We start from the raw sequence: 98,444 nt of genomic DNA, 5'->3' as shown, positions 1-98,444 counted from the left end.
GCGTGTGGCACTGCTCAACCGCTTCACGCAGTTGGGATGCCCGATCACGGTGCCCGCCGCTGCCGTGGCGTAGCTGCATCTGGGGTAGGGGTTATCTCGGCCTGTTTCGGGTTTGTGCAACAAAGCCAGCTCACATCCGGATGTCGATGAATTTCTGTTTTAGGGATCACGAGCGTCTGGGTCAATTCATCGACGAGGTATTGCAGTGCGATCTGCTGTGCACCGGTCAGCGTTTCGTAGATGGAGTGATCGTTAATGAACCGCTCTCTCTTTTCCTGCGGCAACCCGAGAGGAAGTGGTTTGTTTGCAGGCAGCACAGCGCGGCCCACAATTTCGATTCCAATGCTGTCTGTATTCGAAGGGAATCGTGCAGGTACTGCCTTTGATTTCTCTGTCTTGTGGATACCTTCGTAGTCCTGACTGCTGAGTAACTTTACTTCAGAGGGTGCGCAATTTTTTTCCACGATGCACCGTGCTTTCAAACGACCGACGTGGTTGGTGGCAAACAGCAGCGAGGCAGTCTGGTAGATCACACCTGTTTTAGCGATCAGAAAGTGGGCTCCATTTGCTTTGGGTTGCCGATAACTATTGAACACAGCGCGTTCGTTATCGGTGTTGGTCTGATGAACAATGATGCCGTTCACCTTGTCCATTCGGCCACGCTCGATGCCGATGGCCCTGTGGGCAATGATCTTTGCATCGCCAATGACAATTCCCTCGTTATTCACATTCAGCATTTATCCTCCCGTATCGGGGAGGGAATGTACTGCGCAAGTGAAATGGTTTTCGTGAAAAATCGTTAACGCGGCTGTATTGCGCTAGATGTGGAGGTATGTGGTGCTGATGCCATCACTGCACGCATGCTGTGAGCTGCTCAGGCTTGCTCGCAGCTATTCATCCCATGCGCGCAAAATGCCCCGATGAAAGCTCCCCCCAGACTCCAGTCCCTCATCGAGGAAGGCCTCATCGACACCGTGGTGCGCCAGCTCATGAGCGGCAAGGAAGCCATGGTGTACGTGGTGCGCTGCGGCGACGAAACGCGCTGCGCCAAGATCTACAAGGAGGCCACGCACCGCAGCTTCCGGCAGGCGGTGGACTACACCGAGAACCGCCGGGTCAAGAACTCCCGCTCGGCCCGTGCGATGGCCAAGGGCAGCAAGTTCGGCCGGCAAGCGCAGGAGGCCGCGTGGCAGAGCGCCGAGGTCGATGCGCTCTACCGCCTTGCGGCAGCCGGCGTGCGGGTGCCGCAGCCGTTCAACTTCCACGAGGGCGTGCTGCTCATGGAGCTGGTGACCGACGCGCACGGCGATGCGGCGCCGCGACTGAACGACGTGGCGTTCACGCCCGAGCAGGCCCGGGCGCACCATGCCACGCTGATCGCCGAGGTGGTGCGCATGCTGTGCGCGGGCGTGGTGCACGGGGACTTGTCCGAATTCAACATCCTGCTCGCCCACATCCCTGGCGCCGGTGCGGATGAAGGTGCCGAGGGCCCGGTCATCATCGACCTGCCCCAGGCCGTGGATGCGGCGGGCAACAACCATGCGCCGCGCATGCTGCTGCGCGACGTGGCCAACCTGCGCGATTTCTTCGGCCAGTTCGCGCCCGAGTTGCGGGCCACCGAATACGGCCCCGAGATCTGGACCCTGTACCAGAGCGGCCAGTTGACGAACGAGACCCCGCTCACCGGTCGCTACGAGCGCCGCCATGCGGATGTGGACCTGCAGGCGGTGATGCGCGAGATCGACGATGCGCGGGCCGAGGATGCAGCGCGCCGGCTGCGCATGGCGGGCGGGTAGCGGCAAGGGCGCGCGCGGGGCGGGGCTCACAAACCTTCACAAAACAGGCGCACGCGCACGGGGGTTGCCCTGCAAAATCGTCGACCGGGCGAAATGGCCGGACTTCCCAGGCGCGCCGCCGCCGTGGGGGCCGCCGCCGAGCCCGCGCACGGCCCTGCCGTGCCTTGGCGATGACACCACCGGAGCCGCACCCATGAACCCAGCCACCTGCGCGATCTGCGGCCAGCCCCTGGACGATGCGGCCGAGGGCGCCTACGGCGACTGGGTCGCCTTTGCCGACCACGACAACCACGCGCTGCCCGAGCCTGGAAGCCGGGCGCCCGGTCTGGCCTATTTTTGCGGGGAGCACCTGGCCCTGGCCCGCGAGCGGGCCGCATGGCGTTGCCACGATGCGGTGCAGGCCCTTCGCCTGCATGCCGGCGCGCAGGCTGCAAGCGCGGCGCAGGTCCATTCCGCCCCGGCGCCGCTGGCCGGGGCTGCGGAGGCCGCCACCGCCCCGCAGTCGCCCTGGTGGCAACGCTGGTGGGGCTGACGTGCGGGCCAGGGCCATGGGGTCGGCCGGTGCCCGCTTGCGCCGCCGCCCGGGAACTGATCGGCCCGCCCGGGGTCAGTCACTGCCGTTGCCGGTCTTTTCTTTTCCGCACATGAGGGTGTCCGCCACGATGGTTGCTTTCCGTTCGATTCCGCACCCCGCGCACTCCAAGCACTCCGCAGCACCCCGTGGCGTTTTCCGGGCCGTCTGCGCCGCGCTCGCCCTGGCGGCCTGCGCCGTGGCGTCCCAGGCCTGGGCGCAGAGCTACACGATCTCCGCCGAGCAGATGCAGGGCGCCGTGGCCGAGAAGTTTCCGCGCCGCTATGCGCTGGGCGGCCTGATGAACCTGGATGTGCAGGCGCCCCGACTGCGGCTGCTGCCGCAGCAGAACCGGCTGAACGCCGACATGGACGTGACCGCCTCGGGCCCGCTGCTGCAACGCCGCTACGCCGGCGCGTTCGATGTGGACTTCGCGCTGCGCTACGAGCCGTCGGACCGCACGATCCGCGCGCACCAGCTGCATGTGAACGCGCTGCGCCTGGAGGGGCTGCAGCCCCAGGCTGCGGAAATGCTCGACATCTATGGCCCGCAGCTGGCCCAGCAGACGCTGAGCGAGGTGGTGCTGCACCAGTTGCGGCCGCAGGACCTGGCCGTGCCGGATGGGCTTGGCATGCAGCCGAGCAGCATCACGGTGACGGACAAGGGGCTGGTCGTGCGCTTCGAGCCCAAGGCCTCACCTTAGAAAGGAAAGTGTTCACCGATTTTTCGGGAATGGCTCTTCTACCCGCAGGGCCAGTGCCTTTCCGGGCGGTTTGCCGCGTTGCCGCGTTTGCACGCAAGCCCCTGCCATTGGCGGCGCACCGCGCCTTGCATCCCATGTTGGAGAGGTTCTGAGCGTCGGGCCCGGCGCGCCGCAGGACAGGTGCGGCGTGGTCCTACCCCGGTCCGGCCCGGCGTTTTTTACGATGGGCGCTTTCCGGCGCGGCCACGCAGCGCCGTTGCGCACGGCACCGCCGTGCTCGCCAGGGGCCACCGGCCCCTTCCGCCCCATTCCTTTCATGCCACCGGCGGCGCCTCGCGCGCGGCCCGGTCCTTCTTTTCAAGGAGCTCCATGAACACGCCATCCTTCACCTCGTGGTTCCAGACCGAAACGCTCTGGGGCCTGTCCCTGGTCAGCCTGGCGCTGGCGCTGGCCGCCGCGCTGGGCGCGTACCTGGCCATGTCGCTGCTGCTGGGCGTGGCCGTGCGGCGTGCGCGGCGCCTGGCCGAAGCGCAGGGCGGCAGCCACCGCACGGCGGGCGTGGTGTACGAGTTGCTGGCCGGCACCAGCCGGCTACTGGTGTTCGTGGCGGCCGTGCTGGTGGGCGTGGGCATGCTCGATCTGCCGGGCCGCTGGGCCGCGCGCGTGGGGCAGCTGTGGTTCCTGGCGCTGGCGCTGCAGGTGGGGCTGTGGGGCACGCGCGCGGTGGCCCTGGGGATTGCGCGCTACCGCATGCACCACGGCCTGGCCGCCGCGGGCGATGCGGCGCCGTTCAGCGCGTCGGCCACGCTGCTGCTGGCCATGCTGTCCAACCTGGGGGTGAACATCACGGCGTTCGTGGCCAGCCTGGGGGTGGGCGGCATCGCGGTGGCGCTGGCGGTGCAAAGCATCCTGGGCGATCTGTTCGCCTCGCTGGCGATCGCGGTGGACAAGCCGTTCGATGCGGGCGATTTCATCGTGGTGGGCGGCGTCGCGGGCACGGTGCAGCGCATCGGCCTCAAGACCACGCGCATCCGCAGCCTGGGCGGCGAGCAGGTGGTGATGAGCAACACCGACCTGCTCAAGCAGACCATCAACAACTACCGCTACCTGCAGGAGCGGCGCATCGTGTTCCAGTTCCGCGTGCCCTACGGCACCACGGCCGAGCAGGCCGAGGCAGTGCCGCAGGCCGTGCGCCGCATCATCGAGGCCGAAGGCCAGGCGCGCTTCGACCGCGCGCACCTGCAGGGCTTCGTCGAGAACGGGCTGCAGTACGAGGTGGTCTACATCGTGCTGGACCCGGCCTACAACGTGTACATGGACCTGCAGCAGCGCATCAACCTGTCGCTGATGCGCGAACTCGCCACGCTGGGCGTGGACTTCGCCGTGCCGGCGCGCACGGTGCAGCTGGCCGCGCCGGCGGGCGGGCCGCCGCCCGGGGGCTTTCTGCGCGTGCAGCAGCCGGCGACGGCCTGAGCCCGGCGCGGTTGGTGCGAGCCGGCGCGGCCGGGCGCCGTGGCCCTTGCGGGCCCCGTTGGTTAAAGTAGCGGCCCTCGCCCCCAGGGCGCCCTCGATCCCCAACGCGGCAGAAAACCCATGACCCAGGACCCGGCTCGACAGAGCGAATTGAAGAAGATGGAGCTGTGCGATGGCTGCGCCGGCATCCAGCGCAACTGGCGCCGCGCCCCCGGCCATGCCGAGCTGGTGCAGCGCGGCAACCGCAAGGAAGAGCGCGACCACGGCCTCGTCACCATCACCCGCTACCAGTGCGACCGCTGCGGCACGGCGTGGGAGTACGAGAACGACAAGACCGACCAGCGTGCCGGCTGGTCCGTGGTGGGGCGCTGAAAGCCTGCCACCGTGCGGCTGCTAAATGCTATTAAATAAGTAGCATGATGCCCTAGTGGATATTGCGCTGGCGGCCTCCGGGAGTCGCCATGCCTTGCCCCGTGAGGTGGCCCGTGCGGCCGCCTTTCCGGCACCGTCCTACGCCCGGGCCCGCGTTCGGGGGATACAACGGCCATTGGAAGGCGGCGCCTTCGCGTCTGGGTGGGTCACTGCATTCAGGCGCCCGCGCCGTTCGCAGCAACGACGACCCCAAGGAATCCCGGCCCCATGCTCTTTGCCCGCTCCCCGACCCCCGATCCCGAAACGTCTGCCGAACCCGCCCCGGCCGCGCCCCTGCCCGAGCGCACCGTCGTCGTCATCACGGGCGCGTCCAGCGGCATCGGGCACGCCACGGCGCTGGCCTTCGCCCGGCGCGGCGCGTGCATCGTGCTGGCCTCGCGCGATGCGGGCACCCTGTCGGCGGTGGCGCTGGCCTGCCGGGCCGAAGGCGGCACCGCCATCGGCGTGCCCACCGACGTGACCGATCCCCAGGCCGTGCAGGCCCTGCGGGCCAAGGCGCTGCGCCATTTCGGCCACATCGACGTGTGGGTGAACAGCGTCGGCGTGGGCGCCGTGGGCCGTTTCGAAGACGTGCCCGTGGCCGCGCACCGCCGCGTGCTGGAGGCCAACCTGCTGGGCCACCTGCACGGCGCGCACGTCGTGCTGCCGCACTTTCGCGAACGCGGCCGCGGCACGCTGGTCAACCTTATCTCGATGGGCGGCTGGGTGCCCGCGCCCTATGCGGCCGCCTACACCGCGAGCAAGTTCGGCCTGCGTGGGCTGTCGGAAAGCCTGCGCGCCGAGGTGTCCGACCTGCCCCACGTGCACGTGTGCGACGTGGCCCCCACCTTCGTCGATTCGCCGGGCCTCTCGCACGGCGCCAACTACACGGGCCGCAGCATCCGGCCGCCGCTGCCCATGGTGGACCCGCGCCGCGTGGCCGAGGCCATCGTGGGCCTGTCCACCCGCCCGCGCGACGTGACCTGGCTCGGCGCGCCCGCGCTGCCCGGCCGCCTGGCCCATGCGCTGGCGCCGGCCAGCGTGGGCCGCGCGATGCGCTGGCTCACCGATGCGGCGCTGCGGCGCGCGCGCGAAGTGCCCGCGTCCGAAGGCAACCTGTTCGAGCCGTCGCGCGGCACCGCCATCGACGGCGGCCACCGCGATCACCGCGACAGCCGGCTGGCCGCCGTGGCCGCGCTCGGCGTGGCGGGCCTGGTCTGCGGCTGGTGGCTGGCCACGCGCGAGACCGCCAGCGACGGCACCGGCCGGCAGCCTTGACCTGACGCGCCACGCACCGCAGGGGCCTGTGCGCAAGCCCTCGGGTGGCCCCCGTTTCGTTGGAACTGAAAGGATGAGTCCATGACCGCTTCCTCGCTCTCCCAGGCCGCGCGCGCCGCGCAGACCTTCACGCTCTATGCGGCCGGTGGCCGCGTGTACGCCAGCAACGTGCGCGACAAGCTCATCGACCTGGGCGGGCTGACCGAGGCCCAGGGCCGCTACGGCTACGCGCTGGACGGCGGCGACCAGGTGGCGCGCGACGGGTTTCCCAGCCCTGAGGACGCGCTGGCGGACATCGCCGGCACCGTCACCTTTCTGTACCTGGACGGGCAGTTCACCGCGCTCGAAGACCTGTCCGATGGCCGCAGCCCGGACCTGAGCGACGTGCCGCAGATCCAGATCAGCCTGGATGCGCTGGGCCATGGCGAGCCGGCCATCGCCGCCGATATCTGACCGTTCGCCCTGGGGACCGCTCCCGCCCCGCGTGCGGGAATTCCCGGTGGACGCTGCCCGGCAGGCCGGCTATGGTTTGTGAACGGTGTTCACAATCGTGATGGGCGCCGCACCCGGCCCGGCGCGGGCCGCCAGGAGACGACGCATGAAAGTGGAACCCTACCTGTTTTTCGACGGCCGGTGCGAAGAGGCGCTGGCGTTCTATCGCACGGCCCTGGGCGCGGAGGTCACCGCGCTGATGCGCTTTTCGGACAGCCCCGCCCCGACCGATGCGTCCGGTTGCGCGGGATCGGCGCCGCCGCCGGGCGACAAGGTCATGCACGCTGCGTTCCGCATCGGCGAGACCACGCTCATGGCCTCCGACGGCATGAACGGGGGGCAGCCCGTGTTCCAGGGCATGTCGCTGTCGCTCGGCCCGGCCGACGAGGCCGAGGCCCGGCGCCTGTTCGCCGCGCTGTCCGAGGGCGGCCAGGTGCAGGTGCCGCTGTCGCCCACCTTCTTCTCGCCCGCGTTCGGCATGGTGGCCGACCGGTTCGGGGTGCCGTGGATGGTGGTGTGCACGCCCGCCGCCTGACCGGACCGCCCCGATGCCGGGCGCGTGCCATCGCCCCTCCGATTGACCACGACGGCCCCCGCGCCCGCTGAACCCATGATCGACACGCCCCACATCGCCGACCTGCCCGCCCGCCCCACGGCGTTCATCCACGTCACCTGCACCCGCGAGGAGATCCAGCACGTCATGGGCCAGGGCGTGCGCGACCTGATGGACGCCATCGCCGCCCAGGGCGCCTCGCCCGCCGGCCCCTGGTTCACCCACCACCGGCGCCGGCCCACGGACACGTTCGACTTCGAGATCAGCGTGCCCCTGGCCGCGCCCATCGGCCCGCACGGCCGCATGCAGCCCGGCGAGTGGCCCGCCATGCGCCTGGCCCGCACCGTGCACCGCGGGCGCTATGAAGACCTGGCCGGCGCCTGGGGCGATTTCCTGCAATGGATCGAGGGCGAGGGCCTCACGCCCACGGGCGAACTGTGGGAGTGCTACCTGACCGGGCCCGAGACCGGCTCGGACCCCGCCGCCTGGCGCACGGAGCTGAACCAGCCGCTGCAGGATTGAGCGGCCCACCGGCTGCGTCGAGGTGGTTTGCTATTGAATCAATAGCGGTGCCGGCATGAAATTCGCCGGCATAGACTGGTTTTTCGTTGAAATGCCGGGTTGCAATGGCATCGCCGTGCGGGCCCGTGCCGTCTCTGCTGCGTGGCCGGCGCGCAGGCCACTGTTCCATCCCTGCACCAGTCCGTCCTGCCCGCGCCCGCGTTGCAGCGCGGCCGGCCGCCCCCATGTGCAGTGACAGACCATGCCGCCGCATGGCCCGTGCCACGCCGGCCGCACCCCACCGTGCACGCCCGCCGCCGGGGCCGCGCGCGGCGCCACCCAGGAGCTTTCCATGCCAGCCGTTGCCGACACCCCGATCCTGAACACCCAGCCCCTGGGCCCGCTGTGGCCCACGATGGACCCGTTCCTGTTCTGCGCCCACCACGACGACGCCTACCCGCCCGGCAATGCCGAACTGGGGCCCGATGCGCCGCTGGACGGCCGGCAGATCGGCCAGGACTTTTCGCGCCGGGACGGCTGGAGCATGTACCACGGCGACGTGGTGCCCGGTTTCCCGCCGCATCCCCACCGCGGGTTCGAGACCGTGACCATCGTGCGCAAGGGCCTCATCGACCATGCCGATTCGCTGGGCGCCGCCGCCCGCTTCGGCCAGGGCGACGTGCAGTGGCTCACCGCCGGCGACGGCGTGGTGCATTCCGAGATGTTCCCGCTGCTGGACCGCACCGGTCCCAACCCGCTGGAGCTGTTCCAGATCTGGCTCAACCTGCCGGCGCGTTCCAAGCGGGTCGATCCGCACTTCACCATGTTCTGGTCCGGTGACATTCCGCGCGTGGTGGACCCCGGCACGGACGGCGCCGCCGCCACCCACGTGGCCGTGGTGGCCGGCCGGCTGGGCGAGGCCGCGCCCCTGGCGCCCCCGCCGGGATCGTGGGCCGCGCAGGCCGAGGCCGACGTGGCCATCTGGACGCTGCGCCTGGAGCCCGGCGCGCGCTTCACGCTGCCCGCCGCCACCGGCGAGGGCACCCGGCGCATGCTGTACTTCTTTGCCGGCGGCGGCGTCACGCTGGCGGGCCAGGCGGTGGACCACGCCGCGCTGGAGTTGCGCGCGGGCGAGGCGGTGGCACTGCACAACGGCGGCACGGCCGACGCCGAATTCCTGCTGCTGCAGGGCCGGCCCCTGGCCGAGCCGGTGGTGCAGTACGGCCCCTTCGTGATGAACACGCAGCAGGAGATCGCCGAGGCCCTGGCCGACTACCGCCGCACCGGCTTCGGCGGCTGGCCCTGGGGCGATGCGGCGCCGGTGCACGGGCCGACCCTGGGCCGGTTCGCGCAGCGGCCGGGCGCCGCGCCGGACGTGCCCGCGCCGGTGGATGTGGGATTGCCATCGGCCGGGTGATCGGATTGTCATTTTTTGTGTGCAAATGGTTATTGCCGTGGGATGGAGAGGCCCGATTTAGCATCTGTGCTCCCTCACTACCGGAGTCGATGGATGGGGCAGTGCTACGCCGCGGGCGATTTCAAAAAATACTTCAACGAGAACATGCAGGATTTGGGCTTGCCCGTGCCGTCCACGCTGTTTGATACCTACAACACGGCCCTCAGCACGGCCTCGACGATGGTGGGGACCCTGGCCACGTTGGGCAAAGGCGCCACGATGGCTGAACTGGTCGGCGCCACTGTGGGTCTGGAAAAGCTGGCGGTGGCTGCCTCCATCGGGGCCTCCGCGTACACCGGAGCGGCCATCGGCAGCATCGCGGTGGCTGCGGGGCGCTCACTCGGCTGTGGATCACGCATGTCCGATCTTTTCGTGATGGCTCGCCAGAACAAACTGGAGTTCGATGGGCTGGCAGCCTTCTATGCCAACAACCCCCAGGTCATTCAGAAAAATCATCCGGGCCGGGCACGCTTTGGAATGCAAGCCAAAATCGCTCCGTCCAATTTCAGCTATGCGTGATGAATAGCCTTCTATTCCTGCTGCTTTGCATCGTGTTGGCGGTGCTCGCTTGGGGCGCTTTCCAGTTTCTGGGGCAGTACGCATTTTTGCTCATGGTCGTCGTCGTCGTGGCGTTGCTTGTCAGCAAGGCGGGAAAACCGAAGTTCAGGCAGAAAAAGTAGCCGTTCGTGGAATCGGGGAACTGCTGCGAGGCCGTTTTCCGGGTGATCTGGCTGCGGGCACCCATGGCGCGCGCGTTGCTCGACAATGCAGGCCTGCACCGCCGGGCGCACGCCGCCCGGCTTCGACCGATCCACCGACCTGTCCGGACCCTCCCTCCATGAACATCTCCAAAGACACCGCCGTCACCTTGAGCTACAAGGTCACCACGCCGCAGGGCAAGCCGCTCGATTCCGGCCACATGGCATACCTGCACGGCGGCTACGACGGCATTTTTCCGAAGGTGGAGGCCGTGCTGGACGGCCAGGCCACGGGCTTTGCCACCACGCTGGACCTGACCGCGGCCGAGGCCTTCGGCGACCGCGACGAGAGCCTGGTGCGCACCATCCCCAAGAGCGAGTTCCCGCCCGGCGTGAAGGTGGGCGGCCAGCTGCGCGGCGCGGGCAACGACGGGCGCGAGCACGTGTTCAACGTGGTCAAGATCAAGGGCCCCGAGGTGCACCTGGACGGCAACCACCCGCTGGCCGGCCAGGCGCTGCGCTTTTCCTGCAAGGTGACCGAGGTGCGGCCGGCTTCGCCGGAAGAAGTCGTGCACCGCCACGTGCACGGCGGGCACGGCCACCACCACTGATCGGGGCATCGGCGGGCATTTGCTATTAAAAATATAGCAATATGCCCTAGTGTTGATTGTGCTGGCGGCCTGTTCGGCTGGATGGATGGGCGGGGCGGCTCAGAACTGCACGTCCACCACCACGTTGTCCAGGTAGGTGCCCTCCACCGGCGCGGCCTGGTCGGGGTACACGCGGGCGCGGTACGGAAACACGTGCGACCCCGTGCCGTTGGCGATGCCGCCCGCCGGGCCGGACGTGGCCTGGCTGCTGGACACGCGGGAGCCGACGGTCGTGCCCCATGGCGTGGTGCCCGCACCGAAGAAGATGTCGTAGGCCAGCCGGTTGCTGCCGTTGGCCATCTGGCGCCGCCCGCCGCTCGGGTTGCTGCCCGGCCCCAGGCCCACGGTGTAGACCATGCCGGTGGTGCACACCATCGCCACCTGCGACGCGGCCTCGCCGAAGCCCGTGGGCAGCGCGGCGCTGCCGAAGTTGATCGCCCCGGGCGTGATGAGGCAGTCGTTGTTCACCTGCAGCTCCACCGTCACGGTGCGCGTGGCCGTGCCGGCGTACACCGTGCCCAGGCAGGTGGCGAGCAGGCCCGCGCCGTCGCACAGGTTGTAGGTCCAGGCCAGCCGCAGGGTGTCGCGGTAGGTGCCGGCCGGGACGTTGGCGTTCAGCGTGGCGATCTGCACCGGCACGGTGGCCTTGCGGTTGGGCAGCAGGGTGAGGATGTTGGCCCCGGTGGCGTTGATCACCAGCAGGCCCGACGAATAGATGAGCCCGCTGCCGTTGCCCGCCTGGTAGCCGATGGCCTTGGTGCTGTCGCTGATGTTGCGCAGCAGAAAGCCGTTGTCGCTGGTGAGCGTGGCCCGCAGCACGCTGTCGGTGGACAGCAGCGACAGCAGCCCGGAGCCGCAGGTGATGGAGAAGCTGCCCGGCGTGGTCAGGCTGCCGTCGCGCACGGCGAACGAGGACGCGGTGCCCAGCGAGGCGCCGGTTTCCGCATAGCTGCAGACGGCGGCGAAGGCCGGCGCGCCCGCCCCCAGGGCCGCCAGGGCGAGCAGGGGGCGCACGGCCCGCGCCACCCCGGCGAGGGGAGAGGACCGACGGCCGGACGCGGTCACGATTGCATCTCCGGGCCGGCGTCGGCCGGCGCGTCGCCCGTGCGGCAGACCACGCGCAGGTCGCGCGTGCCGGCGTAGGCCTGTTCGCTGAATGCGCCGCGGCACACCTCTCCGTCCGGCAGGCGGGCCACCAGCGTGTTGCGGGCCTGCAGCGCGGTGAGGTACACCACGCCGTCCCAGCCCACCACCGTGGGCACGTTGCCCTGCTCGTGGACCACGGCGGTGCCGGCCGGCAGCGGCGCGCCCCGGCCGTCCACCAGCGTGATGGTGGCGGTGCGCACGCGCATCACCGGCAACCGCACCAGGGTGCCGATGCCGCGCGCCACCGCCACGCGCTTTTCCAGGCTGGGGGTGTGCACGTCCGCCGGCAGCGACAGCGGGTCGATCTCGTAGCGGCCTTCGTAGTAGGCCGGCACCTCCGGCACGAGCAGGTAGCCGCGGGCGTTGGTGCGGCCGACCCGTTGGTGGTTGAAGAGCACCGGCACGTCCGCCATGCCGTCCGTGGACACCAGCGCGAAGCCGTCGCTGATGCGGTTGGAGGCGAAGGCGTAGCCGTCCATCAGCCCGATCGATCCGGCCGCGCCCGCGAAGCGCGTGCCGTGGCCGGCCATGCCGTAGGCGCCGCCCTGCACCGTCATGCTGTCGCCGCGGTAGAGCGCCGAGGCCTGGCTGTAGCGGTTCGCCTGGCCGCCCACGGTGTGGCCCAGGTTCCAGCCGAAGCCGCCGTCCGATGGCACGGTGCGCTGCACGCTGGCCTGGGCCTGCGTGGTGCCGTCGCCGTAGCGGGCCACGGCGGTCTGCGCGCTCGACTGCGGCCCGAGCACGTAGGTGAGCTGCAGGCGCATCTGCGTCTGGCCCGTCTCCAGGGTGCGGCCGGCGGTGAACGACAGGTAGCTGCGGTCCCCGAGCGGCGTGCTGTAGCCTGCGTAGGCCAGCCGGCTGCGCTGGCCCTCGCGGCTTTGCAGGTCCACCCAGCCCACGCTGAACGAGCCGCGCGCCACGTTCAGGCTGGCATCGAGCTGCCGCGTGCGGCGCGGCAGTTGAAAGCCGTCATCGGCGTAGGTGCTGGCATCGCCGTAGCCGGGCGTGCGTTGCAGCTGCTGCATGGAAATGCCGCCGCCCGTGCTCTGGAACTGGTAGCCCAGGCCGAGTTGCCAGCCGCCGCGATCGCGCTGCGCCTGCCCCCGCGTGACGGAGGCATTGGCGACCCCCAGCAGGCCCAGCCGCAGCAGCCCGCCCGCGCCGGCCACGCCGAGCCCGCGGCCCGCCTGCGCCTGGGTTTCGAGGGTGAACGCCTCGGTGATGCCCTGGCGGTACACGCCGGAGGCCAGCGGCCGGCCGTAGGACAGGCTGCGAAAGCCGTAGGCGCGCCGCAGCGCCCCCAGCGAGAGCGAGTAGTCGGTCCAGCCCGGGCGCAGCAGCTGCGTGTTGACGTAGAACGGCACCGAGGTCAGCACCTGCCGCCCCAGCGCGTCGGTGGTCACCACCGAGGCCGTGCCCGAGCCGTTCACCGTGGGCAGCTCGCCCAGCGTGAACGGGCCCGGCGCGACGGCCCGGTTGGCCGCGCGAAAGCCGTTGATGAACACGTCCACCGCCGAGGGCACGGCCGCCTGGCCCGAGAAGGCGGGCAGCGGATAGGTCACCAGGTCGGGCCGGATGCTGAAGTTGCGCGACCACTGCACGCCGCCCATCCGCACCGGCGTGCTCCACTGCAGCGAGCCGGTGATGACGTCGCCGTACACGGTCTGCGTGGCCTCCTGCGTCTCGGGCCGGGTCCACTGCGTGTCGTAGCGCACGTAGCCGGTCGACATGCCGGTGGCGCCGCGGCGCAGGATGCCGGTGCTGGACACCACGCCGGGCTCGCCGAAGTACCGGGCCTCGGACCAGACCGACGAGGTGGTGCGGCCCTGCGTGGTCATGGCGTAGGCGTCGTAGTTGAACAGCAGGCCGCTGCCTGTGCCCAGCGGCAACTGCGTGCGGCTGTGGTCGGCCAAGTCCTGCATCGGCAGCCACTCGGGCGGCACCTGCAGCAGCAGGCGCTGGCCCAGGCTGTCGTACTGGGCCGAGACGCCGGGCAGGGTGTCCACGGCCACGGGGGCGCCGTCCGGCTCGGGGGGCTGCAGGGACAGCTCGCGCAGCGTTTCCGCATCGATCTCGTAATGGGGGCCGCTGTGCTGCACCTTGACGACCTCGCCGGTGGTCCTTCCGTTGACGACGATCTCCAGGAACAGGGTGACCGGGGCGCCGGCATGCGCGTCCGGCACCGGATAGTCGCTGGCGCTGAGCAGGCGCGGCAGGCATGCCGCCAGCACCCCCCACCGGGCGATGCGGGTGCGCAGCGGAGAGGGGCGCGGTTCATTGCGATGCACGGGGCAGCTGGGCTTCGCGCCCGTTGACCGTCACCATCAGGTCGTGGTCGGGTGAGGGCGGCGGCGCCAGGTCCAGCGGCATCTGGCCATGGGGCAGCACGTAGTTCAGCACGTCCTTGGGCGGCGCCGCAGGGCTGCCGCCGCGTGCCCAGGCGACGGAGGTGATGCGCGCGTGCGACGCGCCGTGGTTGTGCACCACGACCTGGCTGGCACGGCCTGCGCCCGTGAGGGCCCACGACAGCTCGGGCGTGACGACCGCGGTGCCGTCGACCAGCGACCGCGCATCGGACAGGCGCTGCGGCAGCGTGTCCGGCCCGTAGACGAAGAGCGGGATCGCATAGCGGATCTGCAGGCGCACGGCCACTGCTGCGTCGCTGGGCAGCGCCTGCGGCGTGCGCGATGCGCCGGCCGAGGGGGGCGCGGGCGCGGGCGGGTCCGGGGGCGGCGGGGGCGTCGCGGCGGGCAGTTCGTCCACCAGCACGCGGTAGGCCTGCTCGGTGCGCGCCGGCACCGGCTGCGTGGACAGCAGGCGCACCATCTGGCGCTGGCCCGGCGGAATCTGGCTGATGGGCGGGCTGGCCACCACCTCGCGCTGCGCCTCGAAGCGGTCCTGCCCGTCGGTCTGGCGCCACTGGAACACCCGCACCTGCATCGACACGGGCTCGGCGCCGCGGTTTTCCAGCCACAGCGCCACCGCGCGCTGCGGGCCCGTGATGACCGGGTCCACGGGCCAGATCATGATCGGCGTGGCTGCGTGCGCCGGCGCGCTCCCCGGGCCGATGCCGCAGAGGCCAGCCAGGGCCAGCGCGAGGAAGCGGAGCCGCATCACCACGACAGGGTCACCTGCACGGTGTCGGTGTAGGTGCCGGCGCTGAGCCCGGAGCCCGGGAACGTCGCGGTGGCCTGGATGGGCAGCGCCGTGGGCGTGGCGCCCAGCGCCATGTCCGCCGCCACATTGGGCAGCAGGACCGGCGCGCCGGCCGCCACCAGCGTGAGCGCGTAGGGAATGAACTGCGAGCCGTTGGAGAGCCGGCGCTGCGCGCCGCTGGCGTGCAGGCCGCTGCCGACCGTCACGCGCAGCGTGGTGCCCGGCGTGCACAGCACCTGGGCCTGCGTGCCCGCACCGCCCGTGGCCATGACGCTGTGGGTGCCGGTGCGCACGGGCGAATGCACGCCGAAATCGAGCAGGCCGAACGACAACCCGGTGGTCTGCGCGCTGCCCGAGATCTGGCAGCCGCGCGCTACGGTCGCGCTCACCGGAATCGTGGCCGTGGTGGCGATGGGCGTGGCGGCCTCGGCGGGCACGGCGACCCACGCCGGCAACGCCGCGAGCACCGCCACCGAGGCGGCTTTGCGCACGCCCGCCGGGGTGGCGTGCGGCCTGCGGAACCGACGCGCAGGGCTTTCCAGGGCGTGCATGGGCCCATGCCGTCCGATGGCTTGCATCATGGATTTCCTCCGGGCGGGCCGGGCGCGTGGCCGGCCGCCGAGCTGTCAGAACGTCAGCGTGACCCCGAGCGTGTCGGTGTAGGCCCCGAAGGGCAGCGACTGGCTGCCGGTCTTGTTGACCTGCCCGTAGATGGGCAAATTGAACGCCGCGCCTGCCGTGGGAATGGCGACATTCGCCACGGGCGTGTTGAGCGGGTAGGGCGTGGTGTGGCTCGCGTCCTGGTACACCTCGTAGGGGATGTAGGCGGATGCGGAGTTCATCGCCCGCGTGCCCACGCCCACCCCGGCGCCCTGGCCGGCATGCAGCCCGCCGCCCACCGTCACGCTGATCACGGTGATCTCGGGCGAGCACAGGATCTGCGTGGTGCCCGCACCGCCGGCGCCGCCCGTGGGGGCCGCGCTCACGGTGCCGGAGAACGTCGCGGGCTGGGTGCCGAAGTCCAGCATACCGAAGCTCACGCCGGACTGCCCGCCCGAACTGCCCGAGATGACGCAGCCCGTGCTGATGCGCATGGTCGCCTGCAGGTTGCCGGTGAGGGTGTCCGCCGCCGCGGTGCCGGGCCCGGCGACGAGGGCCAGGCAAGACAAGGCCACAGCGGCAGGCATCGCGCGCAACGGCAGTCTGGGGGACGGGTCGGTGTGGGTTCCGCGCGGCGTTGCGCTTGCGGCTGACGGTCTCGTTGGCATCGCTTTCCCCTATTCGTTGCAGGAAGAAAATTTCGATGGGACAGTGGTCTACGTCGTCTTGCAGCTCTCCAAGCTGCACTGTCTCCGGACACAGTTATTGCACATTTACACGGTAGGCCTTCGCATTGTTAACAAATGGAAACAATTTGCCGGAAAGCCCCGCATTGATTATTGCAACGCGAAACAGAGGCCCCTGCGCTGCGCTGTCTGGCGGGGTTGCTATCGTTTTTGATAGCTACGGTTGAGGTAGCGCGCGCCTCTCAGCGGCGCAGCAAAAGGGCCTGCCGAAGCAGTCTGGCGGCACGATCCCGGATCTGGAAGGGGCTGTGGCCCGGCAACGGACGCACTTTGGAGCGCGAACAGGCCGCCAGAAAGTCCTCCAGGATGGGCGCGTCGTCCATGGTCTGGGACGAGCCGGGCTTGAAGAATTCCGGGTGCCACTGGGTGGCGGCGATGTAGCCGCGCCCACGCTGCGGGCGCCGCCGGATCGCCTCCGGCACGCCGTCGGGATGGCTCCAGGCCTCGATCTCGAAGCCCGGCGCGAGGTTCTTGATGCCCTGATGGTGGATGCTGTTGACCACCACGCGCTGCTGGCTCGGATACATCTGCGACAGCCGGGTGCCGGGCACTAATTCCACTTCGTGGAAATGTTGGTCGTAAGTCACCGCGTTGCGGTGCTGCTGGGCGCCGGGGTGCTGGGTTTCGATGTCCTGGTAGAGCGTGCCGCCGAAGGCCACGTTGATCAGCTGCAGCCCCCGGCACACGCCGAAGATGGGCTTGCCGGCCTGCTCGAAGGCTTCGACCACCGCCAGGTCGTACAGGTCGCGGATGCGGTCGCCCAGCCAGGCGTCCTTGAGCGGGACCTCGCCATAGGTGCCGGGCCACACGTCGGACCCGCCGTGCATCACCACGCCATCGAGCCAGTCCGCGTAGTGCGCCAGGGTGACGTCGCCGCGCGCGGTCTCGCCGGTGGGGCAGGGCACCATCACCACCATCGCGCCGGCGGACATGATCCAGTGGGCGATCGACTGCTCCACGTACTGCAGCGTCTTGTTGGTGAACAGGGAGCGTGCGGGGTCCGCATGGGAGAAGCAGGCGGACAGACCGATCTTGAGGCGCTTGGAAGTGGACATGCTCAGCGGTCCGCGAAGGAGAATCGGCGGCGACTGGATGCGCCGCAGGTCAGGGCAAAAGGCATCCGAACGTTGTAACACCCGCCCCCGGCACCGGCTGTAGGAACCGGCCGCTCCCGCCGTGGGCGCCCGCCCGACAGTCCCGCGGCGCCGCGCGTTGCGGTGGCCCGGCGCTGCGATGTGCGACGATGCCCCTGGGTGGTGGCCGGAACGCGGCATCCACGCGCCGGTCCCGCCCTTTCGTCTTGCCCGGCCCCTGCCGGGCGCCATTGGAAAAAAGGAGCAACGCTATGCAAGTACAGGTGCACACCGACGACTACATCCAGGGCGGCGAATCGCTGGCCCAGTGGATCCATGACGAGACCAACAGCCGGCTTGCACGCTTTCGCGATCACCTGACCCGCGTGGAGGTCTTCCTGTCCGATGTGGATGCCGGCAAGTCCGGCGCGGCCGACAAGCGCTGCGTGGTGGAAGCCCGCGCGGCGGGCCGCCCGCCCGTCGCCGCCAGCGCGGACGCCGACAAGCTGGCCGATGCCTTCACCAGCGCGGTCGAAAAGGCGGCCCGCGCCCTCGACACCGACCTGGGCCGCCTCAAGGACCGCCACGGCCGCGAGACCATCCGCACCGCGACCGAGTGAGTCCGGCAGGGCCCTGCAGCTCCAGGCCTGTGCGGGCCCCGGCCCTCCGGACACCGAACCGCCACGGCCCCGCTTTCGCGGGGCTTTTTTATTCCGCAGGCCTGGCGGCGGCGCGGCCGGGGCCTGCCGCGATGCGCCGGCGCGGCACGGTGCCGGGCGCCTCCACCATGCGCGTGCTGCGGGCCTGTGCCGTCTGCGCGAGTTCGCCGATCAGCGTGGCCTCGGGCAGGTTCTTCCAGTAGCGCGTGGGCATCTCCTTGCGCATCATGTCCAGCTTCAGGCGCGCAGGATTGAAGATGTTCCGGTAGTAGGTGAGCCACAGCGCCTCGCCCGCATCCGGTGGCGGCGCGTCGCTGCGCTGCGCCGCCGGGCCCCGGTGCAGCCGCTGGCCGTCCCAGTGCACGCTGGCGTCCGGCGTGAGGATGGCCCAGCGCATCTGGGTGAAGCGGCGCGTGAAGAACGGCGCGTTGGCCTCGGTGATCCAGTGGTCCGGCTCGAACCAGGCGATGTGCAGCGTGCCGCCGTCGGGCTCGGGCACGGGCCGGAACCGCACGAAGGCGCGCATCTTGTGCATGTCGCGCTTCACGGCGCGGTCCAGGTGCTGCAGCCGCAGGCGGTCAGGGTCCAGCGGGTCGTGGCGCAGGCCCGGCTCGTGCGCGAGCCGCCACAGCAGCCGGTACATCAGCGCGAAGCGGCCGGGGTCGCGGTGCAGCACCACGCGCTCGCACCGCTGCAGGAACTCGCGTGGCACCCGCGGTGGGGAGGCGGGCGGCGGTGCATCGGGCGAAAGGGATGCGCCCGGCGCGCGCGCGGCATCGTCCGCTGCCGCCGGGCCGGCCTCCCCGGACCCCTCGGCGAACAGGTCGCCCGCCGCGTCCGCGGCCGTGAACCACTGCACCTGCTGTGGCGGGCGGCCGCCTTGCAGCAGTGTGCGCGCCGCCGCGCGAAAGCCCGCCCAGTCGGTGGCGTGGCCCAGGGTCACGGTGGTGACCGCACCGGTGGCTGTGGTGGTGGCGTCGTCCATCAGCCGAACAGCGAGGCCTGCACGGGCGGCGCGGGGGCGGCAGGTGCACCCGCCAGCGGGACCGGCCGTGCCGGCGTGGCGAAGAACGCCTGCAGGTGCACCGAATCGAGCAGGCGCCCCGGCCGGTGGTCCACCGTCTCGACGAACGGCAGCACCTTCTTGAGCGGCACGCGCAGGCGCGACAGGTCGGCATGCCGCACGCGCCGCACCCGGCGCGAGGCCAGCAGCCGGTCCACCGAGCCCACGCCCAGACCGGGCACGCGCAGCAGCATCTCGCGCGGGGCGGTGTTGAGGTTGACGGGGAAGCGCTCCGGGTGCGCGATGGCCCAGGCGAGCTTGGGGTCCATGTCCAGCGACAGCATGCCGCCCTGGCGCGCGGGCACGATCTCCTCGTGCGCGAAGCCGTAAAAGCGCATCAGCCAGTCGGCCTGGTACAGCCGGTGCTCGCGCACCATGGGCGGGGCGGCCAGCGGCAGCGCGCGCGAGGCGTCCGGAATGGGGCTGAACGCCGAGTAGTACACGCGCCGCAGGCGAAAGCCACCGTACAGCTGCGCGCTCGTTGCCAGGATGGTGCGGTCGTCCGCCGCATCCGCGCCCACGATCATCTGCGTGCTCTGGCCCCCCGGGGCGAAATGCGGCGCGGCGGCCCGCCGCGTGCGGCCAGGCAGCGAGACGACCTGCGCGGCGCCCTGCTGCTCGCGCCGGGCCTGCCGGGCATCGGCGATGTGTCCGGCCATGCGCGCCATCGAGCGGCGGATGGCGGCGCCGTCCTTCTCGGGCGCCAGCGCCGCCAGGCCCTGCGGTGTGGGCAGCTCCACGTTGATGCTCAGGCGGTCGGCGTAGCGGCCGGCGCGCTGCATCAGCTCGGGCGAGGCATCGGGAATGGTCTTGAGGTGGATGTAGCCGCGAAAGTCGTGCTCCTCGCGCAGCACGCGGGCCACCTCCACCACCAGCTCCATGGTGTAGTCGGGACTCTGGATGATGCCGCTGGACAGGAACAGCCCCTCGATGCAGTTGCGCCGGTAGAAGTCGAGCGTGAGGTCGACCACCTCCTGCACCGTGAACCGCGCGCGCTGCACGTTGCTGCTCACGCGGTTCACGCAGTACAGGCAGTCGTACAGGCAGAAGTTGGTGAGCAGGATCTTGAGCAGCGAGATGCAGCGCCCGTCCGGCGCGTAGCTGTGGCAGATGCCCGAGCCCTCGGTGGAGCCGATGCCGCGCCCACCCACGGAGTTGCGTGGCGCCGCGCCGCTGGAGGCGCACGAGGCGTCGTACTTGGCAGCGTCGGCGAGGATGGCGAGTTTGGCGTCGAGAATCACTGTATGAATTTACAGTGATGTGCGGCGGGCCGCAACGGAAATCTGCTGTGCTACTAAAGATGTAGCACTATGCCCTAGTAGCATATGCGCTGGAGGCCGATCGGGCCATGCACCTTGCAGTCTGGAAAGGCCTGCCGATCACAGGCCCTTTTCCACCATGTCCAGGAGCCGCTGGGCCACGCGGTCCATCTGCGGCCCCACCGCGCGGCCCAGGGGGCCGTCGATCACCAGCAGGGCCAGGCCGTGCACCGCCGACCAGGCCAGGAACTCCGCCCCGGGCCGCCGCTCGGCAGGCAGCACGCCGGCCGCCACCATGCGGTCCAGCGCGGCGCCCAGCAGTTGGAAGGGGTCGAGCCCGGTCGCGCCGCCCTTGTCGGCATGGTGCGGCGTTTCGGGGCCGATGTCGCCCGAAGCGGCGAAGGCGGCATGGAACAGACCCGTCTCCTCGCGCGCGAAGCGCAGGTAGCCGGTGCCCACCGCGCGCAGGCTGCGCCGGGCCTGATCGGGCGGCGCCAGGCCGGCGGGGATGGCGGCCAGCTCGGCTTCCATGGCCCGCGCCACGCGGGCCAGCGCGACGGCGCGCACGGCCTCCAGCAGGTCCTGGCGATTGGCGAAGTGGCGGTAGGCCGCGTTGGGCGCCACGCCCGCCCGGCGCGTGGCCTCGCGCAGCACCACGGCCTGCGGGCCGCCCTCGCGTGCCAGCGCCACGCCCGCGTCCAGCAGGGCGCGGCGCAAATCCCCGTGGCGGTAGGTCTGGCGCGGCGGCGTGGCTTTGGGGGGCGGGTTCGGGGCCTGCGAGGCGGGTTCGGTCATGCGGGTTTGTCGATGTGGACGCTGTCCATTGTGTCTGCTAAGGTTTGTGAACGGCGTACACAAGCCCCGCCCTTTTTTTGGAGATGTCCATGGCCACCCAGATGTTCGTGAACCTGCCCATCCAGGACCTGCCCCGGTCCGTCGCGTTCTTCACCGCGCTGGGTTTTCGCTTCGACCCGCGCTTCACCAGCGACAAGGCCACCTGCATGATCGTGAGCGAGCACAGCTTCGTCATGCTGCTCACCCAGCCGTTCTTCCAGACCTTCACCGACAAGCCCGTGAGCGACGCGCATCGCTCCACCGAAGTATTGATCTGCCTGTCGCGCGACAGCAGGGCGGCCGTGGACGAGATCGTGCGCCAGGCGGTCGCCGCCGGCGGCAAGGCGCCGCGCGCGGCGCAGGACCACGGCTTCATGTACCAGCACGGCTTCGAAGACCCGGACGGGCACCTGTGGGAGGTCATGTTCATGGAGCCCGGCGCCATTCCCCCCACCGAGTCCTGACCCCTGCCCCGGAGGCCCTGCCATGCGATTCATGCTCTTGATGATTCCCCACGGCTACGAATCCGCCGCGCCCGGCACCGTGCCCGAGGCCGACGCCGTCGCGGCCATGATGGCCTACAACGAAAGCCTGCAGGCCGCCGGCGTGCTGCGGTCGCTGGAAGGCCTGCACCCGCCGTCGGCGGGCGTGCGCATCACCTTCGAAGGCGGTACGCCCAAGGTGCAGCCCGGGCCGTTTCCCGGCGTGGCCGAGGTGCTGGGCGGGTTCTGGATCATCGAGGTGGCCTCCCGGGAGGAGGCGATCGCCTGGGCCTCGCGCTGCCCGGCGTCGGGCAACGAAACCATCGAGGTGCGGCAGATCCAGGAGATGTCGGACTTCCCGCCCGATGTGCAGGAGGCCGCCAAGGGCTTCACCGAAATGCAGGGGCGCTGAAGGGCGCAGAGGCGTGCCCCGCAACAGCGCCCCTCAGAACGCGCTGCCGGGCTCCTGCAGGAAGGCCGTCTCCTGCGGCGTCGAAGGGCGGCCCAGCACGGCGTTGCGGTGCGGAAAGCGGCCGAAGCGCGCCACGATGTCCCGGTGCCGCACCGCGAAGTCGAGGTTGTTGGCATTGCCGAGCTGCGTGAACAGCGCGACCGATCGCGCCTGCACCGCAGCGGACTCGCTGTGCATGTAAGGCATGTAGAGAAACGCGCGCCACGCGGGCGGCAAGGCGGCGTCGGCCTGGGCCGCCACTGCCTCCTGCGCGAGCACCAGGGCCATGCCGTCGTGCGCGAACGCCTGGGCGCTGTCGCGGTGCAGGTTGCGGGAGAACTGGTCCAGCACGATCACCTCCGCCAGCCGGCCCTGCGGCGTGGCGCGCCAGTCCCATAGCTCGGCTTGCGCCGCCTCGTGGTGCAGGCGGGCGAAGCGTTCGCGGATGGCGGCGTCGAACGCTGCGTCCTTGGCGAACCATTGCTGGGGCGTGGTTTCCTCGAACCAGAAGGTCAGCACATGGCGTGCGGCATCGGGCAAGTCGGGGTGCATGGCGGATCGGATCCAGAGGGGTATGGGACGAAAGAAAGCCGCCGTGCCCGGCAGATGCAGGGAAACGGCGGCGGTCGGTGCGCGCGGTGGCCCGCCCACGGGTCGTTGGACTTTAACGGCCCTTGAGGTTGCCCTGGGCGTCGGCGATCACGATCTCGACGCGGCGGTTCATGGCACGGCCTTCGGGCGAGCCGTTCTCGGCCACGGGGTACGACTTGCCGTAACCGCGTGCCGTGATGCGGCTGGTGTCCACGCCGCGCTGCACCAGCGCGTCACGCACGGCCTGGGCGCGGCGCTCCGACAGTTCCTGGTTGTAGCTGTCCGAGCCCACGCTGTCGGTGTAGCCCTCGATCAGCAGTTTGCGCTCGGGGAACTGCTTGAGGAAGTTGGCCAGCTTGTCCAGGCGCGGACCGGCCTGGGCCGACAGATCGGCCTTGTTGAAGGCGAACAGCACATCGCCCAGCGTGACCAGCAGGCCGCGCTCGGTTTGCTGGCCTTCGATCTCACGCAGTTGCGCTTCGAGCTGGCGCACGCGGTCCTGCGCGGCCCGGGCTTGCGCCTGCTGCTGCGCGGCGAGCTGCTCGGCCGTCATGGCACGGGCCTGGGCGACCTGCGCATTGCGGGCCGAGGCTTCGGCCTCGCGGGTGCGCGCTTCCAGGCGCAGGCGGTCGGTCTCGCTGCCGGCCTGCTTGATCTCGGCGTCCAGCCGGCGGGCCTGCGCCGTGTTGGTGGCGATGGCAGCGCGCTGCGTGGCCAGGTAAGCCAGGTGGTTGGCTTCGGACTCGTCCTTCTCGTCGCGCAGCACATGGTCGGCGCGGGCCAGCGTGTCGGTGGCGGCCTTCAGTTCGAGCTGGGCGTATTGGTTCACGGCCGGATCGGTGGCGGCACGGTTCACGGCGGAGCGGGCCTGCTCCACGGCCGGCAGGGGGCCGGGCGACGCGCAGGCGGCCAGCAGACCGGCGGCGAGCAGGGCAGCGGCCAGGGTAGAGGTGCGGCGGAGGTTGGATGACTGCATGGTGGTGTCCTTCAAATCGGGGAATGGGCGGCCGCGCCGCGGTGGCGCGTGGGTGTCGGCGGCCGGTCAGGAAGGCGGGCCCGAGGGCCCGGCGCCTCAGCGGGCCGGAGGCACGGCACCGGGCATGGGTGCAGGCATGGGGGCGGCCATGGGCACTGGCGCGGGAGGGGGCGGTGGCATGGCACCGGGGACGGGCGGCGCGCGGCGGGTGATTTCGTCCTGCAGCGACTGGATGCTGGTCTTGACCTGCTGCAGCGTGGCGGCGTTGTCCGTGGCTTCGGCCTTCGTCTCGGCCACGCGGGCGTCGGCTTCCGCTTCGGCGGCCAAGCGGCGCGCGCGCGTGTAGTCCTTGCTGTCCAGGGCCTGCTGGGCCTGGGTCCACTTGTCACGGGCGCTCTGCAGTTCCACGGGGGCGTTGGCGGCCACCTTGGGCGCGGTGGTCGCGCGGTCCACGGCAGTGCGGCTCACGGCCATCTGCTCGGTGGGCTTGGGGGTGGAGGAGCAGGCGGCAAGCGCGCCCAGCGCCAGCACGGCAGTGGCAGTTCGGATCAAGGTGAAGGTCGGCATGGTGTTTTTCTCCGGACAGGGATGGAATGGCGCTTTGGGGCGGGTCCCGGTGACGGGAGCCCCTGGCGACAGGGTTCCGATTGTTCGGGCTGGGCCTGCCACCCGGCGTAGGCCCATCGCAGCAGGCCGCGTGGGCAATGTCCGACGAAACGTGAGCAATGCATCCGAAAGCAACGGTTGCGAGCGCGTTCCTGCCGATGCGATCCAGGTCCGTGCCGATGGGTGGTGGCAAAGCGGCGGGTGTCGGCTCGAAACCGCTTGCCCAAAGAAAAACGCGCCCGAAGGCGCGTTCCGATGGTCCGGCAAGCGGGCGCTGCTGTCTCAGCGGGAAGACACCACGCGCACCATGTCCAGGCACTTGTTGGAGTAGCCCCATTCGTTGTCGTACCAGGACACGATCTTCACGAAGGTGTCGTCGAGGGCGATGCCGGCATCGGCATCGAACACGCTGGTGCAGCTTTCGCCGCGGAAGTCGGTCGCCACCACCTTGTCTTCGGTGTAGCCCAGGATGCCCTTGAGCGCGCCTTCCGACTGCGACTTCATTTCCGCGCAGATCTCGGCGTACGTGGCGGGCTTTTCCAGCTCGACGGTCAGGTCCACCACCGACACGTCGGAGGTGGGCACGCGGAACGACATGCCGGTGAGCTTCTTGTTGAGCGCCGGGATCACCACGCCCACGGCCTTGGCGGCGCCGGTGGAGCTGGGGATGATGTTTTCCAGGATGCCGCGGCCACCGCGCCAGTCCTTGTTGGACGGGCCGTCCACGGTCTTTTGCGTCGCGGTGGCGGCGTGCACGGTGGTCATCAGGCCGCGCTTGATGCCCCACTTGTCGTTCAGCACCTTGGCCACGGGGGCCAAGCAGTTGGTGGTGCACGAGGCGTTGGAGATGATGGGCTGGCCGGCGTAGGAATTGCAGTTCACGCCATGCACGAACATCGGCGTGTCGTCCTTGGACGGGGCCGACAGGATGACCTTCTTCGCGCCCGCGTCGATGTGCTTTTGCGCCGTTTCCTTGGTCAGGAACAGGCCCGTGGCCTCGATCACGACGTCCGCGCCGACTTCGTTCCACTTGAGCTGCGCCGGGTCGCGTTCCTGCGTGAGGCGGATCTTCTTGCCGTTGACGACCAGGGTGTTCCCCTCCACCGCGATGGTGCCCTTGAAGCGGCCATGCACCGAGTCGTACTGGAGCATGTACGCCAGGTAATCCGGCTCCAACAGGTCGTTGATGCCGACGACCTCGATGTCGGAGAAGTTCTGCACGGCGGCGCGGAACACCATGCGGCCGATGCGGCCGAAGCCATTGATGCCAATCTTGATCGTCATGAGATTTCCTTTAGTAGAAAGTAAAAAAATGCCGTAGACCAGATATCAAACGCCGCCCAGGGCGTTGTTGATAAAAAGCGTTCCCTTTTTTGCAGGCTTTATTTGAGCGAGAAATTCCGGTATGCGAGGAAGTACGCCCCCGCATTCGTTGATGCAGGCCTTGTCATTGATGACGGATGTGTCCGGGCTGAACATCGGCTTGAATCCTCTGTTCTTGTTGCTGCCTACCGAACCGTTGCGGTCCCATATGGCCAACGCAGTTTCTTTGGAAACGGGTTTTGCCATGGCCAAGGCCTGGGCTTTGGTCACTGTGCCGATGGCAATATGAAAGCCGATCAAATTGGAAACCAGATCTTCCTGGCTGAAGCCGCTGTCCGTGATGAAATTCGGAAAGAACTCTTGATGTGCCTCAAATTCCAGGCTGACTTCCATGAAGATGGCTAAAGCCACTGATTTTTTCTCGGCAGGAGACAGGTTGTGCTTGACCACATATTCCCGCTTGACTCCGGAAGATATCTTCTTGCCAAGCGCATGCATGTCTTGTCGATGCACGACCTTGAACCCCGTCGTCTTTTTGTCAGGGAAGGTGACCGCCTTAAAAGTGTCCGTCTTGGAGGGATGCGTGCATATTTGCGGATGAATGCCCAGGCAATGCCTGACATCCGGGCCGCCCGCATTGATTTCTTTCCAGAGTGCAGAGGCTCCGGTATGCGGCCTCGTGGACTCTGGATGCATATGGCCCAAGTCAAGCCAACCAAGGTTGCAGGTGTACACGAGCCCATAGTTTTGAGACAGTGCTTTTTGCCCGTCCAAAATGTCAATGCGTTTGCTCAAGTGGCACCTTCATTGATTTAATCGTTGTCTAAAAAATCAACGGTGACAGTTTTGCAATCACCCTGCTTCGCGATAAATACCTTCGCCTCCAAGAAATCCTGATGAGTGCAAGTCATGCTCAACCTATATTCAGAATTGGGCGCCGGGGTCGATGTCTCTGGTGTGCAGGATTGCGCTGTGAATTTCTCGCGATAGATTTTTAAAATATCAGTAGCTGGCGCCAAACTGCCGTAATTCAAAGAGCTGAATGGCACTCCCATTCCGTCGCGTCCCTTCCATCGATATTTTGGAGGTATGCATTCTCCAATGATCTCCACATCGCGGAGATGTCCGGGAGCTGCCAATTGGTATGCCATTGAATGGCGGTCGGCCTCTGAAACATCAAAAGTAGACCAGGCAAAAATCAAGAACAGCAGAAAGGCAGCAATCAAGCCAAGGACGCCGAAAAGGAATATCTTGGCTCGCTTGCTGTACGTCATTCAATCAATCAATTAAACATGAGCGAAAAATGCGCTTTTCTTGAAAAACGTTGGGGCAACCCGTACCGGTCGATGACTATCGTTTGAGCGCAGCCTGCACGGTGTCGGCCACGTTTTCTTCGGTGAATCCGAAGTGCTTGAACAGCACCGGCGCCGGGGCCGATTCGCCGAAGGTGTCGATGCCGACCACAGCGGCGCAGCCGTATTTCCACCAGCCATCGGTCACGCCCATCTCCACCGCGATGCGGGGGATGCCGGCGGGCAGCACGGATTGCTTGTACTTGGTGTCTTCGCGGTCGAAGGTCGTCGTGCTGGGCATGGACACCACGCGCACGGCGATCTTGCGCGTGGCCAGCAGTTGCTGCGCCTTGAGCGCCAGTTGCACTTCCGAACCCGTGGCGATGATGACGGCCTGGGCCTTCTTCTTGATGCCCACGTCGGCCGGCTCGGACAGCACGTACGCGCCGCGGCTGATGTCGCCCAGGTCGCGCTTGGGGGCATAGGCGATGTTCTGGCGCGAGAGCAGCAGGGCCGTGGGCTGGGTGCGGTTGGACAGGGCCACGCTCCAGGCGACGGCGGTTTCGGTCGTATCGCCCGGGCGCCACACGTCCAGGTTCGGGATGAGGCGCAGGCTGGCGGCGTGCTCGATCGACTGGTGGGTCGGGCCGTCTTCGCCCAGGCCGATGGAGTCGTGGGTGAACACGTGCACCACGCGAAGCTTCATCAGCGCGGCCATGCGGATGGCGTTGCGGCTGTAGTCGCTGAACGTGAGGAAGGTGCCGCCGTAGGGGATGAAGCCGCCGTGCAGGGCGATGCCGTTCATGATCGCGGCCATGCCGAATTCGCGCACGCCGTAGTTGATGTGGCGCCCGCCGACGCGCACCGTCTCGGCGCCCACGTTCACTTCCACCTGCTGCACGTCGCCGTGTTCGTCGAAGCGCAGAGCCGGCGTGCTCTTGGTGTTGGTGAGGTTGGATCCGGTCAGGTCGGCGCTGCCGCCCAGCAGCTCGGGCAGTTGCGCGGTGAACGCTTCCAGGGCCAGCTGGCTGGCCTTGCGGCTGGCCACGGTCTCGCCCTTGGTGTGCATGCCGACCACGGTGTCCACGGCGGTCTGCGCGAAGTGCTTGGGCTGGTCGCCGGCCATGCGGCGGGTGAACTCGGCGGCCAGTTCGGGGAAGGCGGCGGCATAGGCGTCGAAGCGCTGCTGCCATTCGGCTTCGGCCTGGGCGCCGGTGTCCTTGGCGCTCCAGTCGGCATAGACCTCGGCCGGGATCTCGAAGGGCACGTGGCTCCAGCCGATGGCGTTGCGCGTGAGCGTGATCTCGTCAGCGCCCAGGGGCTCGCCGTGGGCCTTGGAGGTGTTCGCGCGGTTGGGCGAGCCCTTGCCGATGGCGGTCTTGCAGACGATGAGCGTGGGCTTGTCGGTGGAGGTCTTGGCGCTTTGCACCGCGGCCGCCACGGCTTCGACGTCGTGGCCGTCCACGGGGCCGATCACGTTCCAGCCGCAGGCGCGCAGGCGGGCCGGGGTGTCGTCCACGAACCAGGGGGCGACCTGGCCGTCGATGCTGATGCCGTTGTCGTCGTACAGCGCGATCAGCTTGTTGAGCTTCCAGGCGCCGGCGAGCGACAGCGCTTCCTGGCTGATGCCTTCCATCAGGCAGCCATCGCCCAGGAAGACGTAGGTGTGGTGGTCCACCACGGCATGGCCGTCGCGGTTGAATTCCTTGGCGAGCAGCTTCTCGGCCAGCGCGAAGCCCACGGCGTTGGTGATGCCCTGGCCCAGGGGGCCGGTGGTGGTCTCGACACCGGGCGTGATGCCGTATTCGGGGTGGCCGGCCGTCTTGCTGTGCAACTGGCGGAAGTTCTTCAGCTCCTCCAGGGCCAAGTCGTAGCCCGTGAGGTGCAGCAGCGCGTACAGCAGCATGGAGCCGTGGCCGTTGGACAGCACGAAGCGGTCGCGGTCCAGCCAGTGCGGGTTGGCGGGGTTGTGCCGCAGATGGCGGCCCCACAGCGCGACGGCCATGTCGGCCATGCCCATCGGGGCGCCGGGGTGGCCGGAATTGGCCTGTTGAACTGCATCCATTGCGAGTGCGCGGATCGCATTCGCCATTTGTTGAGAATTGGCCATCAGGGGCGGCTCCGGAAGGGGGCGGTGGGGGGAAAACCCGGCATTTTACCGGGGCGGCTCCCGGGGCTCCGTCCCCAGGCCCCGATGCACTACAGTGCAGCCCCATGCAAGGCCTGCACCTCACCGCCGATCTCCAGCAATGCCGCTGCGCGCCGCACTGGCTGACCGATGCTGCCGCGCTGGGCCGTGCCTGCGCCGGCGCCGTGCAGGCGGCCGGGCTGCAGGCCGTGGGCCAGCTGTTCCACACCTTCCCGGCCACCGCGCAGGGGCCGGGCGGCGTGACGGCCACGCTGCTGCTGGCCGAGTCGCACCTTTGCGTACACACCTGGCCCGAACTGGGCGCGGTCACGCTGGATGTGTACGTGTGCAATTTCGGTGGTGACCATTCGGCCAAGGCCGAGTCGCTGATGGCCGCGCTGCTGGCCTTGTTCGAGCCGGCCCGGGCGCAGCGGCATGCGCTGCAGCGCGGCGCGGTGGCCCAGGGCGTTGCGGCATGACCGCGGCCATGCAGACCCCATCGTCGGCCCAGGGGGGGGCGCAGGTGCCCGCCATGGTGCTGGCCGCAGGCCGCGGCGAGCGCATGCGCCCGTTGACCGATGCGTGCCCGAAGCCGCTGCTGCCGGTGCAGGGCGTGCCGCTGCTGGAGTGGCACCTGCGTGCGCTGGTCCAGGCGGGCGTACCACGCGCCGTCATCAACACGGCGTGGCTGGGCGAGCAGATCAGCGAGCGGTTTGGGGATCGTTTCGGCCTCCAGGGCAATGAATCCGCCGGCAGCCTGCTATCGATTTCATACTCGCACGAAGGCCGCGACTTCGGTGGTGCGCTGGAGACCGCCGGCGGCATCGCACGGGCGCTGCCGCAGTTGGGGCCCGTCTTCTGGCTGGCGGCGGGCGACGTGTTCGCGCCCGATTTCGTGTTCGCGGCCGATGCCGCGCAGCGCTTTGCCGCCAGCACCGCGCTGGCCCACCTGTGGCTGGTGCCCAACCCGGAGCACCACCCGCGCGGGGACTTCGGCCGGTCGGACGCCGGCTTGGCGCTGAACCTGCCGGCCGACAGCACCGCGCCGCGCTACACCTACAGCACCCTCGCACTGCTGCGGGCGGAGTTGTTCGGCGCGCCCTGGTGCGATGTGCCCGCCGGCAATCCGACGGGAACCAGCGCTGCGCTGGCACCGCTGCTGCGCCGGGCCATGGACGCGGGCCGCGTCACCGCATCGCTCTACACCGGCCGCTGGACCGACGTGGGCACGCCGCAGCGGCTGGCGCAACTCAACCGCTGAGGCCTTGGGGCGGCCTTTTTCGGCGCGTTGCGATCACTGGGCCGGTGTGGTGCCGCTGTTTGCCGGCTGCACGGCAATGGGCGGTGCCGCCTCGCAGTTGCGAAACAGCCATTGGCTGGGCAGAAAGCGCGCGGCGGGACCGTCCGGTGGCGGCTTGCCCACTTCCGCCGGCACGTCGTAGGGAATGTGCGGCACCTGGAACACGGCCATCTGGCCCTTCTTGCAGGCCAGCGCGGGCACCAGCTTGTTGGCCACCCAGCCCTGGCTGGCCGCGTCGTAGCGGTAGAGCGGGCCGATGCGCTGGTCCTGCGCCAGCTCCACGCGCAGCGGGTTGATCTGCAGCGCGCTGGCCCACACCCCGGCCACCAGCACCGGCTGCGAAAACCGCACCGCTTCCAGCCCATGCAGCGCCACGGGGCGCGAAGGCTCGCCCTTGTCGAACGGGTCCTGGCGGTTGACCAGGCTGCCGGCCGGGATCAGCAACTCGCCGTACTGGAAATCCTGCGCCAGCGCGAAGCGCTCGCGGCTGGCACGGTGCACGGCGCCGTCCTTCCATTCCTGCCGCTCGCTGTGCGACAGGTACAGGCGCAGCCCCAACCATGCGTTGCACAGCAGCGCCACGCCGCACAGCACCAGCAGGGCCTGGCGCGACAGCACCAGCTTTTGCGGCACATCCACCCACAGGGCATAGGCGCCGTAGCCCAGCAGGGCCACCGTCAACCCCAGGCCCAGCAGCGGCAGGAAGGTCGTCAAAATGAACTGCAGCGGGGCGAAACCGGACATGCGCGATCCAGAAGAGGGGGGAGCCCGCCATTCTCGAACGCTTTGCGGGCAACGCCGGGGCGGCGCGCACCTGCAGTGATTCGAAATGTAATTTGCCCAGTGGAATTGCAAATGCCCCCCGGCCGATGCCCTGAGAATGCCTGCATGAGCCCACAGAACTCCCTCTACGCCCAGCGCCGCGCCCGCCTTGCTTCGATGCTCGGCGAAGGCGGCATCGCCATCGTGCCCACCGCCCCGGAGCGCCCGCGCAACCGCGACAGCGACTTCCTGTACCGGCACGACAGCTACTTTTACTACCTCACCGGCTTCACCGAGCCGGGCGCCTGCCTGGTGATCACGGCGCAGGGCCAGAGCACGCTGTTTTGCCAGCCCAAGGACCTGGAGCGCGAGATCTGGGACGGCTACCGCCTGGGCCCCGAGGCCGCTGTGGGCACGCTGGGCGTGAACGCCGCGCACTCGGCCGCCGTGCTGGAGTCGCAACTGCCCCGCCTGTTGGAAAACCGCACCCGGGTCTGGTACCCGTTCGCCATCCACACGGGCCTGGCCGCGCGCGTGGAGGGCTGGCTGAACCAGGTGCGCGCACGGGTGCGCTACGGCGCGCTGTGCCCGGCGCAGCAGGACGACCTGTGCACGCTGCTCGACGAAATGCGGCTGGTGAAGGACGCGCACGAGCAGGACACCATGCGCCGCGCCTCGGCCATCAGCGCCCAGGCCCACATTCGCGCCATGCAGCGCAGCGCGCGCATGCTGCGCGCGGGCGAGGACGTGCGGGAGTACCACCTGGACGCCGAACTGCTGCATGCCTTCCGCGAAGCCGGCTCCCAGTGCCCGGCCTACAACTCCATCGTCGCCGCCGGCGCCAATGCCTGCGTGCTGCACTACCGCGCCGACGCCGCCCCGGTGCGCGACGGCGAACTGGTGCTGATCGATGCGGGCTGTGAACTCGACGGCTACGCCAGCGACATCACGCGCACCTTTCCTGCCAACGGCCGCTTCACCGGGCCGCAGCGCGCGCTGTACGACCTGGTGCTGGCCAGCCAGGACGCGGCCATCGCGGCGACGAAGGCCGGCGCCCGCTTCAACGACCCGCACGACGCCACGGTGGCCGTGCTGGCGCAGGGCATGCTGGACCTGGGCCTGCTCGACAGGAACACGGTGGGCACGGCGCAGGACGTGATCGACAGCCGCGCCTACTTCCAGTTCTACATGCACCGCACCGGCCACTGGCTGGGCATGGACGTGCACGACTGCGGCAGCTACGTGGAGCCGTCCGAGGTCGGGCAGGTCAGCGAACGCAAGGACCCGCTCTCGGGCGAGACCATCGCCAACCGCCCCAGCCGCATCCTGCGGCCCGGCATGGTGCTGACGATCGAGCCGGGCCTGTACGTGCGCCCGGCCCCGGGCGTGCCCGAGGCCTTCCATCACCTGGGCATCCGCATCGAGGACGACGCCATCGTCACCGACGGCGGCTGCGAGCTGATCACGCGCGGCGTGCCGGTGAAGGCGGACGAGATCGAGGCGTTGATGCGGGGCTGACGCCCCTCACCGCGCGCTACGGGGCCAGCACCCGGAAGGTCAGCGTGTAGTTGTGGCCGTACATCGGGGCCGCCGCGCCTTGCGGCGCGGGCGCACGGTGGCGCACCAGGGCCAGGTACACGCCGGGCTGTGGCGGCACATAGTGGATGCGGCCTTGCGCATCGGTCTTCAGGCTCTCGGCGCTGTGCTGGCTGGCGAGGTCCATCGCCGAGCGGTAGAGGTCCACTTTCTGCCCGGCCAGCGGCTGACCGTCGAACTGCACGGCGAAGTCGAAGGCTTCCTTGGCGAACAGATCGCTCGGGTGCGTGGCGGGCACGATCTCCAGCCCCTTGCCCGAGCCTGCCAGCGCGGCCCGCGTGGGGGTCCCCGCGGTCACATAGGCCTCGGAGATGGATAGCGACTGGTAGTGGCTCAGCAGCCTGGCGCCGGGCGGCATCGGCGTGGCGGGGTCGCGTGCCACCTCGACCTTGCCGCCTTGCTCCCAGCTGCGGAAGATCGCGCCCAGGCGCGGACCGGTGCTCAGCCGGTACGTGCCCTTGGCGCCGGGCAGCTTCTGCTCGGCCACGGTGCGCGTCTTGAACTGGCGCACGTCGCCGAACGGCAGTGTGCCGCCATCGGGCGTGGTGATGGCAAAGCGCGTGTCGCCGAACGCCACGTCGGGCAGGAAGAACTTGTCGGTGAAGCCGGCGTCCACGCTGACGGTGGACGTGGCCTCGATGTCGAAGCTCGCGGGCAGCAGGTAGGGCGTGTGGGCCTGGGCCAGTCCGCAAAGGCCCAGGGCCAGCGCCAGGCCGGTGCGCCGCAGCCACGGCAAGAGAGGGGCGGTGTGCATGGCAGGCATGGATGGCGGCCTCAAGGCTTCTTGGCGTCGGCGGCATTCACCACGCCGTCGCCGTTGGTGTCCGCGCCCTGGAAGGTCCGGTCGGCGATGGCGAGTTCTTCGTCCTCGGTCAGGCGGCCATCCTTGTTCTTGTCCAGGATGCCGAAGCGCACATGGGCCTGCTTGATCGACGCGGCATGGGCCGCGTCGGGCGGGCGCTTCTGGGCGGCGTACTGCTGCTGCAGGCGGCCTTCGAACTCGGCCACGTATTCGGCTTCGCTGAGCCAGCCGTCCCGGTTGGTGTCGGCAGCCGTGAAGCGCTGCTTGCGCACCGCGTCGTATTCGGCGCGGGTGACCTGTCCGTCCTGGTTGGCGTCGTAGCCACCGATGAAGGCGGCATTGCCGTGGCCGCCCGCCGGCCGCGCCGGCCCGTCGCCGGCGGGGGCCGATGGGGCCGCGCAGGCCGCAAACAGTGCCGCCACGCTGGCAGCGGCGGCGATGCCGGCCCGGCGGATGGCGCGAGGGCGGTGGGAAACGAGGGACAGCGGGTGTGGCATGGGAAGACTCCTGTGGAATGGGAAAAAGAAGGCCGGCTGAGGCCGGCGCCGGCGGATCAGAACGCGACGGACATGGACACCGCCACCGTGCGGCCGGCGTGGGTGAGCAGTTCGATGTCGCGCTGGTCGCGCGCCACCGAAGGCTGCAGGCTGCGGGCGCTGGCGTAGTCCCAATAGCGCTTGTCGGTCAGGTTGTAGATGCCGGCCTGCAGGCGCACGCTCTTGTTCACCTGCCAGTAGCCGCTCAGGTCGAACACGGAATAGCCGGGCACGCGGAACAGCTGGGTGGTGGCGTCGGTGAGCGCCGCACCCGCGTTGGTGTAGCTGTCGCGGTTGGTGGCCTCTGCCTGCTTGGCGGCCACGAAGGTGCCGGTGAAGTTCACGCCCCATTGCTTCATGGGCGCGTCGTAGCCCACGCCGACGATGGCCTTGCGTGGCAGCACGGAGTCGAGCGCCACATCCTTGTCGCCGGCGTAGTGCGACCGCGACGTGCCCTTGCTCAGGCCCACCGCCCAGGTGGTGTACAGGCCGCGGGCCGCCGGGCTCCACTGGCCGTGTTCGAGGCGGGCGCTCAGCTCGAAGCCGTAGATGGTGGCTTCGTCGCGGTTCTCGGCCTGGTAGATGGTGCCGATGTGCGCAGGCACGTTCGTGAACAGGCTGGGCGCGCTGGCGCGCGTGTAGCGGGTGTAGGCGATGAAATCGCGGTAGCGCGTGTAGAAGACCGAGCTGTTGAGCGTGACGCCGTCGGCCGGCGATCCCTTGACGCCCACCTCGAACGCGTTGCTCGACTCTTCCTTCAGGTCGCGGTTGCCGATCAGCGCGTACTGGTTGCCCGTGGCGTAATTGCTGGCCATGTTCCACGAGCCGAAGATCTCGCCCGGCGACGGCGCGCGGCCGCTGCGCTTGTACTGCGCATAGGTGATGAAGCGCGGCGCGAGGTCATAGGTCAGGCCCAGGCTGGGGCTCCACAGGGTGGTGGAGGGCGCATTGCCGTACAGGCGCCTCACGTCCTGCTCGGTGAGCACGCCGGAGACGAAGTTGCCGAGGTTGCGGGTCTGGATGTCGATGCGGTCCACGCGCAGGGCGGGAATCACGGCAAGCCGCTTGCCGCCCGCATCGAAGGCGATGTCGTCCTGGAGAAAGGCGCCCAGGCGCCGGGTGGTGGTGTCGGGCTGGGGCTTCATGTAGCCCGCCACGTTCCAGGGGCGGTCCACGTCCTGGGTGGAGGCGTTGGCGCCGAAGCTCAGCTGGTGCCGGCCGATGCGTTTGTCCGCCGTGGTGGACGTCCCCCAGGTGCGGGTCTGGTTCTCGGAAAGATTGCGCACCAGGGCGCCGGTGGCCAGCGTGGTGGTGTCGGTCAGGTCCGTGGTGCCCGTGTCCTGGAAGTACAGGCGGGTGTCCGCATGGTCCGCCCAGGCATTGCGCGGCGTCCACTGGTGCGTCAGCTGCAGCGTGTTGCGCTCCGTGTCGCTGGCCTGGCGGGACTGCTCGGTGATGGCCGTGTTGGTGGCGTTCCACCCGTGAAAGAAGGTGTCGTTCTTGCGGCGGTACAGGTCGGCCGAGAGTTCCAGCCGGTTGCTGCCGTCCACGCGCAGGCCGCCCTTGAGCAGCAGGGCGTCCGAGTGCCAGTCGTCGGGGTAGCTGTTCACCACGTCGCTGTGGTTGCGCGCCGCGTGGCCGTCCCGGCGCGAATAGGCGACCAGGCCATCGAGGTCGCCGCTGCGGGCGGCGCCGGTGAAGCTCTCGTTCCATGCGCGGTCGGCCGAGTCGTAGCCGATCTTGGCGCCCAGGTACGAGGTTCGCTCGCCCCGCAGGTAGTCGCTCGCCGATTTCGTCTTGAAGCTCACGGCGCCCCCGATGCCGCCGGCGGAGCGCTTGGCGGAGGTGGTGCCCGACAGGATGTTGACCGAGGAGAACATCTCGGGGTCGATGAAGTCGCGCCCGATGCCGAAGGTGTTCGCGCCCACGCGGCTCACGTAGGGGCGGGTGGTGGCGTCGGGCATTTCCACGCCGTCCACGTCCATGCCCACGCGGTTGCCTTCGATCCCGCGGATGTTGTAGCCCGTCGTGCCGGAGCGGTCGAAGCTGCTGCGATTGCGGGTGGTGCCCGCGGCGGTGCCTGGGGCCGAAACCAGCGGCTGGTTGCGCACCACGTCCTTCATGCTGCCGGCCTGCTCCAGGGCCTCGCCGCTGACGACGGTGGAGGTGCCCGGACTGCGTTCTGCCTCGTCCACCACGTCGACCTGGGGCAGCAGTGCCGTCCGCACGGCGCCCGGGGCGGCGGCACCGGCGCCCTGTCCCCACGCCGGCGCGGCAGGGGCGGCGAGGACCGCCAGGAGCGCAGCACCCGCCAGCGGGTGAAAGGTATGCGGAAGGTTGGCGAAGCGCAGGGCGCCGTGCGCAAGGGAAACAGGCCGGGTGTGCAGGCAGTGAAGCATGGATTGCATCGAAAAGGGTTGTCTGCTGGATACCCTCTCGCGCGGTCTGGACACTGCCGGTCGCGGCACCGTCGTCCCTTCAGGTTGTCTGGCTCACGGCGCACATTGTTACACAAATGAGAATATGTCTCATTTGCATTGATGCGCTGAATGGAAGGATTCCACGCTGTGCGATGGCGCCTTGCGGCCTGCCGGATCCGCCCTCGGCGGGGGCCACGACCCGGCGGGCCTGCCAAGTTCAATGTCGCGCGTTCCTGTCAACTTTCTTTTTCGCAAACCGGCCAATCGCTTCGCTGGCTGAGGCATGCGGTGCCTTCGCACATTCAACGATGGAACGGCCGGCACGTTTTCAGAGACGAGTGCCGGCTGGTGTAAAGGGCACCAAATCCGCATGTCGCGCGGAACTACATAAGCGATAACGGTTGAAAGAACGACGATGAAAAACGCGAAACCGAAGCCACCCGTGCGTGGCCCCGCCCTGTCATCCCGGCGCAAGGTCTGTGCCAGGGAAGCAGCCCTGCAACTGGGGGCCGACGCGGACACTGCCCGGATTTTTGGAGAAACGGGCGAAGCGAAAGTGGGGCCGTTCACGCTGCGCGTGGCACCCCTGAGCCATCGGGACAATGGCCCATGGGCCGCCATTGCCACGATGGCCCGGCCCGAGCAGATTCCCCCGGACACCTGGACCGACGCACTGCTGTTCGCCAACGGCCACTCGATGCTGAGTGCCGACTGGGGCTATGGCCTGGAGGACAACGGCGATGCCGTGCTGGTGCGGCGGCTGGAGACGCAGCAGGAAAACGAGCGCCTGCTGGCCGCGCAGTTGGGCGGACTGCTGTCCATGTGCCACGCCACCCGCGAAGGGGTGCTGGCGCTGGGTGCGGGGTCGCACGGGAAAGGGGGTGTGCGATGAGCGCCGTCCTGACCTCTCCCGCGGGAACACCGCCCCTTGCGCAGGAACTGGAGGCTTCGCCCCGCGTTCTGTCGCTGATCAAGGACCTGGCCCTGTTCCTGGGCGCGTCCATCGAGCAGGCACGGGAGGCATCGCGCACCGGAACCATTGCGCTGGAAAGCCGCAGCGTCGCGCTGGTGCCGGATGCGGATGAACAAGCCTTGATCATGGCCGCCCCGTTGCCGGCGGACTGTCTGGACGACCCGGCCCGGCGCGTGGCCGCGCTGCGCGCCTCGACCCGGTTGATCCTTCAGTTCGGCATCGTCTTCGCCCGGGGTTTCTCCGGGCCGCAACTCCTGTGCCGTTGTCCCCTGGCCAGCGCTTCGCTGGCGGTGGTGGGGCAAACCATCCTGCAACTGGCCGCGCTGGCCAACGCCGTGCAGGCAGGTTCCGCTTCGACGGGCGAACTGGCCATCGGCCAGGCAGGGAGGTCCCATGGTGGATAAAACCAACGCATCGCGATCGAGTTCGGCGATTCCCTCGCCCCTTCCATCGCGGCCCAGAGCCCGACGGCCCGTGCCTCGGGGGCCGAGGTTGCCGCGCGGCTTCAGCACGAAGTATTGAGCGGCCGGCGGTGGGCGCCCGGCACGCGCTCGGAAACGCTGCAGCCGCGCCAATCGCTGGCGCGCCGCGAGGGCGACTCCTATTCGCTGCTGTCCAGCCCGACCCGTTCGGAGTCGTTCAACAGTGCCGCCTCCCGGCTCACGCCCCTGCCCAGCCCGGGCTCCGACGGCCGTGGCGTGCTGCATGTGGACAGCGCCAGAGGCCGATCGATCCACACCGAGCCCGGGACGGCCAACGCCTCGTTCCGGTCCATGGACGGAGTGCCGGAGCACAACGAGGAGTTCTTTGAATTCCCCGCGTGCGACGTCTTCGGGCGTGAGAGCCATGCCGTCGATATGCCCCAGCCCGCGGCCGATGGTGCGCCACCGGTGCCGGAACAGCAGAGCTGGCAGGCGCTGCTGCGGCGCCTGGGCGTGGGGGCGATGGAGACCGGTAACGCCGCCCTGCACCGGGTGGGGGATGCGGCCGTTTCGGCCCGCAACGCGGTATCGGAGTCCGCCACGGCGCAGGCCATCGGCGGGCTGCTGCCCAGCCAGCGCATCATGGGGGCGGTGCTGGGCCATGGGGTCCACCAGGCCGCATCGGTCTTCGTGCCCACCTTCGTGCGCGAGATGATGGCGGAGTCCATGAAGGTCGCCTTTCGCACGGCCCCGCCTTCCATGGTGCTGAGCATGCAGGTGGGGGTCGGGCTGCTCAACATCGGCCTGGCGCTCGTGCGCACGCAGCGCGAGGGGCGCGACCCGGACACGGCGGCCCGCGGCTTTCACGCCATGACGCTGGAGCAGTGGGACCAGTGCTCGAACGGGCAGAAAGAAGAGTTGCGGCAGATGCAGCAGCGCATGTCGCGCATCGTGACGCTGGAGCAGATCGGCGCCTCGCTGGCCTCGGTCGGGCTTTCGCTGCAAGGCACGCTGACGGGCGACGTGGCGATGCCTGCGGACGTCCTGGCCGGGGACATCAAGATGGTGGCGTATTCCTTCGCGCGCGACTTCATCCAGGCCTCGTTCAGCATGGTCGGCACGGAGACCGAAACCTCCGGCGGCGTGAGTGGCCGCCACATGAACTCGTCCAGCCTGTTCTACGGACTGGCCAACGTCGTTGGCAACAATGCGTGGTCCGAGCTGCCGGTGCTGGGGGGCGACACCTCCGGCGCCCGGGCCGCGCTGCTGGACAGGGCCAGCAGCAGCGGGGCCCGGAACGGTGCGTGGCAGGAGATTTCGGGAGCCTCCGCCATCAAGGCGGCCATCAACTGGGCCGTGGAGACGGCGGACTGGATCTCGGTGACCCAGCAGGAGGCTCGGCAGTCTGATACGGTGCAGCAACTGAACCCGCGCCTCACCGGGACGGACTATTCCCGCTTGCTGGACCAGACGCCCGCACGCATCACGGCCATCACGGGGGCCGGCAGTGTCTTCAACGTGCTGGGGCATCTGACCCAGGGCTGGGAGCCGGGGCAGCAGAACCTTTTGGCCAATTCCACAGCGGGAATTCTGGCGGGGTTGACGTACATGCCCATCGGGGGAAGCTGGCAGGCGGCGGGCGCTGTGCGTGCGGCCGCCCGGGAAGCCGATGTTCCGGCCGGGGTCTGTGAGCAACCGCAGGTGGGGCTGCGGCATCGCCGCCCCCATGAGCGGGCCGACACGGAGATGTGACGCTGCGGCGGGCCCCAGGTGGCCGGACGCCCGGCCACCGTCCACTGCCCAATCCGGCGTGATGCCGGCCCGCCGCAAGCGTCGTCCCGGGGTCTGTCCGGAGTGGCTGTAACCTCTTTTCATGCAAAATTGAAACCCGATTACATCCACGCAGAGAGACCGAACCGCCATGCAGATCCGCCGCGCCACCAAGATCGTTGCCACCCTCGGGCCCGCTTCCAGCGACCCGCAACTGCTGGAGCAGATGATCCGGGCCGGGGTCAATGTGGTGCGGCTGAACTTCAGCCACGGTAAGGCGCAGGACCACATCGACCGCGCCATCGCCGTGCGCGAGGCCGCGCAGCGCGCGGGCCGCGAGGTGGCCATCATGGCCGACCTGCAGGGCCCCAAGATCCGCGTGGGCAAGTTCGCCGAGGGCCGCGTGCAGCTGCAGCAGGGCCAGTCCTTCATCCTCGACGCGTCGCGCACCGTGCCGGGCGACGACAACGGCGTGGGCCTCGATTACAAGGAACTGCCGCGGGACGTGAAGGCCGGCGACGTGCTCCTGCTCAACGATGGCCTGATCGTGCTGGTGGTGAACGCCGTGCGCGGCGAAGAGGTGCACACCACCGTCAAGATCGGTGGCGAGCTGTCCAACAACAAGGGCATCAACAAGCAGGGGGGTGGCCTCACCGCGCCGGCCCTCACCGCCAAGGACATGGAAGACATCCGCACTGCGATGAGCTTCCAGGCCGACTACGTGGCCGTGAGCTTTCCCAAGAACGCCACCGACATGGAAATGGCGCGGCAACTGTGCAATGTGGCCGCAGCCGAGTACCGGCACAAGCCGGGCCTGATCGCCAAGATCGAGCGGGCCGAGGCCGTGCCGCGCCTGGAGGAGATCCTGCGCGTGTCCGACGGCATCATGGTGGCGCGGGGCGATCTCGCCGTGGAGGTGGGCAACGCGGCCGTTCCGGCGCTGCAAAAGAAGATGATCCGCATGGCGCGCGACATGGACAAGGTCGTCATCACCGCCACGCAGATGATGGAAAGCATGATCACCAACCCCGTGCCCACGCGCGCCGAGGTGAGCGACGTGGCCAACGCCGTGCTGGACGGCACCGACGCCGTGATGCTGAGCGCCGAGACCGCTGCGGGCAGATACCCGCTGGAGACGGTGGAGGAGATGGCCAAGATCTGCGCCGCCGCCGAGGCGGCGGAAGACCCCGAACGCGATTCCGACTTCACCGGCCAGACGCTGGGCCGCATCGACCAGTCCATCGCGATGGGCGCGCTCTTCACCGCCCACCACCTGGGGGCCAAGGCCATCGTGGCCATGACGGAGAGCGGCTCCACCGCGCTGTGGATGAGCCGCCACCGCATCCACATTCCCATCTACGCGCTCACCCCCAAGGTGGCAACGCAGCGCAAGATGGCCATGTACCGCAACGTTCGCCCGCTGCTCATGGACACCAGCGCCGACCGTGACACCGCGCTGGAGCAGGCCGAAGGCCACCTCAAGAGCCGCAACATCGTGCAGCAGGGCGACCTGTACGCGATCACGTGCGGCGAGCCGATGGGCGCGCCGGGCGGAACCAATATGCTGAAGATCTGCCGCGCCAGCTGAGCGCGTGCCGCAGCAGGGCCCTGGCGAACAGGGCACTTGCGCAGCCGGTCAGGGCCCCTGCTAGCACGTCCGCGGGAAAGTGCACGCCCAGGCAGACACGGCTCCACGCCACGGCCGCCGCCAGTCCGAAGGCCAGCCATTGCCAGGGCGCGTGGCGCCGGTGCAGCCCCAGGGCCAACCCCTGGGCCAGCGCGAACGCGCCGGTGGCATGCATGCTGGGAAAGCCCGCGCGGACGCCGTGCTCGATCCACTGCACGCCGAGGCCCAGCTGCCCCGGGCGGGGCATGGGAACCCATGCGCGGACGCCGCGCGCGGCGCACCAGGCGACCACCACGGCCACCAGGCTCAGCATGAGGGCCTGGCGCAACCGGGGGCTGCCAAAGGCCAGGCCCGCGGCCACCAGAAGCCCCGCAAGGATGGGGAACCCCTGCGACAGCCAGCGCGCGGCGGTCACGACGCCGGCCGGGGTCGCTGCCGTGGCGTTCACGGCCGTGAACAGGGCCAGTTCAATGGACAGCATGGGCGTCGGCCTCGGTGGGCAGCTGGCTGTCCAGTTCCGGGAAGTGCCGGTGCATCCACTGTCCCACGAGGTCGCAAAGCCGGCCCGTCATCCAGCAGAACCAGCCGGTCCACAGCGTGTGGCTGGTGAAGTGGGCGCCCCGTGCCTGCTGCGCCAGTCCCAGGACCACGCCGGCGGCCAGGGCGCCGGCCAGCCACCAGCGCGCGGCGCGCGGCGCCTTGTGGCGCAAAGCGAAATAGCCACCGAGGAACGCAAAGCCGGCCGAGGCATGCCCTGCGGGAAAGCAGTGGCCGCCACCGCCGTCCATGACGCCCAGGGCCCAATGCGAGGCGTAGCGCGCCACGCCGCCGAACTCCGCCAGGTCCCAGGGGCAACTGGTGGTGCTGCCCTGCTTGAGCAGCGCAATCACCCCCAGCGACAGCAGGGCGCTGATCGCCATCTGCACCCGCTCGCCATGGTCCAGCCGGCGCAGCACGCCCACCGGCCACCACACGCCGACAGCGAGCACCAGCACCAGCACCCAGCCCAGCCGCCGCGCGCCTTCGTGCAGGACGTGCACGAAAAGCCAATGGTCGCGCAAGGGAAAGCCATGGGCCGAGCCGAACAGGCGGGCCACATCGAGGTCCAGGCCCGAGGTGTCCCAGGCCATGAGTGCGACCAGAATGGCCAGCGCCCAGGCCAGCGGTTGAAGCGGAGGGGCGGAGCGGGGCGCGGCAGTTGCGGCGCCGGGGGAGGCTGAAATCGGCATGGGGGCGGACGATAGGCAGCCGCTCTTAACGCCGTCTTAACGGGTCCGGACGGCTGGGGTCATGGAACGCCGCGCATCGCGGTGACAATCGCCCCCATGCGAATCCTCGTGGTCGAAGACGATGCAGGCATTGCCGACGGCCTGCGCACCAACCTGCACCAGCGTGGCTATGCGGTGGACGTGTGTTCCAGCGTGGCGGCCGCCTGGAGCGCCCTGCGCATGGAGCGGTTCGATGCCGTGCTGCTGGACCTGGGCCTGCCCGATGGCGATGGCGCCCAGCTGCTGCGCCGGCTGCGCCACAGCCCGCCCGGTGCCCCGGGCGCGCCCGCGCTGCCCGATCCGGCCATGCCGGTGCTGATCCTCACCGCCCGGGACCAGGTCCACCAGCGCATCGCAGGGCTGGACGAAGGGGCCGACGACTACCTGGCCAAGCCGTTCGACGTGGACGAACTGGAAGCCCGCCTGCGCGCCCTGCTGCGCCGGGCTGCGGGCCGGGCATCGCCCACCATCCGCCATGGTGACCTGGAGGTGGACCCCGCCGCGCGCACCGTGCGCCGGGCAGGGCAGCAGGTGGACATGTCCCCACGCGAGTTTTCGGTGCTGCTGGTGCTGCTGGAGTCGCGCGGCCGGGTGCTGTCGCGCCAGCAGATCGAGGAAAGCCTCTACAACTGGCAAAGCGCCGTGGAGAGCAATGCGGTGGAAGTGCACATCCACCACCTGCGCCGCAAGCTCGGCAGCGGGCGCATCCAGACCATGCGCGGCGTGGGCTACTTCATGCCGCTGGAGGACACGCCATGAGCCGCGTCCTTCCGACCGACCCACCGATTCCCGAGCCCGCCGACACCGCCGCGACGCCCGTGGCACCTGTGCGCAGGGGTTCGCTCATGCGGCGCCTGCTGCTGTGGACGCTGGGCGCGCTGGTGGTCGTGTGGGGCACTTTCGTCGGGCTGGGCTACCAGACCGGGGTGCACGAAGCCGACGAGCTCACCGACGGACACCTGGCCAGCGTCGCCGCGCTGCTGCTCAACTTGCGCGCCTCCGACGGGGTCGAGCCGTCCCTGGCCACGCAGCGCGCGCCCACGCCCTGGCTCAAGGCGCACGACTACCAGCAATCGCTGAGCGTGGTGCTGTGGGGAGCGAACGGCCAGTTGCTGTCGCGCACGGGCAGCGCGCCGCTGCCGGCGTTCGACCTGCCGGACGGCTTCGCCGATCTGGAGCTGGGCGACCCGCCGGTGTCCTGGCGGGGGTTTTCGCAGTGGGATGCGGCCCACGACCGCAAGATCATGGTGCTGCTCAACCTGGACGAGCGCGACGATCTGGCCGACGACATCGCCGGCCAGATCATCGAGCCCGGGCTGTGGCTGCTGCCGGTGGTGGCGCTGGCGCTGGGCCTGGCGGTTCGGCGCGGGCTGCGGCCGCTGTACTCGCTGTCGGACGCCGTGGCCCGGCTGGACGTGGTGCGGGCCGAGCGGCTGGACGCCGGCAACGCCCCGCGCGAGCTCGACCCGATGGTCGTGTCCATCAACACCCTGCTGGACCGCCAGCAGGCGGCGCTGGCGCGCGAGCGGCGGCTGGCCAACGAGGTGGCGCACGAGCTGCGCACGCCGCTGTCGTCCATCGTGCTGCAGGCGCGGGCGCTGGACGGGGGGCTGTCGGCGCAGGAGCAGGCGCAGGCGCTGGCCCGCATCGGACAGGATGCGCTGCGCGCCGGGCACGTGCTCAACCAGCTCCTTGCCCTGGCACGCGCCAGCCGCACCCAGCTGCACGAGGCGGCCGCGCCCGTCGATCTGGCCGACCTGGCGCGCCGCGTGAGCGCCGACTACGCCCAGGCGGCCTGGGCGCGCGAGGACAGCATCGCCGTCGCGGCGCCCGGCGCGCTGGTCTGGCACGGCAACGCGGTGCTGCTGGAGATCGCCCTGCGCAACCTGCTGGAAAACGCCCTCAAGCACACGCCGCACGGCACCCGCATCGAGGTGCAACTGGGGCAGGCCGAGCACGGCGGCCCCTGGCTTCAGGTGGCGGACGACGGCGCCCGGCACCATGCCCAGGGCGCTGCGCCCGCACCGGTGGACAGCCTGCACCTGGGACACGAGATCGTCGCGCGTGTGGCGGAGGCGCACGGCGCACGCTTCGGCCCGGGCGCCGTACCGCCGCCATTCACCACCTGCTACCGTCTGGAATTCATGGATTCCCCGGCGGGGCCGACCGGATAAAATCGCCGGTTACGAAGCGGTTACCACCGCGGCCGACGGCCTTCCAGGGCCTGCGTGCCTTCCCCACTGCCCACCATTGAACGGACCCATCCCATGCCTCTCGTCTCGATGCGCGAACTGCTCGACCATGCCGCCGAAAACCGCTACGGCATTCCCGCCTTCAACGTGAACAACCTGGAACAGGTCCAGGCCGTCATGGCCGCCGCCGACGAGACGGGCGCCCCGGTCATCCTGCAGGCCAGTGCCGGTGCTCGCAAGTACGCCGGCGAAGCCTTCATCAAGCACCTGATCCAGGCCGCCGTCGAAGCCTACCCCCACATTCCCCTGGTCATGCACCAGGACCACGGCCAGAACCCCGCCGTGTGCCAGGGCGCGATCGACCTGGGCTTTTCGTCCGTGATGATGGACGGCTCGCTCGAGGCCGACGGCAAGACCATCGCCAGCTACGAATACAACGTGGACGTGACGCGCAAGGTCGTGGACATGGCGCACAAGGTCGGCGTCACGGTCGAGGGCGAACTGGGCTGCCTGGGCTCGCTGGAGACCATGAAGGGCGACAAGGAAGACGGCCACGGTACCGATGCCACCATGACGCGCGAGCAACTGCTGACCGATCCCGAGCAGGCCGCCGACTTCGTCAAGCGCACCCAGCTCGACGCGCTGGCCATCGCCATCGGCACCAGCCACGGCGCCTACAAGTTCACGCGCAAGCCCACGGGCGACATCCTGGCCATCGACCGCATCCAGGAAATCCACCGCCGCATTCCCAACACCCACCTGGTGATGCACGGCAGCTCCAGCGTGCCGCAGGAACTGCTGGAGATCATTCGCCAGTACGGCGGCAACATGAAGGAAACCTACGGCGTGCCCGTCGAGGAAATCCAGAAGGCCATCCAGATCGGCGTGCGCAAGATCAACATCGACACCGACATCCGCCTGGCCATGACGGGCGCCGTGCGCAAGTTCCTGGCCGAGAACCCCGAAAAGTTCGACGCCCGCGAATGGCTCAAGCCCGCGCGCGAGGCCGCCAAGGCCATCTGCAAGCAGCGCTACATCGAGTTCGGCTGCGAAGGCCAGGCACCCAAGATCAAGGGCCACAGCCTGCAGGTCGTGGCCGGCCAGTACGCCGCGGGCGCGCTGGCCCAGGTGGTGAACTGATTCCCTGCGCCGCGCGGGGGCGCTATCGCCTCCGCAAGCCAAGGCCCGGCGCATTCGCGTGCGCCGGGCCTTCGTCATGGGGGCGTGCCGATGTCGCGGAGCGCATCGGGTAAGCTCGGGCCCAGTGAGCGGAGATCGCCGAGCACACGCCAGCCGGGAGACAGACAACATGCAGATAGGTGTACCAGCCGAGTCCATGGTTGGAGAAACCCGGGTCGCCGCGACCCCGGAGACGGTCAAGAAGCTCAAGGCCCAGGGCCATGCGGTGCGCATCCAGGCGGGTGCCGGCGTGGCCGCCAGCGTGCCGGATGCCGCCTATGCCGCGGCCGGCGCCGAGATCGTGGACACCGCCAGCGCCTGGGGCGCCGACCTCGTGCTCAAGGTCCGCTGCCCCACCGAATCCGAAACGCCCCTGTTGCGCCCCGGCGCCACGCTGGTCGGCATGCTCAACCCCTTCGATGCGGCCGGCCTGCAGCGGCTGGCGCAGGCGGGCGTCACTGCCTACGCGCTGGAGGCCGCGCCCCGCACCACGCGCGCCCAGAGCATGGACGTGCTGTCTTCCCAGGCCAACATCGCCGGCTACAAGGCCGTGATGATCGCGGCCGACCGTTACCAGCGCTTCTTTCCCATGCTCATGACCGCCGCCGGCACGGTGAAGGCCGCGCGCGTGGTGGTGCTGGGCGTGGGTGTTGCCGGCCTGCAGGCCATCGCCACGGCCAAGCGGCTGGGCGCGGTGATCGAGGCCTCCGACGTGCGGCCCTCGGTCAAGGACCAGGTCGAATCGCTGGGCGCGAAGTTCATCGACGTGCCCTTCGAGACCGACGAAGAGAAAGAGGCCGCCCAGGGCTCCGGCGGCTATGCGCGCGCCATGCCGGCCAGCTGGCTGGAACGCCAGAAGGTGGAGGTGGCCAAGCGCGTGGCCCAGGCCGACGTGGTCATCACCACCGCCCTCATTCCCGGCCGGCCCGCGCCGGTGCTGGTGACCGAGGCGATGGTGCAGTCCATGAAGCCGGGCTCGGTGATCGTCGACATCGCCGCTCCCCAGGGCGGCAACTGCCCGCTGACCGAAGCCGGCCAGACCGTGGTGCGCCATGGCGTGACGCTGGTCGGCGAAACCAACCTGCCCGCGCTGGTGGCGGCCGATGCCTCGGCGCTCTACGCGCGCAACGTGCTCGATTTCCTCAAGCTCATCATCCACCCCGAAGGGGCCCTGCACGTGGACCGGCAAGACGACATCGTCGCCGCCTGCCTCGTGGCCCATGAAGGCGCGGTCACCCGCGCATGACAAGACAAGCATTCCTGTGAAGACCCGGCTTTCATCCCTGCTCCCCCTGTCCCCCCGCCTTGGCGGCCCGCTGCTCGCCATCGCCTCGCTGCTCACCCTGGCCGCCTGCGCCCCCGTGCAGCCCGCGCTGCCGCACGTGGGCCGTGCGCAGCTGGAACTGCCGCCCGGCGACTGGGAGGTGCTCGGCCGCCGCGACGAGGTGATCGACGTGCTGCCCGACGACACCTCCGCCGACCTGCCCACGCAGATGACCGCCATGGGCCTGCGCGGTCCGGGCAAGGACCGGCCGCTGCTGGCCGTGCTGCTGGTGCAGACCAACAGCACCAACTACCCGCGCGACACCACGCTGTGGACGGCCCCGTGCCCCCAGCAGCAGGGCGTGTTCGTCGAGGACAAGGCCCAGGGCAGTCCCGCGCGCATCGATTGCCTGCGCTACAAGCGCCGCGCCGATACCGAGGACTACCTGGCCAAGAACCGCCCCGCCGTGGCGCAGTGGCTGTCCATGAACCAGGCGGCGCCCACCAAGCCGTACTCGCACGTGTTCTTCCGCTATGCCACCAACGGCGGCGCCATCGTCACCATCGATGCGCTGGTCGATCAGCGCCTGGTGCGCCCACCCACGCGCGACAACGAGGCCTTCCTGCGCGCCGGCCGTCCGGCGCTGGAGTGGGGCGACAAGATGGCGCAGGCCGCGCGGTTGAGCACCGCGATGATGGACGGCCGGCTGATCGTGCCGCCGTTCCCGGTCGCCCCGCCGCAGTAGCCCCTCCATCGTTCAACCAGTCGTCCGTTCCTTCGCCCCGTTCGCCCCTTCACCTTCAAGGAGTGCTGCCATGGATGCCGTTTCCCCCACGCTGATCAACCTGATCATCTTCGTGCTGGCCATCTATGTCGGCTACCACGTGGTGTGGACCGTGACCCCGGCGCTGCACACGCCGCTGATGGCGGTGACGAACGCGATCTCGGCCATCGTGATCGTCGGCGCCATGCTGGCCGCGGCCCTCACCGAGACCACCCTGGGCAAGACCATGGGCGTGCTCGCGGTGGCGTTGGCCGCGGTGAACGTGTTCGGCGGCTTCCTCGTCACGCGGCGCATGCTGGAGATGTTCCGCAAGAAGGAGCGCAAGCCCGCGTCCTCCGCTGCCGCCGGCGCCGCTTCCGACAAGGCCGCGCCATGAGCATGAACCTCGTCACGCTGCTGTACCTGGTGGCCAGCGTCTGCTTCATCCAGGCGCTCAAGGGGCTCTCGCATCCCACCACCTCGATCCGGGGCAACCTGTTCGGCATGGCCGGCATGGCGATCGCCGTGCTCACCACCGCCGCGCTGATCTGGAGCGTCACGCGCGGCGCGCCCATGGGCCTGGCCTGGGTGCTGCTCGGATTGCTCGTCGGGGGCGCTGCCGGCACGGTGATGGCCCAGCGGGTGGAGATGACCAAGATGCCCGAACTGGTCGCCTTCATGCACAGCATGATCGGCCTGGCGGCCGTGTTCATCGCCGTCGCCGCGGTGGCCGAGCCCTGGGCCTTCGGCATCGTGCCGCCCCCCGTTCCGGCCCTGGCCAGCGCCGCCACACCCGAGGGCAACGTGCTGGTGGAAGGCTTCGCGCGGCTGCCGATCCCGTTCGGCAACCGGCTGGAGCTGTTCCTGGGCGCGGCCATCGGCGCCATCACCTTCAGCGGCTCGGTGATCGCCTTCGGCAAGCTGTCGGGCAAATACAAGTTCCGCTGGTTCCAGGGTGCGCCGGTGCAGTTCAAGGGCCAGCACCTGCTCAACCTCGTGCTGGGCCTGGCGACCGTCGGGCTCGGGCTGGTCTACATGGCCACCGAGAGCTGGACCGCCTTCTTCGCCATGCTGGCGCTGGCGTTCGTGATGGGCGTGCTCATCATCATTCCCATCGGCGGCGCGGACATGCCGGTGGTGGTCTCGATGCTCAACAGCTACTCGGGCTGGGCGGCGGCGGGCATCGGCTTCAGCCTGAACAACAGCATGCTCATCATCGCCGGATCGCTGGTGGGCAGCTCGGGCGCCATCCTGTCCTACATCATGTGCAAGGCGATGAACCGCTCGTTCTTCAACGTGATCCTGGGTGGGTTTGGCGGCGATGCGGCGGCGGCTTCGGCCGGCGGCGCGCAGGCGCAGCGCAGCGTCAAGAGCGGCAGCGCCGACGACGCCGCCTTCGTGCTGGGCAACGCCGAGACCGTGGTGATCGTGCCCGGCTACGGCCTGGCCGTGGCGCGCGCCCAGCATGCGGTCAAGGAGCTGGCCGCCAAGCTGGCCGAGAAGGGCATCACCGTCAAGTACGCCATCCACCCGGTGGCCGGGCGCATGCCGGGCCACATGAACGTGCTGCTCGCCGAGGCCGAGGTGCCCTACGACCAGGTGTTCGAGATGGAAGACATCAACGGCGAATTCGGACAGGTGGACGTGGCGATCATCCTCGGCGCCAACGACGTGGTGAACCCCGCCGCGCACACCAAGGGCAGCCCCATCTACGGCATGCCCATCCTGGAGGCCTACAAGGCCAAGACCGTGATCGTGAACAAGCGTTCCATGGCGGCGGGCTATGCCGGCCTGGACAACGAGTTGTTCTACATGGACAAGACCATGATGGTCTTCGGCGACGCCAAGAAGGTCGTCGAGGACATCGGCAAGGCCATCGAATAGGCCCGCGCTCCGGTGCCGCCCGCGTGGCGGCCGCTGCAGCAGGGGCGCACGGTTTAGGGAAACTACAGGCCCCTGGCGCCTTCGCCCGCGACGACAATGCGGGCTCCTTTTTGTAACAGTAGGTTTGGAGACACACAGCATGAATGACCGCCCGTGGCTTGCCGCCTACCCACCCGGGGTGCCGGCCGACATCGACCCGGCGCAGTACCCCTCGCTCATCGCCCTGATGGAAGAGGGCTTCGGCAAGTACGCCGACCGCGTGGCCTACAGCTACATGGGCAAGGATGTGAGCTTCGGCGAGACGGACGTGCAAAGCCGCCACATCGCGGCCTATCTCCAGGGCCTGGGGCTGGCCAGGGGCGACCGCGTCGCGGTCATGATGCCCAACGTGCCGCAGTACCCCGTGGCCGTGGCCGCCATCCTGCGCGCCGGTTTCGTGGTGGTGAACGTGAACCCGCTGTACACCCCGCGCGAACTGGAGCACCAGCTCAAGGACTCGGGCGCCAAGGCCATCGTCATCATCGAGAACTTCGCCGCCACGCTGCAGGCGTGCATCGGCGCCACGCAGGTCAAGCACGTCGTGCTGTGCGCCATGGGCGACCGCCTGGGCTTCCCCAAGGGCCTGATCGTCAACTACGTGGTGCGCAGCGTGAAGAAGCTCGTGCCGCCGTTCAACCTGCCCGGCGCGGTGCGCTTCAACGACGCGCTGTCGCAGGGCGCGCGCGGCACGCTCAAGGTCCCCGACCTGCGCCCCGACGACGTGGCCCTGCTGCAGTACACGGGCGGCACCACGGGCGTAAGCAAGGGCGCCGTGCTCCTGCACCGCAACATCATCGCCAACGTGCTGCAGGCCGAGGCCTGGAACGTTCCCGTGATGCAGACCGTGCCGGCCAACGAGCAGCCCACCACCGTGTGTGCGCTGCCGCTCTATCACATCTTCGCCTTCACGGTGAACATGATGATGAGCATGCGCACGGGCGCCAAGAACATCCTGCTGCCCAACCCCCGCGACCTGGCGGCGGTGCTCAAGGAGCTTTCGCGGCACACCTTCCACAGCTTCCCGGCCGTGAACACACTGTTCAACGGCCTGGCCCACCACCCCGACTTCAACACCGTGAACTGGAAGAACCTCAAGGTGTCGGTGGGCGGCGGCATGGCCGTGCAGGGCGCGGTGGCCAAGCTCTGGCTGGAAAAGACCGGCTGCCCCATCTGCGAAGGCTACGGCCTGTCGGAGACCAGCCCCACGGTCGCCTGCAACCCGGCCACCGAAAAGGCGTTCACCGGCACCATCGGCGTGCCGATCTCCAGCACCTACATGAAGCTCATCGACGACGATGGCCGCGACGTGACCGAGCCGGGCGCACGTGGCGAGATCGCCATCAAGGGCCCGCAAGTCATGGCCGGCTACTGGCAGCGGCCCGACGAGACCGCCAAGGTCATGACGGACGACGGCTACTTCAAGTCCGGTGACATCGGCGTGATCGACGAGCGCGGCTACTTCAAGATCGTGGACCGCAAGAAGGACATGGTGCTGGTGAGCGGCTTCAACGTCTACCCCAACGAGGTCGAGGACGTGGTGGCCACGCTGCCCGGCGTGCTCGAATGCGCGGTGGTGGGCGTGCCCGACGAGAAGACGGGCGAAGCCGTCAAGCTGGTCATCGTCAAGCGAGGCACCGACCTCACCGAGGCGCAGGTGCGCGAGTTCTGCAAGGCCAACCTGACCGGCTACAAGCAGCCCCGCGTGATCGAGTTCCGCGATTCGCTGCCCAAGACCCCGGTAGGCAAGATCCTGCGCCGCGAGTTGCGCGACAAGCGCTAGTGCAGCCCGTCCCGTCCTGGCCCCGGGCCACCCCGGCGCGGGCGCAACCGCTGGGGGCGTTGCGGCCGTGACGACCGCCATCCTCAGCGCCCTGGCCGAAGAGCAGCAGGGCCTCATCGACGCGCTCACCCGGGGGCGCCGCACGCTCCATGCCGGCCGCACGTTCTGGAGCGGCGGCCTGCACGGTCGTGAGGTGGTGCTGGCGCTCTCGGGCATCGGCAAGGTCGCGGCGGCCACCACCGCCACCGCGCTGATCGAGCGCTTCGGCGCGGCGCGCGTGGTGTTCACCGGCGTGGCCGGCGGCCTGAGCGCGGACGTGCAGGTGGGCGACGTGGTCGTGGCGCACGACTTCCTGCAGCACGACATGGACGCCTCGCCCCTGTTCCCCCGCTGGGAGCTGCCCGGCTACGGCCGCACCCGGCTGCCGTGCGATGAAGCGCTGGCCGGCCGGCTGGCCGATGCCGCCGGCGAATGCCTGGCCGGCGGCGCGGCCGCGCTGTGGGACGGCGCCGGACTGCCGCCGCCCCTGCGCGCTCCGCGTGTGCACCGGGGCCTGATCGCGAGCGGCGACCGCTTCGTGTCGACCGTGCAGGAATCGCAGTCGCTGCGCGACGCGTTCACCGCCGCCGGCCATGCGGTGCTGGCGGTGGAGATGGAGGGCGCCGCCGTGGCCCAGGTCTGCAGCGACTACGGCGTACCCTTTGCCGCCGTCCGCACCGTCTCCGACCGCGCGGACGACGCCGCGCACGTGGACTTCCCCCGCTTCGTGCAGACCGTGGCCAGCCGGTATGCCGATGGCATCATCGGGCGGTGGCTTCAGATGCTATGAAGTTAATAGCTATACGCCGGGACGTTGATTGTGCTGGAGGCCGATTCGGTACGAAATGACCGGCTCGCGGCAGAGCGCGTGGGACGGGAGCGGCCCAGGCGCCCGGAACCCCATGCTGGCCTTGGTCGACGCCGTGCCTTCGCACCCGGCGCTCATTCATCCATCCACTGGCGGTAAATCTCCTGGAAGCGCCGAACGAGGCGCTCGCCGGGTTGCAGGGCGCCCTTCATGCGCGACGGCCTGGACGACAGCCCGCGCTGCACAGATTCACAAATGCCCCGGTCCTCCGCGAACAGCCGCTCCGCATAGGCGGTGTGCCACGGGCCCACGATTTCCAGCATCGCCATTTCGGCCCGCGTGAGGTCGGGAATCTCGAAGCTGAAGAGCCGGGCAAACATCCTGCAACTGCCGGGGCCGGTCGGCTGGTAATCCATGATGGCGAGCTGCTGGTTGTCGGTGTATCCGATGGTCGTGGCGGGAAAGATGAGGTGGTGCCGGTAGCCATTGGGGTAGGGCACCGGCGCCCGTTTGAAAATTTCGTTCACCCGGGCATCCCGCGCGCGAAGGTAGCGCTTGGGATTCATGCGGGTCACATAGGAGATGGTGTGGTCGGCGTCCGGGTCGCAATCGACCTGAAGCGGCTTTTGGACGTCGGCGGCGAAGGTCTCCGCATGCACGGAGAAGGCGTGTTCGAACTCCACCGTGTTTTGCAGTACGACCTTCCAGTTGGCCGCGATGTCCTGCACGTGCTTGGGCCGCTCGGTCCCGATGGCCACGGACATTTGCGTGAGGGCGGGCAGCAGGGGGCCCAGGAATTCGTCCAGGCGGTGGCGGGGCTCCGCGCTGACGAAGATGAACTCGCCCATCACCTCGACCTGCCACATCTCCAGCCGCAGCTCCTGTGTCTGATAGCAGGCCAGGGCCTCATCGCGCCGATGGGGCACGCCAATCGCCATCCCGTCGCCGTCGTAGGTCCACAGGTGGTAGGGGCAGCGGATCGGTCCATGGCCGCTGGGCGCTTCGAAGAACGCGGAAAAGCGGTGGGGACACACATTGGCATAGGCCACGATGCGGCCTTCATGGCGATGGACCACCAGATCCGTCGGGCCGATGATCCGCTTGACGTAGTCGAGTTCGTTCGGGATGTCGCGCGTCAATGCGGCCAAATGCCATGCCCGCCGGAAAATGCGTGCTTGCTCCAGGACCTGTACCTGCGGGTCCGTGTAGCCGGCAGGATCGATGAGATGGTTCTCGGGCATGGCCCATCCTACTTGAACACGGCGATGGGAAACCACGTGCTGTGGGGCCTGCCCTGCACGCACCGCCGTGCCTCGTCGCTAACGCAAAACGGGCCGCGCCGCGGCCCCGAAGGTCACTTCAACCAGCCGCGCTTTCGGAAGTACCACATGGGGCCCAGGGCGCTGGCCACCATCAGCGCCAGCGCGTAGGGGTAGCCCAGCGACCAGTCCAGCTCGGGCATGAACTTGAAGTTCATGCCGTAGACGCTGGCGATCAGCGTCGGCGGCAGCAGAGCGACGCTGGCGACCGAGAAGATCTTGATGATCTTGTTCTGGTTGATGTTGATGAAGCCGACCGTGGCGTCCATCAGGAAGTTGATCTTGTCGAACAGGAACGCCGTGTGGTTATCGAGCGACTCGATGTCGCGCAGGATCTGGCGCGCCTCCTCGAACTGCTCGGCGTTGAGCATCTTGCTGCGCATCATGAAGCTCACGGCGCGGCGCGTGTCCATCACGTTGCGGCGGATGCGGCCGTTCAGGTCCTCCTGGCGCGCGATGGCGGCCAGCACCTCGCCGGCGCGGGCATCGGTCACGTCGCCGGCCAGCACCTGCACGCTGACCTTCTTCAGGTCGTCGTAGATGCCTTCGAGGGTATCGGCGGAGTATTCGGCGTCGGCGTCGAAGAGCTTGAGCAACACCTCCTTCGCATCCTCGATCAGGCCCGGTGCCCGGCGCGCGCGCATGCGCAGCAGGCGGAAGACGGGCACGTCTTCGTCGTGGATGGAAAAGAGCACGCCCTTGCTCTTGAGCGTGTCGTTGACGAGGTTCAGGATGAAGGCCACGCGCACCGAGCGCGGGTCGTCTTCGTCGTCGATGAGAAAGTCGCTGCGGATGTGCAGCTCGCCGTTGTCTTCTTCATAGAAGCGGGCGGATTCCTCGATGTCCTCGTCCATGGCGTCTTCGGGGATGAAGAGGCCGTAGTGCTGCTTGACCCAGCGTTTTTCTTCGAGGGTGGGCGACTCCAGGTCGACCCAGATGGGCTGGAACTGCGCCAGCTCTTCCAGGGACTCGATTTCTTCCTGGACGAGCCGGCCGTTGGCGAGCGTGAAAATGTTGAGCATGTGGGCTCACTCCCGGTGTGTGATGGGCTTTTTCTGCGAGGGATGGGGCGGCTTTCAACCCTCGGCAGGCCGGGAGTTGAAAGCTACCAACTGGGGTAGGTTTCCACGGAGGAATCTCCAAAAATGCAAGCCGCGGATTATGGCATTGCGCTGCGTCAATCCCATGACACCCGCCGAGGCCCGGCGGGGCCTGACAGCCCGTGCGCGCAGTGCCGGGAAGGCTTTGTTTTCCGTCAGTCCGCCTCGGGCGCCGGGTTGCCCGCCGCCCGCACGGTGGCGAGGGCGCGGCACAGGTCGGCCCAGGCGGCGGCCTTGGCCTCGGGGGCGCGCAGCAGGTAGGCCGGGTCGTAGGTGACGATGGCCGGCGTGCCGCCGGGCAGGGCGTGCAGGCCGGCGCGCAGCCGGCCCAGGGGTTCGCGGCTCTCCAGCACGGCGCGGGCCGCACCCAGGCCGAGCACCAGCACCATCGACGGGCGCAGGCTGGCCAGCGCCTCGTGCAGCGCGTGCGCGATGCCGGCATCGCCGGGGCCCACGGCGCCGGTGCGCTGCACGGCGGCGAAGAACACCCGGGGATGGCGGTGCAGGCGCATGGCGCGCAGCATGTTGTCCAGCAGCTTGCCGGCGTCGCCGGTCAGGGGGGCGTCGGGCGTGGCGCTTTCGGCCAGCACCAGCCAGCCGGCACCCAGGTCCACCGGCGTGGCCGACGGGTCGGCCTGCGGGTACAGCGGCTGCGGCGCCTGCAGGGCCGCGGCGGTGCCCGCGGCCTCGTCGCGCGCCGGGGGCACAGCCACGGGCGCAGGCACCGGGGCCGGGCGGGCCACGGCGGGGGCCGAGGCCTGCGGCGCCGGCGCCATCCGGGGCGCGGCCGGCGCGGCGTAGGGGGTGGGGGCATCCATGGATTCGGCTGCCGGGGCCGCGGCCACGACGGGCTCCGGCACGGCCGGGGGGGCGGCTGCCGGCGCCCACACGGTGATGCCCATCTCGGCCAGCATGGCGCGCTGGCGTGCGTCCAGGTCCAGGCTCATAGCGGCAGGCTCATCACGACGGCATCCTCGCGCTCTCCGCCGTGGGCGGGGTAGTAGCGCTTGCGTTCGCCCACGAAGCGAAAGCCCCGGGCTTCGTAGATCGACCGCGCCCGCGCATTGCTCACGCGCACTTCCAGCCACAGCCATTGCGCGTTGCAGCCGCGCGCCCACAGGGCCAGCGCATCCAGCAGCAGCCGGGCCCAGCCCTGGCGCTGGTGGACGGGGGCCACGGTCAGGTTGAGCAGGTGCACTTCGTCCACGCCTTTCATGGCCACGAAGTAGCCGATCAGTTCATCGCCGGCCATCAGCAGCTGGGTCTCGTAGCCGGCCGCCATGGCATCGATGAAGTTGCCGCGCGTCCAGGGGTGCGTGTAGGCGACCTGTTCGATCGCCAGCAGCGCATCCAGCCGCGCGAGCGTGAGCGGCTCGAACCGGGCTTCTTCGGGGGTGTGGGGAACGGCGCTCATGGGGCACTCAGAATGGGAGGCAGGGCGGCTGCGGCCGCCTGCCTGGCCGCCAGGCGCTCCGCCGTGGTTTGCGCCACTTTATCGCGCACGTACAGCGGCAGGGCTTCGCTGGCCGGTTGCGCGCCCCCCGCAGCGATGCGCGCGGGGGCCAGGTGCAGCAGGGCCAGGGCGGTCGGCAGGGCGAACACGTGGGGGGCGTCGGGTGCAAGCCGCTCGCCATAGGCCGCGCGGGCATTGCCGGCCACGGTGTAGCCGGGCGGCACGGCCACGGACTGCGGCGCGCACAGGCCGAAATCGTCGCCCCCGCGCCAAGTGCCGTCGGCCTGGAATTCGAAGGGCGCGGTGTAAACCTCGTCCATGCGGGCGTCGAGCACCGCCACCACGCGCGTGCAGCCGTGGGCATGGCGGGCCGCCTCGGCCACGGCCAGCAGGGTGTCGATCGGCAGCACCGGCACGCCCGCACCGAACGCCAGTCCCTGCGCCACGGAGCACGTCGTGCGCAGGCCGGTGAACGAGCCCGGGCCGCGCCCGAAGACCACGGCATCCAGCGTGTCGAACGACAGGCCGGCCTCGGCCAGCAACGCCCGGATCGCCGGCAGCAGCGTGGCGGACGCCTGCGCGCCGCCGGGCCCGCTGTGCTCCCAGGTCGCATCGGCGCGCTGGACGGCGATGGACAGGGTGTCGGTACTGGTATCGAAGGCGAGCAGGTTCATGGGGTGAGGGTGGGTGGCCCGCCCGAAGCGCCGGGTCTGCGAAACCGCAGCCGTGCGCCGCACCCGGTGCTGGGGAGCCGGTGCGCATTATCGGCGCCCCGGCCGGCGGCTGCCGCTCCGCCGCGCGCAACCCCAGCGCGCGGTGATGGCGTCAGGCGGCCGCGGCTTCCAGCGCCGCCGGCTGGGCCAGGGCATCGCCCTCGCCGGCCAGGAGGCCCAGGGGGGCGTCGGGGGCGGGCTTGTCGCACGGCTGGGCGGCCACGCGGGTGGCGATGTCGCGCGCCGCGGGCGAAAAATACAGCCAGAGGTTGTCGCTGGCGAGGTCGTAGCTGGAGAAAAGGGCGCGTCCCGAGCCGGGAGGCGTCATCAGGAACTTCGCCATGAAGATCTGCTGGATCTGGCGCGCGGGCTCGAACGCGTCCTGGTCATTGCCGAGAGCCAATTTGTACCAAGTGCTCACAGTTGCCTTTCTCCCCGGAGGCCGGGACTTCAAGATGGAGGCCATCCTAGGGTGAACCCGAAGGCCGCCGGCCCTCCCCGCGAGCGCATCGATCTGTAGGACGAAGGCCGGTCCTCGGCCGCTGGCAGCGCGCCAGGGCGGCGGCCCCGGCGTGCCTCGCTAGACTCGTCCGCCATGTTGCAAGTCTTTTCATGGCGCCGGCGTCTGGCCGTGCGCGCGGCCACGCTCGTGGCATTCGCGGGGGCGGCGCTGCCGGCCCTGGCCCAGTCTCCCGCCATGCCCGAGGCCGTCGCCCTGCCGCCCGCGGTCGAGGCCGCCCTGCAGCGCGCCAAGCTGCCGCGCGAGGCCCTGTCGGTGCTGGTGGTGGATGCGGAGGGCCGGCAGGCGCCCCGGCTCGCCTACCGCGCGCAGGTGCCGGTCAATCCCGCCTCGGTCATGAAGCTGGTCACCACCTATGCCGCGCTGGACCAGCTGGGGCCGGCCTTCACCTGGGACACGCCGGTGTACCTGGACGCCCGGCCGCGGTCCGGCAGCCTGCAGGGCAACGTGTACATCAAGGGGCAGGGCGACCCCAAGCTCGTGGTGGAGCGCCTGTGGCTGCTGATGCGGCGTCTGCAGGCGCAGGGCATCCAGGTGATCGTCGGCGACATCGTGCTGGACCGCAGCGCCTTCGACGTGCCCGAGCACGATGCCGCGCGCTTCGACGGCGAGCCCCTGCGCCCCTACAACGCCGCGCCGGACGCGCTGCTGGTCAACTACAAGTCGATCGCCATGACCTTCGTGCCCGATGGCCCGGCCGGGCTGGGGCGCGTGCAGTACGAACCCCCGCTGGCCGGCGTGCAGTGGCCGGCCACCGTGCCGCTGGCCGCGGCGGGCGCGGAGTGCGGCGACTGGCGCACGGCCCTCAAGGCCGAGCTGGCCGACCCCGCCCGCATCGCCTTCCAGGGCGTGTACCCGGCGGCCTGCGGCGAGCGCACCTGGGCGGTGGCGCCGGCCGATCCCGCCGGCTACGCGGCGCGCGCCATCGAAGGCATGTGGCGCGAACTGGGCGGCAAGCTCACCGGCAGCGTGCGCGACGGGCGGGTGCCCGCCGGCCTGGCCCCGGCCTTCAGCACGTCCTCGCCCACGCTGGCCGAGGTGGTGCGCGACATCAACAAATACAGCAACAACGTGATGACGCAGCAGGTGTTCCTCACGCTGGCGCTGCAAAAGAACGGCCGCGGCACCTTCGACGGCGCGCGCGCCGTGGTCGGGCAGTGGTGGCGCCAGCGCTTTCCCGGCACGGAAGCGCCCGTGCTGGACAACGGCGCGGGCCTGAGCCGCGAGGCGCGCATCAGCGCCCAGGCCCTGGCGCGCATGCTGCAGGCCGCATGGCTGTCGCCCGTCATGCCCGAGCTGGTGTCGTCGCTGCCGATCACCGGCGTGGACGGCACCCTGCGCCGGGCGCAGGGACGGTCGGTGGGCGCGGCCCACCTCAAGACCGGCAGCCTGCGCGACGTCTCGGCCATGGCCGGCTACGTGCACGCCGCCAGCGGCCGCCGCTACGTGATGGTGGCCATCGCCAACCACCCGAACGCGGCCGCGGCGCGCCCGGCCATCGAGGCCCTGGTCGATTGGGTGGCCCATGACCGCTGAGGCGCCCTGGACGGGCACCCGCGCGGCGCGGCTATCGGTAGTTCCCCTGTGCCGGCCCCGGGCGGTGCAGGTTTACGATGGGTCCCAGTAAAACGCACGACCGTGCTATTTTCAACCTGACGGAGAACACCTTGATCTCGAAAACCACTAAAAACAGAGCTTCCTGGGCGGTGACGGCATTGGCGGCAGCCGCTTTGCTGGCGGCCTGCGGGGGCGGCGGCTCGGACACGACGCCCGCCGTGAGCGTGAAGTCCGTGAAGGTCATGGGCGACAGCCTGGCCGACAGCGGTACGTTCGGCTTCAAGTTCACCGTGCAGGGCACGGCGGCCACGGGCGCCGGCTCCAGTTCCGTCTGGCCCGAGCGCGTCGCCACGAGCTACGGGCAGACGCTGTGCGCGCACTACCAGTCGACCGGCACCACGTTCGGCACGCGGGCGGAATGCACCAACTACGCCGTGGGCGGCGGGCGCATCAACAACTTCACGGCGCCCACCTCGCCGGTCTCCATCACCAAGCAGATCCAGGATGCCGGCGCCGCCGGATTCACCGACACCGACCTGGTGCTGATCGACGGCGGCGCCAACGACGCGGCCGACCTGATCGGCGCCTACCTGCGCGCCTCGAGCGACGGCGGTGCCACCTACCGCGCCGTGCTGGGCACGCTGCTGGACGCCAACACCGTGAACACCGCCCTGGCCGGCGGCGCGACCGGCATGGCGCAGGTGGGTGGGCTGTACATGCAGACGCTGGCCACGCGTTTCGCGGCCACCATCAAGACCAACACGCTGGACAAGGGCGCCAAGCGCGTCGCGGTGCTCAACGCCCCGGGCATCACCCTCACCCCGCGGTTCCGCCTGGTGGTGGCTTCCATCGCGGCCGCCAACGGCGCGGCCGCCGCCGCCCAGGCCGAAGCCCTCTTCGACGGCTGGATCCAGGCCTACAACGCCCGCCTGGCCACCAGCCTGGGGACCGACAGCCGCCTGGCCCTGGTGGACTTCTACAGCTCGTTCAAGGACCAGGCCACCAACCCGGCCCAGTACCAGCTGACCAACGTCTCGACCGCTGCCTGCCCGGCCACCGGCGTGGGCAGCGATGGCCTGCCGACCTACTCCTTCCCGACCTGCACGTCGGCCGCCCTGTCGGCCCGCACGCCCCCTGCAGGCGCCACGGGCGGTGCCGACTGGTGGAAGTCCTACGGCTTTGCCGACAGCTTCCACCCCACGCCGTATGGCCACCAACTGGTCGCCCAACTGGTGTCGCGTTCCCTGTCCACCGCCGGTTGGCTCTGATTGCCCAGGCCCCATCCCCATCGAGGAGTTTTCATGAAGCCATTTTCCTGGGCCTGCGTGGCGATCGCCGCGGCCGCCGTCTGCGGCACGGCCAGCGCACAAGTCGCCGGCACGTTGAGCCTGCGCGCCGGCGTGACCCAAATCTCGCCCCAAGTCAAAAGCGGCAACCTGAGCGCGCCGAGCTTTCCCGGCACCCGCGTGGACGTGCATTCCGCCACGGCGCTGACCGGCGGCCTGAACTACATGCTGACCGACCACTGGGCGGTGGACGTGCCCATCGGCCTGCCGTTCAAGCACTCGTTCTACGGTGACGGCGCCATTGGCGGCGTGGGCAAGGTGGGCGAGACCAAGGTGGTGCCCGCCACGGTGTTCGCGCAATACCGTTTCCAGGAGGCCAACGCGGCCTTCCGGCCGTATGTCGGGCTGGGCGTGACCTATGCCAAGTTCTTCAAGGAGCGCACCACCGCCACGCTGAACGGGCTGACGGGCGGCACGCCGGCCAATCCCACCACCGCGTCGATCGACGACAAGTGGGGCGTCACCGCGCAGGTCGGCTTCGTATGGCAGTTCAACGAGCGCTGGTTCCTGGACGCGGCCTATTACAAAGGCTTCCTCAAGACCACCACGCGCCTGTCGAGCGGGCAGAACATCGACATCAAGCTCAACCCCAACGTGTTCGCGGTCGGGATCGGCTACCGGTTTTGAGGCCCCCCGCCGGGCCCGTGCCGCACGGAGCCCGCGGCACCATCAAAAAAGCCGACCCGAGGGTCGGCTTTTTCGCGTGGGCTGCAAGGCGCTTACCAGCGGGCGCGCAGGCGGTCGTACGCGTAGGTGCCGAACTGGCGCTGGGCCGAAGGCGTGAAGTAAACGCGGTCGGCGAACACGTACTTGTCCTGGGCGGCGCCGGTCAGCAGCGTGGAGGCGTTGCACAGCAGCGAGTTGACCTGGCCTGCGCCGATGCCGATGCCGTTGTTGGGGTCCACCGAGGTGCAGACGGCGTTGTCCTTGTCGGTGAAGCCGTAGCCCGAAGGCGAGCCCACGAACACGTTGCCGTAGTAGGCCAGATCGACATACAGCACCGTGGTGCCCAGGTCTTCGATGTTCACCAGCAGGGCCTGGTTGAACTGCGTGCTGGCGTTGCTCAGCAGCGTGGTCTGGTTGATGCCCACGGCCCAGGGGCTCTTGCCCAGGTCGTAGGTGCCGGTCACCACCACGTGCTTGGCACCGGCGTTGGACAGGCGGCGCACCTGCGCGGCCAGTTCCTTGCCGGCCGTGGCTGCGTTGGTGAGGAACTGCGCGCTGGTCTGCGTGCCCGCGTTCACCGCAGCCATGCCGGCGATCACGTCGCTGATGCCGCCGTTGATCAGCACCAGGTCGTTCTCGGCGAAGCCGCCCTTGGACAGGAAGGTGTCGATCTGCTGGGTGACGGACGGGGTGGTGGTCCGGCCGGCGGCGTCGGTGGTGGCCGTCACGCGGGCATTGCCCTGCGCGTAGCCCGTGCCGCCCGCTGCGGCGGCGGTGAAGCTCTTGCCGTAGTTGTTGGCGATCTGCTGGGCCCAGTTGTTGATGCTGCCGTCGTTGACCGTGTAGCGGGCCCCGTTCTGGCCGATGTCGGTGAAGCCGTCACCGAACGTGATGAACCGGTCGGGCGTGATGGCCGACTCGGTTGTGCTCGAACCGCAAGCCGCGAGCAACGTGGCCGTTGCACAAGCGGCGACCACGAGGGTGCGGCGCATCCAATTTGCTGCCATGGGTTTTTCTCCAGAAAATGTGGCGAGAGTTTAACGACTGGCGCGGCACGGCCTGCAACAGGGCGTGCCGCGGGACATTCGATCCGGTTTATGCGGCCGCGGCACGCTGCAGGCGGTCGCGCACGCCTTCCCATTCGGGGGTGGCGGGCGGGGCTTCGATCCAGATCAGCTTCACGCCGTCGTCGTCGAAGGCGCGCAGCACGGCAAAGAGCTGCTGGGCGGTGGCCGTGGCATCGTCAGGCATGCGCCGCACCTGCACTTTGGCCGAGCGCGAGCGCAGCGGGCTGCGCGCGTAGACGGCCAGGTGCGCGGCATCGGCGCCCAGCAGGTCCAGCCCGGTTTGCAGCGCCTTGGCCTCCATCAGCCGCACCTTGGCGGCCGGTGCGTAGTGGGCCTCCAGCGTGCCCGACGCGCGCGGGGTGTGCGCGGGCAGGTCGTCCTTCGACAGCGGCGCCAGGCCGCATGCCTGGGCGATCTGCGCGCGGGTGATGGCGCCGGGCCGCAGCAGCACCGGCACGCCGCGCGTGCAATCGACGATGGTCGATTCGATGCCCACGCCGCAGGGCCCGCCGTCCAGCACCAACAGCGCCTCGCCCAGCTCGTCCTGCACGTGCAGGGCGGTGGTGGGGCTCACGCGGCCGAAGCGGTTGGCGCTGGGCGCGGCCACGCCCCACACGGGGCGGCCCTCCAGCGCCGGGTCGTCCGATGCGCCGGCGCGCAGCACGGCCTGGGCGACGGGGTGGGCGGGGCAGCGCAGGCCCACGCTGTCCTGGCCGCCCGTGGCGGCGGTGGCCACGCCGGGCCGGCGCGGCAGGATGAGGGTGAGCGGGCCGGGCCAGAACGCATCGACCAGCGCCTGCGCGAACGCCGGCACTTCGCTGGCGAAGTGGGCAATGCCGCCGGCATCGGCCACGTGCACGATCAGCGGATGGTCGCTCGGCCGGCCCTTGGCGGCGAAGATCTGCGCCACAGCGGCATCGCTGGCCGCGTCGGCGGCCAGGCCGTACACCGTCTCGGTGGGCAGGCCCAGCAGCGCGCCCGTGCGCAGGGCGCGCGCGGCGGCGGCGATGGATTCGGGGCGTTGGCCGTCAAGGATCATTTCGCGTGCGGGCCCCGGGTTCAGAAGGCTTCGATGCCCAGCAGCGCCGCCGCCTGCAGCGCCGTGGCGCGCGCGGCCTCGGCGGTCGGGGCCGTCACGTTCAGGTGGCCCATCTTGCGGCCAGGCTTGGCGTCGGCCTTGCCGTACAGGTGCAGGTGCGTGCCCGGCAGCGCCAGCACCGCGTCCCAGGCGGGCGTGCGGGCCTGCGGGCCGTGCGTGAACCACAGGTCGCCCAGCAGGTTGAGCATGACGGCGGGGCTGTGCTGGCGCGGCTGCATGAGCGGCAGGCCGGCCATGGCGCGCACCTGCAGCTCGAACTGCGAGACGTCGCACGCGTTCTGGCTGTAGTGGCCGCTGTTGTGCGGGCGCGGGGCGATCTCGTTGACCACCAGCTCGCCGCCGTCGAGCACGAAGAACTCCACGCACAGCACACCCACGTAGTCCAGGCCGTTTGCTATCGATTTAGAATCATCGACGGCATGTTCCACTAGGGCATGAGGCACATTACCCTCGTAAACCTCGGTGACCGCCAGAATGCCGTCCCGGTGCAGGTTGCGCTGCACGGGCAGGTGCACGCAGGTGCCGTCGGCGCCGCGCGCCACGATCACCGAGCATTCGAGGGCCAGGGGCAGCATCTTTTCCAGCACGCAGGGCACGCCGCCCATGGCCTGCCACGCGGCGGCGAGTTCGGCCGGCGTCTTCACGCGGGACTGGCCCTTGCCGTCGTAGCCCATGCGCGCCGTCTTCAGGATGCCGGGCAGAAGATCGGGCGCCACGGCCGCCAGATCGGCGGCGGTTTCGATCACCGCGTAGGGCGCGCAGGGCACGCCGCAGCGCACGAAATGGGCCTTCTCCTGGGCGCGGTCCTGCGCGATGGCCACGGCGCTCGCGGCCGGCGCCACCGGGCGCTCGGCGCCCAGCGTGCGCAGCGCCTGGGCCGGCACGTTCTCGAATTCGGTCGTGATGGCATCGCACAGGCCGGCCAGCCGGGCAAGGCCGTCCGGGTCCTCGTAGGCGGTGCGGATGTGGTGGTGGCTCACCAAGCCGGCGGGGCTGTCGGCGTCGGCATCCAGCACGGCCGTGAAGTAGCCCATGGCCTGCGCCGCGTGCACGAACATGCGGCCGAGCTGGCCGCCGCCGACCACGCCGAGCGTGCTGCCGGGCAGCAGCGGGGGCCTCGGCTGCGCGCTCATGCGGACACCGGCGGCAGGGCCATGGCGCGCGCCGCGGCGGTCTGCTCGGCGCGGAAGGCCTCGAGCCGCTCGCGCAGGGCGGGGTCCTCGGTGGCCAGCAGGGCCACGGCGAACAGCGCCGCATTGGCCGCACCCGCCGTGCCGATGGCGAACGTCGCCACCGGAATGCCCTTGGGCATCTGCACGATGCTGTGCAGCGAATCGACGCCCTGCAGGTGGCGGCTGGCCACCGGCACGCCGAGCACCGGCACCGTGGTCTTGGCGGCGATCATGCCCGGCAGGTGGGCCGCGCCCCCCGCACCTGCGATGATGGCCTTGAGCCCCGCGCCGGCCGCTGCCTCTGCATAGGCGAACATGTCGTCCGGCATGCGGTGGGCCGAGACCACGCGGGCTTCGTGGGCGATGCCGAATTGCTGGAGAATCTGCACTGCGTGCTGCATGGTCTCCCAGTCGCTGCTGGAGCCCATGACCACACCGATCTGGATGGGTTTCATGTGAGTGGGGCGCTGGCCGAACCGGCCGCCCGCCGAAGTGGAACCCGCGATTTTACTTTTTGTGTGCCGAGCGCACCCACCGGGCCTGAACACATGATCGACGTCACCGTAGAAAATTTTGAAACCGAAGTCATCGCCGCCTCGATGGACGTGCCCGTGCTGGTGGACTTCTGGGCGCCCTGGTGCGGCCCGTGCAAGTCGCTCGGGCCCATCCTGGAGAAGCTGGAGACCGAATATGAGGGCCGCTTCAAGCTCGTGAAGATCGACTCCGACCAGGAGCAACAGATCGCCGGCATGTTCGGCATCCGCAGCATTCCCACCTGCGTGCTGCTGATGAACGGCCAGCCCGTCGATGGCTTCATGGGCGCCCAGCCCGAGGGCCAGGTGCGGGCCTTCCTCGACAAGCACGTGCCCACCGCTGAAGCGGCCCTGGCCGAGCAGGAAGAAGAGCTGGCGCAGGACGCGCTGGCCGACGGCGACACCGACACCGCGCTGGAAAAGCTGCAGCACGCCGTCGCCACCGACCCCGCCAACGACGACGCCCGCTTCGACTACGTGAAGCTGCTGCTGCAGCTGGGCCGCGAGGACGACGCCAAGGTCGCCTTCGCCCCCGTGATCGCCAAGGCCCCGGCATCGCGCAAGCTGGGCGCGCTCAAGGCCTGGATGGACGCGATCGATTTCGTGGCCAGGGAGGCGAACGGCCCGTCGGCATTGGCCGATTTCGATGCCAGGATCGCGGCCAACCGCCGCGATTTCGACGCCCGCTTCGGCCGTGCGCGCTGGTTCATCGCGCACCAGCGCTGGACCGAGGCCATGGACGAACTGCTGGAAATCCTCATGCGCGACAAGGCCTGGAGCGACGAGGCCGCGCGCAAGACCTACGTGGCCGTGCTCGAGATCATCGAGCCGCCCCGGGTGAAGGTGGCCGAGGGCCAGATTCCGCCGGAAGACCCGACGGTCGCCACCTACCGTCGCCGCCTGTCCAGCGTGGTGCTGAGCTGATCTGCGCCCCAGCCACCGAAGCCGCCCGGCCCATGGGTGCTGAACGGGCCCGTGCGGCGGCGCTGGCCGTGGCCTCGGTGCTGGTTCTCGCCCTGGCGGGCTGCGCCACATCGCCCCCGCCCGATGCCATGGTCATCGGCACGGTGTTCTCGCGTGAGCGCCTTTACGTGCCGCCCGACGAGCCGGCCGTGTTCGAGGCGGCGCTGCTCGACGTCTCGCGGCCCGATGCGCCACCCACGGTGCTCGGGCGCCAGCGCATCGAGCTGCCGGGGCCGCCGCCGTACCAGTTGCGGATTCCTTTCCGGTCCGCGCTCACGCAGCCGCTGCTGCCGGGCCGCTACCGGGTTCGTGCCTCGCTGTCCCTGCAAGGCCACGTGCGCTTCGCCTCCGATGGCACCCATCCGTTGCCGCCGGACCCGGCCTATCGGCGCGTGGATGTCGAGCTGCACCGCCTGCCTTTGGACAAGGCGACCGTGCAGGCCGAGGTGCCGCTGCGACAGACCTACTGGCGGTTGGTGGAAATCGATGACACGGCCGTGCCGCCTGCCCCCGCTGGAGCGTCCGAGCCGCATCTGGTGCTGGACAGCGAAGGGGGACAAGCGCGCGGGGCAGGGGGCTGCAACCGCTTTTTGGCGAGCTACGCGGTCGATGGCGTGCGCCTGCGCATGACGCAGATCACTACGACGCTGCAGCTGTGCCTGCAGACGGCCACCCTGGAGGGCCTTTTCCTGCACGCGCTGGGCGAAGTCCGGACCTACCGCCAGGAAGGGCGGCAACTGCTGCTGTTCGGCGAAGAGGCGCGCGTGCTGCTGCGGCTGGAGGCCATCGAGCTGGAGTGAGGCGGCCGCACGGGCCGCCGGGATGCCGCTGCGTCCCCTGGCGCGTGCGGCAGGGCTGTTCAGCCCACCAGGCGCTCGAGCGCCTCGTGGTACTTGGCGGCGGTCTTCTCGACCACCTCGCGCGGCAGGCGCGGGGCGGGCGCGGTCTTGTTCCAGGGCTTGCCGTTGATCTGCGTCTGCTCCAGCCAGTCGCGCACGAACTGCTTGTCGTAGCTGGGTGGGTTCTCGCCGGCGGCCAGAGCGCTTTCGTAGCCTTCCACGGGCCAGTAGCGCGAGCTGTCGGGCGTGAGCACCTCGTCCATCAGCACCAGCGTGCCGTCGGGCGCCAGGCCGAACTCGAACTTGGTGTCGGCAATGATCATGCCCTTTTCCAGCGCGATGGCCGCGGCCTCCTGGTAGATGGCGATGCTGAGGTCGCGGATCTTCGTGGCCAGCTCGATGCCGATCATCTCTACCGTGCGCTCGAAGGTGATGTTCTCGTCGTGCTCGCCCATCGCGGCCTTGGCGGCCGGGGTGTAGATAGGCTGCGGCAGCTTGGCCGCGTTGGTCAGGCCCTCGGGCAGCTGCACGCCGCACACGGCGCGCGATTCCTGGTATTCCTTCCAGCCGCTGCCGGCCAGGTAGCCGCGCACCACCGCCTCCACGGGGATCGGCTGCAGGCGCTGCACCAGCATCGAGCGGCCGCGCACCTGGGGGGCCTCGTCCGGCGTCACCACGCTCTCGGGATCGTCCCCCGTCAGGTGGTTGGGGCACAGGTGGCCCAGCTTGTCGAACCAGAACAGCGCCATCTGCGTGAGCAGCTCGCCCTTGCCCGGAATCGGCTCGCCCATGATCACGTCGAAGGCCGAGAGGCGGTCGCTGGCCACCATCAGGATGCGGTCGTCGCCCACGGCGTAGTTGTCGCGCACCTTGCCGCGCGCGAGCAGCGGCAGGGACGTGAGGGCGGAGGTGTGCAGTGCGGAGGAAAGGGGCAGGGTCATGGTGGGTGAAGCGATTGCGAACGGGAAAGCCGCGGCTTTCGGCGGCAGGGCCGGCCAGCCCGCGATTTTAGGGCGCGTGCCGGGATGGCCGGTGCAGGGAGGTCGGGAGGGAGGGGCGTGGGCCGGAACCGCAGCGGACGGCGGGCCACTGCGTCGGCAGGGCGCCGTGCCGGCGGTGCGCCCCGCGAAGGCGTCTGCGCTGTGTGCCGCGGAGCAAAGCCAGGCTATTTTGCGCCGTTTTTCGGCCCTTGGCACCTCGGGGCCCAAGACCCGACAGCCGACTTCGGTATGCGTTTGCAATTGCCCGGGGGCGGGCGCATAGTGAATCCAACACATGCATGAGTTGACCTTTCGCCGGGCCGTCCTTCCACCAGACCTTTGAGGACGGCGCTTCTTCAACGCAAGCCCAGGAGGCCAGTTTTATGAACCTGACGATCAGCGGTCACCACCTCGAAGTAACTCCCGCATTGCGCGCCCATGTGACGGAAAAGCTGGACATCATCAGCAAGCATTTCGACCAGGTGGTCGACGTCAAGGTGCTGCTCACCGTCGAGAAGCAAAAGGAGAAGGAAAAACGCCAGCGCGCGGAATGCAACGTGCATGTGAAAGGCAGTGATCTGTTCGCCGAGAGTTCCCATTCCGACCTGTACGTGGCCGTGAACGACCTGGTGGAAAAGCTGGACCGCCAGGTGGTCCGCCACAAGGACCGCATCCAGAATCACCACCATGGCGCCATCAAGCGGGAGCTGGTGGCCTGATGGGTGCCGGGGCCTGAGCAGCCAGGCCCTTCGCCACGCCGCCCTCAGGGGCGGTTTTTTTATGCCCCCCTCAAAGTGCTCAGGGTTTATGCTAGGGGGTGCATAATCGCAACCCTTCACCATGAACCGTCTTGCCTCCATCCTGCCTGCCGCTCAAGTGCTCGTGAGCGTCGACGCCACCAGCAAAAAGCGCGCTTTCGAAGAGGCAGGGTTGTTGTTCGAGAGCCAGCACGGCCTATCGCGCGCCCTCATCACCGACAGCCTCTTCGCCCGCGAGCGGCTGGGCTCCACGGGACTGGGCCACGGTGTCGCCATCCCGCATGGCCGCATCAAGGGCCTGAAGGCGCCGATGGCCGCCGTCTTCCAGTTGGCCCACCCGATCGGTTTCGATGCGCCGGACGAGCAGCCCGTCGGGCTTCTGATCTTCCTGCTGGTGCCCGAGGCGGCCACGCAAAAGCACTTGGAGATCCTCTCCGAGATCGCCGAGCTGCTGAGCGACGGCTCGCTGCGCGAGCGCATCAAGGGCAGCACCGATGCCGCCGAGCTGCACGGCCTGATCGCCGGCTGGCAGTCCGCCCAGGCCACCGCCTGACCCCGCCGCCGCTGCGAACGCTGAACCTTCCGTGAAACCCAACGTCGTCAGCGCCGATGTCCTGTTCGAGGAGTTCCGCGGCCCGCTGAAGTGGGAATGGGTCGCCGGCCTCGGGGCCTCCGAGCGGCGCTTCGACGAGGTGGCCGTGCGCTCCGCGCGCTCCGGCGCCGACCTGGTGGGCTACCTCAACTACATCCACCCCTACCGGGTGCAGATTCTGGGCGAGCGCGAAACCGCCTACCTCACCAACGCGACGCCCGAGGACTGCAAGCGCCGCATCGCCCGCATCGTCACGCTGGAGCCGCCCGTGCTGGTGCTGGCCGACAGCCAGGTCGCGCCCGATGCGCTGCTGTCCATGTGCGAGCGCGCGCAGATACCGATGTTCTCCACGCACGAGTCGTCGGCCTTCGTCATCGACGTGCTGCGCGCCTACCTGTCCAAGCACTTCGCCGACCGCACCACCATGCACGGCGTGTTCATGGACATCCTGGGCCTGGGCGTGCTGATCACCGGCGAGTCGGGCCTGGGCAAGAGCGAGCTGGGCCTGGAGCTGATCTCGCGCGGCAACGGCCTGGTGGCCGACGACGCGGTGGACCTGTTCCGCATCAACCAGACCACCATCGAAGGCAAGTGCCCCGACCTGCTGCAGAACCTGCTGGAGGTGCGCGGCATCGGCCTGCTGGACATCCGCGCGATCTTCGGCGAGACCGCCGTGCGGCGCAAGATGCGGCTCAAGCTCATCGTGCACCTGGTGCGCAAGGAAACGCTGGAGCGCGACTACGAACGCATGCCCTACGAGCCCCTCACGCAGGACGTGCTGGGCGTGCCGGTGCTCAAGGTGGTGATCCAGGTGGTGGCGGGCCGCAACATCGCCGTGCTGGTCGAGGCGGCCGTGCGCAACACCATCCTGAACCTGCGCGGGATCGACACCTACCAGGAATTCGTGGAGCGGCACCGTCGCGCCATGGAGCGCGACGGCTCCTGATCGTCGTGCCGCGCCCCGGGCCCGCCGGGCGGCGCGCACCTCTCGCTCAGCGGTGCTGCGTGGTGGCCAGCTTGGCGCAGGTGGCGCACTGGCCGTACAGCGCCATCGAGTGGTCCTGCACCACCCAGCCCTTCGACTTGGCTACCAGCTGCTGGCGCTTTTCGATCTCGGGGTCGTAGAACTCCTCGACCTTGCCGCAGACCGTGCAGATGAAGTGGTCGTGGTGCTGGCCCTCGTTGAGCTCGTACACCGCCTTGCCGCTTTCGAAGTTGCTGCGGTTCAGGATGCCCGCCTGCTCGAATTGCGTGAGCACGCGGTACACCGTGGCCAGGCCGATGTCCGAGCGCTCCTGCAGCAGCACGCGGAACACGTCTTCTGCGGTCATGTGGCGCTGCGCGCCCTTCTGGAAGATCTCGAGGATCTTCAGGCGCGGCAGGGTCGCCTTCAGGCCGGTGCTCTTGAGTTCGTCGATGTTCGTCATGACAGGGGTTTCCGTGTACCAAACCAGCGTGCCAAAGCCCGGGAGAAGCTGCCGCTACAATGGGTCGGATCATATCGCCTATGCCTAACTCCATGTCCGTTTCCGCCCGCTGCAGCGCCCGTTGGGCCCTGACCCTGTTGATCGGCGCCAGCTTGACGGCCTGCGGCAGCTTCGACAGCGCCAGCAACCGCGTCGCCAGCCTGGTCACTCCCTACAAGGTGGACGTGGTTCAAGGCAACTTCGTCTCCCGCGAGCAGGTCGAGGCGCTCAAGCCCGGCATGGGGCGCCAGCAGGTCAAGGAAATCCTCGGCACGCCGCTGGTGACCAGCCTGTTCCACGCCGACCGCTGGGAATACGTCTTCACGCTCAAGCGCCCCGGCGTCGAGGTGCAGTCGCGCAAGCTGACCGTGTTCTTCAACGGCGACGTGTTCGAGCGCGCCGAGGGCGACGAGATGCCCACCGAGGCCGAGTTCGTCGCCACCCTGGGCACCCGCACCCCGAAGAACAAGGTGCCGGTGCTGGAGGCGACCGAGGCCCAGCTGGCCAAGTTCCCCAAACCGGCCACGCTGCCCGAACCTGCCGATTCGCCCGTGCCCACGCCGCCATCCAGCTACCCGCCGCTGGAATCGTCGACCCGCTGATTTCCGCCGGCCAGGGCCTGGTGCGCACCGGCCCTGCGGCTTAGCCGCTGATCTTTCCATGACCGCCACCACTTCCCCGAACGCATCCCCCTCCACCCCTTGCCGCGTGGCCGTCGCCGGGGCCTCCGGCCGCATGGGGCGCATGCTGATCGAAGCCATCCGCGACACCGGCGGCGAATGCGTGCTGGCCGGCGCGCTCGACGTGGCGGCCAGTCCCGCCATCGGCTCCGACGCCACCGCCTTCCTGGGCCATGCCAGCGGCGTGGCCATCACGGCCGACGTGCGCGAAGGCCTGCGCCATGCGGACGTGCTGATCGACTTCACCCGCCCCGAGGGCACCATGGCCCACCTGGCGGTGTGCGCCGAGACGGGCGTCAAGATGGTGATCGGCACCACCGGCCTGTCCGACGCGCAAAAGGCCGAGATCGCCGCTGCCAGCGTGCGCACCGCCATCCTGCTGTCGCCCAACATGAGCGTGGGCGTGAACGTCACGCTCAAGCTGCTGGAACTGGCCGCCAAGGCCATGTCCACGGGCTACGACATCGAGATCATCGAGTCCCACCACCGCCACAAGGTGGATGCGCCCTCGGGCACCGCGCTCAAGATGGGCGAGGTCATCGCCCAGGCCCTGGGGCGCGATCTCAAGGACTGCGCCGTCTATGCCCGCGAGGGCATCACGGGCGAGCGCGATCCGTCGAGCATCGGCTTTTCCGCCATCCGCGGCGGCGACATCGTGGGCGACCACACCGTGCTGTTCGCCGGCACCGGCGAGCGCATCGAGATCACCCACAAATCCGCCAGCCGCACGACCTATGCCCAGGGCAGCCTGCGCGCCGTGCGATTCCTCGCCGCGCACCAGACCGGCCTGTTCGACATGTTCGACGTGCTGGGCCTGAACGCGGCCTGACGGCCGGCGCGCACGCGATGGACGGCCTGCACTGGTGGCGTCAGGGCGACGCGGTCACCCAGATCAGCGCGCTGCTGCTGCTGGCCATGTCGGTCGCCAGCTGGGTCGTGATCGTCTGGAAGGCCCTGCTGATGCGCCGTGCCCGCCGTGATGCGGCCCGCGCCATCGCCGCCTTCTGGCAGGCCCCGTCGATCGCCCTGGCGGCCGAGCGCCTGCCCGCCTTCGACCGCGATGGCCTGGTGATGCCGCTGGTGCAGGCGGCCAGCGCCGTGGCCGGTGCCAACCAGGCCCCCGCCACGCTGGCCGCGCGCGGCAGCCTGTCCCAGCAGCTGACGCGCGGCCTGCGCGATGCGCTGCACGGCGTGCTGGGCCGGCTGCAGTTCGGGCAGGTGCTGCTGGCCACCGTGGGCTCCACCGCGCCGTTCGTGGGCCTGCTGGGCACCGTGTGGGGCATCTACCATGCGCTCACCGCCATGGCCGGGGCCGGGCAGATCACCATCGACCGCGTGGCAGGCCCGGTGGGCGAGGCGCTGGTCATGACCGCTGCCGGCCTGACCGTGGCCATTCCCGCCGTGCTGGCCTACAACGTGTTCGGCCGCTTCATCGGCCGCACCGAGGCCGACCTGGAAGGCTTCGCGCGCGACCTGCGCGAGCTGGTGCTGGACGAATCCGGCATCGCTCCGCCCGCCGCGGCGAACGACTGACCGGCGACGGACTCCCGCCCCGCACGCGCCATGGCATTCGGCCGACTCGAACGCACCACCGGGCCGCAGCCCATGAGCGACATCAACATGACGCCGCTGGTGGACGTGATGCTGGTGCTGGTGGTCATCTTCATCCTGACCGCGCCGCTGCTGGCCAGCTCGATCCGGCTGGACCTGCCGCGCGCCGACGGCGCCACGCCCGGCGCGCCGCCGCAGTCGGTCACCGTGGTGCTCGACAAGGAGGGCCAGGCCTACCTGGACGACGTGCCGCTCGCCCCGCAGGCGCTGGCCGCGCGCCTCGCGCAGCTGGCCAGGGAGCAGCCCGACACCGAGGTGCAGTTGCGCGCCGACACCGCCGTGCCGTATGGCCGGGTGGTCGAGGTGATGGGGGCGGCCAATGCCGCGGGCCTGCGGCGCATCGGCTTCGTGGCGGACCCGGCCGCGCCGGCCGCCCCTTCCGCAGTTCCAGCCTCTCCCGCCGCTGCCCGCTGACCGGCCGGGCCCTGCGCCAGCCGAGGCCGCGCACCGTGTAACGCTTCGCGCCGCCCGCGGCCGGCATCGCGCCTAAAATCCCCGGCTGACACCCCGCTCACTTTCTTTCCTGGCCGCACCGCCGCGGCCCCGCCAACCCATGCAAGACAAATACAACCACACCGAAGTCGAGCGCGCCGCGCAGGGCCACTGGACGGCCACCGATGCCTACCGCGTGATCGAGGATGCGGACCGGAAGAAGTTCTACGCCTGCTCCATGCTGCCCTACCCCAGCGGCAAGCTGCACATGGGCCACGTGCGCAACTACACCATCAACGACATGCTCGCGCGCCAGCTGCGCATGAAGGGCATGAACGTGCTGATGCCGATGGGCTGGGACGCCTTCGGCCTGCCGGCTGAGAACGCGGCGCTCAAGAACGGCGTGCCGCCCGCGCAGTGGACGTACGACAACATCGCGTACATGAAAAAGCAGATGCAGGCGATGGGCCTGGCGATCGACTGGTCGCGCGAGGTCGCCACCTGCGACCCGAGCTACTACCGCTGGAACCAGTGGCTGTTCCTCAAGATGCTGGAAAAGGGCATTGCCTACCGCAAGACCCAGGTCGTCAACTGGGACCCGGTCGACCAGACGGTGCTGGCCAACGAGCAGGTGATCGACGGCAAGGGCTGGCGCACCGGTGCCACGGTGGAAAAGCGCGAGATCCCGGGCTACTACCTCAAGATCACCGACTACGCCGAAGAGCTGCTGGGCTTCGTCACCGGCGACCAGCTGCCCGGCTGGCCCGAGCGCGTCAAGCTCATGCAGGAGAACTGGATCGGCAAGAGCGAGGGCGTGCGCTTCGCCTTCCCGCACGACATCCGCGCGGCCGACGGCACGCTGATCGGCGACGGGCGCATGTACGTCTTCACCACGCGCGCCGACACCATCATGGGCGTGACCTTCTGCGCCGTGGCGCCCGAGCACCCGCTGGCCGCGCGCGCGGCGCAGGGCAATCCGGCCATCGCCGCCTTCATCGAAGAGTGCAAGAGCGGCGGCACCACCGAGGCCGAACTGGCCACGCAGGAAAAGAAGGGCGTGCCCACCGGCCTCGTGGTCACGCACCCGATCACCGGCGAGGAAGTGCCCGTGTGGATCGGCAACTACGTGCTCATGGGCTATGGCGACGGAGCCGTGATGGGCGTGCCCGCGCACGACGAGCGCGACTTCGCCTTCGCGCTCAAGTACGGCATCGACATCAAGCAGGTGGTGCTGGTCGATGGCGAGACCTTCGACTACCACCACTGGCAGGACTGGTACGGCGACAAGCAGCGCGGCGTCACTGTCAACTCCGACAGCTTCAGCGGCCTGTCCTACCCCGAGGCCGTGCAGGCCGTGGCGCATGCGCTCGCGCAAAAGGGCCTGGGCGAGACCCGCACGACCTGGCGCCTGCGCGACTGGGGCGTCTCGCGCCAGCGCTACTGGGGCACGCCGATCCCCATCATCCACTGCGACGAGCACGGCGCCGTGCCCGTGCCCGAGAAGGACCTGCCGGTGGTGCTGCCCACCGATTGCGTGCCGGACGGCTCGGGCAATCCGCTGCACCACCACGAGGGCTTCCACGCCGGCGTGACCTGCCCGGTCTGCGGCAAGGCCGCGCGCCGCGAGACCGACACCATGGACACGTTCGTGGACAGCTCGTGGTACTTCATGCGGTATTGCGACCCGGCGAACACCGAGGCCATGGTGGCCGAGGGCGCCGACTACTGGATGCCGATGGACCAGTACATCGGCGGCATCGAACACGCGATTCTTCACCTGCTCTACGCGCGCTTCTGGACCAAGGTGATGCGCGACCTGGGCCTGGTGAAGATCGACGAGCCCTTCACCAAGCTGCTCACGCAGGGCATGGTGCTCAACCACATCTACTCGCGCCGCACCGAGCAGGGCGGCAAGGAGTATTTCTGGCCGCACGACGTCGAGCACGTGGTGGACGAGGGCGGCAAGATCGTGGGCGCGAAGCTCAAGAACGCCGTCGGCGGCCTGCCCGCGGGCACCGCCATCGACTACGAGGGCGTGGGCACCATGTCCAAGTCCAAGAACAACGGCGTCGATCCGCAGGACCTCATCGAGCGCTACGGCGCCGACACCGCACGCCTGTACACCATGTTCACCGCGCCGCCCGAGGCCACGCTGGAGTGGAACGACGCGGCCGTGGAGGGCAGCTACCGCTTCCTGCGCCGGGTGTGGAACTTCGGCCTCAAGCTCGCGGCCCTCGACAAGGACGCGGCGCTGGCCAGCGTGGCCGGCGCCACCACCCTGAAGGACGTGCCCTTCGGCAAGGAGGCCAAGGCCCTGCGGCTGGAGATCCACACCGTGCTCAAGCAGGTGGACTACGACTACCAGCGCATGCAGTACAACACCGTGGTCTCGGGCGCGATGAAGATGATCAACGCGCTGGAGGACTTCAAGGCCCTGGACAGCGCCGGCGCCCCCGTGGCGCTGATCGAGGGCTTCGGCATCCTGCTGCGCGTGCTGTACCCGGCCACGCCGCACATCGCGCACAGCCTGTGGAGCGGCCTGGGCTACGCCGGCGCGCTGGGCGACCTGCTCGATGCGCCGTGGCCCCAGGCCGATGCCGATGCGCTGGTGCAGGACGAGCTGGAGCTGATGCTGCAGGTCAACGGCAAGCTGCGCGGCTCCATCCGCGTGCCCGCCTCGGCCGACAAGGCCGAGATCGAGCGCGCCGCCCTCGCGAGCGAGGCTTTCGTCAAGCAGGCGGACGGCGCCACGCCCAAGAAGATCGTGGTCGTGCCGGGCCGCCTGGTCAACGTGGTCATCTGACAATGCAAAAACGCACCCTCCTGTCGCTGCTGGCCGTGGCGCCCCTGGCCGCCTGCGGCTTTCACCTGCGCCGCGCGCCCGAGTTCCAGTTCCGCTCGCTCTACGTGGAGGCGGGCGGCGGCTCGCCCCTGGCGCGCGAGCTGCAGCGCACCCTGCAGGGCGCGGGCGGCAACCTCACGGTGCTGCGCGATCCCACGCAAAAGACGACGGCCGACGCCATTTTCGAGCTGCTGTCCGAGCAGCGTGAGCGCGTGGTGGTGGGCTACAACGCCTCGGGCCAGGTGCGCGAGTTGCAGTTGCGCCTGCGCATCCACTTTCGCCTGCGCAACCAGCAAGGCGCGGAGCTGATCCCCGACACCGAGCTGCTGCAGCAGCGCGACGTGAGCTACAACGAAAGCATCGCGCTCGCCAAGGAGGCCGAAGAGGCGCTGCTGTACCGCAACATGCAGACCGACCTCGTGCAGCAGCTGCTGCGCCGGCTCGCCGCGGCGCGCCCGGTTTGATGGCTGATGCCTCGATTGCTATTGATTTGATAGCTGCAGCCGCATGTTTTTCTAGGGCGTTCGGCCTGTTTCGTTCAAAGATCCTGCCCAGGCCGCTCCCATGCAAGTCGCTCTGAACCAGCTCGCCGCGCACCTGCAAAAGGGCGTGCGGTCGCTCTACACCCTGCATGGCGACGAGCCGCTCCTGCAGCAGGAGGCGGCCGACGCCATCCGCGCGGCGGCGCGGGCCCAGGGCTACACCGAGCGCAGCAGCCACACCGTGGCCGGCGCGCACTTCGACTGGAGCGCCGTGCTGGCGGCCGGCGGCTCGCTTTCCCTCTTTGCCGACAAGCAGATCGTGGAGATCCGCATTCCCTCGGGCAAGCCCGGCAAGGACGGCGGCGCCGCGCTGCAGCAGATCGCCGAGGCCGCGCAGGGCAACGACAGCACGCTCACCCTGGTGCTGCTGCCGCGCCTGGACAAGGCCACCCGCACCGGGGGCTGGTTCAGTGCGCTGGACGGCAGAGGCATCTCGGTGCAGATCGACCCGGTGGAGCGCGCCGCGCTGCCGCAGTGGATCGCCCAGCGCCTGTCGCTGCAGGGCCAGCGCGTGGCCGGCGGCGACGAGGGCCAGCGCACGCTGCAGTTCTTCGCCGACCGCGTGGAAGGCAACCTGCTCGCCGCGCACCAGGAGATCGCCAAGCTCGCGCTGCTGCACCCGCCCGGCGAGCTGTCGTGGGCGCAGGTCGAGGCGGCGGTGCTCAACGTGGCGCGCTACGACGTGTTCAAGCTCTCCGAGGCGGTGCTCTCGGGCCAGGTGGCCCGGGTGCAGCGCATGCTCGATGGCCTGCAGGCCGAGGGCGAGGCCGAAGTGCTGGTGCACTGGGCGCTGGCCGAGGACATCCGCGCCTTGAAGCGCGTGAAGGACGCGCTCAACGCCGGCAAGCCCCTGCCCATTGCCCTGCGCGAAAACCGCATCTGGGGCCCCAAGGAGCGCCTGTTCGAGCGCATCGCGCCGCGCTTTTCCGACGCCGCCGCGGCCCGGCTGCTGCAGTCCGCGCACACGGTGGACGGCATCGTCAAGGGCCTCAAGGCGCCCGACTGGCCCGCCGATGGCTGGCAGGCGCTGCAGCGGCTGGCGCTGCAGCTGTGCAAGGCCTGCGGGGCGCGCTGAGCGCCCGCAGCGCCTTTCGATCGCCTTGCCGACACCGCGTCCCACTCCCTTGCGCCTGCCGGCCGACGATGCCACCAACGGCTGGTCGGCCATCCTGCCGGCGCGCGCGCCGCGTCCGGCGCTACAGGGCCCCGTGCGGGCCGACTGGCTGGTGCTGGGCGCCGGCTGCGCGGGCCTGGCCGCGGCGCGCCGCCTGGCCGAGCTGCGCCCGCACGCGCACGTGGTGCTGGTCGATGCGGGCATGGTGGGCGACAACGCCTCGGGCCGCAACTCCGGCTTCGCCATCGACGTGCCGCACAACGTGGGCAGTTCGCTCGAAGAGCTGCGCCAGGCCACGCACTACCAGCGCCTGCTGGCCGCCGGCATGGCCGATCTGCAGCGGCACATCGCCGCGCACGCCATCGACTGCCAGTGGCGCCGCGCGGGCAAGTACCACTGTGCCGTGTCGCCCGCGGCCGGGCGCACGCTGGACCACCATGCCCAGGAGCTGCGCGCACTGGGCGAGCCGCACGAACGGCTGGACCGCGATGCGCTCGCCGCGCGCCTGGGCACGCGCTATTTCGCCGCCGGGCTGTACACGCCGGGCACGGTGCTGCTCAACCCGGCCGCGCTGTGCCGGGGCCTGGCCGATGCGCTGCCCGCCCAGGTCGCGCTGTACGAGAACACGCCCGTGCACGCGCTGGACATCGCCCCGCACGCGGTGGTGGCCCACACCACGCAGGGGCGCATCGAGGCGCCGCAGCTCATCGTGGCCAGCAACGCCTTTGCGCAGCAGCTCGGCCTGTTCCAGGGCGAGACCTTTCCGCTGGCCACGTTCGGCTCGCTGAGCGCGCCGCTCACGCCCGCGCAGCGCGAGCGCCTGGGCGCACCGCAGGGCTGGGGCGTGACGCCGGTGAACGCCGTGGCCGGCGCCACGCTGCGCTACACCGACGACCACCGCCTGCTGGTGCGCCAGGGCTTCGAATACGCGCCGCGCTTTCGCGTGGCCTCCGCCGTTCGCGAGCGCGTGCGGCGCGCGCACCGGGCCGTGTTCGATGCGCGGTTTCCGCAGCTGGCCGACGTGCCGCTCGCGCATTTCTGGGAAGGCGCCATCGCCATCACGCGCAACGGCGCGCCGCGCTGGGGGCGCTTGGCTCCCAACGTGCACGGCGTGGCGGGCTGCAACGGCGTGGGCATCGTCAAGCACACGGTGCTGGGCGCGCTCGCGGCCGATCTGGCGCTGGGCCAGGACCATCCGCTGATCGCCGACGCCCTGGCGCTGGGCACCCCTGCGCGCATGCCGCCCGCGCCGTTCCTGGGCCTGGGCGTGCGCGCCTACATCGCCCGGGAGAAGTGGGCGGGCTGCGCCGAGCGGTGACCGGGCGGTGGACGGGGCGCGGTGGCCGGCCCGGTCAGCCCGCCTGGCGCAGCACGTCCCCGGCCTTGTCCACCCACTGCTGCAGGCTGTCCAGCAGGTCCTTCTGGCTGAACGAGCAGCTTTCCTCGGAAAACAGCGCGCTCGATTCGAGGCGGTCGAGCAGGCCGTGCAGCACCTCGGCATAGCGCGGGGGCAGGGCGGCCAGCAGCGCGTCCTGCGCGCGGGCCGTGGCGCTCAGGTCGGTGGCGCTGCCGCCCGGGGCGCGGCAGCGGGCCAGGGCGGAGTCCAGCGTGGCCAGTTGCACGAGGGCGGTGGTGGTGTCGGAAAAACGGGTCATGCGGCAAGGGTAGCGCGGGCCGGGATCAGAACGTGGTCAGGTGCTCGTAGAGGATCACCGAGCCGATGCCGATCAGCAGCACGCCGCCCACGGCCTCGGCCCAGCGGCCCGCGATGTTTCCCAGCACCCGGCCGACCATCACGCCGATCGTGACCATGGCAAAGGTCGCCAGGCCGATGGCGGCCGCCACGGGCAGGATGCCCACGTCGAGGAACGCCAGCCCCACGCCCACGGCCATCGCATCGATGCTGGTGGCGAAGCCGGTCACGGCCAGCAGCCAGAAGCCGTGGCGGGCGGGTTTTTCGGTTTCGGCATCGGGCGCCTGGAACGCCGCGTACACCATGCGCAGGCCGAGGATGGTCAGCAGCGTGAACGCGATCCAGTGGTCCCACTCCTTCACGTAGCCCGAGGCGGCGTAGCCCAGTGCCCACCCGGCGATCGGGGTGAGGGCCTCGATGACGCCGAAGATGGCGCCGGTGCGCAGGGCTTCGGACCAGCGGGGTTTCTGCAGGGCGCTGCCCTTGCCGACGGCGGCGGCGAAGGCGTCGGTGGACATGGCCAGCGCGAGCAAGGCGGTGGAGGCGAAATTCATGGTGGGGACGTCGTTGTACGGCCGGGCGAGCGCAAAGGCACGCCCCCGCTGCCCGACCTTTCGTCGCGGTGGCATGCCGATGGTCTCGCCAACCGCAACGGTTGCCGGCGCCACGGCATGCAGCATGCCGAGTGTGTTGACGCAGGCGCCTTCGTACAACGCTCGAAAGACATGGCACGAAAGCCGGCTACTCCCCAAGGGAGCGCGGATTATAGAAGCCCCTGCCGGCCTGGGGCCGTGCCGGCCCTGGCGCGTGCGGGGGCTTGGCCCGCTGTCAGAATCCGCGCCACCCCGACGAGCCGGATCCCGAACGTGCCAGACCCTTCCTCCTTTTCAGCGGCCCCGCCGCCCGCGCCGCGGCAGGCGCTGCGCGCCCTGGGCCTGGCCACCGCCACGGTGCTGGCGCTGGTGGCCCTCGGGCACGATGGCCGCCGCGTGGCGCAATTGATGGCGCTGGCCCTGCCCGCCCTGCTGTGGCTGGCCTGGCCGGTGCGCAGCGACGCCGTGCACCGGCTGCGCACCGCCGCCGTGTGGCTGTGGGCCATGGCCTTCGCGCTCGACGGCGTGGCACGCGCGTATCTGCTGGACGCCTACCAGGCCGCGCCCGACAGCACGCTGGTGCTCGGCGCGGCCGCCAACACCACGGGCCGCGAGAGCGCCGAATACCTGTCGATGCACTGGCGCTCGGTGGCCGTGTGGTCGGCGGCGCTGGTGGTCGCCGCGTGGCTGGTGGGCCGCAGCGCGCGCCGGGGCCTGCGCACCGCCGTGCGCTGGCCGCGAAGCCTGGTGGCGCTGCTGTGCGCGCTGCTGGCGCTCAGCGCCCTGGGCTATGCCAGCAAGCCGTGGCGCCGGCTGCACCCGGTCGCCTACTGGATGCACTGGAACGCGGCGGTCCACGGCCTGCGCAGCGGCTGGGCCGACCAGGAGCGCCAGCGCGGCGCCCTGCTGGAGCGGGCGCGGCAGGCGGCGCCCGCGATCACGCGCGCCGGCCCGTCCACCGTGGTGCTGGTGGTGACCGACAGCATCAACCGCGACAACCTGGGCCTGTACGGCTACGCGCGCTCCACCACGCCGCGCCTGGAGGCGCAGCAGCGCGTGCTGGGCGGGGAGATGGCCGTGCTGCGCCATGCGTGGTCGGTCGATGCCAGCACGCTGCCCGCGCTGGCCAACATCTTCGGCTTCGGGCAGCCGGGCCGGGCCGACGGCCAGCACGTGCTGGCGCTGGCCCGCGCCGCGGGCTACAAGGTCTGGTGGATGAGCAACCACGACGACGTGGCGATCGAGCAGCAGCATGCGCGCCTGGCCGACGTGGTGGACATGGTCAACCGCACGCCGGGCCGCGCGGGCGCCTCGCTGGACGGCGAGCTGCTGGACTGCGTGCAGGAGGCGCTGGACGACCCTGCCGAGCGCAAGCTGATCGTGGTGCACCTGATGGGCGCGCACCCGCACTACCGGCTGCGCTTTCCGAGCGGCGACAACCCGTTCGACGACCACGTGGACGCGGTCGAGGCGCAACTGGCCGGCCAGGGCCGCTCGGCCTGGGTGCGGCGCTACCGCCAGCAGTACGACGCCGCCCTGCTGTACCACGACTTCGTGGTGTCCGAGACGCTGCAGCTGGCGCGCGCCGGGGCGCGGCCCGGCGAGTCCCGGGCGTGGATGTACCTGTCCGACCACGGCCAGGAGGTCGGACACGGCAGCGACCGTGCGGGCCACAGCCCCGCGACCGCCTCGGGCTACCGCATTCCCACGGTGATCTGGCGCAGCGCGGCGGCGCAGCCGGTGTCCGCCGCCACGGCGCAGCGGCCGTTCCGCGCCGACTGGGCGGCCTGGACCCTGGCCGATCTGCTGCACATCGGCTGGGCCGGTGCCATGCCGGAGCGCAACGTGCTGGACGACCGCTACCGCTGGGTGGCGCCGACGCTGCCGGTGGCGGTGCCGTCGTTCTCGGAGTGAGGGCGGCGCAGGCGGGCATGCCTCTGGCTTTTGGATGCATGCCCCAATCGGGCTCCACCGCAATAATACCTAGGGCATGTAGCTATTAATTTAATAGCATCTACCGGGGCATCGCTTTCGCGCCCGGAATCAGGCCATCGCACGATCGACCAGCAGGGTGTCGGTGAACTGCTCGAAGCGCACGATTCGCTCGCCCTGCACCTGCCACACGTGCGCCGCCCGCACCTGCATGGCCTTGCCCGTGCGGCCATGGGTGCCCGAGTAGCTGCCGACGCCCACGATGCGGTCGCCGCCATCGATCAACGTCTCCAGATCGAAGCGGTAGCCGATCCAGTCGGCGCCCAGCACCTTGAAAACTCTGTCGATCACCTGCTGAGGCCCCACCCAGGTGCCCGCGCATGGAAAACCCGCCATTTCGGTCCACTGCACGTCGGGCGCCATGTCGGCCATCATGGCGGCGATGTCCTGGCGGGCGGAGGCGGCGTAGTGGGCGGTGATGAGTTCGAAAGGCGTGCGCATGGAGATTCCGAAAGCAGTGAAGGACAGGCCGCCATGCCGAACGGGGCAGGGCGGTGGCGAGACGGTCCGGCATGTTTAACACGGCCGGCGCCCGGCGGGGTCGCCCGGGCCGGCCGCTACCCGGGACAATGCGATCCGCAAGGCCATGGAATCGCTGCGATTTTCGGGGCTGGGCCTGCGGTGGATGTGCCAGCATCGGGGGGTTGCGCGGTTGCGCCGGTGGACCCTCAGGAAAAGTCGGCCCGCCCTTTATTTCGCTAGGAGTTGTCATGAGCTTTCCCCACCGTTTCGTCGCGGGCGCCGGCGCGCGCTGGCTGGCTGCGGCCTGTGTCGCCGTGTTGGGCGCTTTTCCCGGTGTCCCCGCCTGGGCGCAGGGCACGATCAAGATCGGCGAGATCAACAGCTACAAGGCCCAGCCGGTGTTCCTGGAGGCCTACAAGAAGGGCATGCACCTGGCGGTGGACGAGGTCAATGCGGCGGGCGGCATCAGCGGCAGGAAGCTCGAACTGGTCACGCGCGACGACAACGCCAACCCCGGCGAGGCCGTGCGGCTGGCCGACGAGCTGGTCTCGCGCGAGCGGGTGGACATCCTGGCGGGCAGCTTCCTGTCGCACATCGGCCTGGCGCTGTCCGACTACGCCAAGCAAAAGAAGCGCTTCTTCCTGGCCAGCGAAGCGCTCACCGACAAGATCACCTGGCACAACGGCAACGCCTACACGTACCGCCTGCGCTCGTCCACCCACATGCTGTCGTCGGCCCTGGTGCCCGAGGCGCTCAAGCTCCAGAAAAAGCGCTGGGCCATCGTGTACCCCAACTACGAATACGGCCAGTCGGCGGTGGATACGTTCAAGAAGCGCATGAAGGCGCAGCAGCCCGGCATCGAGTTCGTCACCGAGCAGGCCGCGCCGCTGGGCAAGCTGGACGCCGGCAGTGTGGCCCAGGCCATCGCCGATGCCAAGCCCGACGCCATCTTCAACGCGCTGTTCGGCCCCGATCTGGCCAAGTTCGTGCGCGAAGGCACCACGCGTGGCCTGTTCAAGAGCACCCCGGTGGTCAGCCTGCTGACCGGCGAGCCCGAGTACCTGGAGCCGCTGCGCGACGAGGCGCCCGTGGGCTGGATCGTCACCGGCTACCCCTGGTACAGCATCGACACGCCGGCCCACAAGGCGTTCGTCGCGGCCTACCAGGCCAAGTACGGCAAGGAAGACCTGCGCCTGGGCGCGCTGATCGGCTACGACACCATCCAGTCCCTGGCCGCGGGCGTGAAGCGCGCGGGCGGCAAGACCGATGCCGAGTCGCTGGCCAAGGCGTTCAGCGGCCTCCAGGTGTCCACGCCCGACGGCCCCATCGAATACCGCGCGATCGACCACCAGTCCACGCTGGGCGTGTACGTGGGCAAGATCGCGCTCAAGGATGGCAAGGGCGTGATGGTCGACTACCGCTACGTGCCCGGCGACACCCTGCTGCCGCCCGAGGCCGAGGTGCGCGCGCTGCGCCCCGCGCCCTGACGCGCCGGCCTGCCGATCGCCCGCGACCCCGCCGCGCCCCGTTCCGCCCGCGATGGATTTCTCCGGCTTCCTGACCCAGCTGCTCAACGGGCTGGCCGAGGCGTCTTCGCTGTTCCTGGTGGCGGCCGGCCTGTCGCTGATCTTCGGGGTGACGCGCATCGTCAACTTCGCGCACGGCTCGTTCTACATGCTGGGCCTGTACCTGGCGTATTCGCTGGTCGAGCACATGGCGGGTCTGGCGGGTCTGGCCGGCGGGCCGCTGGGCTACTGGCTCGGCCTGCTGCTGGCGGCGCTGGCGGTGGGCGCCTTCGGCGCGCTGGTGGAGGTGGTGCTGCTGCGGCGCATCTACCGCGCGCCGGAGCTGTTCCAGCTGCTGGCCACGTTCGCGCTGGTGCTGGTGGTGAGCGACGCGGTGCTGTGGCTCTGGGGCCCCGAGGAACTGCTGGGCCGGCGCGCGCCGGGCCTGGCGGGCTCGATCGAGCTGATGGGCCGGCAGTACCCGGCCTACAACCTGTTCTTGATCGCCCTGGGCCCGCTGGTGCTGGGCCTGCTGTGGCTGCTGCTCACGCGCACCCGGTGGGGCACGCTGGTGCGCGCCGCCACGCAGGACCGCGAAATGCTCGGCGCCCTGGGCGTCAACCAGGCGTGGCTCTTCACGGGCGTGTTCGCGCTGGGCGCGATGCTCGCGGGGCTGGGCGGCGCGGTGCAGCTGCCGCGCGAGCCGGCCAGCCTGGCGCTGGACCTGCGCGCCATCGGCGAGGCGTTCGTGATCGTGGTGGTGGGCGGCATGGGGTCGATCCCGGGCGCCTACGTGGCCGCGCTGCTGATCGCCGAGATCAAGGCGCTGTGCGTGGGGCTGGGCACGGTGCAGTGGTTCGGCGTCGAGGTGTCGTTTTCCAAGCTCACGCTGGTGGTGGAGTTCCTGGTGATGGCCCTGGTGCTGGTGTTCCGGCCCTGGGGGCTGATGGGGCGGCCCCAGGCCGTGAGCCGCAACTCGGCGCCGGCGGAGGCGCCGCTGCGCCCGGGCACGCCGCTGTTCCGGGCCGCGGTGGTGGCCGTGCTGGCGGCCCTGGCCGCGCTGCCGCTGCTGTCGGCCTGGCTGCCGTATGCCACGGTGCTGGCGCAGGACGTGCTGGTGGCGGTGCTCTTCGCGGTGAGCCTGCACTTCATCATGGGCCCGGGCGGCCTGCATTCTTTCGGCCACGCGGCCTACTACGGGCTGGGCGCCTACGGCGCGGCGGTGCTGCTCAAGGCCTTCAGCATGCCCATGCCGCTGGCCATGGCGCTCGCGCCGCTGGTGGCCGGGGCCGGGGCGCTGGTCTTCGGCTGGTTCTGCGTGCGCCTGTCGGGCGTGTACCTGGCCATGCTGACCCTCGCGTTCTCGCAGATCGTGTGGTCGGTGGTGTTCCAGTGGGATGCCGTCACCGGCGGCTCGAACGGCCTGATCGGCGTGTGGCCCGCGCCGTGGCTGGGCGGCGCGGCCTACTACTACCTCACGCTGGCGCTGGTGGGGCTGTCGGTGTTGGCGCTGCGGCGCGTGCTGTTCGCGCCGTTCGGCTACGCGCTGCGCGCGGGGCGCGACTCGGCGCTGCGGGCCGAGGCGGTGGGCATCGACGTGCGGCGCGTGCAGTGGATGGCCTTCGTGATCGCGGGCGGGTTCGCCGGCCTGGCGGGCAGCCTGTTCGCGTTCTCCAAAGGCAGCATTTCGCCCGAGGCGGTGGCCGTGGGCCAGTCGGTGAACGGGCTGGTCATGGTGCTGCTGGGCGGCCTGCAAACCCTGCTGGGCCCCATCGTCGGCGCGGCGGCGTTCAGCGTGCTGCAGGACGCCATCCTGCGGGCCACGGAGTATTGGCGCGCGCTGTTCGGCGGGGTGATCCTGCTGCTGGTGCTGGCCTTTCCGCAGGGCATCGCGGGCTTCGCGCAGCAGATCGCGCAGCGCCGGGCCGAACGACCGGCGGTGGCGCCCGCCATCCCCGAAGGGCCGTCGCCATGACGCTGCTCCAGGTGCGCGGGCTGCGCAAATCCTATGGCGGCGTGCAGGCCGTCGATGGCATCGGCTTCGACCTGGCGGCGGGGGAATTGCTCGCGCTCATCGGGCCCAACGGGGCGGGCAAGTCCACCACCTTCGACATGGTGGGCGGGCAGACGAAGGCCACGGCCGGTTCGGTGCAGCTGCAGGGGCGCGAGCTGCTGGGCCTGCCCCCCCGCGCCATCGCGCGCCTGGGCGTGGGCCGCACCTTCCAGATCGCGGCCACGTTCGCCTCGCTCACCGTGGTCGAGAACGTGCAGATGGCGCTGCTGTCGCACCACCGGCGCGTGTTCGCGCTCTGGCGGCCTGCTGCCTCGCACTACCGCGCCGAGGCGATGGCGCTCCTGGCCCAGGTCGGCATGGACGCGCAGGCCGGCCGCCCGTGCAGCGAACTGGCCTACGGCGACGTCAAGCGCGTGGAGCTGGCCCTGGCGCTGGCCAACGATCCGCAACTGCTGCTGATGGACGAGCCCACCGCCGGCATGGCGCCGCAGGAGCGCAGCGACCTCATGGCGCTCACCCGGCGGCTCGTGGCCGAGCGCCGCATGGCGGTGCTGTTCACCGAGCACAGCATGGACGTGGTGTTCGCCCATGCCGACCGCATCATCGTGCTGGCGCAGGGCCGGCTCATCGCCGAGGGCGATGCCCACGCGATCCGCAACCACCCCGGGGTGCAGGCGGTGTACCTGGGCGCCGGCACGACCTTCGGGGAAAAGAGCGGGCACCGGGAAGCGGTGCCGGAGGGCGCGGCATGACGGCCCCCGCGCCGACGCCGCCGCTGCTGCTGGAGGTCTCCGGCCTGAACGCCTGGTACGGCGCGGCGCACATCCTGTTCGACGTGTCGCTGCAGGTGCGCCGCGGCGAGGTCGTGGCGCTGATGGGCCGCAATGGCGCGGGCAAGTCCACCACCTTCAAGGCCATCATGGGGCTGCTCGCGCGGCGGCAGGGGCGGGTGGATTTTCTCGGCCGCCCGATCGCGGGGCTGGCGCCCTACGAGATCGCGCGGATGGGCCTGGGCTTCGTGCCCGAGGACCGGCGCGTGTTCGCCGACCTCACGGTCACCGAGAACCTGGAGGTCGGCCGCCAGCCGCCCCGGCACTGGCCCGACGGCAGCGAGGCGCCGTCCTGGACGCCCGCCGCGCTGTACCGGCTCTTTCCCAACCTGGGCGCCATGCAGGACCGGCCCGGCGGGCAGATGAGCGGCGGCGAGCAGCAGATGCTCACCGTGGCGCGCACGCTCATGGGCAACCCGTACCTGGTGCTGCTGGACGAGCCCTCCGAGGGCGTGGCGCCCGTGATCGTCGAGCAGATGGCGCAGACGATCCTGCAGCTCAAGGCCCGGGGCGCGAGCATCCTGCTGTCCGAGCAGAACGTGCGCTTTGCCGAGATGGTGTCCGACCGGGCCTATGTGCTGGAAAAGGGCCAGATCCGCTACGAGGGCCCGATCGAGGCGCTGTCGCGCAACGAGGACGTGCGCCGCGCGTACCTTGCGGTGTAGGCCGCGCCATGGACACCGTCTGCGACGAAGCCCTGCCCACGGCGCCGGCCCACGGCGTGGTCGGCGTACTGCTGGCGGCCGGCCACGCGCGGCGCTTCGGCAGCGACAAGCGCCGCGTGCCCTGGCCCGGCCATGATTCGCTGATGGAGGCCGCGCTCGCGCCGCTGCAGGCCGTGTGCCCGCGCGTCGTCGCCGTGCTGCCGCCGGGCGATGCCTGGGGGCTGATGCGGTGCCGCCGCCTGCAGGTCGAGGTGGCGTGGTCGTTCCGGCGCGGCGATGGGCTGGCGGCCTCGCTGTCGGCCGCCCTGCCGCTGGTGCGCGGCGCGCCGGCCATCGTGGTGGCGCTGGCCGACATGGGGGACGTGCGGGCGGCCACCGTGCGCGCGCTCATCGCGGCCTGGCAGCGCCAGCCGGGGCATCCCGTGCTGCCGGTGTTCGGCGGCCAGCCCGGCAATCCGCGGCTGATCCCGGCAGTGCTGTATCCCCGGCTGGAGGGACTGTCGGGCGACGACGGCGTGCGCCGTGCGCTCGACTGGGCGGCCGCGCAGCGCTGCGCGGTGGACGACCCTGGCGTGCTGCGCGATCTGGACACGCCCGCCGGGCTGGGGTGACGGCGGCGGTCCCGGAAAGGGTTTGGGGTCGAATCGGGCTCCAGCGCAATCAATACTAGGGCATTGTGCTATCAAATTGATAGTGATTTCGCTCTCGAGGGTGAGCGGCGCGACAGCCCTGCGTTTCCGCGGCCGCGGCAACTGCGTCAAAATCACGCCCATGAACGCGCTCCACATCGCCGAATACACCCATGGCCTCGGCATCCAGGCAAAAGCGGCTTCCGCGCAGATGGCGCGGGCGCCCTCGGCGGTCAAGAGCCGGGCCCTGCTCGCCCTGGCCCGCCTGCTGCGCGAGCAGACCGCCCCGCTGCAGGAGAGCAACGCCCGCGACCTGGAGCGCGCCCGCGCCGCCGGCCTGGCCGAGCCCATGGTCGACCGCCTGAAGCTCACCCCCAAGGTGCTGGAAACCTGCGCGCTCGGCTGCGAGCAGCTCGCCGCCATGGGCGACGTGATCGGCGAGATCACCGGCATGCGCCAGCAGCCCAGCGGCATCCGCGTCGGCCAGATGCGCGTGCCCATCGGCGTGTTCGGCATGATCTACGAGAGCCGCCCCAACGTGACCATCGAGGCCGCCAGCCTCAGCATCAAGAGCGGCAACGCCTGCATCCTGCGTGGCGGCTCCGAGGCCATCGACTCCAACAAGGCCCTGGCGGCCCTGGTGCAGCAGGCCCTGGCCGAGGCCGGCCTGCCCGAGGCCGCGGTGCAGCTGGTGCAGACCACCGACCGCGAGGCCGTGGGCCACCTGATCGCCATGCCCGAGTACGTGGACGTCATCATCCCGCGCGGCGGCAAGGGCCTGATCGAGCGCATCAGCCGCGACGCCAAGGTGCCGGTCATCAAGCACCTGGACGGCAACTGCCACACCTATGTGGACGACCCCTGCGACATCGCCATGGCGGTGAAGGTGGCCGACAACGCCAAGACGAACAAGTACAGCCCGTGCAACGCCAGCGAGAGCCTGCTGGTGGCGCGCGGCGCGGCGGCCGCCTTTTTGCCGCAGATCGGCGCGGTCTATGCCGCCAAGGGCGTGGAGATGCGCGGCTGCCCCGAATCGCTTGCCCTGCTGGCCGGCGTGCCGGGCGCGAAGCTGGTGCCTGCCACCGAGCAGGACTGGAGCGAGGAATACCTCGCCCCGATCATCAGCGTGAAGGTGGTGGACGGCCTGGACGAGGCCATCGCCCACATCAACCGCTACTCCAGCCACCACACCGACGCCATCCTCACCACCCACCACGGCCACGCCCAGCGCTTCCTGCGCGAGGTGGATTCGGCCAGCGTGATGGTCAACGCCAGCACCCGGTTCGCCGACGGCTTCGAGTACGGGCTGGGCGCCGAGATCGGCATCAGCACCGACAAGTTCCATGCCCGCGGCCCGGTGGGCATCGAGGGCCTGACCTCGCTCAAGTACGTGGTGCTGGGCGAAGGCGAAGTGCGCGGCTGACGGTCCCCATCGAGCCTGCGGTCCGGTCCAGCCCAAAACACTGACATGAAAATCATCATCCTCGGCGCGGGCCGCGTCGGCTGCAGCGTGGCCGACAGCCTCGTGTCCGAGCAGAACGACATCACCGTCATCGACACGGACGCCCAGCGCCTGCGCGATCTGGAATCGCGCTTCGACCTGCGCGGCGTGGTGGGCAACGGCATCGACCCCGAGGTGCTGGCCGAGGCCGGCGCGCGCGACACCGACCTGCTCATCGCCTGCGCCGCGCAGGACGAGACCAACCTCGTGTGCTGCAAGGTCGCGCAGCTGCTCTTCAACGTGCCCACGCGCATCGCGCGGGTGCGCTCCTCCGGCTTCGAGCACGACCGCGAGCAGGCCGCGCTGCTGCTGGGCAAGGACGGCTTCGCGGTGGACCGCATCATCTGCCCCGAGGAATCGCTGACGCGCTACATCGGCAAGCTGGTGGAGTACCCCGAGGCGCTGCAGGTGCGCGAATTCGCCGGCGGCCGGGCCTGCCTGGTGTCGGTGCGCGTGCGGGCCGGCGCGACCGTGGCGGGTGTGCGCATCGCCGACATGCGGGCCGGCATCCCGGACGTGGCCATGCGCATGGTGGCCATCTACCGCCGCTTTCCCGAAGAGCCCGACCGCTTCATCGCCTGCGACGGCGACACGCGCATCGCGGCGGGCGACGAGGTCTTCGTGCTGTCCGCGCGCGAGCACATCCCCCAGGTGCTGGCCGCCATGCACCAGCGCGACGGCCAGCCCGCGCGGGCGGTGCGCCGCATCATGATCGCCGGCGGCGGCCGCGCCGGCCTGCGCCTGGCGCGGCAGCTGGCGCAGCAGGGGCGCTTTCACATCAAGGTGATCGAGGGCGATCCGGACCGCTGCGTCGAGCTGGCCTCCACGCTGCCCTCCGAGGTGCTGGTGCTGCAGGGCGATGCCACGGACGAAGACCTGCTGGGCGACGAGAACGTCGAGGAGGTGGACCTGTTCCTCGCGCTCACCGACGACGATGAGGACAACATCATGGCCTGCCTGCTGGCCAAGCGCATGGGCGCGAGCCGCGTGCTGGCGCTGATCAACCGGCGCTCCTACGCCGACCTGATGCACGGCACGCAGATCGACATCGCGCTGTCGCCCGCGCAGGCCATGCTGGGCGAGTTGCTGGCCTACGTGCGCCGCGGCGACGTGCAGGCCGTGCACAGCCTGCGCCGGGGCGTGGCCGAGGCGCTGGAGATCGTGGCGCGCGGCGACCGCAAGAGCTCGCGCGTGGTGGGCCGCAAGGTCGGCGACCTGCACCTGCCGCCCGAGGTGCACATGGGGCTGATCGTGCGCGGGCTGTCCGGCGCGGAGCCGGGGGCGGATGCGGCGCTGGCCGAGGGCGATGGCCCGGACGCCTTCGCCGAACCCCAGGTCATCATTCCGCGCAGCCACACGGTGATCGAAAGCGGGGACCACGTGGTGTTCTTCCTGCCGAACAAGCGGCTGGTGCGCGATGTGGAAAAGGCCTTCCGCCTGGGCGCCACGTTCTTCTGAACCCGCGCCCCCGACCCTCTTCGTTTCCTTCCACACCGACACCATGGCGGACCTTCTTCCCGTTCTGCGCGTGCTGGGCGCCCTGCTCGCGCTGTTCTCGCTGGCCTTCGGCGTGCCGCTGGCGGCCTCCTGGTGGACGGGCGACGGCCTGTGGCCGCAATACGCCGGCGCCCTGGCGGCCACGCTGCTGTGCGGCGGCGGGCTGTGGGCGGGTCTGCGCCACCAGGCGCGCGAGCTGCAGCCGCGCCACGGCATCATCCTCGTCGCGCTCGTGTGGGTGGTGCTGCCGCTCTTCGCGGCGCTGCCGCTGCTGCTGGCCATGCACCAGATCGGCCGGCCGATATCGTTCACGCATGCGTACTTCGAGGCCGTCTCGGGCCTGACCACCACGGGCGGCACCGTGCTGACGGGGCTGGATGCGCTGCCGCTGTCGATCAACGTGTGGCGCACCTTCATGCAGTGGCTGGGCGGCATGGGCATCCTGATCCTGGCGGTGGCCGTGCTGCCGCTGCTGGGCGTGGGCGCCAGCCAGCTCTTCAAGGCCGAGGCCGCCGGACCGGTCAAGGACACCAAGCTCACCCCGCGCATGACCGAAACCGCCAAGGGACTGTGGGGCGTGTACGTGCTCTTTTCGCTGGCGTGTGCGCTGGCCTACTGGCTGGGCGGCATGCCGCCGGCCGATGCCGTCATGCACATGTTCACCACGGTGAGCCTGGGCGGGCTGTCGTCGCACGACAGCAGCTTCGGCCATTTCCAGTCGCCGCTGCTCGAATCCATCGCGGTGGTGTTCATGGTGGTGGCCAGCTGCAACTTCGCGCTGTATTTCGTCGCGCTGCGCAAGGGCCACTGGCGCAGCCTGTGGTGCGACCCCGAGATGCGCGCCACCGTGCTCACGCTGCTGGGCGGCGGTTTGTTCGTCGCGCTGCTGCTGTGGGCCAAGGACATCTATGCGCCGCTGGCGGCGCTGCGGCACGGGTTCTTCCATGTGGTGTCGGTCGCCACGACGACGGGCTTTGCCACCACCGACTACCTGGCCTGGCCGGTGTTCGCGCCGATCTTCATGCTCATGCTGTCGGGCGTGGCCACCAGCGCGGGCTCGACGGGCGGCGGCATCAAGATGGTGCGCATGCTGATCCTGCTGAAGCAGGCCCGCCGCGAGATGACGCGCCTGGCCCACCCCCGCGCCGTGCAGCCCGTGCGCCTGGGCCGCGCGGTGGTGGACCACCGCATGATCTTCTCGGTGCTGGCGTTCATGCTGGTCTATGGCGCCACGGTGACGGTGCTGAGCATGGTGCTGCTGCTGACCGATCTCGATTTGGTGAGCGCGTTCTCCGCCGTGCTGGCCAGCGTCAACTGCACGGGGCCGGGCCTGGGGCTGCTCGGGCCGTCGGCCACCTACGCGGTGCTCACCGAGTTCCAGCTCTGGGTCTGCACCCTGGCCATGCTGCTCGGGCGGCTGGAGATCCTGAGCTTCATGGTGCTGCTCACCCCGGCGTTCTGGCGGCGGTAGCGCGGGCCGGCGGCCGGGCGGGCCGGGGCGGCGCGCTGGTGGCGAAAGCCGGCGGCCGGGGTTGCGAAGCCGGGGCGCGTCCCCATATCCCTACAATTCAACGCGTCTTTCGTCTTCCGAGGGCTTTTCATGGTTCCGCATCTCATCACCGCCCTCACGGGACCGATCAACGAGCTCGAACAGCGCATTCTCGATTCCATGCCCGCGATCGAGCGGTGGTTCCGCCTGGAGTGGATGGAGCACACGCCCCCGTTCTATACGTCGGTGGACATCCGCAATGCCGGCTTCAAGCTCGCTCCGGTGGACACCAACCTGTTTCCCGGCGGCTGGAACAACCTGACCACCGACATGCTGCCCCTGGCCGTGCAGGCGGCCATGGCGGCCATCGAGAAGATCTGCCCCGAGGCCCGCAACCTGCTCATCGTGCCGGAGAACCACAGCCGCAACACGTTCTACCTGGCGAACGTGATCCAGCTGCAGCGCATCTTCAACATGGCGGGGCTCAACGTGCGCGTGGGCTCCATCAGCCCCGAGATCAAGAAGCCCACCACGGTGACCCTGCCCAACGGCGACTCCGTCACGCTCGAGCCCGTGGTCCGCACCAAGGGGCGCCTGGGGCTCAAGAACTTCGACCCCTGCACCATCTTGCTCAACAACGACCTCTCGGCCGGCCCCCCGGGCATCCTGGAGGACATCCACGAGCAGTACCTGCTGCCGCCGCTGCACGCCGGCTGGAGCGTGCGCCGCAAGAGCCGCCATTTCCAGAGCTACGAGGAAGTGTCCAAGCGCTTTGGCAAGCTGCTGGGCATCGACCCGTGGCTCATCAACCCGCTGTTCAGCCGCTGCGAAGGCGTCGACTTCAACGAAGGCACGGGCATGGAGGGGCTGCGCGCCGCCGTCGATGCGCAGCTGGGCAAGGTGCGCCGCAAGTACAAGGAATACGGCATCAACGAAAAGCCCTTCGTCATCGTCAAGGCCGACAACGGCACCTACGGCATGGGCATCATGACCGTGCGCGACGCCAAGGACCTGGACGCGCTCAACCGCAAGACCCGGAACAAGATGGCCGTCATCAAGGACGGGCAGGCGGTGAGCGACGTGATCATCCAGGAAGGCGTGCTCACCCAGGAGCGGGTGCACGAGGCCGTGGCCGAGCCGGTCGTCTACATGATGGACCGCTACGTGGTCGGGGGCTTTTACCGCATGCATGCCGAGCGCGGCGTGGACGAGAACCTCAACGCCCCCGGCGCGAGCTTCGTGCCCCTGGCCTTCGAGCACAGCACGCACCTGCCCCAGCCCGGCGCCCGCCCCGGTGCGAGCGCGCCCAACCGCTTCTATATGTATGGCGTGGTGGCGCGCCTGGCGATGCTCGCCGCGAGCTACGAGCTGGAAGCCACCAACCCCGAGGCCGAGATCTACGACTGACGGCCCCGCGGCCACGCTCGGGCAGGGGAGGGGGCGGCCGTGGCCGCCTCAGTTGCTGCATTGCAACAGCCGGGCGGGGGCCGAACCATCGGGGGCGAGCCGCGCCACAATAGCGGTCCCCCAATATCGGAATCCCGGTTGGCCCCGGTGCCAGCGGGCCAGTCTGTGCAAAGTTCCAAGTCCTCGCTCGCGGCGCTCACCCTGGGCGCCATCGGCGTCGTGTATGGCGATATCGGCACCAGCGTGCTGTATGCGGTCAAGGAGGTGTTCGGCTCGGGACACGTGGCCTTCACGCCCCAGAACGTCTACGGCATCCTGTCCATCTTCTTCTGGACGCTGACCACCATCGTCTCGCTCAAGTACGTGGTGCTGGTCCTGCGGGCCGACAACAACGGGGAAGGCGGGCTCATCGCCATGCTGGCGCTGGCCTCCCAGGCGGTGAAGGACAAGCCCCGGCTGCGCAGCGTGCTGCTGTGCATCGGCATCTTCGGCACCTCGCTCTTCTATGGCGACGGGGTCATCACCCCGGCCATCTCGGTGCTGTCGGCGGTCGAGGGGCTCGAAGTGGTGTCGCCGCACTTCGGCAAGGCCGTCATCCCGCTCACCCTTGTCGTGCTGTTTTGCCTGTTCGCGGTGCAAAAACGCGGCACGGGCGGCATCGGGCGCTACTTCGGGCCCATCACCCTGGTGTGGTTCCTGAGCCTGGCCGCCCTGGGCATTCCGCACATCATCGGCCACCCCGAAATCCTGGGCGCCCTGAGCCCGCACCATGCGCTGGGCTTCATCTGGAACAACCCGGGCACCAGCTTCATCGTGCTGGGCGCGGTGGTGCTGTGCGTGACCGGCGCCGAGGCGCTCTATGCCGACCTGGGCCACTTCGGCAAGAAACCCATTCGCCTGGCCTGGTTCAGCGTGGCGATGCCGGCGCTCACCATCAACTACTTTGGTCAGGGCGCGCTGCTGCTGGCCGAGCCCGAGGCGGTGAAGAACCCGTTCTACATGATGGCCCCCGACTGGGCGCTGATCCCGCTGGTCATCATGGCCACCATGGCGACCGTCATCGCCTCGCAGGCGCTCATCACCGGCGCCTTCAGCGTGACCAAGCAGGTCATCCAGCTCGGCTACCTGCCGCGCCTGAACATCCTGCACACCAGCGTGCGGGACACGGGCCAGATCTACATCCCGTTCGTCAACTGGATGCTGTTCGTCGCCATCGTGCTGGCGGTGGTCATGTTCCGCTCCAGCAGCAACCTGGCGGCGGCCTACGGCATCGCCGTCACGCTGGACATGCTCATCACCACCGTGCTCACCTTCTTCGTGATCCGGTACGGCTGGAAGTACCCGCTCGCCCTGTGCGTCGCGGCCACGGGCTCGTTCTTCGTGGTGGACCTGGCCTTCTTCAGCTCCAACCTGCTCAAGCTGTTCCAGGGCGGTTGGTTCCCGCTGCTGATCGGCGGCATCGTCTTCACCCTGATGATGACCTGGAAGCGCGGGCGCGAGCTGCTCAACGAAAAGCTGCGCGACGACTCCCTGGACCTGCGCGACTTCCTTACCGCCGTCTTCGTCAGTCCGCCCACCCGGGTGGACGGCACCGCCGTCTTCCTGACGGCCGAGACGGGCTCGGTGCCCAATGCGCTGCTGCACAACCTCAAGCACAACAAGGTGCTGCACGAACAGAACCTGTTCGTGACCGTGCGCAGCCACGAGGTCCCGTGGATCGGGCTGGACCGGCGGCTGCAGGTCGAACCCCTGGGCGGCGACTGCTGGCAGGTGATCGTGCACTACGGCTTCAAGAACGATCCCGACCTGCCCGGCGCCCTGGCGCTGATGCGCGGGCGCGGCTGCGAGCTGGAACCCATGACCACCAGCTACTTCCTGTCGCGCGATGTCGTCATCCCCACGATCGGCAGTGGCATGGCACCGTGGCGCGAGAAACTCTTCGCGCAGATGCACCACAACGCGAGCGGCGCCGCCGGCTTCCTGAACCTGCCGGGCAATGCGGTGGTGGAGCTGGGCTCCAAGATCGAGATTTGAGAATTCATGGGCTTTTCTGCCGCATGCCGGCGGTTTTATTGCCCTTGCTGCTATTAAATTAATAGCAATTCGACCAGATCGAGGTGGGGCCGGCGGCCGGTGACAGAATCGCGGCCCATGTCCTTCTTCAAAGACCTGAGCCTTTCGACCGCTACCGCAGGCTTCGTTTCCGTCCTGGTGGGCTTCACCAGTTCGGTGGCCATCGTGTTCCAGGCGGCCCAGGCGTTCCAGGCCACGCCGGCGCAGATCACCTCCTGGATGTGGGCCCTGGGCCTGGGGATGGGGTTGTGTTCGCTGGTGCCGTCGCTGCTACTGCGCCAGCCCGTCATGGTGGCCTGGTCCACGCCGGGCGCGGCCGTCCTGGCCACCGCGGGGCTCGCGGGCGGGTTCAGCATGGGGGAGGCGGTCGGTGCCTTCATGGCCTGTGCGGTGCTGATCGCGCTGGCCGGTGCCACTGGCTGGTTCGAGCGCATCATGGGCCGCATTCCCATGGAAATCGCCTCGGCGCTGCTGGCCGGCGTGCTTGCCCGGTTCGGCATGCAGGCCTTTGCCTCGGCCAACACCGCCCTGCCGCTGGTGCTGCTCATGCTGGTCTGCTATCTGGTGATGCGCCGGCTGCTGCCGCGCTATGCGGTGGTCGCGACGCTCGCGGTGGCCGTGGCTTTTTCGGCCGGCAGCGGGCAGATGGCCTGGTCCGCCGTCCACTTCGAGCTGGCCGCGCCCGTGTTCATGGCGCCGCAGTTCAGCCTGCCGGCACTGATCAGCCTGGCGCTGCCGCTCTTCGTGGTCACCATGGCGTCGCAGAACCTGCCGGGCGTTGCGGTCATGCGCGCGACCGGCTACGGGTTGCCCGTTTCGCGCCTGGTCACCATGACCGGCCTGGCCACGCTCGTGCTCGCGCCCTTCGGGGCCTTCGCGCTCAACTTCAGCGCCATCACCGCCGCCCTGTGCATGGGCCCCGAAGCGCATGAAGATCGCACCCGCCGCTATACCGCGGCCGTCACCTGCGGGTTCCTGTACATCGTGATCGGCATCTTCGGCGCGGTCATCACCGGGTTGCTCACCGCGTTCCCGAAGTAGCTGGTCAACGCCATCGCGGGGCTGGCGCTGCTCGGCACCATCGGCACCGGCCTGGCGTCGGCGCTCAAGGAGGATGCGCATCGCGAGGCGGCGGCCATCACCTTCCTCGTCACGCTGAGCGGCGTGGCCATTGCGGGCATCGGTTCGGCCTTCTGGGGCGTGGCGGCCGGCAGCCTCGCGCTATTTGTGCAACAGTACGGCCGCAAGCGCGCACCGGGCGCATAGCCGATCCCTTCCTTTCGCAGACCATGAACATCCTCTTCATCGCCGATCCGCTCGAACATTTCAAGATCTACAAGGACACCACCTTCGCCATGATGCGCGAGGCCCAGCGGCGCGGCCATGCGATTTCCGTGTGCCAGCCCTCGCACATCGCGTGGCAGCGCGGCGGGCAGGTGATGGCGCGGGTGCAGGACATCGTGCTCACCGGGCAGCCCGAGGCGTGGTTTACCGTTCAGGGCCACCGCGAAGTGCCGTTGGCGGGCTTCGGTTGCGTGCTCATGCGCAAGGACCCCCCTTTCGACAGCGAGTATTTCTACGCGACCCACCTGCTGGAGCAGGCCGAAAGGGAGGGCGCACGCGTGTTCAACAAGCCCCGGGCGCTGCGCGACCATCCGGAGAAGCTGGCGATCATGGAATTCCCGGAGTTCATCGGCCCCACGCTGGTGACCAGGGACGCGGAAGACATCCGCCGCTTCCATGCGGAACACCGGGACATCATCCTCAAGCCGCTCGACGGCATGGGGGGCATGGGCATCTTCCGCGTGAAGGACGATGGCCTGAACCTGGGAAGCATCATCGAAACCCTCAATAAGGAGGGCTCGCAGAGCGTGATGGTGCAGAAATTCCTGCCGGAGATCGTCGACGGCGACAAACGCATCCTCATCATCGGGGGCAAGCCTGTTCCTTATTGCTTGGCGCGCATTCCCCAGGGCACGGAGGTCCGGGGCAACCTGGCGGCGGGCGGTAAGGGCGTCGCCAAGCCTTTGACGGAAAGAGATGTGGAAATCGGTCGATCGCTGGGCGCTGTTCTTCAGAGCCGGGGACTGCTGCTGGCCGGCGTCGACGTGATCGGTACGTGCGTCACGGAAATCAACGTCACCAGCCCCACCTGTTTCCAGGAGATCTACGACCAGACAGGATGCGATGTGGCCGCGTTGTTCGTGGATGCGTTGGAGGTCGGAGTGAGGGGAGGGGTTTGATGACAATTTTTTGTCATCTTTCTCCTACGGGTGTGGAAAAAGTGGTCTATACTTGCGGGCTTGGCAGGTGAGACGGATGACTGAGTTGTCCGGAGA

At 69.5% G+C, this 98,444-nt stretch carries 98 protein-coding genes, 1 pseudogene and 1 riboswitch; of the genes and pseudogenes, 60 read left to right on the top strand and 39 right to left on the bottom strand.

The annotated features are described in order from the left end of the window. Positions 1 to 44: 44 nt before the first annotated feature. Positions 45 to 737, bottom strand: a complete 693-nt coding sequence (locus AVKW3434_RS21045) for a peptidoglycan recognition protein family protein (protein ID WP_284407375.1) — start codon at positions 735 to 737, stop codon at positions 45 to 47. A gap of 183 nt (positions 738 to 920) precedes the next feature. On the opposite strand from AVKW3434_RS21045, the gene AVKW3434_RS21040 reads away from it, so the two are divergent. From AVKW3434_RS21040 to AVKW3434_RS20990, 11 genes are all read left to right on the top strand, one after another. Next, the gene (locus AVKW3434_RS21040; RefSeq protein ID WP_284407374.1) at positions 921 to 1,796 is read left to right on the top strand and encodes a PA4780 family RIO1-like protein kinase; all 876 of its coding nucleotides are present in this window, start codon (positions 921 to 923) and stop codon (positions 1,794 to 1,796) included. A gap of 193 nt (positions 1,797 to 1,989) precedes the next feature. Further along, the gene (locus AVKW3434_RS21035; protein ID WP_284407373.1) at positions 1,990 to 2,328 is read left to right on the top strand and encodes a hypothetical protein; all 339 of its coding nucleotides are present in this window, start codon (positions 1,990 to 1,992) and stop codon (positions 2,326 to 2,328) included. A 112-nt stretch (positions 2,329 to 2,440) separates the two neighbouring features. After that, positions 2,441 to 3,070, top strand: a complete 630-nt coding sequence (locus AVKW3434_RS21030) for a DUF1439 domain-containing protein (protein ID WP_284407372.1) — start codon at positions 2,441 to 2,443, stop codon at positions 3,068 to 3,070. A gap of 369 nt (positions 3,071 to 3,439) precedes the next feature. Beyond that, positions 3,440 to 4,543, top strand: coding sequence for a mechanosensitive ion channel family protein (locus AVKW3434_RS21025; RefSeq protein ID WP_284407371.1), 1,104 nt, complete (start codon positions 3,440 to 3,442; stop codon positions 4,541 to 4,543). 120 nt (positions 4,544 to 4,663) lie between these two features. After that, positions 4,664 to 4,915, top strand: coding sequence for a hypothetical protein (locus tag AVKW3434_RS21020; RefSeq protein ID WP_272566672.1), 252 nt, complete (start codon positions 4,664 to 4,666; stop codon positions 4,913 to 4,915). 267 nt (positions 4,916 to 5,182) lie between these two features. Continuing rightward, positions 5,183 to 6,232, top strand: a complete 1,050-nt coding sequence (locus AVKW3434_RS21015) for an SDR family oxidoreductase (protein ID WP_284407370.1) — start codon at positions 5,183 to 5,185, stop codon at positions 6,230 to 6,232. Between the two features lie 81 nt (positions 6,233 to 6,313). Then, positions 6,314 to 6,685: a hypothetical protein gene (locus tag AVKW3434_RS21010; RefSeq protein WP_272566674.1), complete on the top strand. Its 372-nt coding sequence runs from the start codon at positions 6,314 to 6,316 to the stop codon at positions 6,683 to 6,685. Between the two features lie 145 nt (positions 6,686 to 6,830). Further along, positions 6,831 to 7,259 carry a VOC family protein gene (locus AVKW3434_RS21005; protein WP_272566675.1) on the top strand — a complete coding sequence of 143 codons (429 nt, stop codon included), beginning with the start codon at positions 6,831 to 6,833 and terminating at the stop codon, positions 7,257 to 7,259. A gap of 75 nt (positions 7,260 to 7,334) precedes the next feature. Beyond that, entirely contained in the window at positions 7,335 to 7,799 is a 465-nt protein-coding gene (locus tag AVKW3434_RS21000; protein ID WP_284407369.1) for a GyrI-like domain-containing protein, read from the top strand. A 331-nt stretch (positions 7,800 to 8,130) separates the two neighbouring features. Next, positions 8,131 to 9,195: a pirin family protein gene (locus AVKW3434_RS20995; RefSeq protein WP_284407368.1), complete on the top strand. Its 1,065-nt coding sequence runs from the start codon at positions 8,131 to 8,133 to the stop codon at positions 9,193 to 9,195. A gap of 93 nt (positions 9,196 to 9,288) precedes the next feature. Further along, complete coding sequence (locus tag AVKW3434_RS20990; RefSeq protein WP_272566678.1) at positions 9,289 to 9,753, top strand: hypothetical protein; 465 nt, start codon at positions 9,289 to 9,291, stop codon at positions 9,751 to 9,753. Here the strand turns inward: AVKW3434_RS20990 and AVKW3434_RS20985 are convergent. Continuing rightward, positions 9,740 to 9,979: a hypothetical protein gene (locus AVKW3434_RS20985; RefSeq protein ID WP_284407367.1), complete on the bottom strand. Its 240-nt coding sequence runs from the start codon at positions 9,977 to 9,979 to the stop codon at positions 9,740 to 9,742. The genes AVKW3434_RS20990 and AVKW3434_RS20985 overlap by 14 nt on opposite strands. Positions 9,980 to 10,072: 93 nt before the next feature. Here AVKW3434_RS20985 and AVKW3434_RS20980 point away from each other — a divergent pair, with 93 nt between their 5' ends. After that, positions 10,073 to 10,543 (top strand): FKBP-type peptidyl-prolyl cis-trans isomerase, encoded by a 471-nt coding sequence (locus tag AVKW3434_RS20980; RefSeq protein WP_284407366.1) that lies wholly within the window; start codon positions 10,073 to 10,075, stop codon positions 10,541 to 10,543. Between the two features lie 99 nt (positions 10,544 to 10,642). Here AVKW3434_RS20980 and AVKW3434_RS20975 read toward each other — a convergent pair whose 3' ends face one another. From AVKW3434_RS20975 to AVKW3434_RS20950, 6 genes are all read right to left on the bottom strand, one after another. Continuing rightward, on the bottom strand, positions 10,643 to 11,647 hold the full coding sequence (locus tag AVKW3434_RS20975; protein WP_284407365.1) for a Csu type fimbrial protein: 1,005 nt from the start codon (positions 11,645 to 11,647) through the stop codon (positions 10,643 to 10,645). Beyond that, positions 11,644 to 14,016, bottom strand: a complete 2,373-nt coding sequence (locus AVKW3434_RS20970; protein WP_284407364.1) for a fimbria/pilus outer membrane usher protein — start codon at positions 14,014 to 14,016, stop codon at positions 11,644 to 11,646. The genes AVKW3434_RS20975 and AVKW3434_RS20970 overlap by 4 nt, the downstream gene beginning before the upstream one ends. Beyond that, positions 14,003 to 14,842, bottom strand: coding sequence for a fimbrial biogenesis chaperone (locus tag AVKW3434_RS20965; RefSeq protein ID WP_284407363.1), 840 nt, complete (start codon positions 14,840 to 14,842; stop codon positions 14,003 to 14,005). The genes AVKW3434_RS20970 and AVKW3434_RS20965 overlap by 14 nt, the downstream gene beginning before the upstream one ends. Further along, positions 14,842 to 15,465 carry a Csu type fimbrial protein gene (locus tag AVKW3434_RS20960; protein WP_284407362.1) on the bottom strand — a complete coding sequence of 208 codons (624 nt, stop codon included), beginning with the start codon at positions 15,463 to 15,465 and terminating at the stop codon, positions 14,842 to 14,844. The genes AVKW3434_RS20965 and AVKW3434_RS20960 overlap by 1 nt, the downstream gene beginning before the upstream one ends. 45 nt (positions 15,466 to 15,510) lie before the next feature. Then, entirely contained in the window at positions 15,511 to 16,071 is a 561-nt protein-coding gene (locus tag AVKW3434_RS20955; RefSeq protein ID WP_284407361.1) for a Csu type fimbrial protein, read from the bottom strand. 341 nt (positions 16,072 to 16,412) lie between these two features. Beyond that, on the bottom strand, positions 16,413 to 17,285 hold the full coding sequence (locus tag AVKW3434_RS20950) for a gamma-glutamyl-gamma-aminobutyrate hydrolase family protein (RefSeq protein WP_272566685.1): 873 nt from the start codon (positions 17,283 to 17,285) through the stop codon (positions 16,413 to 16,415). 290 nt (positions 17,286 to 17,575) lie between these two features. On the opposite strand from AVKW3434_RS20950, the gene AVKW3434_RS20945 reads away from it, so the two are divergent. Further along, the gene (locus AVKW3434_RS20945; RefSeq protein WP_272566686.1) at positions 17,576 to 17,923 is read left to right on the top strand and encodes an HPF/RaiA family ribosome-associated protein; all 348 of its coding nucleotides are present in this window, start codon (positions 17,576 to 17,578) and stop codon (positions 17,921 to 17,923) included. 88 nt (positions 17,924 to 18,011) lie between these two features. Here AVKW3434_RS20945 and AVKW3434_RS20940 read toward each other — a convergent pair whose 3' ends face one another. From AVKW3434_RS20940 to AVKW3434_RS20930, 3 genes are all read right to left on the bottom strand, one after another. Then, entirely contained in the window at positions 18,012 to 18,947 is a 936-nt protein-coding gene (locus tag AVKW3434_RS20940) for a TIGR03915 family putative DNA repair protein (protein ID WP_284407360.1), read from the bottom strand. Further along, the gene (locus tag AVKW3434_RS20935; protein WP_284407359.1) at positions 18,947 to 20,266 is read right to left on the bottom strand and encodes a putative DNA modification/repair radical SAM protein; all 1,320 of its coding nucleotides are present in this window, start codon (positions 20,264 to 20,266) and stop codon (positions 18,947 to 18,949) included. Before AVKW3434_RS20935 ends, AVKW3434_RS20940 begins: the two co-directional genes overlap by 1 nt. 138 nt (positions 20,267 to 20,404) lie before the next feature. Continuing rightward, a complete protein-coding gene (locus AVKW3434_RS20930) occupies positions 20,405 to 21,079 on the bottom strand; it encodes a TetR/AcrR family transcriptional regulator (RefSeq protein WP_284407358.1) in 675 nt (224 codons plus the stop codon). An 89-nt stretch (positions 21,080 to 21,168) separates the two neighbouring features. Between AVKW3434_RS20930 and AVKW3434_RS20925 the strand changes: the two genes are divergently transcribed. Continuing rightward, on the top strand, positions 21,169 to 21,582 hold the full coding sequence (locus AVKW3434_RS20925; protein WP_284407357.1) for a VOC family protein: 414 nt from the start codon (positions 21,169 to 21,171) through the stop codon (positions 21,580 to 21,582). 22 nt (positions 21,583 to 21,604) lie between these two features. Continuing rightward, a complete protein-coding gene (locus tag AVKW3434_RS20920; protein WP_284401674.1) occupies positions 21,605 to 22,012 on the top strand; it encodes a YciI family protein in 408 nt (135 codons plus the stop codon). A gap of 33 nt (positions 22,013 to 22,045) precedes the next feature. Here the strand turns inward: AVKW3434_RS20920 and AVKW3434_RS20915 are convergent, their stop codons facing one another. From AVKW3434_RS20915 to tkt, 7 genes are all read right to left on the bottom strand, one after another. After that, positions 22,046 to 22,603 (bottom strand): DUF924 family protein, encoded by a 558-nt coding sequence (locus AVKW3434_RS20915; protein WP_284407356.1) that lies wholly within the window; start codon positions 22,601 to 22,603, stop codon positions 22,046 to 22,048. 112 nt (positions 22,604 to 22,715) lie between these two features. Further along, entirely contained in the window at positions 22,716 to 23,618 is a 903-nt protein-coding gene (locus AVKW3434_RS20910; RefSeq protein WP_284401668.1) for an OmpA family protein, read from the bottom strand. Between the two features lie 96 nt (positions 23,619 to 23,714). After that, complete coding sequence (locus AVKW3434_RS20905; RefSeq protein ID WP_272566695.1) at positions 23,715 to 24,185, bottom strand: DUF4398 domain-containing protein; 471 nt, start codon at positions 24,183 to 24,185, stop codon at positions 23,715 to 23,717. 321 nt (positions 24,186 to 24,506) lie between these two features. After that, positions 24,507 to 25,508: a type I glyceraldehyde-3-phosphate dehydrogenase gene (gene gap / locus AVKW3434_RS20900; RefSeq protein ID WP_272550521.1), complete on the bottom strand. Its 1,002-nt coding sequence runs from the start codon at positions 25,506 to 25,508 to the stop codon at positions 24,507 to 24,509. Positions 25,509 to 25,553: 45 nt separating this feature from the next. Then, positions 25,554 to 26,342, bottom strand: coding sequence for a hypothetical protein (locus tag AVKW3434_RS20895; protein WP_284407355.1), 789 nt, complete (start codon positions 26,340 to 26,342; stop codon positions 25,554 to 25,556). Between the two features lie 17 nt (positions 26,343 to 26,359). Further along, complete coding sequence (locus tag AVKW3434_RS20890) at positions 26,360 to 26,821, bottom strand: hypothetical protein (RefSeq protein ID WP_284407354.1); 462 nt, start codon at positions 26,819 to 26,821, stop codon at positions 26,360 to 26,362. 76 nt (positions 26,822 to 26,897) lie between these two features. Continuing rightward, positions 26,898 to 28,949, bottom strand: a complete 2,052-nt coding sequence (tkt, locus tag AVKW3434_RS20885) for a transketolase (RefSeq protein ID WP_284407353.1) — start codon at positions 28,947 to 28,949, stop codon at positions 26,898 to 26,900. Between the two features lie 104 nt (positions 28,950 to 29,053). On the opposite strand from tkt, the gene speD reads away from it, so the two are divergent. Together speD and AVKW3434_RS20875 are read left to right on the top strand one after the other, a co-directional pair. Then, a complete protein-coding gene (speD, locus tag AVKW3434_RS20880) occupies positions 29,054 to 29,446 on the top strand; it encodes an adenosylmethionine decarboxylase (RefSeq protein WP_284407352.1) in 393 nt (130 codons plus the stop codon). An 8-nt stretch (positions 29,447 to 29,454) separates the two neighbouring features. Beyond that, entirely contained in the window at positions 29,455 to 30,228 is a 774-nt protein-coding gene (locus AVKW3434_RS20875; RefSeq protein WP_284407351.1) for a nucleotidyltransferase family protein, read from the top strand. A gap of 33 nt (positions 30,229 to 30,261) precedes the next feature. Here AVKW3434_RS20875 and AVKW3434_RS20870 read toward each other — a convergent pair whose 3' ends face one another. Then, complete coding sequence (locus AVKW3434_RS20870) at positions 30,262 to 31,011, bottom strand: hypothetical protein (RefSeq protein ID WP_284407350.1); 750 nt, start codon at positions 31,009 to 31,011, stop codon at positions 30,262 to 30,264. 144 nt (positions 31,012 to 31,155) lie between these two features. Here AVKW3434_RS20870 and AVKW3434_RS20865 point away from each other — a divergent pair, with 144 nt between their 5' ends. Further along, positions 31,156 to 32,547: an aminopeptidase P N-terminal domain-containing protein gene (locus AVKW3434_RS20865; protein ID WP_284407349.1), complete on the top strand. Its 1,392-nt coding sequence runs from the start codon at positions 31,156 to 31,158 to the stop codon at positions 32,545 to 32,547. Positions 32,548 to 32,563: 16 nt separating this feature from the next. Here the strand turns inward: AVKW3434_RS20865 and AVKW3434_RS20860 are convergent, their stop codons facing one another. From AVKW3434_RS20860 to AVKW3434_RS20850, 3 genes are read right to left on the bottom strand one after another with little or no spacing between them, the layout of a single operon-like run. Continuing rightward, a complete protein-coding gene (locus tag AVKW3434_RS20860) occupies positions 32,564 to 33,379 on the bottom strand; it encodes a DUF4198 domain-containing protein (RefSeq protein WP_284407348.1) in 816 nt (271 codons plus the stop codon). Between the two features lie 20 nt (positions 33,380 to 33,399). Further along, positions 33,400 to 33,924: an EF-hand domain-containing protein gene (locus tag AVKW3434_RS20855; protein ID WP_284407347.1), complete on the bottom strand. Its 525-nt coding sequence runs from the start codon at positions 33,922 to 33,924 to the stop codon at positions 33,400 to 33,402. A gap of 56 nt (positions 33,925 to 33,980) precedes the next feature. Further along, positions 33,981 to 36,371, bottom strand: a complete 2,391-nt coding sequence (locus tag AVKW3434_RS20850; RefSeq protein ID WP_284407346.1) for a TonB-dependent hemoglobin/transferrin/lactoferrin family receptor — start codon at positions 36,369 to 36,371, stop codon at positions 33,981 to 33,983. Positions 36,372 to 36,798: 427 nt separating this feature from the next. Here AVKW3434_RS20850 and AVKW3434_RS20845 point away from each other — a divergent pair, with 427 nt between their 5' ends. The 4 genes from AVKW3434_RS20845 to pyk all read left to right on the top strand — a co-directional run bounded on the left by AVKW3434_RS20845 (position 36,799) and on the right by pyk (position 41,136). After that, positions 36,799 to 37,275 carry a hypothetical protein gene (locus tag AVKW3434_RS20845; RefSeq protein ID WP_284407345.1) on the top strand — a complete coding sequence of 159 codons (477 nt, stop codon included), beginning with the start codon at positions 36,799 to 36,801 and terminating at the stop codon, positions 37,273 to 37,275. Beyond that, complete coding sequence (locus AVKW3434_RS20840; RefSeq protein ID WP_284407344.1) at positions 37,272 to 37,760, top strand: hypothetical protein; 489 nt, start codon at positions 37,272 to 37,274, stop codon at positions 37,758 to 37,760. Before AVKW3434_RS20845 ends, AVKW3434_RS20840 begins: the two co-directional genes overlap by 4 nt. 114 nt (positions 37,761 to 37,874) lie before the next feature. Further along, positions 37,875 to 39,530, top strand: coding sequence for a hypothetical protein (locus AVKW3434_RS20835; RefSeq protein WP_284407343.1), 1,656 nt, complete (start codon positions 37,875 to 37,877; stop codon positions 39,528 to 39,530). Between the two features lie 169 nt (positions 39,531 to 39,699). After that, positions 39,700 to 41,136, top strand: a complete 1,437-nt coding sequence (pyk, locus tag AVKW3434_RS20830; protein WP_284407342.1) for a pyruvate kinase — start codon at positions 39,700 to 39,702, stop codon at positions 41,134 to 41,136. On the opposite strand, the gene AVKW3434_RS20825 is transcribed toward pyk, so the two are convergent. Both AVKW3434_RS20825 and AVKW3434_RS20820 read right to left on the bottom strand, forming a co-directional pair. Next, entirely contained in the window at positions 41,069 to 41,656 is a 588-nt protein-coding gene (locus AVKW3434_RS20825) for a phosphatase PAP2 family protein (protein ID WP_284407341.1), read from the bottom strand. The two genes, pyk and AVKW3434_RS20825, sit on opposite strands and share 68 nt — an antisense overlap. Beyond that, the gene (locus tag AVKW3434_RS20820; protein WP_502869141.1) at positions 41,643 to 42,404 is read right to left on the bottom strand and encodes a phosphatase PAP2 family protein; all 762 of its coding nucleotides are present in this window, start codon (positions 42,402 to 42,404) and stop codon (positions 41,643 to 41,645) included. The genes AVKW3434_RS20825 and AVKW3434_RS20820 overlap by 14 nt, the downstream gene beginning before the upstream one ends. A gap of 96 nt (positions 42,405 to 42,500) precedes the next feature. On the opposite strand from AVKW3434_RS20820, the gene AVKW3434_RS20815 reads away from it, so the two are divergent. From AVKW3434_RS20815 to AVKW3434_RS20775, 9 genes are all read left to right on the top strand, one after another. Then, the gene (locus tag AVKW3434_RS20815) at positions 42,501 to 43,202 is read left to right on the top strand and encodes a response regulator (RefSeq protein WP_284401636.1); all 702 of its coding nucleotides are present in this window, start codon (positions 42,501 to 42,503) and stop codon (positions 43,200 to 43,202) included. 86 nt (positions 43,203 to 43,288) lie between these two features. After that, positions 43,289 to 44,617, top strand: coding sequence for a histidine kinase dimerization/phospho-acceptor domain-containing protein (locus AVKW3434_RS20810; protein WP_284407377.1), 1,329 nt, complete (start codon positions 43,289 to 43,291; stop codon positions 44,615 to 44,617). Between the two features lie 93 nt (positions 44,618 to 44,710). Beyond that, complete coding sequence (gene fba / locus AVKW3434_RS20805; RefSeq protein ID WP_092742855.1) at positions 44,711 to 45,775, top strand: class II fructose-bisphosphate aldolase; 1,065 nt, start codon at positions 44,711 to 44,713, stop codon at positions 45,773 to 45,775. A 169-nt stretch (positions 45,776 to 45,944) separates the two neighbouring features. Then, on the top strand, positions 45,945 to 47,060 hold the full coding sequence (locus tag AVKW3434_RS20800; protein WP_284407340.1) for a Re/Si-specific NAD(P)(+) transhydrogenase subunit alpha: 1,116 nt from the start codon (positions 45,945 to 45,947) through the stop codon (positions 47,058 to 47,060). Between the two features lie 16 nt (positions 47,061 to 47,076). Then, positions 47,077 to 47,823, top strand: a complete 747-nt coding sequence (locus AVKW3434_RS20795; protein ID WP_284401630.1) for a hypothetical protein — start codon at positions 47,077 to 47,079, stop codon at positions 47,821 to 47,823. 70 nt (positions 47,824 to 47,893) lie between these two features. Next, complete coding sequence (locus AVKW3434_RS20790; protein WP_284407339.1) at positions 47,894 to 48,238, top strand: NAD(P) transhydrogenase subunit alpha part 2; 345 nt, start codon at positions 47,894 to 47,896, stop codon at positions 48,236 to 48,238. Beyond that, on the top strand, positions 48,235 to 49,725 hold the full coding sequence (locus tag AVKW3434_RS20785; protein ID WP_284407338.1) for an NAD(P)(+) transhydrogenase (Re/Si-specific) subunit beta: 1,491 nt from the start codon (positions 48,235 to 48,237) through the stop codon (positions 49,723 to 49,725). The genes AVKW3434_RS20790 and AVKW3434_RS20785 overlap by 4 nt, the downstream gene beginning before the upstream one ends. Before the next feature lie 139 nt (positions 49,726 to 49,864). After that, positions 49,865 to 51,544, top strand: coding sequence for a long-chain-fatty-acid--CoA ligase (locus AVKW3434_RS20780; protein ID WP_284407337.1), 1,680 nt, complete (start codon positions 49,865 to 49,867; stop codon positions 51,542 to 51,544). A gap of 67 nt (positions 51,545 to 51,611) precedes the next feature. Next, positions 51,612 to 52,373 (top strand): 5'-methylthioadenosine/adenosylhomocysteine nucleosidase, encoded by a 762-nt coding sequence (locus AVKW3434_RS20775; RefSeq protein ID WP_284407336.1) that lies wholly within the window; start codon positions 51,612 to 51,614, stop codon positions 52,371 to 52,373. A 152-nt stretch (positions 52,374 to 52,525) separates the two neighbouring features. On the opposite strand, the gene AVKW3434_RS20770 is transcribed toward AVKW3434_RS20775, so the two are convergent. The 6 genes from AVKW3434_RS20770 to AVKW3434_RS20745 form a co-directional block, all read right to left on the bottom strand. Next, a complete protein-coding gene (locus tag AVKW3434_RS20770) occupies positions 52,526 to 53,632 on the bottom strand; it encodes an aromatic ring-hydroxylating oxygenase subunit alpha (protein ID WP_284407335.1) in 1,107 nt (368 codons plus the stop codon). 113 nt (positions 53,633 to 53,745) lie between these two features. Further along, a complete protein-coding gene (gene corA, locus AVKW3434_RS20765) occupies positions 53,746 to 54,732 on the bottom strand; it encodes a magnesium/cobalt transporter CorA (RefSeq protein ID WP_092742874.1) in 987 nt (328 codons plus the stop codon). A 233-nt stretch (positions 54,733 to 54,965) separates the two neighbouring features. Next, a complete protein-coding gene (locus AVKW3434_RS20760; RefSeq protein ID WP_284407334.1) occupies positions 54,966 to 55,757 on the bottom strand; it encodes a uracil-DNA glycosylase family protein in 792 nt (263 codons plus the stop codon). After that, complete coding sequence (gene rimI, locus AVKW3434_RS20755; protein ID WP_284401612.1) at positions 55,754 to 56,224, bottom strand: ribosomal protein S18-alanine N-acetyltransferase; 471 nt, start codon at positions 56,222 to 56,224, stop codon at positions 55,754 to 55,756. Before rimI ends, AVKW3434_RS20760 begins: the two co-directional genes overlap by 4 nt. Beyond that, entirely contained in the window at positions 56,221 to 56,937 is a 717-nt protein-coding gene (gene tsaB / locus AVKW3434_RS20750; RefSeq protein WP_284407333.1) for a tRNA (adenosine(37)-N6)-threonylcarbamoyltransferase complex dimerization subunit type 1 TsaB, read from the bottom strand. The genes rimI and tsaB overlap by 4 nt, the downstream gene beginning before the upstream one ends. A 151-nt stretch (positions 56,938 to 57,088) precedes the next feature. Beyond that, positions 57,089 to 57,379 carry a hypothetical protein gene (locus tag AVKW3434_RS20745; RefSeq protein WP_284407332.1) on the bottom strand — a complete coding sequence of 97 codons (291 nt, stop codon included), beginning with the start codon at positions 57,377 to 57,379 and terminating at the stop codon, positions 57,089 to 57,091. A gap of 192 nt (positions 57,380 to 57,571) precedes the next feature. On the opposite strand from AVKW3434_RS20745, the gene dacB reads away from it, so the two are divergent. The 3 genes from dacB (at position 57,572) to AVKW3434_RS20730 (ending at position 61,026) form a co-directional block, all read left to right on the top strand. Continuing rightward, positions 57,572 to 59,032: a D-alanyl-D-alanine carboxypeptidase/D-alanyl-D-alanine endopeptidase gene (gene dacB / locus AVKW3434_RS20740; protein WP_284407331.1), complete on the top strand. Its 1,461-nt coding sequence runs from the start codon at positions 57,572 to 57,574 to the stop codon at positions 59,030 to 59,032. Between the two features lie 131 nt (positions 59,033 to 59,163). Next, a complete protein-coding gene (locus tag AVKW3434_RS20735) occupies positions 59,164 to 60,321 on the top strand; it encodes an SGNH/GDSL hydrolase family protein (RefSeq protein ID WP_284407330.1) in 1,158 nt (385 codons plus the stop codon). A 33-nt stretch (positions 60,322 to 60,354) separates the two neighbouring features. Beyond that, a complete protein-coding gene (locus AVKW3434_RS20730) occupies positions 60,355 to 61,026 on the top strand; it encodes an OmpW/AlkL family protein (protein ID WP_284407329.1) in 672 nt (223 codons plus the stop codon). A gap of 92 nt (positions 61,027 to 61,118) precedes the next feature. On the opposite strand, the gene AVKW3434_RS20725 is transcribed toward AVKW3434_RS20730, so the two are convergent. The 4 genes from AVKW3434_RS20725 to purE all read right to left on the bottom strand — a co-directional run bounded on the left by AVKW3434_RS20725 (position 61,119) and on the right by purE (position 64,858). Next, the gene (locus AVKW3434_RS20725) at positions 61,119 to 62,072 is read right to left on the bottom strand and encodes an SGNH/GDSL hydrolase family protein (RefSeq protein WP_272566738.1); all 954 of its coding nucleotides are present in this window, start codon (positions 62,070 to 62,072) and stop codon (positions 61,119 to 61,121) included. Between the two features lie 88 nt (positions 62,073 to 62,160). Continuing rightward, positions 62,161 to 63,171, bottom strand: a complete 1,011-nt coding sequence (locus tag AVKW3434_RS20720; protein ID WP_284407328.1) for an L-threonylcarbamoyladenylate synthase — start codon at positions 63,169 to 63,171, stop codon at positions 62,161 to 62,163. A gap of 20 nt (positions 63,172 to 63,191) precedes the next feature. Beyond that, positions 63,192 to 64,364 (bottom strand): 5-(carboxyamino)imidazole ribonucleotide synthase, encoded by a 1,173-nt coding sequence (locus AVKW3434_RS20715; RefSeq protein ID WP_284407327.1) that lies wholly within the window; start codon positions 64,362 to 64,364, stop codon positions 63,192 to 63,194. Continuing rightward, positions 64,361 to 64,858: a 5-(carboxyamino)imidazole ribonucleotide mutase gene (gene purE, locus AVKW3434_RS20710; protein ID WP_272566742.1), complete on the bottom strand. Its 498-nt coding sequence runs from the start codon at positions 64,856 to 64,858 to the stop codon at positions 64,361 to 64,363. The genes AVKW3434_RS20715 and purE overlap by 4 nt, the downstream gene beginning before the upstream one ends. 93 nt (positions 64,859 to 64,951) lie before the next feature. On the opposite strand from purE, the gene trxA reads away from it, so the two are divergent. Continuing rightward, positions 64,952 to 65,860 carry a thioredoxin gene (gene trxA, locus AVKW3434_RS20705; RefSeq protein WP_284401594.1) on the top strand — a complete coding sequence of 303 codons (909 nt, stop codon included), beginning with the start codon at positions 64,952 to 64,954 and terminating at the stop codon, positions 65,858 to 65,860. 32 nt (positions 65,861 to 65,892) lie between these two features. Beyond that, positions 65,893 to 66,699 carry an META domain-containing protein gene (locus AVKW3434_RS20700; RefSeq protein ID WP_284407326.1) on the top strand — a complete coding sequence of 269 codons (807 nt, stop codon included), beginning with the start codon at positions 65,893 to 65,895 and terminating at the stop codon, positions 66,697 to 66,699. Between the two features lie 59 nt (positions 66,700 to 66,758). On the opposite strand, the gene AVKW3434_RS20695 is transcribed toward AVKW3434_RS20700, so the two are convergent. Continuing rightward, on the bottom strand, positions 66,759 to 67,679 hold the full coding sequence (locus AVKW3434_RS20695) for a phosphoribosylaminoimidazolesuccinocarboxamide synthase (protein ID WP_284407325.1): 921 nt from the start codon (positions 67,677 to 67,679) through the stop codon (positions 66,759 to 66,761). A gap of 422 nt (positions 67,680 to 68,101) precedes the next feature. Between AVKW3434_RS20695 and hpf the strand changes: the two genes are divergently transcribed. The 3 genes from hpf to hprK all read left to right on the top strand — a co-directional run bounded on the left by hpf (position 68,102) and on the right by hprK (position 70,014). After that, positions 68,102 to 68,437, top strand: coding sequence for a ribosome hibernation-promoting factor, HPF/YfiA family (gene hpf / locus AVKW3434_RS20690; protein ID WP_272566746.1), 336 nt, complete (start codon positions 68,102 to 68,104; stop codon positions 68,435 to 68,437). 121 nt (positions 68,438 to 68,558) lie between these two features. Then, a complete protein-coding gene (locus AVKW3434_RS20685) occupies positions 68,559 to 69,029 on the top strand; it encodes a PTS sugar transporter subunit IIA (protein ID WP_272550568.1) in 471 nt (156 codons plus the stop codon). Positions 69,030 to 69,060: 31 nt separating this feature from the next. Next, positions 69,061 to 70,014, top strand: a complete 954-nt coding sequence (gene hprK, locus AVKW3434_RS20680; protein ID WP_272566747.1) for an HPr(Ser) kinase/phosphatase — start codon at positions 69,061 to 69,063, stop codon at positions 70,012 to 70,014. Positions 70,015 to 70,060: 46 nt separating this feature from the next. Here the strand turns inward: hprK and fur are convergent, their stop codons facing one another. Beyond that, a complete protein-coding gene (gene fur, locus AVKW3434_RS20675) occupies positions 70,061 to 70,495 on the bottom strand; it encodes a ferric iron uptake transcriptional regulator (RefSeq protein ID WP_272566748.1) in 435 nt (144 codons plus the stop codon). A gap of 92 nt (positions 70,496 to 70,587) precedes the next feature. Here fur and AVKW3434_RS20670 point away from each other — a divergent pair, with 92 nt between their 5' ends. The 8 genes from AVKW3434_RS20670 to AVKW3434_RS20635 all read left to right on the top strand — a co-directional run bounded on the left by AVKW3434_RS20670 (position 70,588) and on the right by AVKW3434_RS20635 (position 79,073). After that, positions 70,588 to 71,136, top strand: a complete 549-nt coding sequence (locus tag AVKW3434_RS20670; RefSeq protein WP_284407324.1) for an outer membrane protein assembly factor BamE — start codon at positions 70,588 to 70,590, stop codon at positions 71,134 to 71,136. A gap of 58 nt (positions 71,137 to 71,194) precedes the next feature. After that, a complete protein-coding gene (gene dapB, locus AVKW3434_RS20665) occupies positions 71,195 to 72,043 on the top strand; it encodes a 4-hydroxy-tetrahydrodipicolinate reductase (RefSeq protein ID WP_284407323.1) in 849 nt (282 codons plus the stop codon). Positions 72,044 to 72,060: 17 nt separating this feature from the next. Further along, a complete protein-coding gene (locus tag AVKW3434_RS20660) occupies positions 72,061 to 72,747 on the top strand; it encodes a MotA/TolQ/ExbB proton channel family protein (protein ID WP_284407322.1) in 687 nt (228 codons plus the stop codon). A gap of 30 nt (positions 72,748 to 72,777) precedes the next feature. After that, positions 72,778 to 73,239: an ExbD/TolR family protein gene (locus tag AVKW3434_RS20655; protein ID WP_284407321.1), complete on the top strand. Its 462-nt coding sequence runs from the start codon at positions 72,778 to 72,780 to the stop codon at positions 73,237 to 73,239. Between the two features lie 139 nt (positions 73,240 to 73,378). Beyond that, positions 73,379 to 76,060, top strand: a complete 2,682-nt coding sequence (gene leuS, locus AVKW3434_RS20650; protein ID WP_284407320.1) for a leucine--tRNA ligase — start codon at positions 73,379 to 73,381, stop codon at positions 76,058 to 76,060. Positions 76,061 to 76,062: 2 nt separating this feature from the next. Further along, on the top strand, positions 76,063 to 76,563 hold the full coding sequence (locus AVKW3434_RS20645; RefSeq protein WP_272566755.1) for an LPS-assembly lipoprotein LptE: 501 nt from the start codon (positions 76,063 to 76,065) through the stop codon (positions 76,561 to 76,563). A 100-nt stretch (positions 76,564 to 76,663) separates the two neighbouring features. Further along, the gene (gene holA, locus AVKW3434_RS20640) at positions 76,664 to 77,716 is read left to right on the top strand and encodes a DNA polymerase III subunit delta (RefSeq protein ID WP_284407319.1); all 1,053 of its coding nucleotides are present in this window, start codon (positions 76,664 to 76,666) and stop codon (positions 77,714 to 77,716) included. A gap of 49 nt (positions 77,717 to 77,765) precedes the next feature. After that, a complete protein-coding gene (locus AVKW3434_RS20635; protein ID WP_284407318.1) occupies positions 77,766 to 79,073 on the top strand; it encodes an NAD(P)/FAD-dependent oxidoreductase in 1,308 nt (435 codons plus the stop codon). A gap of 34 nt (positions 79,074 to 79,107) precedes the next feature. On the opposite strand, the gene AVKW3434_RS20630 is transcribed toward AVKW3434_RS20635, so the two are convergent. Continuing rightward, positions 79,108 to 79,410: a hypothetical protein gene (locus AVKW3434_RS20630; protein WP_284407317.1), complete on the bottom strand. Its 303-nt coding sequence runs from the start codon at positions 79,408 to 79,410 to the stop codon at positions 79,108 to 79,110. Between the two features lie 25 nt (positions 79,411 to 79,435). Continuing rightward, positions 79,436 to 80,002, bottom strand: a complete 567-nt coding sequence (mntP, locus tag AVKW3434_RS20625) for a manganese efflux pump MntP (RefSeq protein WP_284407316.1) — start codon at positions 80,000 to 80,002, stop codon at positions 79,436 to 79,438. Positions 80,003 to 80,017: 15 nt separating this feature from the next. Next, a riboswitch (yybP-ykoY riboswitch) is annotated at positions 80,018 to 80,200 on the bottom strand. A 114-nt stretch (positions 80,201 to 80,314) separates the two neighbouring features. Here mntP and AVKW3434_RS20620 point away from each other — a divergent pair. Continuing rightward, positions 80,315 to 81,955, top strand: a complete 1,641-nt coding sequence (locus AVKW3434_RS20620; RefSeq protein WP_502869139.1) for a sulfatase-like hydrolase/transferase — start codon at positions 80,315 to 80,317, stop codon at positions 81,953 to 81,955. Positions 81,956 to 82,084: 129 nt separating this feature from the next. Here the strand turns inward: AVKW3434_RS20620 and AVKW3434_RS20615 are convergent, their stop codons facing one another. Then, positions 82,085 to 82,474 carry a nuclear transport factor 2 family protein gene (locus tag AVKW3434_RS20615; protein ID WP_284407315.1) on the bottom strand — a complete coding sequence of 130 codons (390 nt, stop codon included), beginning with the start codon at positions 82,472 to 82,474 and terminating at the stop codon, positions 82,085 to 82,087. A 269-nt stretch (positions 82,475 to 82,743) separates the two neighbouring features. Between AVKW3434_RS20615 and AVKW3434_RS20610 the strand changes: the two genes are divergently transcribed. The 12 genes and pseudogenes from AVKW3434_RS20610 (at position 82,744) to gshB (ending at position 98,348) form a co-directional block, all read left to right on the top strand. Next, entirely contained in the window at positions 82,744 to 83,982 is a 1,239-nt protein-coding gene (locus tag AVKW3434_RS20610) for an ABC transporter substrate-binding protein (protein WP_284407314.1), read from the top strand. 52 nt (positions 83,983 to 84,034) lie between these two features. Then, on the top strand, positions 84,035 to 85,975 hold the full coding sequence (locus AVKW3434_RS20605) for an ABC transporter permease (protein WP_284407313.1): 1,941 nt from the start codon (positions 84,035 to 84,037) through the stop codon (positions 85,973 to 85,975). Next, positions 85,972 to 86,766 (top strand): ABC transporter ATP-binding protein, encoded by a 795-nt coding sequence (locus AVKW3434_RS20600; RefSeq protein ID WP_284407312.1) that lies wholly within the window; start codon positions 85,972 to 85,974, stop codon positions 86,764 to 86,766. Before AVKW3434_RS20605 ends, AVKW3434_RS20600 begins: the two co-directional genes overlap by 4 nt. Beyond that, a complete protein-coding gene (locus tag AVKW3434_RS20595; RefSeq protein ID WP_284407311.1) occupies positions 86,763 to 87,509 on the top strand; it encodes an ABC transporter ATP-binding protein in 747 nt (248 codons plus the stop codon). The genes AVKW3434_RS20600 and AVKW3434_RS20595 overlap by 4 nt, the downstream gene beginning before the upstream one ends. Positions 87,510 to 87,517: 8 nt before the next feature. Beyond that, positions 87,518 to 88,120 carry a nucleotidyltransferase family protein gene (locus AVKW3434_RS20590; RefSeq protein WP_284407310.1) on the top strand — a complete coding sequence of 201 codons (603 nt, stop codon included), beginning with the start codon at positions 87,518 to 87,520 and terminating at the stop codon, positions 88,118 to 88,120. A 160-nt stretch (positions 88,121 to 88,280) separates the two neighbouring features. Beyond that, positions 88,281 to 89,561 carry a glutamate-5-semialdehyde dehydrogenase gene (locus tag AVKW3434_RS20585; RefSeq protein ID WP_284407309.1) on the top strand — a complete coding sequence of 427 codons (1,281 nt, stop codon included), beginning with the start codon at positions 88,281 to 88,283 and terminating at the stop codon, positions 89,559 to 89,561. 45 nt (positions 89,562 to 89,606) lie between these two features. Beyond that, a complete protein-coding gene (gene trkA / locus AVKW3434_RS20580) occupies positions 89,607 to 91,097 on the top strand; it encodes a Trk system potassium transporter TrkA (RefSeq protein WP_284407308.1) in 1,491 nt (496 codons plus the stop codon). Positions 91,098 to 91,140: 43 nt separating this feature from the next. Next, positions 91,141 to 92,607: a TrkH family potassium uptake protein gene (locus tag AVKW3434_RS20575; RefSeq protein ID WP_284407307.1), complete on the top strand. Its 1,467-nt coding sequence runs from the start codon at positions 91,141 to 91,143 to the stop codon at positions 92,605 to 92,607. A 129-nt stretch (positions 92,608 to 92,736) separates the two neighbouring features. Beyond that, positions 92,737 to 94,032 carry a glutamate--cysteine ligase gene (gene gshA / locus AVKW3434_RS20570; protein WP_272566777.1) on the top strand — a complete coding sequence of 432 codons (1,296 nt, stop codon included), beginning with the start codon at positions 92,737 to 92,739 and terminating at the stop codon, positions 94,030 to 94,032. Between the two features lie 165 nt (positions 94,033 to 94,197). Next, positions 94,198 to 96,066 carry a potassium transporter Kup gene (locus AVKW3434_RS20565; protein ID WP_284401544.1) on the top strand — a complete coding sequence of 623 codons (1,869 nt, stop codon included), beginning with the start codon at positions 94,198 to 94,200 and terminating at the stop codon, positions 96,064 to 96,066. Between the two features lie 117 nt (positions 96,067 to 96,183). Further along, positions 96,184 to 97,371, top strand: a pseudogene (locus AVKW3434_RS20560) (benzoate/H(+) symporter BenE family transporter). Positions 97,372 to 97,394: 23 nt separating this feature from the next. Next, on the top strand, positions 97,395 to 98,348 hold the full coding sequence (gene gshB, locus AVKW3434_RS20555; protein ID WP_284407306.1) for a glutathione synthase: 954 nt from the start codon (positions 97,395 to 97,397) through the stop codon (positions 98,346 to 98,348). Positions 98,349 to 98,444 lie beyond the last annotated feature (96 nt).

The organism is Acidovorax sp. SUPP3434, from assembly GCF_030159015.1.
Taxonomy (GTDB): domain Bacteria; phylum Pseudomonadota; class Gammaproteobacteria; order Burkholderiales; family Burkholderiaceae_C; genus Paracidovorax.
The sequence above is the reverse complement of the archived record's forward strand: the minus strand, read 5'-3'. Positions and strand labels throughout refer to the sequence as shown.

Coding starts and splice junctions, on each gene's coding strand:
- AVKW3434_RS21045 (WP_284407375.1), bottom strand. CDS start 737: ATGCTGAATGTGAATAACGAGGGAATTGTCATTGGCGATGCAAAGATC.
- AVKW3434_RS21040 (WP_284407374.1), top strand. CDS start 921: ATGAAAGCTCCCCCCAGACTCCAGTCCCTCATCGAGGAAGGCCTCATC.
- AVKW3434_RS21035 (WP_284407373.1), top strand. CDS start 1,990: ATGAACCCAGCCACCTGCGCGATCTGCGGCCAGCCCCTGGACGATGCG.
- AVKW3434_RS21030 (WP_284407372.1), top strand. CDS start 2,441: ATGAGGGTGTCCGCCACGATGGTTGCTTTCCGTTCGATTCCGCACCCC.
- AVKW3434_RS21025 (WP_284407371.1), top strand. CDS start 3,440: ATGAACACGCCATCCTTCACCTCGTGGTTCCAGACCGAAACGCTCTGG.
- AVKW3434_RS21020 (WP_272566672.1), top strand. CDS start 4,664: ATGACCCAGGACCCGGCTCGACAGAGCGAATTGAAGAAGATGGAGCTG.
- AVKW3434_RS21015 (WP_284407370.1), top strand. CDS start 5,183: ATGCTCTTTGCCCGCTCCCCGACCCCCGATCCCGAAACGTCTGCCGAA.
- AVKW3434_RS21010 (WP_272566674.1), top strand. CDS start 6,314: ATGACCGCTTCCTCGCTCTCCCAGGCCGCGCGCGCCGCGCAGACCTTC.
- AVKW3434_RS21005 (WP_272566675.1), top strand. CDS start 6,831: ATGAAAGTGGAACCCTACCTGTTTTTCGACGGCCGGTGCGAAGAGGCG.
- AVKW3434_RS21000 (WP_284407369.1), top strand. CDS start 7,335: ATGATCGACACGCCCCACATCGCCGACCTGCCCGCCCGCCCCACGGCG.
- AVKW3434_RS20995 (WP_284407368.1), top strand. CDS start 8,131: ATGCCAGCCGTTGCCGACACCCCGATCCTGAACACCCAGCCCCTGGGC.
- AVKW3434_RS20990 (WP_272566678.1), top strand. CDS start 9,289: ATGGGGCAGTGCTACGCCGCGGGCGATTTCAAAAAATACTTCAACGAG.
- AVKW3434_RS20985 (WP_284407367.1), bottom strand. CDS start 9,979: ATGGGTGCCCGCAGCCAGATCACCCGGAAAACGGCCTCGCAGCAGTTC.
- AVKW3434_RS20980 (WP_284407366.1), top strand. CDS start 10,073: ATGAACATCTCCAAAGACACCGCCGTCACCTTGAGCTACAAGGTCACC.
- AVKW3434_RS20965 (WP_284407363.1), bottom strand. CDS start 14,842: ATGCGGCTCCGCTTCCTCGCGCTGGCCCTGGCTGGCCTCTGCGGCATC.
- AVKW3434_RS20960 (WP_284407362.1), bottom strand. CDS start 15,465: ATGATGCAAGCCATCGGACGGCATGGGCCCATGCACGCCCTGGAAAGC.
- AVKW3434_RS20955 (WP_284407361.1), bottom strand. CDS start 16,071: ATGCCTGCCGCTGTGGCCTTGTCTTGCCTGGCCCTCGTCGCCGGGCCC.
- AVKW3434_RS20950 (WP_272566685.1), bottom strand. CDS start 17,285: ATGTCCACTTCCAAGCGCCTCAAGATCGGTCTGTCCGCCTGCTTCTCC.
- AVKW3434_RS20945 (WP_272566686.1), top strand. CDS start 17,576: ATGCAAGTACAGGTGCACACCGACGACTACATCCAGGGCGGCGAATCG.
- AVKW3434_RS20940 (WP_284407360.1), bottom strand. CDS start 18,947: ATGGACGACGCCACCACCACAGCCACCGGTGCGGTCACCACCGTGACC.
- AVKW3434_RS20930 (WP_284407358.1), bottom strand. CDS start 21,079: ATGACCGAACCCGCCTCGCAGGCCCCGAACCCGCCCCCCAAAGCCACG.
- AVKW3434_RS20925 (WP_284407357.1), top strand. CDS start 21,169: ATGGCCACCCAGATGTTCGTGAACCTGCCCATCCAGGACCTGCCCCGG.
- AVKW3434_RS20920 (WP_284401674.1), top strand. CDS start 21,605: ATGCGATTCATGCTCTTGATGATTCCCCACGGCTACGAATCCGCCGCG.
- AVKW3434_RS20915 (WP_284407356.1), bottom strand. CDS start 22,603: ATGCACCCCGACTTGCCCGATGCCGCACGCCATGTGCTGACCTTCTGG.
- AVKW3434_RS20910 (WP_284401668.1), bottom strand. CDS start 23,618: ATGCAGTCATCCAACCTCCGCCGCACCTCTACCCTGGCCGCTGCCCTG.
- AVKW3434_RS20905 (WP_272566695.1), bottom strand. CDS start 24,185: ATGCCGACCTTCACCTTGATCCGAACTGCCACTGCCGTGCTGGCGCTG.
- gap (WP_272550521.1), bottom strand. CDS start 25,508: ATGACGATCAAGATTGGCATCAATGGCTTCGGCCGCATCGGCCGCATG.
- AVKW3434_RS20890 (WP_284407354.1), bottom strand. CDS start 26,821: ATGACGTACAGCAAGCGAGCCAAGATATTCCTTTTCGGCGTCCTTGGC.
- tkt (WP_284407353.1), bottom strand. CDS start 28,949: ATGGCCAATTCTCAACAAATGGCGAATGCGATCCGCGCACTCGCAATG.
- speD (WP_284407352.1), top strand. CDS start 29,054: ATGCAAGGCCTGCACCTCACCGCCGATCTCCAGCAATGCCGCTGCGCG.
- AVKW3434_RS20875 (WP_284407351.1), top strand. CDS start 29,455: ATGCAGACCCCATCGTCGGCCCAGGGGGGGGCGCAGGTGCCCGCCATG.
- AVKW3434_RS20870 (WP_284407350.1), bottom strand. CDS start 31,011: ATGTCCGGTTTCGCCCCGCTGCAGTTCATTTTGACGACCTTCCTGCCG.
- AVKW3434_RS20865 (WP_284407349.1), top strand. CDS start 31,156: ATGAGCCCACAGAACTCCCTCTACGCCCAGCGCCGCGCCCGCCTTGCT.
- AVKW3434_RS20860 (WP_284407348.1), bottom strand. CDS start 33,379: ATGCACACCGCCCCTCTCTTGCCGTGGCTGCGGCGCACCGGCCTGGCG.
- AVKW3434_RS20855 (WP_284407347.1), bottom strand. CDS start 33,924: ATGCCACACCCGCTGTCCCTCGTTTCCCACCGCCCTCGCGCCATCCGC.
- AVKW3434_RS20850 (WP_284407346.1), bottom strand. CDS start 36,371: ATGCAATCCATGCTTCACTGCCTGCACACCCGGCCTGTTTCCCTTGCG.
- AVKW3434_RS20845 (WP_284407345.1), top strand. CDS start 36,799: ATGAAAAACGCGAAACCGAAGCCACCCGTGCGTGGCCCCGCCCTGTCA.
- AVKW3434_RS20840 (WP_284407344.1), top strand. CDS start 37,272: ATGAGCGCCGTCCTGACCTCTCCCGCGGGAACACCGCCCCTTGCGCAG.
- pyk (WP_284407342.1), top strand. CDS start 39,700: ATGCAGATCCGCCGCGCCACCAAGATCGTTGCCACCCTCGGGCCCGCT.
- AVKW3434_RS20825 (WP_284407341.1), bottom strand. CDS start 41,656: ATGCTGTCCATTGAACTGGCCCTGTTCACGGCCGTGAACGCCACGGCA.
- AVKW3434_RS20820 (WP_502869141.1), bottom strand. CDS start 42,404: ATGCCGATTTCAGCCTCCCCCGGCGCCGCAACTGCCGCGCCCCGCTCC.
- AVKW3434_RS20815 (WP_284401636.1), top strand. CDS start 42,501: ATGCGAATCCTCGTGGTCGAAGACGATGCAGGCATTGCCGACGGCCTG.
- AVKW3434_RS20810 (WP_284407377.1), top strand. CDS start 43,289: ATGCGGCGCCTGCTGCTGTGGACGCTGGGCGCGCTGGTGGTCGTGTGG.
- fba (WP_092742855.1), top strand. CDS start 44,711: ATGCCTCTCGTCTCGATGCGCGAACTGCTCGACCATGCCGCCGAAAAC.
- AVKW3434_RS20800 (WP_284407340.1), top strand. CDS start 45,945: ATGCAGATAGGTGTACCAGCCGAGTCCATGGTTGGAGAAACCCGGGTC.
- AVKW3434_RS20790 (WP_284407339.1), top strand. CDS start 47,894: ATGGATGCCGTTTCCCCCACGCTGATCAACCTGATCATCTTCGTGCTG.
- AVKW3434_RS20785 (WP_284407338.1), top strand. CDS start 48,235: ATGAGCATGAACCTCGTCACGCTGCTGTACCTGGTGGCCAGCGTCTGC.
- AVKW3434_RS20780 (WP_284407337.1), top strand. CDS start 49,865: ATGAATGACCGCCCGTGGCTTGCCGCCTACCCACCCGGGGTGCCGGCC.
- AVKW3434_RS20770 (WP_284407335.1), bottom strand. CDS start 53,632: ATGCCCGAGAACCATCTCATCGATCCTGCCGGCTACACGGACCCGCAG.
- corA (WP_092742874.1), bottom strand. CDS start 54,732: ATGCTCAACATTTTCACGCTCGCCAACGGCCGGCTCGTCCAGGAAGAA.
- AVKW3434_RS20760 (WP_284407334.1), bottom strand. CDS start 55,757: ATGAGCCTGGACCTGGACGCACGCCAGCGCGCCATGCTGGCCGAGATG.
- rimI (WP_284401612.1), bottom strand. CDS start 56,224: ATGAGCGCCGTTCCCCACACCCCCGAAGAAGCCCGGTTCGAGCCGCTC.
- tsaB (WP_284407333.1), bottom strand. CDS start 56,937: ATGAACCTGCTCGCCTTCGATACCAGTACCGACACCCTGTCCATCGCC.
- dacB (WP_284407331.1), top strand. CDS start 57,572: ATGTTGCAAGTCTTTTCATGGCGCCGGCGTCTGGCCGTGCGCGCGGCC.
- AVKW3434_RS20730 (WP_284407329.1), top strand. CDS start 60,355: ATGAAGCCATTTTCCTGGGCCTGCGTGGCGATCGCCGCGGCCGCCGTC.
- AVKW3434_RS20725 (WP_272566738.1), bottom strand. CDS start 62,072: ATGGCAGCAAATTGGATGCGCCGCACCCTCGTGGTCGCCGCTTGTGCA.
- AVKW3434_RS20720 (WP_284407328.1), bottom strand. CDS start 63,171: ATGATCCTTGACGGCCAACGCCCCGAATCCATCGCCGCCGCCGCGCGC.
- AVKW3434_RS20715 (WP_284407327.1), bottom strand. CDS start 64,364: ATGAGCGCGCAGCCGAGGCCCCCGCTGCTGCCCGGCAGCACGCTCGGC.
- purE (WP_272566742.1), bottom strand. CDS start 64,858: ATGAAACCCATCCAGATCGGTGTGGTCATGGGCTCCAGCAGCGACTGG.
- trxA (WP_284401594.1), top strand. CDS start 64,952: ATGATCGACGTCACCGTAGAAAATTTTGAAACCGAAGTCATCGCCGCC.
- AVKW3434_RS20700 (WP_284407326.1), top strand. CDS start 65,893: ATGGGTGCTGAACGGGCCCGTGCGGCGGCGCTGGCCGTGGCCTCGGTG.
- AVKW3434_RS20695 (WP_284407325.1), bottom strand. CDS start 67,679: ATGACCCTGCCCCTTTCCTCCGCACTGCACACCTCCGCCCTCACGTCC.
- hpf (WP_272566746.1), top strand. CDS start 68,102: ATGAACCTGACGATCAGCGGTCACCACCTCGAAGTAACTCCCGCATTG.
- AVKW3434_RS20685 (WP_272550568.1), top strand. CDS start 68,559: ATGAACCGTCTTGCCTCCATCCTGCCTGCCGCTCAAGTGCTCGTGAGC.
- fur (WP_272566748.1), bottom strand. CDS start 70,495: ATGACGAACATCGACGAACTCAAGAGCACCGGCCTGAAGGCGACCCTG.
- AVKW3434_RS20670 (WP_284407324.1), top strand. CDS start 70,588: ATGTCCGTTTCCGCCCGCTGCAGCGCCCGTTGGGCCCTGACCCTGTTG.
- dapB (WP_284407323.1), top strand. CDS start 71,195: ATGACCGCCACCACTTCCCCGAACGCATCCCCCTCCACCCCTTGCCGC.
- AVKW3434_RS20660 (WP_284407322.1), top strand. CDS start 72,061: ATGGACGGCCTGCACTGGTGGCGTCAGGGCGACGCGGTCACCCAGATC.
- AVKW3434_RS20655 (WP_284407321.1), top strand. CDS start 72,778: ATGGCATTCGGCCGACTCGAACGCACCACCGGGCCGCAGCCCATGAGC.
- leuS (WP_284407320.1), top strand. CDS start 73,379: ATGCAAGACAAATACAACCACACCGAAGTCGAGCGCGCCGCGCAGGGC.
- AVKW3434_RS20645 (WP_272566755.1), top strand. CDS start 76,063: ATGCAAAAACGCACCCTCCTGTCGCTGCTGGCCGTGGCGCCCCTGGCC.
- holA (WP_284407319.1), top strand. CDS start 76,664: ATGCAAGTCGCTCTGAACCAGCTCGCCGCGCACCTGCAAAAGGGCGTG.
- AVKW3434_RS20630 (WP_284407317.1), bottom strand. CDS start 79,410: ATGACCCGTTTTTCCGACACCACCACCGCCCTCGTGCAACTGGCCACG.
- mntP (WP_284407316.1), bottom strand. CDS start 80,002: ATGAATTTCGCCTCCACCGCCTTGCTCGCGCTGGCCATGTCCACCGAC.
- AVKW3434_RS20615 (WP_284407315.1), bottom strand. CDS start 82,474: ATGCGCACGCCTTTCGAACTCATCACCGCCCACTACGCCGCCTCCGCC.
- AVKW3434_RS20610 (WP_284407314.1), top strand. CDS start 82,744: ATGAGCTTTCCCCACCGTTTCGTCGCGGGCGCCGGCGCGCGCTGGCTG.
- AVKW3434_RS20605 (WP_284407313.1), top strand. CDS start 84,035: ATGGATTTCTCCGGCTTCCTGACCCAGCTGCTCAACGGGCTGGCCGAG.
- AVKW3434_RS20600 (WP_284407312.1), top strand. CDS start 85,972: ATGACGCTGCTCCAGGTGCGCGGGCTGCGCAAATCCTATGGCGGCGTG.
- AVKW3434_RS20595 (WP_284407311.1), top strand. CDS start 86,763: ATGACGGCCCCCGCGCCGACGCCGCCGCTGCTGCTGGAGGTCTCCGGC.
- AVKW3434_RS20590 (WP_284407310.1), top strand. CDS start 87,518: ATGGACACCGTCTGCGACGAAGCCCTGCCCACGGCGCCGGCCCACGGC.
- AVKW3434_RS20585 (WP_284407309.1), top strand. CDS start 88,281: ATGAACGCGCTCCACATCGCCGAATACACCCATGGCCTCGGCATCCAG.
- trkA (WP_284407308.1), top strand. CDS start 89,607: ATGAAAATCATCATCCTCGGCGCGGGCCGCGTCGGCTGCAGCGTGGCC.
- AVKW3434_RS20575 (WP_284407307.1), top strand. CDS start 91,141: ATGGCGGACCTTCTTCCCGTTCTGCGCGTGCTGGGCGCCCTGCTCGCG.
- gshA (WP_272566777.1), top strand. CDS start 92,737: ATGGTTCCGCATCTCATCACCGCCCTCACGGGACCGATCAACGAGCTC.
- gshB (WP_284407306.1), top strand. CDS start 97,395: ATGAACATCCTCTTCATCGCCGATCCGCTCGAACATTTCAAGATCTAC.